At 71.6% G+C, this 113,571-nt stretch carries 98 protein-coding genes and 2 pseudogenes (1 of these 100 running past the window's edge); 55 read left to right on the plus strand and 45 right to left on the minus strand.

Translation table 11 applies throughout. The annotated features are described in order from the left end of the window. Positions 1-242 precede the first annotated feature (242 nt). Together ACIP8W_RS04940 and ACIP8W_RS04945 are read left to right on the plus strand one after the other, a co-directional pair. Positions 243-467: a hypothetical protein gene (locus ACIP8W_RS04940; RefSeq protein ID WP_401953086.1), complete on the plus strand. Its 225-nt coding sequence runs from the start codon at positions 243-245 to the stop codon at positions 465-467. A gap of 768 nt (positions 468-1,235) precedes the next feature. Beyond that, positions 1,236-3,173 (plus strand): pectinesterase family protein, encoded by a 1,938-nt coding sequence (locus ACIP8W_RS04945; protein WP_401953088.1) that lies wholly within the window; start codon positions 1,236-1,238, stop codon positions 3,171-3,173. 453 nt (positions 3,174-3,626) lie between these two features. On the opposite strand, the gene ACIP8W_RS04950 is transcribed toward ACIP8W_RS04945, so the two are convergent. Both ACIP8W_RS04950 and ACIP8W_RS04955 read right to left on the minus strand, forming a co-directional pair. After that, complete coding sequence (locus ACIP8W_RS04950; RefSeq protein ID WP_401953091.1) at positions 3,627-4,331, minus strand: RraA family protein; 705 nt, start codon at positions 4,329-4,331, stop codon at positions 3,627-3,629. After that, positions 4,328-5,176 (minus strand): acetoacetate decarboxylase family protein, encoded by an 849-nt coding sequence (locus tag ACIP8W_RS04955; protein WP_401953094.1) that lies wholly within the window; start codon positions 5,174-5,176, stop codon positions 4,328-4,330. The genes ACIP8W_RS04950 and ACIP8W_RS04955 overlap by 4 nt, the downstream gene beginning before the upstream one ends. Positions 5,177-7,402: 2,226 nt before the next feature. Between ACIP8W_RS04955 and ACIP8W_RS04960 the strand changes: the two genes are divergently transcribed. Beyond that, the gene (locus ACIP8W_RS04960; protein ID WP_401953097.1) at positions 7,403-9,685 is read left to right on the plus strand and encodes a BTAD domain-containing putative transcriptional regulator; all 2,283 of its coding nucleotides are present in this window, start codon (positions 7,403-7,405) and stop codon (positions 9,683-9,685) included. Between the two features lie 60 nt (positions 9,686-9,745). On the opposite strand, the gene ACIP8W_RS04965 is transcribed toward ACIP8W_RS04960, so the two are convergent. Further along, complete coding sequence (locus ACIP8W_RS04965; RefSeq protein ID WP_402201954.1) at positions 9,746-12,394, minus strand: glycoside hydrolase family 78 protein; 2,649 nt, start codon at positions 12,392-12,394, stop codon at positions 9,746-9,748. Between the two features lie 135 nt (positions 12,395-12,529). Here ACIP8W_RS04965 and ACIP8W_RS04970 point away from each other — a divergent pair, with 135 nt between their 5' ends. The 8 genes from ACIP8W_RS04970 (at position 12,530) to ACIP8W_RS05005 (ending at position 19,677) form a co-directional block, all read left to right on the plus strand. Next, a complete protein-coding gene (locus ACIP8W_RS04970) occupies positions 12,530-13,156 on the plus strand; it encodes a nucleoside/nucleotide kinase family protein (protein ID WP_402202045.1) in 627 nt (208 codons plus the stop codon). Between the two features lie 164 nt (positions 13,157-13,320). Next, positions 13,321-14,325 carry a metal ABC transporter solute-binding protein, Zn/Mn family gene (locus ACIP8W_RS04975; protein ID WP_402201956.1) on the plus strand — a complete coding sequence of 335 codons (1,005 nt, stop codon included), beginning with the start codon at positions 13,321-13,323 and terminating at the stop codon, positions 14,323-14,325. Continuing rightward, the gene (locus tag ACIP8W_RS04980) at positions 14,322-15,212 is read left to right on the plus strand and encodes a metal ABC transporter ATP-binding protein (RefSeq protein WP_402201958.1); all 891 of its coding nucleotides are present in this window, start codon (positions 14,322-14,324) and stop codon (positions 15,210-15,212) included. Before ACIP8W_RS04975 ends, ACIP8W_RS04980 begins: the two co-directional genes overlap by 4 nt. Further along, positions 15,199-16,104 carry a metal ABC transporter permease gene (locus ACIP8W_RS04985; protein ID WP_401953110.1) on the plus strand — a complete coding sequence of 302 codons (906 nt, stop codon included), beginning with the start codon at positions 15,199-15,201 and terminating at the stop codon, positions 16,102-16,104. Before ACIP8W_RS04980 ends, ACIP8W_RS04985 begins: the two co-directional genes overlap by 14 nt. Continuing rightward, a complete protein-coding gene (locus tag ACIP8W_RS04990) occupies positions 16,101-16,988 on the plus strand; it encodes a metal ABC transporter permease (protein ID WP_402201959.1) in 888 nt (295 codons plus the stop codon). Before ACIP8W_RS04985 ends, ACIP8W_RS04990 begins: the two co-directional genes overlap by 4 nt. Continuing rightward, the gene (locus tag ACIP8W_RS04995; protein WP_402201961.1) at positions 16,985-17,473 is read left to right on the plus strand and encodes a Fur family transcriptional regulator; all 489 of its coding nucleotides are present in this window, start codon (positions 16,985-16,987) and stop codon (positions 17,471-17,473) included. The genes ACIP8W_RS04990 and ACIP8W_RS04995 overlap by 4 nt, the downstream gene beginning before the upstream one ends. A gap of 186 nt (positions 17,474-17,659) precedes the next feature. Continuing rightward, complete coding sequence (locus ACIP8W_RS05000) at positions 17,660-18,442, plus strand: tRNA-dependent cyclodipeptide synthase (RefSeq protein WP_401953118.1); 783 nt, start codon at positions 17,660-17,662, stop codon at positions 18,440-18,442. Further along, positions 18,439-19,677 (plus strand): cytochrome P450, encoded by a 1,239-nt coding sequence (locus ACIP8W_RS05005; protein WP_402201963.1) that lies wholly within the window; start codon positions 18,439-18,441, stop codon positions 19,675-19,677. Before ACIP8W_RS05000 ends, ACIP8W_RS05005 begins: the two co-directional genes overlap by 4 nt. A gap of 16 nt (positions 19,678-19,693) precedes the next feature. Here ACIP8W_RS05005 and ACIP8W_RS05010 read toward each other — a convergent pair whose 3' ends face one another. Continuing rightward, positions 19,694-20,857 carry a phytanoyl-CoA dioxygenase family protein gene (locus tag ACIP8W_RS05010; RefSeq protein ID WP_401953124.1) on the minus strand — a complete coding sequence of 388 codons (1,164 nt, stop codon included), beginning with the start codon at positions 20,855-20,857 and terminating at the stop codon, positions 19,694-19,696. Between the two features lie 106 nt (positions 20,858-20,963). On the opposite strand from ACIP8W_RS05010, the pseudogene ACIP8W_RS05015 reads away from it, so the two are divergent. Then, positions 20,964-21,572: pseudogene (locus ACIP8W_RS05015) on the plus strand (substrate-binding domain-containing protein); the annotation flags it as partial. A 159-nt stretch (positions 21,573-21,731) separates the two neighbouring features. Here ACIP8W_RS05015 and ACIP8W_RS05020 read toward each other — a convergent pair. From ACIP8W_RS05020 to ACIP8W_RS05045, 6 genes are all read right to left on the minus strand, one after another. Then, positions 21,732-22,637, minus strand: a complete 906-nt coding sequence (locus ACIP8W_RS05020; RefSeq protein ID WP_402201965.1) for a Gfo/Idh/MocA family oxidoreductase — start codon at positions 22,635-22,637, stop codon at positions 21,732-21,734. Next, positions 22,637-23,413, minus strand: coding sequence for an SDR family oxidoreductase (locus ACIP8W_RS05025; protein WP_401953130.1), 777 nt, complete (start codon positions 23,411-23,413; stop codon positions 22,637-22,639). The genes ACIP8W_RS05020 and ACIP8W_RS05025 overlap by 1 nt, the downstream gene beginning before the upstream one ends. Positions 23,414-23,534: 121 nt before the next feature. Next, positions 23,535-24,002: a MaoC family dehydratase gene (locus ACIP8W_RS05030; RefSeq protein WP_401953132.1), complete on the minus strand. Its 468-nt coding sequence runs from the start codon at positions 24,000-24,002 to the stop codon at positions 23,535-23,537. Beyond that, positions 23,999-25,519 carry a long-chain fatty acid--CoA ligase gene (locus tag ACIP8W_RS05035; protein WP_402201968.1) on the minus strand — a complete coding sequence of 507 codons (1,521 nt, stop codon included), beginning with the start codon at positions 25,517-25,519 and terminating at the stop codon, positions 23,999-24,001. Before ACIP8W_RS05035 ends, ACIP8W_RS05030 begins: the two co-directional genes overlap by 4 nt. 168 nt (positions 25,520-25,687) lie before the next feature. Continuing rightward, the gene (locus ACIP8W_RS05040; protein ID WP_401953137.1) at positions 25,688-26,602 is read right to left on the minus strand and encodes an amidohydrolase family protein; all 915 of its coding nucleotides are present in this window, start codon (positions 26,600-26,602) and stop codon (positions 25,688-25,690) included. Between the two features lie 9 nt (positions 26,603-26,611). After that, positions 26,612-27,514, minus strand: a complete 903-nt coding sequence (locus tag ACIP8W_RS05045; protein WP_401953140.1) for an SDR family oxidoreductase — start codon at positions 27,512-27,514, stop codon at positions 26,612-26,614. A 239-nt stretch (positions 27,515-27,753) separates the two neighbouring features. Here ACIP8W_RS05045 and ACIP8W_RS05050 point away from each other — a divergent pair, with 239 nt between their 5' ends. The 9 genes from ACIP8W_RS05050 to ACIP8W_RS05090 all read left to right on the plus strand — a co-directional run bounded on the left by ACIP8W_RS05050 (position 27,754) and on the right by ACIP8W_RS05090 (position 37,531). Continuing rightward, positions 27,754-28,551: a PaaX family transcriptional regulator C-terminal domain-containing protein gene (locus ACIP8W_RS05050; RefSeq protein WP_401953530.1), complete on the plus strand. Its 798-nt coding sequence runs from the start codon at positions 27,754-27,756 to the stop codon at positions 28,549-28,551. A 159-nt stretch (positions 28,552-28,710) separates the two neighbouring features. Next, on the plus strand, positions 28,711-29,817 hold the full coding sequence (locus tag ACIP8W_RS05055) for a Rieske 2Fe-2S domain-containing protein (RefSeq protein WP_401953143.1): 1,107 nt from the start codon (positions 28,711-28,713) through the stop codon (positions 29,815-29,817). Positions 29,818-29,888: 71 nt separating this feature from the next. Beyond that, a complete protein-coding gene (locus ACIP8W_RS05060; RefSeq protein WP_401953146.1) occupies positions 29,889-30,125 on the plus strand; it encodes a hypothetical protein in 237 nt (78 codons plus the stop codon). A gap of 44 nt (positions 30,126-30,169) precedes the next feature. Further along, a complete protein-coding gene (locus ACIP8W_RS05065; protein ID WP_401953149.1) occupies positions 30,170-31,150 on the plus strand; it encodes a PDR/VanB family oxidoreductase in 981 nt (326 codons plus the stop codon). A gap of 144 nt (positions 31,151-31,294) precedes the next feature. After that, positions 31,295-32,074: an IclR family transcriptional regulator gene (locus ACIP8W_RS05070; RefSeq protein ID WP_401953152.1), complete on the plus strand. Its 780-nt coding sequence runs from the start codon at positions 31,295-31,297 to the stop codon at positions 32,072-32,074. 373 nt (positions 32,075-32,447) lie between these two features. Further along, a complete protein-coding gene (locus tag ACIP8W_RS05075; protein WP_401953532.1) occupies positions 32,448-33,422 on the plus strand; it encodes an aldo/keto reductase in 975 nt (324 codons plus the stop codon). A 243-nt stretch (positions 33,423-33,665) separates the two neighbouring features. Next, positions 33,666-33,881 carry a hypothetical protein gene (locus ACIP8W_RS05080; RefSeq protein WP_402201971.1) on the plus strand — a complete coding sequence of 72 codons (216 nt, stop codon included), beginning with the start codon at positions 33,666-33,668 and terminating at the stop codon, positions 33,879-33,881. Positions 33,882-33,965: 84 nt separating this feature from the next. Then, on the plus strand, positions 33,966-36,629 hold the full coding sequence (locus tag ACIP8W_RS05085) for an ATP-binding protein (RefSeq protein ID WP_402201973.1): 2,664 nt from the start codon (positions 33,966-33,968) through the stop codon (positions 36,627-36,629). Between the two features lie 89 nt (positions 36,630-36,718). Then, positions 36,719-37,531: a pentapeptide repeat-containing protein gene (locus tag ACIP8W_RS05090; protein ID WP_402201975.1), complete on the plus strand. Its 813-nt coding sequence runs from the start codon at positions 36,719-36,721 to the stop codon at positions 37,529-37,531. Between the two features lie 31 nt (positions 37,532-37,562). On the opposite strand, the gene ACIP8W_RS05095 is transcribed toward ACIP8W_RS05090, so the two are convergent. The 3 genes from ACIP8W_RS05095 to ACIP8W_RS05105 all read right to left on the minus strand — a co-directional run bounded on the left by ACIP8W_RS05095 (position 37,563) and on the right by ACIP8W_RS05105 (position 41,061). After that, a complete protein-coding gene (locus ACIP8W_RS05095) occupies positions 37,563-38,798 on the minus strand; it encodes a D-alanyl-D-alanine carboxypeptidase family protein (protein WP_401953163.1) in 1,236 nt (411 codons plus the stop codon). A 190-nt stretch (positions 38,799-38,988) separates the two neighbouring features. Next, a complete protein-coding gene (locus ACIP8W_RS05100) occupies positions 38,989-39,936 on the minus strand; it encodes a helix-turn-helix transcriptional regulator (protein ID WP_402201977.1) in 948 nt (315 codons plus the stop codon). A 759-nt stretch (positions 39,937-40,695) separates the two neighbouring features. Beyond that, positions 40,696-41,061: a hypothetical protein gene (locus ACIP8W_RS05105; RefSeq protein WP_401953169.1), complete on the minus strand. Its 366-nt coding sequence runs from the start codon at positions 41,059-41,061 to the stop codon at positions 40,696-40,698. Between the two features lie 149 nt (positions 41,062-41,210). Between ACIP8W_RS05105 and ACIP8W_RS05110 the strand changes: the two genes are divergently transcribed. From ACIP8W_RS05110 to ACIP8W_RS05145, 8 genes are all read left to right on the plus strand, one after another. Next, the gene (locus ACIP8W_RS05110; RefSeq protein ID WP_401953171.1) at positions 41,211-41,570 is read left to right on the plus strand and encodes a hypothetical protein; all 360 of its coding nucleotides are present in this window, start codon (positions 41,211-41,213) and stop codon (positions 41,568-41,570) included. After that, complete coding sequence (locus tag ACIP8W_RS05115; protein ID WP_401953174.1) at positions 41,567-42,463, plus strand: hypothetical protein; 897 nt, start codon at positions 41,567-41,569, stop codon at positions 42,461-42,463. The genes ACIP8W_RS05110 and ACIP8W_RS05115 overlap by 4 nt, the downstream gene beginning before the upstream one ends. Before the next feature lie 81 nt (positions 42,464-42,544). After that, a complete protein-coding gene (locus ACIP8W_RS05120) occupies positions 42,545-42,934 on the plus strand; it encodes a roadblock/LC7 domain-containing protein (protein WP_401953176.1) in 390 nt (129 codons plus the stop codon). A 436-nt stretch (positions 42,935-43,370) separates the two neighbouring features. Then, a complete protein-coding gene (locus tag ACIP8W_RS05125; RefSeq protein ID WP_401953179.1) occupies positions 43,371-45,065 on the plus strand; it encodes an ATP-binding protein in 1,695 nt (564 codons plus the stop codon). Then, a complete protein-coding gene (locus ACIP8W_RS05130) occupies positions 45,062-45,469 on the plus strand; it encodes a roadblock/LC7 domain-containing protein (RefSeq protein ID WP_401953181.1) in 408 nt (135 codons plus the stop codon). Before ACIP8W_RS05125 ends, ACIP8W_RS05130 begins: the two co-directional genes overlap by 4 nt. Next, positions 45,466-45,840, plus strand: a complete 375-nt coding sequence (locus ACIP8W_RS05135) for a DUF742 domain-containing protein (protein WP_401953184.1) — start codon at positions 45,466-45,468, stop codon at positions 45,838-45,840. Before ACIP8W_RS05130 ends, ACIP8W_RS05135 begins: the two co-directional genes overlap by 4 nt. Continuing rightward, positions 45,821-46,435, plus strand: a complete 615-nt coding sequence (locus ACIP8W_RS05140; protein ID WP_401953187.1) for a GTP-binding protein — start codon at positions 45,821-45,823, stop codon at positions 46,433-46,435. The genes ACIP8W_RS05135 and ACIP8W_RS05140 overlap by 20 nt, the downstream gene beginning before the upstream one ends. A 47-nt stretch (positions 46,436-46,482) precedes the next feature. After that, complete coding sequence (locus ACIP8W_RS05145; protein WP_401953190.1) at positions 46,483-48,081, plus strand: cytochrome P450; 1,599 nt, start codon at positions 46,483-46,485, stop codon at positions 48,079-48,081. A 13-nt stretch (positions 48,082-48,094) separates the two neighbouring features. On the opposite strand, the gene ACIP8W_RS05150 is transcribed toward ACIP8W_RS05145, so the two are convergent. Together ACIP8W_RS05150 and ACIP8W_RS05155 are read right to left on the minus strand one after the other, a co-directional pair. Beyond that, positions 48,095-49,177 (minus strand): hypothetical protein, encoded by a 1,083-nt coding sequence (locus ACIP8W_RS05150; protein ID WP_401953193.1) that lies wholly within the window; start codon positions 49,175-49,177, stop codon positions 48,095-48,097. Between the two features lie 423 nt (positions 49,178-49,600). After that, positions 49,601-50,197 (minus strand): TetR/AcrR family transcriptional regulator, encoded by a 597-nt coding sequence (locus ACIP8W_RS05155; protein WP_401953196.1) that lies wholly within the window; start codon positions 50,195-50,197, stop codon positions 49,601-49,603. A gap of 182 nt (positions 50,198-50,379) precedes the next feature. Between ACIP8W_RS05155 and ACIP8W_RS05160 the strand changes: the two genes are divergently transcribed. From ACIP8W_RS05160 to ACIP8W_RS05170, 3 genes are all read left to right on the plus strand, one after another. Further along, a complete protein-coding gene (locus ACIP8W_RS05160; RefSeq protein WP_402201981.1) occupies positions 50,380-51,228 on the plus strand; it encodes a phosphatase PAP2 family protein in 849 nt (282 codons plus the stop codon). After that, positions 51,225-52,277: a DMT family transporter gene (locus ACIP8W_RS05165; protein ID WP_401953202.1), complete on the plus strand. Its 1,053-nt coding sequence runs from the start codon at positions 51,225-51,227 to the stop codon at positions 52,275-52,277. The genes ACIP8W_RS05160 and ACIP8W_RS05165 overlap by 4 nt, the downstream gene beginning before the upstream one ends. 199 nt (positions 52,278-52,476) lie before the next feature. Further along, positions 52,477-53,364, plus strand: coding sequence for an SIS domain-containing protein (locus ACIP8W_RS05170; protein ID WP_401953204.1), 888 nt, complete (start codon positions 52,477-52,479; stop codon positions 53,362-53,364). A 154-nt stretch (positions 53,365-53,518) separates the two neighbouring features. On the opposite strand, the gene ACIP8W_RS05175 is transcribed toward ACIP8W_RS05170, so the two are convergent. After that, positions 53,519-53,914 (minus strand): hypothetical protein, encoded by a 396-nt coding sequence (locus ACIP8W_RS05175; protein ID WP_402201983.1) that lies wholly within the window; start codon positions 53,912-53,914, stop codon positions 53,519-53,521. Between the two features lie 317 nt (positions 53,915-54,231). Between ACIP8W_RS05175 and ACIP8W_RS05180 the strand changes: the two are divergent. From ACIP8W_RS05180 to ACIP8W_RS05195, 4 genes and pseudogenes are all read left to right on the plus strand, one after another. Continuing rightward, a pseudogene (locus tag ACIP8W_RS05180) lies at positions 54,232-54,430 on the plus strand (transposase); the annotation flags it as partial. A gap of 303 nt (positions 54,431-54,733) precedes the next feature. Further along, complete coding sequence (gene tdh, locus ACIP8W_RS05185; RefSeq protein WP_401953209.1) at positions 54,734-55,762, plus strand: L-threonine 3-dehydrogenase; 1,029 nt, start codon at positions 54,734-54,736, stop codon at positions 55,760-55,762. 24 nt (positions 55,763-55,786) lie between these two features. Then, the gene (locus tag ACIP8W_RS05190) at positions 55,787-56,986 is read left to right on the plus strand and encodes a glycine C-acetyltransferase (RefSeq protein ID WP_402201985.1); all 1,200 of its coding nucleotides are present in this window, start codon (positions 55,787-55,789) and stop codon (positions 56,984-56,986) included. 70 nt (positions 56,987-57,056) lie between these two features. After that, on the plus strand, positions 57,057-57,971 hold the full coding sequence (locus ACIP8W_RS05195) for a LysR family transcriptional regulator (protein WP_401953215.1): 915 nt from the start codon (positions 57,057-57,059) through the stop codon (positions 57,969-57,971). Between the two features lie 34 nt (positions 57,972-58,005). Here ACIP8W_RS05195 and xylB read toward each other — a convergent pair whose 3' ends face one another. Further along, the gene (gene xylB / locus ACIP8W_RS05200) at positions 58,006-59,496 is read right to left on the minus strand and encodes a xylulokinase (protein WP_402201987.1); all 1,491 of its coding nucleotides are present in this window, start codon (positions 59,494-59,496) and stop codon (positions 58,006-58,008) included. A 217-nt stretch (positions 59,497-59,713) separates the two neighbouring features. Between xylB and xylA the strand changes: the two genes are divergently transcribed. Next, positions 59,714-60,883, plus strand: a complete 1,170-nt coding sequence (xylA, locus tag ACIP8W_RS05205) for a xylose isomerase (RefSeq protein WP_401953220.1) — start codon at positions 59,714-59,716, stop codon at positions 60,881-60,883. A gap of 153 nt (positions 60,884-61,036) precedes the next feature. Here xylA and ACIP8W_RS05210 read toward each other — a convergent pair whose 3' ends face one another. Continuing rightward, complete coding sequence (locus ACIP8W_RS05210) at positions 61,037-62,281, minus strand: ROK family protein (protein ID WP_402201988.1); 1,245 nt, start codon at positions 62,279-62,281, stop codon at positions 61,037-61,039. A 192-nt stretch (positions 62,282-62,473) separates the two neighbouring features. Between ACIP8W_RS05210 and ACIP8W_RS05215 the strand changes: the two genes are divergently transcribed. After that, complete coding sequence (locus ACIP8W_RS05215) at positions 62,474-63,262, plus strand: SDR family NAD(P)-dependent oxidoreductase (protein ID WP_401953226.1); 789 nt, start codon at positions 62,474-62,476, stop codon at positions 63,260-63,262. Positions 63,263-63,327: 65 nt separating this feature from the next. Here the strand turns inward: ACIP8W_RS05215 and ACIP8W_RS05220 are convergent, their stop codons facing one another. Beyond that, a complete protein-coding gene (locus ACIP8W_RS05220) occupies positions 63,328-63,741 on the minus strand; it encodes a hypothetical protein (RefSeq protein ID WP_401953229.1) in 414 nt (137 codons plus the stop codon). Further along, entirely contained in the window at positions 63,735-64,256 is a 522-nt protein-coding gene (locus tag ACIP8W_RS05225) for an ATP-binding protein (RefSeq protein WP_401953232.1), read from the minus strand. Before ACIP8W_RS05225 ends, ACIP8W_RS05220 begins: the two co-directional genes overlap by 7 nt. A gap of 205 nt (positions 64,257-64,461) precedes the next feature. Here ACIP8W_RS05225 and ACIP8W_RS05230 point away from each other — a divergent pair, with 205 nt between their 5' ends. The 3 genes from ACIP8W_RS05230 to ACIP8W_RS05240 are packed head-to-tail and all read left to right on the plus strand — an operon-like array spanning position 64,462 to position 66,413. Then, on the plus strand, positions 64,462-65,325 hold the full coding sequence (locus ACIP8W_RS05230; RefSeq protein WP_401953235.1) for a helix-turn-helix domain-containing protein: 864 nt from the start codon (positions 64,462-64,464) through the stop codon (positions 65,323-65,325). After that, the gene (locus ACIP8W_RS05235) at positions 65,326-65,562 is read left to right on the plus strand and encodes a DUF397 domain-containing protein (protein WP_401953238.1); all 237 of its coding nucleotides are present in this window, start codon (positions 65,326-65,328) and stop codon (positions 65,560-65,562) included. It begins immediately after the preceding gene. A 50-nt stretch (positions 65,563-65,612) separates the two neighbouring features. Further along, entirely contained in the window at positions 65,613-66,413 is an 801-nt protein-coding gene (locus ACIP8W_RS05240; protein WP_401953240.1) for an SAM-dependent methyltransferase, read from the plus strand. 116 nt (positions 66,414-66,529) lie between these two features. On the opposite strand, the gene mmsB is transcribed toward ACIP8W_RS05240, so the two are convergent. The 6 genes from mmsB to ACIP8W_RS05270 form a co-directional block, all read right to left on the minus strand. Then, positions 66,530-67,780: a multiple monosaccharide ABC transporter permease gene (mmsB, locus tag ACIP8W_RS05245; RefSeq protein WP_401953243.1), complete on the minus strand. Its 1,251-nt coding sequence runs from the start codon at positions 67,778-67,780 to the stop codon at positions 66,530-66,532. Positions 67,781-67,787: 7 nt separating this feature from the next. After that, positions 67,788-69,308 carry a multiple monosaccharide ABC transporter ATP-binding protein gene (gene mmsA / locus ACIP8W_RS05250; protein WP_401953535.1) on the minus strand — a complete coding sequence of 507 codons (1,521 nt, stop codon included), beginning with the start codon at positions 69,306-69,308 and terminating at the stop codon, positions 67,788-67,790. Positions 69,309-69,376: 68 nt separating this feature from the next. After that, positions 69,377-70,480 (minus strand): multiple monosaccharide ABC transporter substrate-binding protein, encoded by a 1,104-nt coding sequence (chvE, locus tag ACIP8W_RS05255; RefSeq protein ID WP_401953246.1) that lies wholly within the window; start codon positions 70,478-70,480, stop codon positions 69,377-69,379. A gap of 17 nt (positions 70,481-70,497) precedes the next feature. Beyond that, complete coding sequence (locus ACIP8W_RS05260; protein WP_401953249.1) at positions 70,498-71,466, minus strand: hypothetical protein; 969 nt, start codon at positions 71,464-71,466, stop codon at positions 70,498-70,500. A gap of 64 nt (positions 71,467-71,530) precedes the next feature. After that, positions 71,531-72,547, minus strand: coding sequence for a zinc-binding dehydrogenase (locus ACIP8W_RS05265; RefSeq protein WP_402201992.1), 1,017 nt, complete (start codon positions 72,545-72,547; stop codon positions 71,531-71,533). Further along, positions 72,544-73,707 (minus strand): mandelate racemase/muconate lactonizing enzyme family protein, encoded by a 1,164-nt coding sequence (locus ACIP8W_RS05270; protein ID WP_402201994.1) that lies wholly within the window; start codon positions 73,705-73,707, stop codon positions 72,544-72,546. The genes ACIP8W_RS05265 and ACIP8W_RS05270 overlap by 4 nt, the downstream gene beginning before the upstream one ends. Before the next feature lie 167 nt (positions 73,708-73,874). Between ACIP8W_RS05270 and ACIP8W_RS05275 the strand changes: the two genes are divergently transcribed. Next, on the plus strand, positions 73,875-74,645 hold the full coding sequence (locus ACIP8W_RS05275) for an IclR family transcriptional regulator (RefSeq protein ID WP_401953258.1): 771 nt from the start codon (positions 73,875-73,877) through the stop codon (positions 74,643-74,645). Positions 74,646-74,764: 119 nt separating this feature from the next. Beyond that, the gene (locus ACIP8W_RS05280; protein ID WP_401953261.1) at positions 74,765-75,184 is read left to right on the plus strand and encodes a YchJ family protein; all 420 of its coding nucleotides are present in this window, start codon (positions 74,765-74,767) and stop codon (positions 75,182-75,184) included. Here the strand turns inward: ACIP8W_RS05280 and ACIP8W_RS05285 are convergent. Next, on the minus strand, positions 75,181-77,259 hold the full coding sequence (locus ACIP8W_RS05285) for an MDR family MFS transporter (RefSeq protein ID WP_402201996.1): 2,079 nt from the start codon (positions 77,257-77,259) through the stop codon (positions 75,181-75,183). The genes ACIP8W_RS05280 and ACIP8W_RS05285 overlap by 4 nt on opposite strands. 75 nt (positions 77,260-77,334) lie before the next feature. Beyond that, a complete protein-coding gene (locus ACIP8W_RS05290) occupies positions 77,335-78,414 on the minus strand; it encodes an ATP-dependent DNA ligase (protein ID WP_402201997.1) in 1,080 nt (359 codons plus the stop codon). A gap of 133 nt (positions 78,415-78,547) precedes the next feature. Here ACIP8W_RS05290 and ligD point away from each other — a divergent pair, with 133 nt between their 5' ends. After that, positions 78,548-79,564 (plus strand): non-homologous end-joining DNA ligase, encoded by a 1,017-nt coding sequence (ligD, locus tag ACIP8W_RS05295; protein ID WP_402201999.1) that lies wholly within the window; start codon positions 78,548-78,550, stop codon positions 79,562-79,564. A gap of 91 nt (positions 79,565-79,655) precedes the next feature. On the opposite strand, the gene ACIP8W_RS05300 is transcribed toward ligD, so the two are convergent. Together ACIP8W_RS05300 and ACIP8W_RS05305 are read right to left on the minus strand one after the other, a co-directional pair. Then, the gene (locus ACIP8W_RS05300) at positions 79,656-81,911 is read right to left on the minus strand and encodes an OmpL47-type beta-barrel domain-containing protein (protein ID WP_402202001.1); all 2,256 of its coding nucleotides are present in this window, start codon (positions 81,909-81,911) and stop codon (positions 79,656-79,658) included. Beyond that, positions 81,911-84,421, minus strand: coding sequence for a ThuA domain-containing protein (locus tag ACIP8W_RS05305; RefSeq protein ID WP_402202047.1), 2,511 nt, complete (start codon positions 84,419-84,421; stop codon positions 81,911-81,913). The genes ACIP8W_RS05300 and ACIP8W_RS05305 overlap by 1 nt, the downstream gene beginning before the upstream one ends. A 227-nt stretch (positions 84,422-84,648) precedes the next feature. On the opposite strand from ACIP8W_RS05305, the gene ACIP8W_RS05310 reads away from it, so the two are divergent. The 3 genes from ACIP8W_RS05310 to ACIP8W_RS05320 all read left to right on the plus strand — a co-directional run bounded on the left by ACIP8W_RS05310 (position 84,649) and on the right by ACIP8W_RS05320 (position 86,560). Further along, a complete protein-coding gene (locus ACIP8W_RS05310; protein ID WP_402154070.1) occupies positions 84,649-85,632 on the plus strand; it encodes a multicopper oxidase domain-containing protein in 984 nt (327 codons plus the stop codon). A 243-nt stretch (positions 85,633-85,875) separates the two neighbouring features. Continuing rightward, complete coding sequence (locus ACIP8W_RS05315; protein ID WP_402154066.1) at positions 85,876-86,052, plus strand: hypothetical protein; 177 nt, start codon at positions 85,876-85,878, stop codon at positions 86,050-86,052. A gap of 220 nt (positions 86,053-86,272) precedes the next feature. Beyond that, a complete protein-coding gene (locus ACIP8W_RS05320; protein ID WP_401953540.1) occupies positions 86,273-86,560 on the plus strand; it encodes a WhiB family transcriptional regulator in 288 nt (95 codons plus the stop codon). A 17-nt stretch (positions 86,561-86,577) separates the two neighbouring features. Here ACIP8W_RS05320 and ACIP8W_RS05325 read toward each other — a convergent pair whose 3' ends face one another. From ACIP8W_RS05325 to ACIP8W_RS05350, 6 genes are all read right to left on the minus strand, one after another. Then, positions 86,578-87,495 carry a chitosanase gene (locus tag ACIP8W_RS05325; RefSeq protein WP_402154068.1) on the minus strand — a complete coding sequence of 306 codons (918 nt, stop codon included), beginning with the start codon at positions 87,493-87,495 and terminating at the stop codon, positions 86,578-86,580. 58 nt (positions 87,496-87,553) lie between these two features. Continuing rightward, entirely contained in the window at positions 87,554-88,528 is a 975-nt protein-coding gene (locus tag ACIP8W_RS05330; RefSeq protein ID WP_401953283.1) for an acyl-ACP desaturase, read from the minus strand. Between the two features lie 115 nt (positions 88,529-88,643). Then, positions 88,644-89,420, minus strand: coding sequence for a dimethylargininase (gene ddaH / locus ACIP8W_RS05335; protein WP_401953286.1), 777 nt, complete (start codon positions 89,418-89,420; stop codon positions 88,644-88,646). 21 nt (positions 89,421-89,441) lie between these two features. Beyond that, positions 89,442-91,097, minus strand: coding sequence for an ABC-F family ATP-binding cassette domain-containing protein (locus tag ACIP8W_RS05340; RefSeq protein WP_401953288.1), 1,656 nt, complete (start codon positions 91,095-91,097; stop codon positions 89,442-89,444). A gap of 335 nt (positions 91,098-91,432) precedes the next feature. Continuing rightward, positions 91,433-91,849, minus strand: coding sequence for an SsgA family sporulation/cell division regulator (locus ACIP8W_RS05345; protein ID WP_401953291.1), 417 nt, complete (start codon positions 91,847-91,849; stop codon positions 91,433-91,435). A 184-nt stretch (positions 91,850-92,033) separates the two neighbouring features. Further along, positions 92,034-92,339, minus strand: a complete 306-nt coding sequence (locus ACIP8W_RS05350; RefSeq protein WP_402202004.1) for a YciI family protein — start codon at positions 92,337-92,339, stop codon at positions 92,034-92,036. 62 nt (positions 92,340-92,401) lie between these two features. Here ACIP8W_RS05350 and ACIP8W_RS05355 point away from each other — a divergent pair, with 62 nt between their 5' ends. After that, complete coding sequence (locus ACIP8W_RS05355) at positions 92,402-93,082, plus strand: endonuclease V (protein WP_401953295.1); 681 nt, start codon at positions 92,402-92,404, stop codon at positions 93,080-93,082. A gap of 10 nt (positions 93,083-93,092) precedes the next feature. Here ACIP8W_RS05355 and ACIP8W_RS05360 read toward each other — a convergent pair whose 3' ends face one another. Further along, positions 93,093-93,458: a cupin domain-containing protein gene (locus ACIP8W_RS05360; protein ID WP_401953298.1), complete on the minus strand. Its 366-nt coding sequence runs from the start codon at positions 93,456-93,458 to the stop codon at positions 93,093-93,095. A gap of 127 nt (positions 93,459-93,585) precedes the next feature. Between ACIP8W_RS05360 and ACIP8W_RS05365 the strand changes: the two genes are divergently transcribed. Next, the gene (locus ACIP8W_RS05365; protein ID WP_401953301.1) at positions 93,586-93,741 is read left to right on the plus strand and encodes a hypothetical protein; all 156 of its coding nucleotides are present in this window, start codon (positions 93,586-93,588) and stop codon (positions 93,739-93,741) included. 39 nt (positions 93,742-93,780) lie between these two features. Here ACIP8W_RS05365 and ACIP8W_RS05370 read toward each other — a convergent pair whose 3' ends face one another. Continuing rightward, positions 93,781-94,992, minus strand: coding sequence for a saccharopine dehydrogenase family protein (locus tag ACIP8W_RS05370; RefSeq protein WP_401953304.1), 1,212 nt, complete (start codon positions 94,990-94,992; stop codon positions 93,781-93,783). Positions 94,993-95,198: 206 nt separating this feature from the next. Here ACIP8W_RS05370 and ACIP8W_RS05375 point away from each other — a divergent pair, with 206 nt between their 5' ends. The 3 genes from ACIP8W_RS05375 to ACIP8W_RS05385 are packed head-to-tail and all read left to right on the plus strand — an operon-like array spanning position 95,199 to position 99,839. Next, the gene (locus tag ACIP8W_RS05375; RefSeq protein WP_401953307.1) at positions 95,199-96,338 is read left to right on the plus strand and encodes a CaiB/BaiF CoA transferase family protein; all 1,140 of its coding nucleotides are present in this window, start codon (positions 95,199-95,201) and stop codon (positions 96,336-96,338) included. A gap of 36 nt (positions 96,339-96,374) precedes the next feature. Further along, positions 96,375-97,589: an acetyl-CoA C-acetyltransferase gene (locus tag ACIP8W_RS05380; protein WP_402202007.1), complete on the plus strand. Its 1,215-nt coding sequence runs from the start codon at positions 96,375-96,377 to the stop codon at positions 97,587-97,589. Between the two features lie 36 nt (positions 97,590-97,625). Continuing rightward, the gene (locus ACIP8W_RS05385) at positions 97,626-99,839 is read left to right on the plus strand and encodes a 3-hydroxyacyl-CoA dehydrogenase NAD-binding domain-containing protein (protein ID WP_401953312.1); all 2,214 of its coding nucleotides are present in this window, start codon (positions 97,626-97,628) and stop codon (positions 99,837-99,839) included. Between the two features lie 57 nt (positions 99,840-99,896). Here ACIP8W_RS05385 and ACIP8W_RS05390 read toward each other — a convergent pair whose 3' ends face one another. The 5 genes from ACIP8W_RS05390 to ACIP8W_RS05410 are packed head-to-tail and all read right to left on the minus strand — an operon-like array spanning position 99,897 to position 105,260. Further along, positions 99,897-100,589, minus strand: coding sequence for a TetR/AcrR family transcriptional regulator (locus ACIP8W_RS05390; RefSeq protein WP_402202010.1), 693 nt, complete (start codon positions 100,587-100,589; stop codon positions 99,897-99,899). 37 nt (positions 100,590-100,626) lie between these two features. Next, the gene (locus ACIP8W_RS05395; protein WP_402202049.1) at positions 100,627-102,429 is read right to left on the minus strand and encodes a bifunctional sugar phosphate isomerase/epimerase/4-hydroxyphenylpyruvate dioxygenase family protein; all 1,803 of its coding nucleotides are present in this window, start codon (positions 102,427-102,429) and stop codon (positions 100,627-100,629) included. A 40-nt stretch (positions 102,430-102,469) separates the two neighbouring features. Continuing rightward, positions 102,470-103,351 carry a shikimate dehydrogenase gene (locus ACIP8W_RS05400; RefSeq protein ID WP_402202012.1) on the minus strand — a complete coding sequence of 294 codons (882 nt, stop codon included), beginning with the start codon at positions 103,349-103,351 and terminating at the stop codon, positions 102,470-102,472. Further along, positions 103,348-103,812 carry a type II 3-dehydroquinate dehydratase gene (aroQ, locus tag ACIP8W_RS05405; protein ID WP_402202014.1) on the minus strand — a complete coding sequence of 155 codons (465 nt, stop codon included), beginning with the start codon at positions 103,810-103,812 and terminating at the stop codon, positions 103,348-103,350. The genes ACIP8W_RS05400 and aroQ overlap by 4 nt, the downstream gene beginning before the upstream one ends. 59 nt (positions 103,813-103,871) lie before the next feature. Continuing rightward, positions 103,872-105,260 carry an MFS transporter gene (locus ACIP8W_RS05410; protein ID WP_401953322.1) on the minus strand — a complete coding sequence of 463 codons (1,389 nt, stop codon included), beginning with the start codon at positions 105,258-105,260 and terminating at the stop codon, positions 103,872-103,874. A gap of 233 nt (positions 105,261-105,493) precedes the next feature. On the opposite strand from ACIP8W_RS05410, the gene ACIP8W_RS05415 reads away from it, so the two are divergent. Then, a complete protein-coding gene (locus ACIP8W_RS05415; protein ID WP_402152244.1) occupies positions 105,494-107,485 on the plus strand; it encodes a Xaa-Pro dipeptidyl-peptidase in 1,992 nt (663 codons plus the stop codon). After that, positions 107,485-108,783, plus strand: coding sequence for a M14 family metallocarboxypeptidase (locus ACIP8W_RS05420; protein WP_402202051.1), 1,299 nt, complete (start codon positions 107,485-107,487; stop codon positions 108,781-108,783). Before ACIP8W_RS05415 ends, ACIP8W_RS05420 begins: the two co-directional genes overlap by 1 nt. Positions 108,784-108,802: 19 nt before the next feature. Here the strand turns inward: ACIP8W_RS05420 and ACIP8W_RS05425 are convergent, their stop codons facing one another. Beyond that, entirely contained in the window at positions 108,803-109,765 is a 963-nt protein-coding gene (locus ACIP8W_RS05425) for an FAD-dependent oxidoreductase (protein ID WP_401953328.1), read from the minus strand. A 218-nt stretch (positions 109,766-109,983) separates the two neighbouring features. Here ACIP8W_RS05425 and ACIP8W_RS05430 point away from each other — a divergent pair, with 218 nt between their 5' ends. Continuing rightward, the gene (locus ACIP8W_RS05430; RefSeq protein WP_401953331.1) at positions 109,984-111,621 is read left to right on the plus strand and encodes an ABC-F family ATP-binding cassette domain-containing protein; all 1,638 of its coding nucleotides are present in this window, start codon (positions 109,984-109,986) and stop codon (positions 111,619-111,621) included. 200 nt (positions 111,622-111,821) lie between these two features. On the opposite strand, the gene ACIP8W_RS05435 is transcribed toward ACIP8W_RS05430, so the two are convergent. Further along, a protein-coding gene (locus ACIP8W_RS05435) for a Tex family protein (RefSeq protein WP_402202017.1) crosses the window boundary here: on the minus strand, positions 111,822-113,571 show its 3' portion. It continues 632 nt past the right edge of the window; the window shows 1,750 of its 2,382 coding nt (coding positions 633-2,382); its start codon lies off the right edge, out of view; the stop codon is at positions 111,822-111,824.

Genomic DNA, 113,571 nt, shown 5'->3' on the forward strand with positions numbered 1-113,571 from the left:
TATGTTCGGGCCGCGAGGGGCGCCCGCCGCGGCCGAAGGCGGACGCTGCCTGGCATCTGCACGCGGCGACCGACGGGCGATCAACGCCTTCCACGGCAGAGCCGGGCTCGGGCACAGTCGGGCGGAACAGCGAGCGGATCCGTGCACGCGGGCACATGCCGCCCCGGCGAGCGTCAGCGAACGGCGACTGCCGGCCTGGCCCGGTAGCGGCCTGCCGGATGGAGGCGTTTCGCGCTCCAACCGTGCGCGCTTCCGGGCCCCAAGAGATGAACGTCGGGTCGCTGGAGGGCCACGGCGCTCGTGGCACCGCTGCCGGGGTCCAGGAAGAACTGAGCGGACCCGGCATCGGGGTGCGCGTCGCCTCCGGACCGCCGCCCGCCCTCCAGCACGGTCCGGTCCCTCGATGTCCGCCCTCGGAGTCCGTCGTGGAGGTCACCGGCCGCCGCCAGGGTCGGCATGAGCGGTGACATCAACGTACTGGCGGACGACTCCTCACGTACCCGGAACGTATCCGGACGATGTCATCCTCCGGGGGGCGAGGCATCGGCCGAATCGGACACCGAAGCAAGGCGTGCACCCGATCACCCCGAGGCGGCCGTGGAGCGGTACAGGCGCGCACAGATACTGCCGGCACCGGGCTTCGGGCCCCCGGCGGCAGGGCGACCGGGAGGGGACCGGAGCAGGCGCCCGGGGCCGCGCTGGGGAGCATACGAGGTGTCCCACTCGACCCGCCGACGAGTGAGCCCCCTCGACGCCCCGGGCCCGGCCTGTATGCCAAGGCGTTCACGACAGGCGGACCGAGCGGCAAACCGACCGGGCCATCGCCCACGCCCTGAAAACCCATGCCTGACCGGTTCCGGGCTCGGACGCTCCCCGCGCCCCCATCGCGTCCCGGCGGACAGCGAACCAGGCGCCCACACGCTGGGGCAACCCCGTAGAACCACCCGGATGCGGGGCCGGGCCGGGCCCCGCAGAAGTACGTATGGCCTCGGGACGCATTCCGCACCCAACCTTCCTGACATGACCCACGACAGGGCGCGCCCTCCTGTGCCGCGGTCCTCGGACCCGCTGCAGGAGTGCACCTCCGTCACGGGCCGACAGCGGTCGGCAACCGGAACCGTGACGGAAACGCGCCCGGCCGATGTCGGTCGCCGACTGCGTCGCGTCGCGTACGGCAATCGCCGTACGCGGCAATCCATTTCATGGGCCGCTCACCAGATCATCAAGGAGCTCATATGACAACCGAGGCGCGGGGCGGACTTCCCCGGAGATCATTTCTCGCCGCTGCGACGGCCGTGGTGGCCACCAGCGTGATGGCCGGCGGCCTGGTGTTCGCCGACGCCCCCGGCGCCGCCGCCGCGACCGGCGCGAACGTCACCTGGCGGATCAGCAGCGAGCCCTCCGACGCCCGGGGCGGCTACGTGGGCATGCTCAACGCCATCAGGCAGGCGGTCAGGGGCGGCAGGCTCGACTCATTGGGCGGCCCCCCTGTCGATGTCACCGACATCAACGGGACCAACCAGTACATCACCGTGGACCTGCACACCGAGGGACAGCTCAGCTTCATCCGGCTGTTCCTCCGCCGTTCGGACAGCTACCTCATGGGATGGCGATGGGGTACCGAGGACGCCGACGACCGCACCATCGTGTACTGGCCCTCCGCCAGCACACGCAGCTTCTTCACGCTGGATGCGTCGGTGGCGCCGACCCTGTCGGACGGGACCGACAACCCCGCTCGGCTGCCGGGATCCACGGTCGCGAACACCAACACGCGGTTCGAGACCCTGGCGACCTACGGCAACCTGCAGCAGCAGGGCGCCACCCGCGACGGCATGCAGATAAGTCCCGCCAACTTCGACACCGCCGTGACACGACTTCTGAACGGTGAGAACGTCGAGACCAGGCTCGCGGCGGCGTCGATCCTCCTGCTCATCGTGGGGGTCGCCGAGGCATCCCGGTTCCGGGAGCAGGCGCGGGAGACCGCGGTGGCGTTCGGCCGGGGCGTGTCGTTCGCCCTCAGCGCGACGCACATCGCGTTCCACAACAACTGGAGCAGGCTCAGCAGGGGATTCCTGGTGGCGGTCATCGCGGGGACGGCCGTCTTCGCGACGCCTGTCGAGGTCGCCGGCATCGTCATCGGGACCACGGTGGCCGCCGCGGCCTATCTCATGACGGCCTACCACTCGGACCTCGATACCAAGGGCAAGCACTTCCTTGAAGGCAGCCTGCTGTACGTCTCGCAGGACGGCCTCGGCGACCAGGGGACCGTGCAGGCCGCGATCGACGCCCTTCCCGACTCGGGCTCGAACAGCATCCTCATCGACAAGGGCACCTACAACGAGGTCATCAGCGTCCCGAGCAGCAGGCCCTGGCTGACGATCAGGGGCGTCAGCGGCAGCCCTGGCGACGTTGTGATCAGCTACGAGAGGGCCCACGGGACGCTCAAGCCCGACGGCACTCAGTGGGGCACCCAGGGCAGCGCCGTGGCGACCTTCAAGGCGCACGACCTGTTCGTGCAGGACCTCACGATCCAGAACACGTTCGACCCCGCGAAACACCCGGAAATCAACGCCTTCGAGACACAGGCGGTCGCGCTGGCCGCCATGGGCGACCGGCAGGTCTTCGGCAATGTCCGGCTCATCGGCATCCAGGACACGGTGCTGGCCAAGGCGCCGGTCGCCACCACCCAGACCCGGCAGTACATCTACAACAGCTACATCGAGGGCTCGATCGACTTCGTCTTCGGCAACGCCACCGCGGTGATCGACCGGTGCCAGATCGCCGTGAAGAACTGGGTCGGCGGCACGATACTGGCACCGAACACCGACAAGAGCATCAAGTACGGGATCCTGATCGTCAGCAGCACGATCAGCACCGACGGCGTACCCGCGAAGACGATGTACCTCGGTCGGCCGTGGCACAACACGGCGGACGCCTGGCCCCAGGCGGTGGTCCGGGACAGCGCGGTGCACGCGGGCATCGACACCGACCAGCCCTGGACGGACATGACCCCCGACTACTCCTGGTCGTCGGCCCGGTTCAAGGAGTACAACAACGACGGCCCCGGAGCGGGCTTCGGCACGAACGCCCCGCAGCTGACCGACAGCGAGGCGGCCGACTACACCGCCGAGAAGTACCTGGCCGGCTCCGACGGTTGGAACCCTGTCTGGTGATCGCACCAAGGGAACGGGGAACCCCCGCCCTCGTGGCGAGGTGAACCGTGGTGGGGCCGGGACAGCATGCCTGTCCCGGCCCCACGATGTGTTCGCTCGCGCCCTCCGGGATTCCCCACCACATAGGTCTGGTCTGGTCCTCGCTGAGGTCGCTCAGCAGCCGGAAGGCGCGGTGTGCCGTTCATGAGGGCCGCACTCGCCCCGGTCCGACAACGAGGAAGGTGATGGGAGGCTCCTGGGCGCCCACGAGGCTCTGCCCGGCGCCGTCGGACGCGGGGAGGCAGGGCCGGTCGTCCACGGGCGCGGTACGACCGGCCGGAAGTCCTGTCGTACCGCGCCCTTGTCGTTCGGCAGGGGACGCACGCAGCGACCCGGCGCCTCGAACCCCGGGTCCGTCATCGCTGAGGCCCCGTCCCGGGACGGAGGGGTGTTGTGGTGGCTGCGTGGGTCCGTTCACTCCTCGATCGCCCCGCCGATGGACCGGAGGTGTCGGCGGAACGTCGTACCGTCCTGGTCCCGCGCGGCGAGGTAGTCGGAGAACCTGGCCTGGTCCCGGAAGCTGTCGCCGAGGTTCATACGGGCCGCCTGGTGCCGTTCGGTGTCTCTGATCGTACTCGCCAGCCCGGCGATGTCCGCGGCACGGTCGAGCGGCAGGAACAGTACGCCGTCGTCGTCGGCGAGCACGAAGTCGTCCCTGGTCACGAGGTGGTCGCCCACCCGCGCGGAGACGAGCGCGTCCGGTTCCCACGCGTCGAGGCGTTGTGGACCAGTGGGGAGCGCTCCCTGGCTGAACACGGGCAGCCGGATGGTGCGCAGCTCGGAGGTGTCCCGGTGCAGCCCCCAGATCACGATGCCGGAGAGCCCTGCGTGCCGGACCTCGAGGGTGATGAGGTCGCCGACACATGCCTCGTCGTCCCGTCCGGCGTTGTCGACCACGAGCACGTCGCCGGGCTCGGCGTGTTCGAGGGCTTCGAGGAAGACATCGACGCTGCCGTAGTGGCGCGCCGGTTGGACCCGGCCGACGATGTGCGTGTCATCCCATACGGAGCGGACGTTCGCCGGTGCCTGTCGGACGGGGATGCCGAGGCGCATGATCGCATCGGCGACGTGCGGTGTGGTGAGGTCGAGGTAGGTGCGTTGCAGCTCAAGCGGGTTCATGGGGCGAGTTCCTCGGTCGGTTCGGGGGCGCGGAGGTCACGGAGAAAGTGGTTGTGCCGGTTGGTCATCGCGATCGAGTACCGCCACCCCCGGCCGACGCGGGTGGGCTGGAGCCCGCTCAGGGTCTCGGTGGGCGAGTCGTGGACGGTCAGGCTGCCGTCGCCCTCCCAGACAGGCCCGGCCTGTACGTTCTCGGCTTGCAGGCGTACGAGCTCGAACACCGCGGGCCGGTCGTGTCGCCCCTCGAACATGGAGGGGAAGTGCCGCAGCGCGACGATGGGGCGGCTGCCGAACGTGACGGCGGAGCCGTCCGCGGGCCCGGTCAGCCGGACGTGGCCCTCGGCGATCCGGCGGTCCTTGACCGCGACGGTTCCGGCGAACACTCCACCGGCCCCGAGCGCGGGGGACGCCACCGACGCGACGCCCATCGACCGGGTGACCCAGACCGAGCCGATCTTCTTCGGGTACCCCAGCGCCCAGCCGCGCGCGAGCGAGGTGTCCTGATCCACGATGATGTACGGGCAGTAGTGCATCGGGGCGCCCTCGTACAGGACACTCGCCAGCACGATGCACTCGCGGTACTGAGCACGTACCGGGTCCAGCAGCTCCCCGCCCGAGTCGGTGCACGCCTGCCACTCGACGAACGAGACGGTCAGCAGACCGCGCTCCTCCGGGTGAAGCGTCAGCCCCGGTGGCAACAGCGCCTCGATCACGGCCGGATCGGCCCACGCCTCGATCGTCACGAAGTCCGCGGCATAGTGCCACGGTGGACGTGGGGCGATGCTCGCCGCGCCGTTGGCGGAGAACGGGCCCATGAAGCCCTGGGCGGTACCGAGCCGTGACATCGGGGCTCCCTCCATCTGTTCGTAATTCTCGGCAGAGCAGGCAAGCCGGGCACGATGAACGCAGGCGCCGGAGCCTCTGGAGAGCGTAGTCATGAATCGGTGACAGGTTTTTGCGTCTCTTCCCCGGGCTGTGGGCGAGCCCGGAAGATTCTTGCTCGGAAATCGCGGAGAGCTGATCATTTACTCCTCGGTGCCGTGCGACGTAGGCCAGTCCGGCTCTGAGGGACGGTCACCTTGGCGGCCGGATCGCGCTGGACCGGATCGCATGACGAAAACACACGACGGACATTGTTGTGGCTGCCGTGCCCGACGTGCGGCGGCACGCGCGTCGGCCGGTCCGGGGCGGGTGGCGCGGGAGCGGCGGACGTACCCGGGGCGAACCCGAGGAGGCCGGGAGCGAGATTCTCCGAGCTCGGCGGGTGCGGGAGTCGGAGAAAGGAGAACCCGCAGACCTTCTGCGGAATTCAGCTCGAACTGGCCGAGGAATCCGAACTCGTCTCTATGGCGCGGGGATCAATGGAGATGGGTGATGTACGCACCAGGGGCTTCCACGAATAGCAGGCTACGGGGGTCCTCCATCAATGGTCCGATGAGGACGGCGACGTCCCGGGCGCCTTGGTCGTGAGCGGGTGAGCGGGGGACCGGATGATTCAGTGGGAGGTTCGGTTCGGTTGTCATGATCGTGGCCTGGTGTGGTGCAAAGGGTGAGGGAATGAGGCAGCGCACGGTGTGGCCGGGCCTTGGGAGCGCCGGGGGAGGTGCTGCGGCACAGCCGGTTCCTGGGGTCGGTGTGGGGGGCGGTTATCAAGTCCGCTACGCCGCTGAGGGGTTCGTAGCCGCCGACGGGGAAGTTCACGGTAGGGAATCCGCCGCCGCGTCCTGGCCGACAGTGGTCTTCCGGCGCGGGAGGGGCGCGCCGGAGTGGCTCGGATGAGGCCCCGTCCCAGGCGGCGGATGACGGGCAGCTCTCGCCGGCGCGCTTCGCGCGGTGAGGGGAATCACGCGGAACGGGCCGGGTCGGCCCGTCGTTTGCTGTTTGCGCTTCCACATCGGCAGATGTGTGCATCATGAAATAGTTGAGAGTTGTACTGCATTGTGGGCGGGGTGCCCGATGGCTGTTTCGTGGAGTCCCGGACCGGAAGGTTTAACCGCAGATTGGCCGAAGAGCGCCGCAAGGGGCGCCGGTTGTTCCGTCACGCCCTGGCCGGGACCCGTCCGGACGTGCTCCACCGAGTGAATCTTGGCGGAAAATTGACCTTCGCTCATCCGGCCTCGATCATCGCGAAGCGAAGGTTGCCTGCGTCGACTTGACCCCTCTCCGGGCCCCGGTGGGCGGCCTTATGCCCCGTTATGGGGTGAAGTATTTTCTTAAATCTCCCTTCTCGGGCTGTCGGGTCACTACGGAATCTCGTAGTCGACGTTTCTCTGAGTGACCTTGTAAGGTCAATATCCCATCCTGGATTGGCGGGACGGAAAGGGTGATCTGTGTGGGTGGTAACGCATCCATTCTGTACGAGAAGCGGGACCGTTTACTCGATGGAGAGTCCGGAATCCGACGCGACACGTTCGACTCGTCGGCCGGGCGGTCCGGTGTATCTGCGATGACGCCCGGCCGGCAGCCGCGCACCGCGGATGCGAACCCGCTATTCCCCGCGCGGTCCGGTGGAGCGCCCGAGGAATTGATCGGTACGGGGTTCCCCGGTCTTTTCCGTGCGGCGCCGCACGGTCGGCCGTCCCGGCGGACGGTCGGCCGTCGGGTGGACTTCGGCGAGCGACTGATCGGCGCCGCCCCGGCGGGCGGACGACCCTGCGGCGATCTGGCGGGCGTGATGGCGCGACCGGCGGGCGGGGGTCCACCCCTGCTCGTCACCGGTGCGATGCCCGGGAAGCTCGCCGTCCCCCAGCGGATCGTATCGGTCTCCCCGGCGCACTCCACGGGGATTCCGACCGCTGGTGGCCGAACTTCAAGAGTTTCCCGAGAATTCACTCTTTAATGGATTCGGTATTCTGCGGAGATGGATCCGTCGTGACGGGTCCGGGGCAGCCGTGCGGCGGACAGCTTCCCTGTGTGCCTTAATCCCGTCCGCCCTGTGTGTCTGAATTCGACGCTCATGGCCGGAATCTGTGGAGTCGCCGGGGTGGCGTCCATGCCGTCATCGTAACGGCCGTACATAAGATCGTCCCGTGACCGGAAGTCACGGAAAAATCCTTGAGGCAAGGGGAATAATGGACTTCGCGCTTCTCGGTACTCTGTCGGTGACGCGTGACGGCGTAGCGGTCCCGGTGACCGGAATACACCAGCGTGCCGTGCTTGCCTATCTGCTTCTCCATGACAACGAGGCGATACCGGCCAGCCGTCTGCTCAAGGTGATCTGGGGGGACGACGCGCCCCGCACCGCACGCAAGATGCTTCAGAACGCGGTGTCCGGACTGCGCCGGCTGCTGGAGGCCGGACCCGCCGGGCAGGGCGGCCAGGGCCAGGGCCCCCTTTTGCTCACCTACGCGCCGGGCTATCTGCTTCAGGTGGACGGCGACCGGATCGACCGCAACCGCTTCCAGGGCCTGGCGGACCAGGGCCGCGCACAGCTCAAGGCCGGCCGGCCGGCCGAAGCCGTCCGTACGTTGCGCGCCGCCCTCGACCTGTGGCGCGGCGACGCCCTCGCCGACCTGGTCGAACTCGGCTTCGACTGGCCGGAGTCGGCGGTGCTGCGGGAGAGCAGGACCGCCGTCCTGGAGAACTGTCTGGAGGCGGAACTCGCCTGCGGCCGGCACCAGGAGGTCATCGGCGAGCTGGAGATGGCCGTCGCCGCCGAACCGCTGCGGGAGCGGCTGTGCGGACTGCTGATGCTCGCCGCCTACCGCTCCGGCCGGCAGCGCGACGCGCTCGCCGCGTACCGCGCGCTGCGGGCCCGGCTGGTGGACGACCTCGGAGTGGACCCCGGCAGCGCGCTGCGGGAACTCGAACGCGGCATCCTCAACCACGACGCCGCCCTGGCGGCCCCGGCCCAGGTGCCGCCCCCCACGGTGGCGCTGCCCTTCCACCGCGACGCCGACACCACCCGGCCCGCCGTCCGGTCCGGCCCCACGCCCTGGCAGGTCACCCGTACCTCCCGTACCGCGTCGCACGACGAACCCTGGAAGCTGACCGTCGTACTGGTCACGGCCGCGGCCGAACACCTCGCGAACGTGGGCGAATGGGTCAGCGACGAGATCCACCGCCACGGCGGAGTGCCGGGCCCCGGCCCCGGGTTGTCGTGGTGCGGATACTTCAGCGGCGGCCCGACCCTCGACGAAGCCACGGAACGCGCGCTGACCGCGGCCGGGGTCATCGCCCGCCGGTCGGTGGCGGACTTTCCGGCCGCCTCGGTCCGGGTCGCCCTGCACACCGGCGCGGCCGTGGTCGCGACCACGGCGGGCGGTGTGCCCGCCGTCGCGGCCGGTGTGCTCGACAGCTGCCGCCGCCTCGCCGAGGCCGCCGCCCCCGGCCGTGTCGTGATGAACACCCTGGCCGAGGAGTCGGGTCTCGGCCGGCTGACGGCGGCGGCCCGGACTCCGGAGGAGATCCCGGCGGGACCGTTCGTCGGCCGGGCCTTCGAGTCCGAGGTACTGAACGGACTGTTGCGCCGGGTCAGCGGCACCGGACGGCCGGGACTCGCCACCGTGATCGGTGAGGCCGGCCTCGGCAAGACCCGGCTCGTCTCCGAACTGGCGGTCCAGATCCAGGACGGCATGCCGGGAACGACCCATCTCGTCCGGGCGACCGCCACCCAGGACGACGGCGGCGCGCTGCCCGTACTCGCCGCGCTGGTACGGGACCACCTCGGCCTCTCCCCGTCGGACGGTCCCGAGGAGGTGGACCGCCGGCTCGCCGAGGGCCCGGTCCGGTACGCCGAGACCGCGGGCCCCGGAGAACTGCCCCGGCTGCGGCGCGCCCTCGGGCCCGCGTCCGCGCCGGGGGCCGCGTCCGCGACCCACCGGAACCTGATCGAGGCGTGCGCCGCCTATCTGCGCAGACTCCCCGACTCCCGGCCGACCGTGGTGATCGTGGAGGACCTCCAGTGGGCCTGCGAGGGACTGCTCGACACACTGATCGGACTGGCGGAGGGCGCGGTCCCCGGCCCGGTGATGCTGCTGGCCACCGCCCGCCCGGAGTTCAACGAACGGATGCCCCGTCCTATCACCGCCTGGGCCAGCGCGGTGAACCTGCTGCTGGACCGGCTGCCCGACGTGGCGATCGAACGGCTGCTGAACGCCGTACTGTGCCCGGCCCGCCGACTGCTGCACTTCGGCCCCGGCGGCGCCGGCGACCTGGAGACCTGGCGCCGCCGACAGCGGGTGCTGGCCCGACTGGAGGGCAGCCCCCTGCGGGCCATCGAGTACGCGGCGGTCCTCAACGGCGCGCCCAACGATCAGTCCGCGCTGGTCGGGGTGGGCGCGTTGATCGGCGCCCCGGAGGAACACGCCGACACCCACAAGAACGGCAGGACCCCGGCGTCCCAGGTGGTGTGAGAGCCCACACGGGAGCCCGGGGGCCCTGGCGCCGCTCCTGCCCGGGGCCTCCGGCCCGGGTTACTCGGTAGGCGGTGGCAGCAGGGGGAAGAGCAGGCCGGTGGGTACGGGCGGCGGGTAGGCGGCGGGGGTGAACGGTACGCGGTACTCGTGGACCCCGGAGCCGACCGGTACCGGGTCGGAGCCGTCGGGCAGGACGACCTCCGCCGTGGTGTTCGGGGGCACCTCCACGCGTAGCGCGAACGTCCCGTCCTCCAGGGTCCACCCCACCGAGGCCCTGCCGTACGGCGTCTCGTGTGCGGACTTCGCCCGGGTCAGCCCGCCGCCGGGACGCGGCCGTACGGTGATGCGGCGGTAGCCGGGGGCGGCCGGGGCGAGGCCGGCGACCACCCGGTGCAGCCAGTCGGCCACCGCGCCCAGGGCGTAGTGGTTGAACGAGGTCATCTCGCCCGGGTTGATACCGCCGTCCGGCAGCATGCTGTCCCAGCGTTCCCACACCGTCGTCGCGCCCATCGTCACCGGGTAGAGGAACGACGGGCAAGTGGTCTCCAGCAGCAGCCGGTACGCGAGCTGCACCTCGCCGGTGTCGGTCAGCGCGTCGTTGACGAGCGGGGTGCCGACGAAGCCCGTACCGATGTGGTAGCCCGCCAGGTGCACCAGCTCCGCGAGCCGGGTCCCGGCCCTGGTCCGCCGGGCGTCGTCCAGCAGGCCGAAGCGGAGCCCGAGCGCGTACGCGCTCGGGGAGTCGCTGCTGATCCGGCCGTTGGGCGTCACGTACTCGGCGGTGAACGCCTCCCGTACGGCGTCGGCGAGCGCCGCGTACTTCTCGGCGTCCGCCGTGCGGCCGAGGAGCCCGGCGACGAGGGAGGTGACACGGGCGGAGCGCGCGAAGTAGGCGGTGGCGACCAGATGGCCATCGGTCTTCGCGTCGCCGGGGCGGTCCGGGGGAGCGCTCGGGTCCAGCCAGTCGCCCAGCTGGCGGCGGTCCGTCCACAGCAGATCGGCACCGGCCAGCTCCCGGACCCGGTCGACCCACGCGGTCATCCCCTCGTACTGCCGGGCCAGCAGCTCCAGGTCCCCGAACCGCTCGTAGAGCGCCCAGGGCGCGAGGGTGACGACATCGCCCCAGGCGGCGTTGGCCATGCTCCAGCCCATCTCCGGGGCGGGCACGGTCAGCGGCGGGGTGCGATCGGGGGAGGCGAGCTGCTCGGCCGAGACGTCCCGCAGCCAGGAGACCAGGGTGCCGGAGCAGTCGTACAGATAGGAGGCCGTCGGGGCGAACACCTGGAGGTCGCCGGTCCAGCCGAGGCGCTCGTCGCGCTGCGGGCAGTCGGTCGGTACGTCCAGGAAGTTGCCGCGCATGCTCCAGACGACATTCTCGTGCAGCCGGTCGAGCAGCGGATGGGAGCTTTCGAACCAGCCCGTGCGCTCCATGTCGCTGTGGAGGACGACGGCCGTCAGATCGCTCTTCTCCAGGGTCCCGGGCCAGCCGCCGATCTCGGCGTACCGGAAGCCGTGGAAGGTGAACGACGGCTCCCACTCCCGGCCGGGGCCCGCTTCCGAACTCTCCGTACCGTCGCAGACATAGCGGTCCTCGGCCTTCGCCAGCCGCAGCGGGCGCACCCCCAGCTCGCCGTCCTCCAGCACCTCGGCATGGCGCAGCACGATCTCGGTCCCGGCGGGGCCCTTCGGGCGGATCCTGACCCGGCCGACCAGGTTCTGTCCGAAGTCGACCAGGGTCTTTCCGCTCGGTGAGGTGAGGATCTCGACGGGCGCGACCAGCTGCGTCCGGCGGACGGGCGGGCCGTCCGGGGCCACCAGCCGGGTCCGGTCGAGGGCGGCGACCCGCACCGGGTCCCAGCCGGAATCGTCGAATCCGGGCTCGGACCAGCCCGTGGGCCGCAGCCGCGCGTCGAAGACCTCGCCGTCGTAGATGCTCGCGCCACGGATCGCGCCGGGAGCAGTCCGCCAGTCCCCGTCGGTACGGACGACCTCCGCCGTGCCGTCCGCGTACGCGACCTCCAGCTGGAGGAACAGCCCGCTGCGGTCGCCCCAGAGGTCGCGCTTGCCGCCGTCGAACCCGATCCGGCCGCGGAACCAGCCCTCGGCGACCAGCGCGCCGAGGGCGTTGGGGCCCTCGGCGAGCAGCTCCGTGACGTCATGGGTCTGATAGCGCAGCCGGTGGCGGTAGCTGGTCCAGCCGGGGGCCAGGACCTGATCGCCGACGACGGATCCGTTGAGCCACAGCTCGTAGACACCGTGCGCGGTCACATGGATACGGGCTTTCGCGACTTTTCCCCCGATACGGAACTCGCGCCGGAACGCCGGGACGGGGTCGCCCTCCCCGAGGTGCTCCGCCGTGGTGATCAGCTCGGCTGTCCAGTCCTCCGGGGCGAGCAGTCCGGCCTCGACGGGGTACGGCTCGCTCCATCCGGTCGCGGTCCCGTCCCGGTCCCACGCCCTGACCTGTACGGTCCGCCGCTCCCTGGAGGCCAGGGGGCGCGCGGGCCAGGGCACGAGGCTGGATTCGTCGCCCTCGATCCGCCCGCTGGTCCAGCCGTCCGAGGTGCGGATCTCGTACGCGCTCTGGTACCAGCCGGGCGGGTCGGCGGGCCCGGCGCTGATCCGCCAGGAGAGCCGGGGCGCGGCCTCGCCGATGCCGAAGGGTTCGCGGTGGTGCTCGAAGCGCAGGTCGGTGATGATGCGCAAGAGGTTCTCCCGGGGAGGCCGTTGAGACGATTCAACGTAACCCGCCGGGAGATCCCCGAACAGACCCGTGACGGGGTCTCTCGCCCTGCCCCGACCCGTATTCGACCGCTTCCACACTGGAGATCCCCGGTGCAGCTGCCCACCGAGACCGACTTCGCCGCCCTGGCGGACCGCGCCCGTCTGCTCATGGACCGGCCCGGCCGTACCGTCCTCGGCATCGTCGGCGCCCCGGCCGCGGGCAAGAGCACACTGGCCGCGCGGCTCACCCGTGAACTCGGCGCGCGTGCCTGCCTGTTGCCGATGGACGGCTACCACCTGGCCAACGCCGTCCTGCTCGCCCTCGGCCGCCGGGAGCGCAAGGGAGCCCCCGACACCTTCGACGCCGCCGGGTACGCGGCCCTGCTGCGGCGGCTGCGCGACGGCGGTGATGAGACCGTCTACGCGCCCCGGTTCCACCGGGAGATCGAGGAGTCGATCGCGGGGGAGATCGAGGTGGGCCCGGGGGTGGGCCTCGTCATCACCGAGGGGAACTATCTGCTGCTGCCGCGGGGGCCGTGGGCGCGGGTACGGCCGCTGCTGGACGAGGTCTGGTACGTGGAACCGGACGAACGGCTGAGGCTGCGGCGCCTGGTCGACCGGCACATCGCCTTCGGGAAGAGCCCGGAGGCCGCGCGTGCCTGGGCGCACGGCACCGATCAGGACAACGCCGTCCTGATCGCGGGCACCCGTGTCCACGCCGATCTCCTGGTGCGGCTGGGCTGAAGAAGCGGCCGGACAGTCAGGAACCGTCAAAAGACGGCAATGATTGTCATATCTAAGTAATGCCGCATGGTTTTGAAAGTCGTTCCCATTTAGCGTTCCGAGGTGTCCCGGCCCATCGGCATCCCGCCGGTCTCGTTCCGGCCCGGTTGAGGAGATCCCCCTTCATGAACGTCGTTCCGCCCCGCTCCGCCGCGCGCCGGTGGCCGTCCGCGCTCGCACTCGGCGGTCTCGCGACCGTCGCCGCGCTCACCGTCACCGCCTGTTCCACCGCCCCCTCGTCCTCCGCTCCGTCCTCCTCGACGGGGTCCGACGGGGCCACGGCCGACGCGTCCGGCGCGGTGGGGAAGAGCGGGAAGATCCAGGTGGTGGCGGCGGAGAACTTCTGGGGCAGCATCGCCTCCCAGCTCGGCGGCGGCCATGTGAAGGTCACCAGCATCATCGACAACCCGGCCGCGGACCCCCACGACTACGAGCCGACCGCCGCGGACGCCCGTACGGTCGCGGGCGCGCGGTACGTGATCGTCAACGGCGTCGGCTACGACTCCTGGGCCGACAGGCTACTCGCCGGCAATCCGTCCGCAGGCCGTACCGACCTCAGGGTCGGCGATCTGGTCGGTGTCGAGGACGGCGGCAACCCGCACCGCTGGTACTCCCCGACCGATGTCCACCGGGTCATCGAGCGGATCACCGCCGACTACAAGAAGGCCGATCCGGCCGACGCCGCCGACTTCGACCGGCTCGGGAACACCTACGAACACACCACCCTCGCCCCCTACGACCAGCTGATAGCGAAGATCAAGGCGCGGTACGCGGGCACCCCGATCGGCGCCTCCGAGTCGATCGTCAGTCCGCTCGCGGAGGGGCTCGGACTGAAGATGCTGACCCCCGCGTCGTTCCTGGGCGCGATCAGCGAGGGCACCGACCCCACGGCCGGGGACAAGTCCACGATCGACAAGCAGATCGCGGACAAGCAGATCAAGGTGTACGTCTACAACAGCCAGAACGCCACCCCCGACGTCCAGGCGCAGGTGAAGGCGGCCAGGGCGGAGGGCATCCCGGTCGCCACCGTCACCGAGACGCTCACCCCGGCCGGTGCCTCCTTCCAGGCCTGGCAGGTACGGCAGTTGGAGGGCCTCGCCAAGGCCCTGGCCGAGGCCACCGGGAAGTGACCGCCGACCCGGCGGTGCCCGTGAACCCGGCGCCCGCCACCGAACCGTCCGTGGTGTCACTGCGCGACGCGGCGGTGCGGGTGGGGGGGCGAACCCTGTGGTCCGGTGCCGATCTGGAGGTCGGCGCGGGCGAGTTCGTCGCCGTACTCGGGCCCAACGGCGTCGGAAAGTCCACCCTGTTGAAGGTGCTGCTCGGCCTTGAGCAGCCTGCGGGCGGCGAGGTGCGGGTCCTCGGTGGGCGGCCGGGGCGGGCCGGGCACCGGGTCGGCTATCTGCCGCAACGCCGCAGCTTCGACGCCTCGTTGCGGATGCGCGGCACCGATATCGTCCGGCTCGGCTGGGACGGCGACCGGTGGGGAGTGCCGCTGCCCGGCCGGTTCGGCTCCCGGGCGAGGACCGCCGCGCTGCGGACGGCCGAGGCGATCGAACTGGTCGGTGCGCAAGCGTACGCCCACCGGCCGGTGGGACAGTGCTCCGGCGGCGAGCAGCAGCGGCTGCTGATCGCGCAGGCGCTCGTACGGAGGCCCCGACTGCTGTTGCTGGACGAGCCGTTGGACAGTCTCGACCTGCCCCATCAGGCCGCGACGGCCGCGCTGATCGGGCGGATCTGCCGGGAACAGGGGGTGACCGTGATGATGGTCGCGCACGATGTCAATCCGATCCTCTCCCGGCTCGACCGGGTGGTCTATCTCGCCGAGGGCGGCGCGCTCTGCGGCACCCCGGCCGAGGTCATCACCTCCGCGACGCTGACCCGGCTGTACGGCACACCGGTCGAGGTGCTCCGTACCTCGGACGGCAGGCTCGTGGTCGTGGGACAGCCCGAGCGGCCCTCGGTCCACACCGACCGGCACACCGACACACGGGGAGGCCGGAGTGCCGCTCGCTGACGCCCTGTCGGGCTGGTCCTGGAATCCGGTCGTGGACATCCAGCGGATGTGGGTGTTCCCCTTCATGGTCAACGCCTTCCGGGCCGGCACACTGATCGCGATCGGCGCGGCGGTGACGGGCTGGTTCATGGTGCTGCGGCGGCAGAGCTTCGCCGGACACACCCTGGCGACCGTGGGCTTCCCCGGCGCGGCGGGCGCCACCCTCCTCGGAGTGGGCGCGGCGTACGGCTACTTCGTGTTCTGTATCGCCGCCGCCCTGGTCATCGCGGCCGTGCCGCGCGGCGGGCGGGACGCGGACGGGCACGAGGCGGCGCTCGTCGGGACCGTCCAGGCGTTCCTGCTCGCCTGCGGATTCCTGTTCACCGCCCTGTACAAGGGGCTGCTCGGCGGGATCACCTCGCTGCTGTTCGGCAGCTTCCTGGGGGTCACCACCGGGCAGGTGGGGCTGCTGTTCGCCGTGACGCTCGCGCTGCTCGCCGTCCTCGCCGTGATCGGACGCCCACTGCTGTTCGCCTCCGTGGACCCGGCGGTCGCCGCCGCGCGCGGTGTGCCGGTGCGGGCGCTGTCCGCACTGTTCCTCGTGCTGCTGGGGGCGGCGACGGCGGAGGCCAGCCAGATCACCGGCACCCTGCTGGTGTTCGCGCTGCTGGTGATGCCCGCCGCCACCGCGCAGAGCCTCGGCGCCCGGCCGGTGGTGAGTCTCGCGCTGTCCGTACTGATCGCCCTGACGGTGACCTGGCTCGGCCTGGTCGCCGCCTACTTCACCCCGTACCCCATGGGTTTCACCGTGACCACCTTCGCCTTCACCGGCTATCTCGCCGCCAGGGCCGTCCCGTCGGTCCGCCGCGCGGTGCGGCCGCGCCGTCCCGTCACCACGGGGGGTGCGGCGTGAGCGCGGTCCTGGGGGGCGTCGAGTCGGCCGGGGCGCTGGCGCACCCGTTCTTCCGGCACGCGCTGCTCGCCGGTACGGCCATCGCGGCGGCGGCCGGGCCGACCGGCCGCTTCCTGGTGCTGCGCGCCCAGGTCTTCACCGGGGACGCGCTCAGCCATGTCGCCTTCACCGGGGCGCTGGCGGCCCTCGCGTTCGGCTACGACCTGCGCCTCGGCCTGTTCGCGGCGACCATCGGGGTCGCCCTGCTGCTCGGTGTGCTCGGGCGCGGTGGCAGAGCGGACGATGTGGCCATCGGCAGTGTGTTCTCCTGGGTGCTCGGCCTCGGTGTCTTCTTTCTGACCCTCTATACGACCTCTCGCAGCGCGGGCAACGGCGGCGCCGGGGTCCGGGTGCTCTTCGGCTCGATCCTCGGCCTCTCCGCGGGGCAGGCCCTGACGGCCGCCCTGGTGGCCGCCGGTATCTGCGCGGCGCTGATCGCCATCGCCCGGCCGCTGCTGTTCGCCTCCGTGGACGAGGCGGTGGCCGCCGCCCGGGGCGTGCCCGTACGGCTGCTCGGCTTCGTCTTCCTGGCGCTGGTGGGCGCGTGCGCGGCCGAGGCCACCCAGGCCGTGGGCTCGCTGCTGCTGCTCGGCCTGCTCGCGGCGCCCGCGGGCGCCGCCGGGCTCCTCACCGACCGGCCCTACCGGGCCCTCGCGCTCTCCGCCGGGCTGGCGGTGGCGGAGGTGTGGGCCGGGCTCTGGATCGGTTACGCCGTACCCGGGGTGCCGCCCAGCTTCGGCATCCTGGCGACCGCCACCGCCGTCTACGCCCTGGCTTGGCTCGTCGGCGCGGGCCGCCGGAGCCGCGCCGCCGCGGCGTCGAACCGAGTCGAGGCCCCGGGGTGACGGACGACCGGGCGGCGGCCTGCGACGATCTGCGGTTCATCGGCCGCCGTACCGCCCAACGGGCCACCGTCCCGGCCGCACTGGTGGCCCGCGCCGGCTTCACCAGCGCCCGGGTCCTGCACGCCCGGATGGTGGCCGACGGCGAACAGGTGTGCCTGAGCACGGTCTACCGCACCCTGGCCGCGCTCGCCGAGGCGGGCCGCGCCGATCTCGTACGGGATCCGGCGGGCGGCCGGCTCTTCCGGCACCGGCCCAGCGCCGAGCACGGGCACTACCTGCTCTGCCGCCGCTGCGGACTCGGCACGCCCGTCGACTCCGCCGTCATCGAGTCCTGGGCGGCGCGGATCGCCCGCTCCTCCGGCTACGCGGATGTCCAGCACACGGCGGAACTCATCGGCACCTGCCCCGCCTGCCTCGCCGAGGCCGATACGGAGGCGGCGCCCGAGGCGGCGCACGTACCACCGGCGGCCGGCCCCGGCGCGTAACTCCCCGTACGCGGGCGCGCCGCTCACGGCCCGTGCACCCGGTCGGGGTTTGCGGGGCAGGGGCTCGCTCCTTCGTGTGAAGAGGCGTCCTGGACCTGGCGTTGTCGCTCAACGTGTTCAGATAATTACAGAGAGTAGGCGGGGTGTTCCGCTCCGCCCCCACCGGCAGGGACACGGGGAGACAGCATGCACGAGATCGCGGGCCGCGCGATTCCACCCAACTTCGGCATCGAGCCCTACACCGACAACTGCCGGTCCATCTGTGCCCGGGGCGAACACGTCCTGATCGGAGTGAGCCCCGGCAACAGCTACTTCAGCGAGGGACGGCTCGCGTCGCTGCTGCTCTGGAGCAGCGAACTCTTCCAGAAGGTCGACGTCATCGTCCCCGACATCTCGGTGGTCCACACCTACCGGGCCCTGGGCGATCCACCGGACCGCGCCTGGAGCAAGGCGCAGATCCAGACGCGCCGGATCCGGCGTCGGGTGGCGCGCTCCTGGGAGGCGATCGGGGTCCCGGGCGGCGACCGTCCCGTACTCACCCTCTCGCAGTTCACCGACCACCCCACCTACCGGCGGGTGCACCAACGGCTGGAACGGGTCGTGGAACACGACCCGATGGTGCGCGACCTCTTCCTGCGCGCGAGCGGCCAGGCGCTGGCCGCGCATCTGAAGGGCGTCCAGCCCACCGAGTGGCAGCTGACGGAGGGCATGCGCTACCTCCTCGCCGAGCTGCCGCTGTGCACCCACGCGCCGGGCATCCTCGGCGAGCCCAGCTCGGTCAACATCTACCACCAGGTGATCCCCTTCATCCCGCTGGTCTTCGCCCCCGGTGAGCTGCGCGCCGAGCCCGGCCAGGCGTTCGCGCTCGTCCGGCCCGCGCCGACCGGCGACCGGGCGGCCCGTACGGAGGAGCCGGCGCCCCGGGGACGTACGGACGCTCCGGCGCCCCGGGGACAGGCGGGGACATGAGCGCCGTCGACGAGCCGGAGTACCCCTTCGACGACTGGGGCATCGAGATCTCACCGCTGTACGCGACCCTGCGGGACCGTGCCGCACCGGCCCACCGGGTCCGTACGGTGACGGGCGACCGCGTCTGGCTGGTCACCCGTTACGACGTGGCGCGACGGCTCCTGAGCGACCCCCGCCTCAGCCTCACCGCCGCCCTGGCCGCCGACGCGCCCCGGCAGGAGCCCCTCCGGCCACGCGCCGAGGGGGCCAGGGGCGACGGTATGGCCACCCTCCAGGAGACCGGGCTGCGCGGCTTCCTGGCCGAGGCCCTGAGCCCCCGGACCATCCGGACCCACCGGGACTGGACCCGTCGGCGCGCCGACGAACTGCTCGACACGCTGGTACGGGAGGGCCGGCCCGGCGACCTCCAGCGCGGGCTGGCCAGGCCGCTGACCTTCGCCGTGGCCTGCCGGGCCCTCCTCGGCGATCTCACCGAGGAGGAGGGGGCGTGGCTCAACGAGCTGTGCGACACCGTGCTGGTGTGGCGCGACCGGCCCCGGGCGGAGATCCAGTCGGCCCTCAACGGCCTCTACGGGTTCTTCCTGCGCCGCGCGCCCGAACTCGCCGCCGCGCCGGGGGACGACGTCGTCAAGCGGGGGGCCCGTGCCCGTGGCGCCGACGGGGCCCGGCTGGGCGAGGACGGGCTCGCCGAGCTGGCCAATCTGATGATGATCGCCGGCTATCGGACCGCCGCCAGCTTCGTCGCCAACGCCCTGGTCATGGCGGTCTCCCACCCCACCGCGCTGACCGCCCTGCGCGACGGTACGGTGGCGCTGCCGCATCTGGTCGAGGAGGTGATGCGGCGTACGCCGATGTCGACCGGCGGGATCAAACGGGTCGCCACCGACGCGGTGGAGATCGACGGGCTGACCATCAGGGCCGGTGAGTGTGTTCTGGTCTCGCTGGAGGCCGCCAACCACGACCCCCGCGCCTATCCCGACCCCGACCTGTTCGACCCGGGACGGTTCGACCCCGGCCGCTCCACCGCCACCGGGCGCGGCTGCCCGCAGCTGGGCTTCGGCCACGGCAAACACCACTGTCCCGGCAACGGCCTGGCCCGGATGCAGATCGGGGTCGTCCTGGAGGCCCTGGCCGCGCGGACCCCCGCTCTGCGGCTGGCGGTCCCGGCGGCGGAGCTGCGCTGGCGGCCCGATGTGGCCTTCCGTATCCCCGAGTCGATCCCCGTCGTCTGGTGAGGGCCGTCCGGTGACCTCATGCACCGTCCGCGGTCGCGCGCCGCCGGTCGCGCGCCCGCAACTCCCCGGCCAGCGTCTCGTCGTCCCACTCCAGCGCCAGCGCCCGGTGGATCAGCTCGGCCTGGGTCTCCGGGGCCGGCCCGCCCACCGGCTGGTCGTGGTCGAGGTTGGTGGGGAACGCGTACCCCTCCGCCGAGGCCGCGACGATCCGCGCGAGCGTCCCGGCCCCGGCGCCGGACGACTTGAGCTTCCGCAGCACGGGGAAGAGCGCCTCACACATCGCGGTGCGGTCGACGCTCTCCATCGCGCGGCCGAACGCCGAGGAGATCTGGAGCAGATTGGCCATCCGCCGGATGTCCCGCGAGCGATTGGTCCCGGCGCCGTGGAAGAGCGCCGGGTTGAAGAAGGCGGCATCGCCCTTCGCCAGCGGGAGCTGCACGCGGTGGGCGTCGAAGTAGGCGGTGAACTCCGGCCGGTGGAAGGCGAGATAACCGGGCTCGTATGTCTGGGAGTACGGCAGATAGAGCGTCGGACCGCTCTCGACCGGCATGTCGCAGTGGGCGACGGCGCCCTGGAGGGTCAGCGCGGGGGCGAGCCGGTGGGCCTGGGCGGGGAAGCGCTCGGCCTGTTCGCCGGACATGAAACCGAGGTGGTAGTCGCGGTGGGCTACCTGGGCCTGTCCGCCGGGGTTCACCACATTGATCTGGGAGGTGATCTGATAGCCGGGGCCCAGCCAGGCGGTCGCGGCCAGCGCGATCATGTCGTTGGCGTAGTAGTCGGCGAAGACCTCGGGGCGGCGCAGCGCCAGCTTGTCCAGCGCGCCCCACACCCGGTCGTTCGCGCCGGGCGCGGCGAAGTGGTCGCCCGCGGCGGTGCCGCGCGCCTTCTGCTCCGCGATGAGCCCGTCGAACTCCACGGTGGCGCGGTCCACGGCCGAGAGATCCTCGAACGCGCCCTTGAACACCACGATCCCCGGCCCGTCCAGCAGCGCGCGCGCCAGCTCCGCCCGTACCGCCCGGCGCTCTCCGGGCGTGGTGGTACGGCGCCGCAGCGTGTCGCTGTCGTACAGCAGTACGTTCTGCTCGGTGCCCAGGGCGTGCGGATAGTCCCGCGCGTCGGTCCGCCGTTCCACGGACGCACGGAAGTCGTCCAGATCGCAGTCGTCGCCGCTGATCCACATAAGGCGTCACGTCCTATTCGGAGATCGGTGCCCCTCGGCCGGGGCACGGAGATCGGCGCCCCTCGGCCGGGGCGGACAGCAGCAGCCTAGGTCGCGAGGAGCCCTCGGCATCCCCGGCGTCACCCTCGTCGCCGATCTGCCCGGCAGCAGGCGGCCGGCCTATGTCGGCATCGACAACAGGGCCGCCGGCGCCACCGCCGCGTATCTCGTCGGACAGTGGCTCGGCGACCGGCCCGGCGCGGTCCTCACCACGCTCAGCAGCGGGTTCTTCCGGGGCGAGGAGGAGCGTGAGATGGGGTTCCGCAGCGCGCTGCGCGGACTCGTCCCGCAGCGCCCCCTGATCGACATCTCCGAGAGCGGCGGGCTGGACGACGCGCTGCGCGACCTCGTACGGGAGGCGCTGCGGGACCATCCGGAGATCCGGGCCGTCTACTCCATCGGCGGCGGCGATCTCGCCACCGTCGAGGCGTTCGGGGAGCTGGGACGCCGCTGCGAGGTGTTCGTCGCCCACGACCTCGACAGCGACAACCTGCGGCTGCTGCACGAGCGGCGGGTGTCGGCGGTCCTCCACCACGACCTCGACCAGGACATGCGGCGCGTCTGCCACCTCATCATGCAGGCGCACGGAGCCCTGCCGGGCCCCGTGCTGTCCTGGACGTCCGGCATCCAGGTGATCACACCGTTCAATGTGCCGGCCGGTGTGTCCGTACCGTGAGGTGTGCCGTCGGTTCCGTACGGCACACCTCACGGACGCGGTCATACGGTACGGACCTCCGCGATCCGCACCGGCCGCCGCTCGGCGAGCGACAGGGCGCAGGCCTCGGCGATCCAGCCCGCCTCCAGCGCGTCGGCCACCGTGCACGGGGACGGCCGCTCACCGGCCACCACCTCGGTGAACGCGGTGAGTTCGGCGCGGAACGCCCGGGCCGAGCCGGTCGATGAAGAACTGCCACGGGGTCCCGGCGGGGAAGGTGGCCCCCGGCTCCACGGACCGCAGCGGCAGCCGGTCGTCGAGTCCGGCGGCGATGCTGTCCCGGGAGCCGTGCAGCTCCAGCCGTACATCGTAACCACGCGGGTTGTAGCGGGAGTTGGACACCACCGCCAGGGTTCCGTCGTCCAGGGTGAGCACCGCCGACGCGGTGTCCACGTCCCCGGCCTCCCGGAAGCTCTCCGCACCCCGGTTCGACCCGGTGGCGTACACCTCGACCACCTCGCGGCCGGTCACCCAGCGGACGGTGTCGAAGTCATGGACCGAGCAGTCGCGGAAGATACCGCCCGACACCGCCACATACTCCGGCGGCGGCGGAGCCGGGTCGAGTGTGGTGGAGCGTACGGTGTGCAGCCACCCCAGCTCGCCACTGGCCACCGCCGCGCGGGCCGCGACGAACGCCGCGTCGAAGCGGCGCGGATAGCCGATCTGGATCTCGGTGCCACTGCCCTCGACCCGGCGCAGCACTGCCACGCCCTCGGCCGCGCCCCGGGCCACCGGCTTCTCGCAGAACACCGGCAGCCCCGCCTCGACGGCGGCGACGATCAGCTCGGGGTGCGCGTCGGTGGCGGCGGCGATGACGACGCCGTCCAGCCCCGAGGCGAGCAGCGCCGGGACGGAGCCGGCGACCTCGATGTTCCCGGCGCCCGCGGCGGCCAGCCGGCCGGCCACCCGCTCGGCGACCGCCGGCACGGCGTCGGTGACGACCAGCGAGCCGACGGCGGGCAGCGCGGACAGTGTCTCGGCGTGAAAGGAGCCGATCCTGCCCAGTCCGATCAGTCCGAGGCGCATCAGTCGGTCCCTCCGCAGACGTTCTGGTCCCAGTCGAGCACGGATCCGGTGACGACCCCGCTGCGCGCGGAGAGCAGGAAGACGATGAAGTCGGCGATCTCGTCGACCTGGCCCAGCTTGCCCATCGGCAGCTTCTCGGCGGCCTGCTCGCGCCAGCCGTCGTCCGCTCCGTGGAACTCGCGCTGGGTGGCGTCCTCGCCCTCGGTCTCGGTCCAGCCGATGTCCAGGCCGTTGATCCTGATCCGGTCCCAGCGGTGGGCGTGCGCCGCGTTGCGGGTCAGCCCGGCGAGCCCGGCCTTCGCCGCCACATAGGGCGCGAGATAGGGCTGTCCGCCCAACTCGGCGGAGGAGATGACATTGACCACGGTGCCGGGTTCGCCCCGGGACACCATGTCCCGTACGACGGCCTGCATCATGAAGAACGGGCCGCGCAGATTGATCGCGACATGCGCGTCGAACAGCTCCGGCGTGGTGTCGAGCAGGGTGCCCCGCGAGGTGAGGCCCGCCGCGTTCACCAGGCAGTCCACCCGGCCGTACGCGGCGATCACCGCTTCCACCGATGCCATCGCGCTCGCCGGGTCGGCCACGTCCGCCATGACGAACATCGCCTCGGCGCCGCCCTCGCGCAGCTCGGCCACGAGCGCCTCGCCCGGCCCGGCGCGGCGCCCGGTCACCGCGACGATCGCGCCCTCACGGGCGGCGGCGCGTGCCGCTCCGGCCCCCACGCCCTGGGTGCCGCCGCTGACGAGGACGACTTTCCGGTCCAGTAGTGCCACGTTCGCTCCTTGCGCGCTGTGCTGTTCGGGTCTGCCGAGCCTGCGGTCCGCGCACCGGCACGTCAAGGACCGGAAAGCCGTCAAAAACCCTCAGCGGCGAGGGCGGCCGCGGGGGAAGACGTCAGGCGTAGTGCCGGTAGACCGCCACCGCCACGCACGCGGGCTTCTCGGACCCCTCCAACTCGATCGTGAAGGTCAGCCGCATCTCCACACCGTCGCCCTTGACCTCGGTGACGGAGCCCACCTCGCCCCTGAGCCGGATCCGGGCGCCGACCCGGACGGGGCTCGGGAAACGTACCTTCTCCAGACCGTAGTTGAGGCTCATCCTGATCCCCTCGACCGCGAGGAGGTCGTTGAAGAGGGGGATGATGAGCGAGAGGGTGAGATAGCCGTGGGCGATCGGGGCGCCGAACGGGCCGTCCTTGGCGCGCTCGGGATCGACATGGATCCACTGGTGGTCGTCGGTCGCGTCGGCGAAGGTGTTCACCCGGTCCTGGGTGATCTCCAGCCAGTCGGTCCTGCCCAGATCGGTGCCCGCGAGGGCCTTGATCTCGTCGACTCCGGTCACGGTACGGATGGTGGTGGTCATGAGCCTTCTCCATGGGTGTGCTGAGGGTGCGGGTCCTTGGCGCCGTAGGTCCGGCGGATGGGGAGCTTGAGCAGCTTGCCCGCGCCGCTGCGCGGCAGCTCCCCGACGAATACGACGGACTTGGGGATCTTGTAGCGGGCGAGCCGGCCGTCGAGCGCGGCCAGGACGGAGTCCTCGTCGGTGTCCGCGCCCTCGCGGAGCACCACGACCGCCCGGCCCACCTCGCCCCACCGTTGGTCGGGCACGCCGATCACGGCGCAGTCGACGACATCGGGGTGTTCGTACAGGGCCTTCTCCACCTCGGCGGGGTAGATGTTCTCGCCGCCCGAGATGATGACGTCCTTCACCCGGTCGACGATCGTGACATAGCCGTCCGCGTCGGCGACGGCCACGTCTCCCGTACGGAACCAGCCGTTCAGCAGCGCGTCCGCCGTCGCCCCGGGCAGTCCCCAGTAGCCGCCGGCCATGATGGTCGGGCCTTCGGCGATCAGCTCGCCGCGCTCGGTGTCGTCCCCGGTCGGGTCGACGATCCGGATGTCGTTGAAGAAGTGCGGCACCCCGGCGCTGCCGGCCTTGGCGAGGGCGTTCTCCGCGTCGAGGAGACAGACCCCGGGCGACGCCTCGGTCATCCCGTACCCCTGGATGAAGCTCAGACCACGGGCCTCGTACGTCTGGATCAGCGCCCTGGGGACGGGCGCGCCGCCGCACATCATGGTGCGGACCGACGACAGATCGGCCGTCGCGAAGCGCTCCTCCTCGGCCATCCGCCCGAACATCGCGGGCACCCCGAACAACATGGTCACCCGGTGTTCCTCGATCAGATCGAGGGTGCGCGAGGGGGAGAAGGACTCCTCCAGGACGAGGGTGCCGCCCTTGAGGAGGGTCGGCAGACACGTCATGTTGAGCGCCGCCGTGTGGAACAGCGGAGCGGACAGGAGGGTCACCTCGTCGGCGGTGAAGTCGCCGTCGACCAGGGTGTTGACACTGTTCCAGACGAGGTTCCCATGGGTGAGGGCGGCACCCTTGGCCCGGCCCGTCGTCCCCGAGGTGTACATGATCGTCGCGAGGTCGTCGAGGGTGACCCGCTCGTCCACGGGGCTCCGGTCGGCCTCCGCGAGCGCGTTCTCGTACGGTTCGCCGACCGTCAGCAGTCCGGGGACGCCGGAGCGCTCGGCGAACCGGGCGAAGGAGGCGGTGTGCACCAGGACCGTGGAGCCCGAATCCGTCAGGCAGTGCGCCAGTTCCGGTTCGGCCAGGCGGGTGTTGAGCGGGACGAAGATCGCGCCGAGCCGGCCGGCGGCGAACAGCGTCTCCAGGAACGCGGGGTGGTTGGGGCCGAGGAAGGCGACCCGGTCGCCGCGTCGGACGCCGAGCGCGCGCAGATGGTGGGCGAGCGCGGTGGTGCGGTCGTACAGCTGTGCGTAGGTGTGACGGGTGTCCTGGTGGACGACGGCGAGACGGTGCGGGGTCTTGCGGGCGCGTCGTGCGGTCCAGGAGCCGATGCCGTGATCGCGCATAGGGAGAGCTCCTTTGCTCGTCCGTGAAAGGCTCGGTCCGAGGATCGGCCCAAGGGAATCAGCCCGAGGAGTTGGTCCAAGGACCAGTCCGAGGAATCGCTCCGAGGAGTCGGCCCGGGAAACAGCCCGTGGGCCGGTCCGTGGGTCGGCCCACGGGCAGCTCCTGGATCAGTCCTTGAGGAAGCCGAACAGCCGTGCGGCGTTCTCCTTGAGGATCTTCGGCCGGACCTCGTCCTTTATCGGCAGCGCGGCGAAGTCCTTGAGCCACCGCTCGGGGGTCAGCAGCGGATAGTCCGTACCGAACAGGACCTTGTCCTTGAGCAGCGAGTTCGCGTACTGGACGAGCTGCGGCGGGAAGTACTTCGGCGACCAGCCCGACAGGTCGATGTACACCTGCGGTTTGTGCGTGGCCACCGACAGCGCCTCGTCCTGCCAGGGGAAGGACGGATGCGCCATGATGATCGGCATCCCGGGGAAGTCGGCGGCGACATCGTCGATGTACAGCGGGTTGGAGTACTTCAGCCGGATGCCGCCACCGCCCGGCGCGCCCGCCCCGATACCGGTCTGGCCGGTGTGGAACACCGAGATGGCCCCGGCCTCCTCGATCGCCTCGTACAGGACGTAGGCGGAGCGGTCGTTCGGGTAGAACGCCTGCACGCTCGGGTGGAACTTGAACCCCCGGACCCCGAAGTCCCTTACCAGCCGGGTGACTTCACGTGCTCCGGCCCGGCCCTTCGCCGGATCGATGGAGGCGAACGGGATGATGACGTCCGGATTCTCGGCGGCGGCCTCGGCGATCTCCTCGTTGGGGACCGCCGGGGTGCCGGTGGCGGCCTCCGCGTCGACGGTGAACACGACGCAGGCCATGCGCCGTTCGCGGTAGTAGGCGGCGATCTCGGGCAGTGTCGGCCTGCGGTGTGCGCCCTCCACGCCGAAGTACGCGCTCGATGCCTCCTCCAGCTCGCTGGAGAGCGCGCCCCGGCCGCGCGAGGAGACCTCGGCGTGTGTGTGTACGTCGATGGCGGTGATCGCGTCGAGATCGATGCCCTGTGCGCGAGGGCCGGTCGGATCAGTGGTGTTCATGAGGGTTCCCTACAGCTTCGGGGCGGGGATGCCGTAGGTCTCCGGGCGCTGTCCCACCGACACCGGCCAGGCGGCGGCGATCGCGTCGGCGGACCAGCCGCCGTCGCGGTACGCGGCGGACACCTCCTGCGGATGCGACCACAGCGAGAGCTTGTCACCGCCGATGCCGACACACTGCCCGGTGATGTCCGCCGCGGCCTCGGAGGCGAGGAAGACGACCAGCCCCGCGCAGTCCTCGGCGACGCCGAAGGCGAGCCCCTTGCGCAGCGCGTCGGGGAAGGGGACACCGTCGTTCTCGTACGCGTCGATGTACGGCGCGAACAGCGGCATGGTCCTGGTCATCTCCGTGGCGGCGTTGGGGACCACGGCGTTGGCGGTGATTCCGGCCTTGGCCAGCTCCATCGCCCAGGTGCGCACCATCGCGGCGATACCGGCCTTGGCCGCCGCGTAGTTGGTCTGGCCGAAGTTGCCGCGCTGCCCGGCGGGGGAGCCGGCCACGATGACGCGCCCGCCCCCGCCCTGCTCGCGCATGCGGACGGCGGCGGCGCGGACGCAGGTGAACGTACCGCGCAGATGCACCTGCTGGACGGTGTCGAAGTCGTCGTCGGACATCTTCCACAGCACCCGGTCGCGCAGCACGCCCGCGTTGGTGACCATGATGTCCAGCTGCCCGAACTCGCTCACCGCCCGGTCGACCAGGGCGTCCGCGCTCTCGCTCGTACCGACCGGGACCACCTCGGCGACCGCGCGGCCGCCCTCCTCGGTGATCAGCTTCACGGCGGCCGCGGCGGTGTCCGGGTTCACGTCGTTGACGACGACGGAGGCGCCCGCGGCGGCCAGCGCGCGGGCATAGGCGAGCCCCAGCCCGCGTCCGCTGCCGGTCACGACGGCGACCTTGCCGGAAAGATCCATGATGGTGGCTCCTCGTGGGTGGGGGAGTGTCGTGGGGTAGGAGTGACGCTATGCAGAATTCTTGCGACCGTCAATGGAGTGCGCAACATTAATGCGTGGCTATGGTGTACCGACCACGGAGGGGCGATATGGCGGGCGGAAGCAGTACGGCGGGTACGCGAGGGACCGGCGACGCGGAAGAAGCGGCCGGACCGGCGGCAGAGGCCGGCGACGGGAGCGCGCTCCGGCCGCAGACCCTGATGCTCACCTTCCTCGGCGAGTACGTCCTGGGCAGCGGCACCTGCGTCTACTCCGGCAGCATCATCGAGGTCTTCGGCCGGACGGGCGTGGGTGAACACGCCACCCGCTCCACCCTGACCCGCATGGTGAACCGGGGGCTGCTGCTGCGCCGCCGCGAGGGCCGCCGGATGTACTTCGGGCTCACCGCCCGCGCGGCCGGCATCCTGCGCGACGGCGAGGACCGCATCTGGGAACAGGGCGCGGTCAACGACGACTGGGACGGCACCTGGACCCTGATCGCCTTCTCGCTGCCCGAGTCGTCGCAGCGCAGCCGGCACGATCTGCGCTCCCGGCTCGCCTGGGCCGGCTTCGGGCCGCTGATCGGCGGTCTGTGGATCGCCCCCGGCCGCGCCGATGTCTCGATGGTCACCGAGGACCCCGAATTCGGCCCGTACGTCTCGGTGTTCCGCTCCACGGCCGAGCCCGCCACCGATGTCGAAGCCATGATCCACGCCACCTGGGACCTGGCGACCCCGGCGGCCGGATACCGCGCCTTCCGGGACCGCTGGGCGGCCTTCGCCGAGGGCGCCGACTGCCCCGGCCTCGATGAACTCGCCGTAAAACTGCGACTGTTGACCGAATGGCTCCAGATTGTCCGGGCCGATCCGCATCTGCCCGTACGTCATCTGCCCGCCGACTGGCCCGCGGCCGACGCCGAGGACGTCTTCCGCCGGGCCGACGCCCGGGTGGAGGCGGCGGCGCGGGCCCAGGCCGAGGACGTACTGGAGACGGTGGAGGCGCCGGAACCGCTGGAGTGAGCGGGGACCCGTAGGGGTGAGCGGGATTTCCGTACGGTCGCGCCTTCCGCTGAGCGGAAGACCCCCTGTCGGCCGGCGCGTGAGCACAGCACTCTGGAGGCGTTCCGCCCACCCGTACCGCACCGGCCGAGGTGGCGGGGGAGACCAAGGGAGCTGACCATGACGTCATTCGCACGCGACCAGTGGTACGTCGCCGCCTACGGCACCGAGGTGGGGCGCGAGCTGTTCACCCGGACCGTCTGCGGCGAGTCGATCCTCTTCTGGCGCACCGGGGCGGGCGAGGTCACCGCCATGGCCGACCGCTGTGTGCACCGGCGGTTCCCGCTCTCCGAGAAGCCGAGCAGGCTGGACGGCGACCGGGTGGTGTGCGGCTACCACGGATTCACCTACGGCGCCGACGGAGTGTGTGTCGGCGTCCCCGGCCAGCGGCGCGTCCCGCGCACCGCCCGGCTCACCTCGTACCCGGTCGAGGAGCGGGACTCGTTCGTCTGGGTGTGGATCGGCGAGCGGGAGAAGGCCGACACCGCGCTGATCCCCCGCGCGCCCTGGCTGGACTCGCCCCACTACACCACGGTGTACGGGATGGAGCCGCTCGCGGCCCGCTACGGACTGCTCGTCGACAACCTCCTCGACCTCTCGCACGAGACCTATCTGCACGGTGGCTACATCGGGACCCCCGAGGTCGCCGAGACCCCGATCACCACCGAGGTCGACGAGCGGGCGGGCATCGTCCGGGTCAGCCGGCACATGGACGACGCGGAGTGTCCGCCGTTCTACTCCACCTCCACCGGTATCCAGGGGCGGATCACCCGCTGGCAGGACATCGAGTACCACGCCCCCTGCCTCTATCTGCTGCACTCGCGGATCGCGCCCGTGGGCACACCCCCGCCGCGCCCCGACGGCACCGACCCGGACGCCTTCCACGTCGAGGTCGTCTACGCCATCACCCCGGAGACGGAACACTCCACGCACGACTTCTGGGCCGTGGCACGGGACTTCGCGCTCGACGACACGGGCGTCAGCGACTTCCTGCGGGAGAACAACCGCACCGTCGTCCTCCAGGACGTCGTCGCCCTCGACACACTGGAGAAGATCGTCGCCACCGAGCCGGAGGGCACCCAGGAGCTCAGCATCAACATCGACACGGGCGGTCTGGCCGCCCGGCGCATCCTCAAACGCCTGATCGCGCAGGGCATTTCGGCCTCCGCCCCCGCTGCCCCCGCTGCCCCCGCTGCCCCCGCTGTCGTGGCGGCGGTGGCGCCATGAGCAGCCAGGACCCGCCGTCCGCGTCCCCGTCTCCCTCAACTCCCTCTGTACCAGTGCCCGAGCCGCTCGCTATGCTCGCTGGCGACACCATCTACCGCATCGTCTGGATCCCCGGCACCGATCGGCTGCGCGGCTGGTGCTGGTGCGGTATGGACCGGGAATCGGAGGATCCGGTCGAGTTGTGGGAGTGGCTGCTCGCGCACCCCGAGGAGCACCCCGAGGAAGGTCCTGGGGGACGCGGCGGGGAACCCGGCGTGAGCCTCCCCGGCGGCCCGGCACCCGCGCCCCGCCAACTTGTCGGCGCCTGATCCCGGGCCCCTGACCAGGGCCCCCGAACCCCTAGGGACCCCCCATGACCAACAGCAGCCCTGAGGCGGAGACCACCCTCGACCTTCTGGTCGCCCGCCGGACCGACGAGGCGGACGGCGTCGTCGCTCTCGAACTGCGCCGCCCGGACGGCGCCCCCCTCCCGGCCTGGCGGCCCGGCGCGCATATCGACGTCCACCTGGGGGACCCCGGCCCCGGCGGCCTCGTACGGCAGTACTCCCTCTGCTCCTCGCCCGACGACCTCTCCCACTGGCGGATCGGGGTCCTGCGGGAGAAGGCCGGCCGGGGCGGCTCGCGCCATGTCCACGACATGCTGGCGGAGGGCGACATACTCCGGGTGCGCGGGCCGCGCAACCGTTTCCCGCTGGCCGCGGCGGACTCGTACCTCTTCGTCGCGGGCGGGATCGGGATCACCCCGCTCCTGCCCATGGTCGAGGAGGCGGAACGGGCCGGTGCCGATTGGCAGTTGGTGTACGGCGGGCGGACGCTCGGTTCCATGGCCTTCCGCGCGGAACTCCAGGAGCGGTACGGAGCGCGGGTGCGGCCGTGCCCCGAGGACACCCACGGCCTGCTCGACCTGGACGGGCTCCTGGGCGTCTCCCGCCCCGGCACCCTCGTCTACTGCTGCGGTCCGGAACCCCTGCTCCGGGCCGTGGAGGAGCGCTGCGCCTCCTGGCCGGAGGGCGCTCTGCGCCTCGAACGGTTCGCGCCGAAGGAGACCGGCGAGTACGCGCCCGGAGACGCCTTCGAGGTCGAACTGGCCCAGAGCGGAGTGACGTTGACCGTACCGCCGGAACTGTCCGTGCTGGAGGCGGCCGAGAAGGCCGGGGTGGAGGTCTTCTTCTCCTGCCGGGAGGGCATCTGCGGGAGCTGCGAGACCGAGGTCGTGGAAGGCGCCGTCGACCACCGGGACTCGCTGCTCACCCCGGAGGAACGCGACCGTCAGGACGTCATGATGATCTGCGTCTCGCGTGCCGCCTCCCCGAGGCTGGTGCTCGACCTCTGAGTCAACCCCTGAGGCACCCCTGTGCCGCCCCCTGGGCCAACGACTTTGGGCGAAGAGTTGACGCCCGTCCGTCGAGTGCCTAACTTGCATTGGAGGTGCCCCGCTCGGTGTGGAGCGGGCGCGCCGCCGGGCGAGGAGGTCCGTATGCGGGGCGGCAAGGACCCGGCCGGGACCGGTTCGGTCACGGCGCGGGCCCTCCAGGTGTTGGAGGTCTTCACCCCCGCCCGCCGCGAGTTGCGGCTCGCCGAGATCTCCCGCCACTGCGGACTGCCCCTGACCACCACCCACCGGCTGGTGGGCGAGCTGACATGCTGGGGCGCCCTGGAACGCGAACCGGGCGGCGCCTACCGCATCGGGCTGCGCCTCTGGGAGATCGCCTCGCTCGCCCCGCGCGGCCTGGGCCTGCGGGAGACGGCCCTGCCGTACCTCTCCGACCTCGGCCGGCTCACCCGGGAGAACGTCCAGCTCGCCGTGCGCGAGGAGCTGGACGTCGTGTACGTGGAGCGGCTCGCCGGGCGGGAGGCGGTCGGCGTCCTCACCCGGGTCGGCGGCCGGTTCGCGCTCACCCCGACCGGTGTCGGCCTCGTCCTGCTCGCGTACGCGCCTCCGGAGATCCAGGAACGTGCCCTCGCCCAGCCGCTGGTCCGGCACACGGAGAAGACCCTCACCGGCCCGGACGAGATCCGCCGGAGGCTCGCCGAGGTCAGACGCACGGGCGTCGCCATCAGCGAACAGCAGGTCACCATGGACGCGGTGTCGGTCGCGGCGCCGGTGTACGGGCCGCGGAACACCGTCGTCGCGGCCGTCTCCGTCGTCGCCCACGCCGACACCGTGAAACCGCGCGCCGTCGCCCCACTGGTACAGGTGGCGGCGCGTGGCATCTCCCGCGCGCTGGGGGCCGAGCCGCCCGCCTCGATAGGCTGATCGCGCACCGGAGACACACACCCCTGCCGTGTGTTTCCGGCCGCCCCGAGGAGACCGAGGAAACGGCCAGCACGGCGAGCGCCTCGACCACGGCCGCGGTCACCGGCGGCCCGGCCGGTGACCGGTCCGGCGACAGCCGTGCCCAGTGCGACCCGGTGACCTTCGGACTCGCGCCCATGGGGGGTGATGGGGGCCGCGCCGAGGGGCCGGTCTGTTGATATCTGTCGGAAATTTTCGAAACTTGTTCGGTATTCCCAAGGGTGCTCCGCGTGTGTAGCTTCTACGGGGTCCGGGCTTCCCGGCCTCGGCCACGCACCAGGAGAGTCCGTTGAAACAGCCGCCCCACCTCGCCGCCGCGGACCGCTACGCCGACATGCGGTTCCGGCGCAGCGGTCGCAGTGGGGTCGAGCTTCCCCAGGTCTCCCTCGGGCTGTGGCACAACTTCGGGGGCACCGCGCCGCTGGAGAACCAGCGCGCCGTGCTGCGGCGCGCCTTCGACCGGGGTGTCACCCACTTCGACCTGGCCAACAACTACGGTCCGCCGTACGGCAGTGCCGAGGCCAACTTCGGGACGCTCTACACCCAGGACTTCCGGCCCTACCGCGACGAGCTGTTCCTCTCCACCAAGGCCGGGTACGACATGTGGCCGGGGCCGTACGGCGAGTTCGGCTCGCGCAAGCACGTACTGGCCAGCCTCGACCAGTCGCTGAGCCGGATGCGCGTCGACCACGTCGACGTCTTCTACTCGCACCGGTTCGACCCGAAGACCCCGTTGGAGGAGACGGTGGGGGCGCTGGCCTCGGCCGTACAGCGGGGCAAGGCGCTGTACGCGGGCCTGTCCAACTACCCGCCGGAGCAGATGGCGCGCGCGGCCGAGCTGCTCAAGGGCCTCGGCACTCCGCTGCTGATCAACCAGCACCCGTACAACATCCTGAACCGGGGCATCGAACACAACGGGCTGATCGCCGCCTCCGCCGAGGCGGGCGCCGGGGTCATCGCGTTCTCGCCGCTCGCGCAGGGGCAGCTGACCGACCGCTACCTCAACGGTGTGCCCGCCGACTCACGGATGGCCGTCGGCCACTTCCTCACACGGGACGCGCTCGACGAGCGGAAGGTCTCCCTGCTGCACGCGCTCAACGCGTTCGCGGGCGGACGCGGCCAGACCCTGGCGCAGCTGGCGCTCACCTGGGTGCTGCGCGACGAGCGCGTCACCTCCGTACTGATCGGTGCCAGCAGCGTCGACCAGCTCGACCAGAACCTGGTGGTGCTGGAGGCGGGAGCCCTCGACGCGGAGGAGCTCGCCGCGATCGACGGGATCCTCGCGGACAACGGAATCACCACCGCGTAGCGGCTCCGCTCCAGCACAGGCGTACGCGCCCGGCACACCGGTTCCGCCGCGGTGTTGACGTAATGGCTCAGGGTGACGGAGCATCACCGTGGTGGCGATCCGGCCGGATCGGGTACGCGAGGGTGAAGGAGCGGCCCATGGGCGCGACAGTCGGCAGTGGCGGCGTCCCGACCGGTCCCTGAGCGCGGCGCCGTGTCGGGCCGCTATCTCGATGTTGACGAACTGACCCTCCACGCCCGGGCATTGACGCTGACGCACCCGGGCGAGGCGGTGCTGCGGCGGATCGGTTCCTCGCGGCGCGGGGAGCCGATCCAACTGCTCTCCGTGGGACGGGGGAGCCGGCATGTGCTGGTGGTGGCGGGAGCGCACGCGTGCGAACTGGCCTGCGGCGCCCTTGAACCACCACGGGACACGCCGTACTGCCCCATCGCCGCCCGTGCGGTCGAACGGCCGAATTAGTACGGATTCGGGTTCGTCCGGGGGCCGCTGGGGCTAGGCTCGGCACGGGACCCGCGGACCGTTCGAAGCCCGAGAAGGGAAGGGATGCCGGTGCACCGGCCGGAGCACACGGTCACCCTCCCCCTGCTGGAGCGTGAACCCGAACTGGCGGCGGCGGGACACGCCGTGGACGCGCTGTGCGGAGCGGCCGCCTCCGGTGGGCTGCTCGTCTACCGGGGCGCGGCGGGGCTGGGCAAGACGGCGCTGCTGTCCGAGGTGCGGCGGCTCGCCACCGGACGCTGCGCGGTGTGGTCGGCGCGGGGCGGCGAGACCGTCACCTCCGTACCGTTCCATGTCGTACGACAGCTGTTCCAGCCCGTGCTGACGGTGGACGGCGGGGCGGAGGGGTCGGCGGACGCGCGCGAACTGCTCGGGGACCGGTACGAGATCGTCGGGCCCGCGCTCGGGATAGCGCCGCCCGGCGAGCAGGCCGCCGACCCGCAGGGGGTCAGGGACTCGCTGGACGGTCTGGTCGAGCGGCTCGCGCAGGTGCACGGGCCGCTGGTGCTCGTCGTGGACGACGCGCAGTGGGCCGATCTGGAGACGTTGTCCTGGCTCGCCTCGTTCGCCGGGCGCCCGGGGCGGGGGCTGGCGGTGCTCGTGGTCGTCGCGTACCGCACGGAGGAAGCCGTCGGCGAGACGGCCCAGTACCTCGGACGGCTCGGCGCGGAGGCCAGGCTGCTCGCCACCCTGCGCGAGCTGACCTCCGAGGCCACGGCCGGTCTGGCCAGGGCCGCGCTCGGCGAGGAGGCGGACGACCCGTTCTGCCGCGAGGTGTGGAAGGTGACCGGCGGCAACGCGTACGAGACGGTCGAACTGCTCGCGAAGGTACGGGACAGCGAACTCGCCCCGGTCGAGGACCACGCCGGGGAGCTGCGCGCCCTCGGCGCCTCCGCGCGCGGCACCGGACTGATCGCCCGGCTGGAGGAGCTGGGCCCGGCGACCACCCGGTTCGCCTGGGCCGCCGCGATCCTGGGCACCGATATCTCGCTCGACCTGGCGATCTCGCTGGCGGGCATGGCACACGAAGAGGCCGCCGAGTGCGCGCAGCGGCTGCGTGCCGCGCGGATCCTGGTCGGCCAGGACCCGCTGGAGTTCGTCCATCCGCTGATCGCGGGCGCCGTCTACCGCGCGGTCCCTGCGGGGGTGCGTACCGCGATGCACGGTCTGGCGGCCTGGGCGGTGTCCCGCAGCGGCCGGGGCGCGGCGGCCGCTGCGCCCCATCTGCTCGAAGTGCACCCGGACGGCGACCCCGAGCTGGTCGAGCAGTTGCGCGAGGCCGCCGCCGAACACCTCGCCGTGGGGGCGCCGGACGCCGCCCGTCGCTGCCTCGAACGCGCCCTGGCGGAGCCCCCGTTGTCCTCCGTGCGCGCTCCGCTGCTGTACGAACTGGGCTGCGCCACCCTGCTCACCTCACCCGCCACCACGGTCGCCCATCTGCGGTCCGCGCTCGAAACCCTGCGCCCCGACGACCCGTTGCGGGTGGATGTCGTCTTCCGGCTCTCCCAGGCGCTGACCCACAACAACCAGACCGGCGACGCCGCCCATGTGGTGGCCACCGAGGTCGCCGGTATGCCCGAGGGGCCGGCCAGGATGCGGCTGCGGACCGCGCACTTCCTGTGGGAGGGCGTCCAGGCCATCGAGGAGAACGGCCCGGAGCGCTCGCGCCGCCTCGCCGGTACGGCGCGCGAGGTCTCCGGACGCGACAGCACCGAGCGGGTGCTGCTGATGCTGCGCGCCTTCGACGGCACGGCCCGGGGCGAGAGCGCCGAGGAGATCGTCCAGATCGGTGAACGGGCGCTGGTGGACGGGGGACTGCCGCCCGGCGTCGGCTGGGCCGACACCGAATGGGGCTTCGAACCCCCGGCGCTGCTCGGTCTGTCGTACGCCTTCGCCGACCGGCTCGACCGCGCGGAGAGCCTGTTCACCGAGGCGTTGCGGGCTTTCGAGATCTCCGGCTGGAGCGGCGGCCATCTCGCCTTCGCCCACGCGCTCGTCGGTTACGTCCAGCGCAGGCGCGGCCGGCTCGTCGACGCGGAGATGTATCTGCGCGAGAGCCTGCGGCTGGCCGCCCGCGTCGGCGACGGCCTGCCGATGCACTGGGACGCGGCCTGCATGCTCATCGACACCCTGCTCGCGCGCGGCCATGTCGAGCGGGCCGGGGAGGAGGCCGAGCGGTACGCGTTCGCCCCTCCGTACTCCTCCTCGATCGTCATCCCCGACGCGCAGGCGGTACGCGGACGGCTCCTCCTCGCCCTCGGCCGCAAGCAGGAGGCCATCGCCGAACTGGAAGCGGCCGGGCAGGCGTTGACGGCCCGGGGCCGGCACAGCGTGGTCATGGCCCCCTGGGCCTGCGACCTCGCGCACGCCGTCGCCGAGGACGATCCGCGGCGGGCCGCCCAGCTCGCCGCGTACGCCAGGGACCGGGCCGAACGGTTCGGTACGCACACCGCCATCGGCGTCGCGCTGTGCTGCGCGGCCTTCCTCAAGGAGGGCCAGGCGAAGATCGGGCTGCTGGCCCAGGCCGTCGCCCATCTGGAAGCCTCCCCGTGCGGGTACGAACTGGCCGTGGCCCGCGTCGAGTACGGCATCGCCACCGGCTTCCCCGCCGAACTCGCCTGCGGTCTCGAACTGGCCGAGCGCTGCGGGGCCGACGGGCTGGCGGCGAGGGCCCGCCGGGCGATGGAATCCCACCCCGCCCAGCGCTGAGCGGGGCCGCGCCGCCGGACGGTAGGCTCGATCCTCCGAACGGCCCGGCGCACCCACACGTGCCCCACAGCGACAGGAGACCGCCGCCCTTGTCCGACCCGACCGTCCCCACCGAACTGCGGGCCGACTGCGACAGCTGCTTCGGGCTGTGCTGTGTCGCGCTGACCTTCTCGCCCTCGGCGGACTTCCCGGTCGACAAGAAGGCGGGAGAGCCCTGCGGCAATCTGCGGACGGACTTCCGCTGCGGTATCCACCGCACCCTGCGGCAGACCGGCTACCGGGGATGCACGGTGTACGACTGCTTCGGCGCGGGCCAGAAGGTCTCCCGGGTCACCTTCGGCGGCCGGGACTGGCGGCAGGCCCCGGAGACCGCCGGGGAGATGTTCGCCGTGCTCCCGGTGATGCGCCAGCTCCACGAGCTGCTGGGCTATCTCGACGAGGCCCTGGCCCTGGAAGCCGCCCGCCCGCTCCGCCGCGAGCTGCGGACCGCGCTGGACGAGACCGAACAGCTCACCAGGACCGGCCCCGAGGCGCTGCTCGCTCTCGACATGACAGCGCGCCGGACGGCCGTCAACCCACTGCTGCTGCGTACGAGCGAGCTGGTACGGGAGCGGGTGCGCGGCAGGAAGAAGAACCGGCGGGGCGCCGACCTCCTCGGGGCCCGGCTCAAGGGCGCGGATCTGCGCGGCGCCGATCTGCGCGGGGCGTATCTGATCGCCGCCGATCTGCGCGGCGCGGATCTGCGGCTGGCCGATCTGATCGGCGCCGACCTCAGGGACGCCGATCTGCGGGGCGCCGACCTGACCGGCAGCATCTTCCTCGTCCAGACGCAGGTCAACGCGGCGAAGGGCGACGCGGCCACCAGGCTGCCGCCGTCGCTGACCCGCCCCGGCCACTGGTAGCCGCGCCCCGGCGGCGGGGGACCGGCGGGGATCATCCGCTTTGTCCCCTCTTGTCCCGGCGGCGGGAGCCGCGCCGTACCAGGAAGAGCGTGAGCGCGGCGAGCGCGGCGCTGCCGGTGAGGGCCGCGGGAAGCAGTGTCCCGGGTCCCTCCTCCTCGGGGTCGCGCGCCGGCTCCGCCCGTACCGCCTCCACGATCGGGGCGGTCGTCGGACCCGCTTTCACACTCGGCGGGGCGGGCGGCCGGAGCGATCCCACCGGGGTGAACCGGTTCCCGGTGTCGAAGGCCCAGTCCAGCAGCGACCTGGCCTCCTCGTACACCGCGTGCCCGCCGCCCCACTGCGGATTCATCACCGTCACCAGCAGTGTGCGCCCACCGCGCCGGGCGGCGGCGATCAGGGTGTTGCCCGCCTCCGAGGTGTAGCCGTTCTTGACGCCGATCAGCCCCGGATAGGGCGTGACCCCGTCCGCGCCGCTGAGCAGCCGGTTGGTGTTGAGGATGCCGAAGGTGCCGCCGTCGCCGGGGAACTGGGCGTCGACGGTCGAGCTGTACCGTACGAACTCGGGGGACGCCAGGCCCGTACGGCCGAAGACCGCCAGGTCGTACGCGGAGGTCACCTGGCCCGGGGCGTCATAGCCGTCCGGGGAGACCACATGGGTGTCGAGCGCCCCCAGCAGCCTGGCCTTCTCCCGCATCTGGGCGATGGTCGCGTCCCAGCCGCCGTTCATCTCGGCGAGGGCCCGCACCGCGTCGTTGCCGGAGCTGAGGAAGACGCCCCGCCACAGATCCGCCACCTCGTACGACAGACCGGGGACGACACCGACCAGGCTGCTGCCGGGGCCGATGTCCGCAAGCTCCGACTCGGTCACCGTGTGCCGGGCGTGTTCGGGCAGATGGGGCAGGGTGGTGATGGCGAAGAGCGTCTTGAGCGTGGAGGCCGGGGGCAGCTTGCGGTGCGCGTCGTGGGCGGCGAGCACATCCCCCGTACCGGCGTCGGCGACGAGCCAGGACAGGGCGGACACATCGCCGGGCGGGGCGGCGGCGCCGCGCGCGGGCCGCGACTGGGTCCCCGCCCGGTACAGCAGCGAGCCGTCGGCGGGCGCGGCGGGCGCGGGGGAGGGGACGGCGGACGGCCCCGGCGCCCGTACGACGGGATCGGTTCCGGGGTGCGCGGCGGCCGGTGCGGGCGGGGGGAGAACAACCAGCAGGCAGGCGGCGAGCGCCACCGTGCCGGAGAGCGCGGAACGCATCGCGGATCTGATGATCATTCAGTCACGGTAGAAACGGACCGCTCTCCGCGCCCGCCGCGTGAGCCGACCGGAGGTATCCCTGTCCGGCGGACGGGTCATGCGGGAGGTCGGTGGGGGAGAGCGCGCGCGAGGACGGCTCCGGGGCCGCTTCCGAGGGCGCCGCGCTACGCCGGACGGGTGAGACCGACGCCGGTGTCCGCGCCGGTGTTCACGCGGTGTTCCCGGCGGCGTTCTCCGCGACGGGGACCGACTCGACGGAGGCGGGCTCGACCTGAACGGACTCGACCAGGACCGGCTTGATGGGGACCGGTTCGTACATGATCTCGGTGCCGATCACATCGAGCAGCCTGAGCTTCTCGGCGGCGTCGGTGCCGGGCGCGGCGGAGTAGGCCGCGATCCGCAGATCGCAGCCCGGTACGGAGAGGATGTCGCAGTCCACCGTCACCGCTCCGACGTCCGGGTGCTGGACGGTCCGGGTGCCGGTGTCGTGGGAACCAGTGATACGGGAGTTCCACAGCCCCGCGAACCGGTGGCTGACCCGCCGCAGCTCCCCGATGAGGAAGCGCAGCCGTACATCGGTGGGGTAGTGGACCGTCGCGGACCGCAGATCGGCGACGAGAGCCGCCTCGAAGTGAGCCTCCTGCTCCACGGTGAAGGTGATCCGCCCGGCCTGGCCCGTGAAGTGGTGCCAGGCGGCGTTGCGGCCCCGGGGGGAGACCCCGGCGGGATCGCCGACGAGCGCGGCCCACAGCGGATTCCAGGTGATCAGGTTCCAGGCGGCGTCATGGACCCCGAGCGGGGTCCCGGCCAGCCGGCCGAGCAGCCGCCGCACGCTGGGGGGAATGTGGTCGGAGACCCGCCCGAGCGCGGGCGGGGACTGCCCGGCGAGCAGGAAGAGATGACCGCGCTCGTCGTCGGAGAGCCGCAGGGCGCGCGCCAGGGAGGTGAGGACCTGGGCGGACGGGGAGGTGGCCCGCCCCTCCTCCAGCCGGACGAGATAGTCCACGGACAGCCCGGTCAGCCGGGCCAGCTCGTCGAGCCCCAGCCCGGCCGCCCGGCCGGTGCCCTCCGGAGGTTCGGGCTGCCCGCTCTCGGACGGTGCGATCCGGTCACGCCAGCGGTGCAGGGCCGTGCCCAGCTCTCCGTGTCGGGTCATGGAGTCAGTATCAGCGTGTACGGCGGGCCGCGCCTGATACCGCCCAGTACGGCGCGGGCGGGCGGCCTGCGGGGGCGGTGTGCGGGCGGTCCGGGCGTGGGGAAGCGGAGGGGAAGCGGGCGGGGAGGTAAGGCGGATGATCGCATCGATGGTCGCTTCCCGAGCACCGGCCTCCCCCACCACTGTTGAACCAGGTTGCGACTACTCGCCAACCACTCCCACCACACCGGGATCCCGATTACGGTTGTCCCAGAACGTGGCGCGCGGCCTTGGCCGGCGCGACGCCACAGACCGGGGGGGAGCGGGTCCATGCTGGATCCCATGTCGCTGGGGGCGATCACCGCGGTGCCGGCCACCGGGGGCGCGGGAATGGGCCGCGAGGCGGGCAAGTGGGCCTGGGAGTCGGTCGGCGGCCTGGTGCGGCGCATCGCGGGGCGCGAGGCGGCCGCCCCGGCGGCGCCGGGAGCGCCGCCGCCTGTTCCCGCGGCAGTACGGGCGCCCCGGTCCCCGTCGGCGGCTCGGCCACCCCCGCCTGGAAGGGTGAGGCCCCGGCGCAGGCGGCGAGCAACTGGACCCGCAGGTCGTCACGGAACAGGGGCGGGATGTCCAGCAGCCGGGTCGCCGAGGTCACGTTGTGGACGACGAGGAGCATCGGACGGCACCGTCCGCGCGTCGCCCACCGGGCCGAGTCGGCGCCCACGGGCACCCGTATCCAGTCGGCCCGTCCCTCGCTCGCAGCCGGTTCCGCCACGAGGTGGCTCAGACCTCCAGGGCGTGCTCGATGCGCTTGAGGCTGTGGCGGGCCAGCGCCAGGTTCGCCCGCCCGCGGTCGAGCGCGAGGTAGAGGAAGAGTGTGCCGCGGGTGGAGCCCAGCGGGCGGATGAGGTGGTACTGCTTGCCGAGGGTGATCAGGATGTCCTCGACGGCGTCGTCGATGTCGAGCGTGTGCAGGGTGCGGACCTTGGCGCGTACGACCTCGGTGTTGCCCGCGGCGGCGACTTCCAGGTCGAGGCTCTGGCCGCCCCCCAGGGTGCCGAGCGACATGCCGCTCTCGTAGTCGACCAGCGCTACGCCGATGGCGCCCTCGATGGCCATGGCCTCTTTGAGGGAGGTTTCGATGTTCATGCCGTGGTCCTGTTCCTGGAGCTGTCCCGGCAGTCGTTCGCCCAATCGGAACGAAGAGTTGAATGGGCAAAAGACGCCAAGTTCGGTCACCAAATTGATAGTTGAAGACTAGAGTACTGTGTAATCTGGTTTAAATTGAAGGGGTGCACGTGTCAGCGATCGAAGCGGCCCTCTCCCGGCTCCTGGAAGCTCCCGGAGTCACAGGGGCTGCTCTTGTGGACGCGGTCACCGGGCTCACGTACTGCGTCGTGGGTGACGCGCTTGAGGTCGGGGACGGCGTGGGTACGGCCGAGCTGGCTGCGGTGATCACCGACCGCGTGGGCCAGGCAGGGGTGGAGAGCGAACTGGAGAACGTGATCGTCACGAGTGCGCGTCGTTACCACGTGGTCAGGACCGTGCGGCGAACCGGCGATCCACTGCTCCTGATCGCCGTGCTGGACCGCAGCCGGACCAATCTCGCGCTGGTGATGCGGCATCTGGACAGTCACGCGGAAGGTGTGCTGGCATGACGACCGGTGTGCCGGACGGGCAGGACCCGTCGTCGGCCGGCTCCCTGCCGCGCAATGTCACCGCGCTGCTGGTCCGGTTGAACCAGGAGAAGTACAGCGGGACCGTACTGGTCTCGGGTGCCCCGGGCGGAACGATTCATCTGCGCGACGGCCTCATCTGCGCGATCGAGACTCCCGGCACCCCGTCGGTCGAGTCGGCCCTGCTCAAGTCGGGTCGCGTCGACGACGAGGGCTGGGCCTGCGCGCTCGGTGCCGTACGGCATGTGGACGGCCTCGGCGGTGCCCTCGTCGGCCAGGAGCTGATCGGCGAGGTCGAGCTGGAAGTCCTGTGTACCGCGACGATATTCGAGGGCGCGTTCGCGATGGCCCTCAGCCGTCCCGACGGCTGGGACGTGACCGGTCCTGCCTCCACCGTCCTCACCCGGAACGGCATCGAACCGCAGACCGTCGCGGACGAGACCTCGCGCAGGCTGGCGCTGGTGACCCGGCAGTGGGGCTCGCCCGGCGAACTGGCCAGGGCGAAGATGCGGCCCTCGGGGCGCGCGGACCGGGTGGCCGGTCAGCTGACCCACCGCTATCAGGCGATCCTCGCGGTCGCCAACGCCCGGCGCACACCGCGGGACCTGGCCTTCACCCTGGGCCGGGGGCTGTTCGGCGTGATGGCTGATCTGATACGCATGAACGACCTCCAGCTCATCCAGTGGGAGGGCCGCGGCCCGGCGGGCAGGCCGAGTACGGCGCCGCGCCTCACCGGGGTCGGGCAGCCGGTGCCCGCGCCCCTTCCCGCGGCCTCCCTGCCCCGGCGTGTTCCCGGTGCCCGCGGCGAGCGGCGGCCGCACGGCGGCCCGCAGCTGCCCGGCGCACCGGAGTCGGTGGGACAGCAGGACGGTTAGACAGCACGTTCGCGGGGCCCGGAGCCCCGTACGACGTCCCACGGCAGGGCCCGAGCAGGGATCATCATCAAGGAGCGCACCATGCCCGCAGATTCATCCGTCACCTCTCTCGTCGATGTTCTCGCCTCGCTGCGGGAGAGAGTGATGGGAGTATCGGAAAGCGTCCTCTCGACAGCCGACGGCCTGCTGGTGGCCGCCGATACGGACACGGCGCAGCCGGAGGCCATCGCGGCGCTCGCGGCGGCCACCCTGGGGCTCGGCGCGCGCATGGCGCAGCAGGCGGACGCGGGCGCGCTGCGCGATGTGGTCATCCGCTGCGGCGGTGGTCAGGTCGTCGTCCTGGCGGTCGGCGACAGGGCCCTGCTGTCCATTCTGGGGGACGAGGGGATCGATGTGGCCGCGCTCCAGCGGGAGTCGCCCGCGATCGTCGAGGAACTCCTCGTCCTGCTCGAAGCGGACGTCTCCGCCTGACCCCACTACCCGTACGTACGAATCGGTGCGCCGTGTCCCTCCGGGGGGCACGGCGCACTGTCGTTCCACGGCACCGGCGCTCCCCGCGCCCGGCGCCAACGAGCTTCCGGCGGGACGGATATGAGGTGAGCGGTTCCGAAGTCGCTTCCTGGCGAGGGGTGTTGTTTCTCGGCCGGGCGTTCGCAGGTCGCACGAGTGTCATCACTCTACGTGCTGTTTCGGCGTCGTAGCGTGCAAATGGGCGAGTGTATGCCCGATGGGGTGGCTCGCGGGTGAGGTTCCGTGAATACGCCGGAGCGCAGATTTCCTACGGCTAAGCTCTCGCGGAGCGCGCCGAGTTGATACGTAATCAGGCACTTGTTCCCATGTGTCTCGATCGTTCGAATCCCCCGACCTGCATGATCCGCCGATCTGAATCGACCGCCAGAGGGCTTACATGGTTCGTCTCGAAGCACCCCCGAATGATCAAGCGTTCCCCGCTGTGCGCGCGCTTGTCCTCCCCCTCGCCCTGATGGCCGTGGCGACCGCCGCCGCGGCGGCCCTCGTCGCGGACTCCGCACGGATACCGGTCGCGCTGTACGGCGGGGTCATGACCGTCGTCATCGTGTGGTGCTCGGTGGAACTGGCCCGGCGCCGCAGGGCCATCGGCGCTCTCCGCGAACAGCACGCGTACCGCGTCGCGGCGCTGGAGCGGCGGCTCGCCGAGCACGACGAGGAGACCGTACGGCTCGGCAAGGAGCTGATGCCCGCGGCGATCCACCGTCTGCGGCAGGGCGAATCACCCATGGAGGTGATGCGCGCCGTGGTGGACGGCGACGAGCGCTACCGCGAACTCCCCTCCGCGCAGCGTTCCTTGCTCCGCTCCGTACTCCAGATCGTGGACGACGAGGAGGCCATGCGGGAATCCGCCCAGCGCTCCTTCGTGAACATCGCCCGCCGGGTCCAGTCCATCGTCCACCAGCAGGCCAGCGAGCTGCGGGAGATGGAGGAGGCCCACGGCCGCAATCCCGAGGTCTTCGACGACCTGCTGCGCATCGACCACGGCACCGCGCTGATCGGCCGGCTGGCCGACAGCATCGCCGTACTCGGCAAGGCCCGGCCCGGCCGCCAATGGCCCCGGCCCGTACCGCTGTTCAGCGTGTTGCGCGGCGCGATGTCCCGGATCCTGGAGTACCAGCGCGTCGATCTGCACTCGATCGCCAAGGTCGCCATCATCGGCACCGCCGTCGAGCCGCTCATCCACGCCTGTGCCGAACTCCTCGACAACGCCACCCGCTACTCGCCGCCGCAGACCCGGGTCCATGTCACCGCGGTCGAGGTGCAGACCGGGATCGCGATCGAGATCGAGGACGGCGGCGTCAGCCTCAGCGAGGAGGCGCGGGCCAGGGCCGAGCGCATGCTCGCGCAGGCACAGGCCGGGATGGACCTCAACGACCTCGGCGAGACGCCCCGGCTCGGGATGGCCGTGGTCGGCCGGCTCTGCCAGATGTACAACCTCCAGGTCTCCCTGCGGCAGTCGGCGTACGGCGGTGTCCGTGCCGTACTGATCGTGCCGCGCGATGTGGTGACCACCGGACCCGCGCCGGGTATCGCCCATGGCATCGGAGCCTCGGCGGGACCGCGCGGTATGGCCAATGACCTGCCCATGAAGGACGTACTTCGGCCCGCCAACCGCGTTCCGAGGCCGGTCACCGGGCCACAGCGGCCCGTCCCGGTCGTGGCGGCGGCCGTGGAGGACGACATTCCCGTGGTGACGGAGTGGACAGAGAACGGGCTGCCGCAGCGGCGCAGCCGTGGCCGCGCCCCGCTCGGCTCCCACAACCTCGGCCTGGTGGGCCGGGGGCAGCCGGACGGGCAGTTCGGCGGACGGCCGGCCGGACCGGCCAATGGAACGGCCAACGGGCAGGCCAACGGCCGTACCAACGGCCACGGCACGAGCGGGGCCGACGGGCACGGCGACAGCGCCGGTACGGCCGGGAAGAAACCGGGGCCCGGGATCTGGCTCGAAGCGTTCACCAAGGCGGTCAACGGCACTCCGGAGGAGCCGTCGGCCGGGGCGGGGGAGTCGCCGTTCCCGTCCGGTGACCAAGGCGAATCCGATGACGTACGGGGCAAGGGAGATCTCAAGTGATCCAGCAGCGGGCCAACATGGACTGGATGCTCAAAGAGCTGGCGGACGGGGTGCCGCAGATCCAGCAGATCGTGGTGCTCTCCGCCGACGGACTCCGGATCGCCCGGCACGGCGGTGACCCGGACGTCGCCGACCGGCTCGCCGCGGCCTGCGCCGGACTCCAGAGCCTCGCGGCGGCCGTCGCCGCCGAAATCCCCACCAGCGACGGCCGGATGCGGCTCGTCGTGATCGAGATCAGCGGCGGCTTCTTCTACCTGATGGAGGCGGGCGCGGGCTCCTATCTCGCGGTCCTCACCGACGAGACCGTGGACGCGGGCCTGGTCGGTGCCCGGATGCGGGACATGGTCGTGCGGATCGGCGCGCATCTGACCAGTCCGCCGCGCCATGACGGGCAGGCCGGATGACCACGCCTCCCCAGCGGGAACGCCGCATGCCCGAAGCGGACGTCGGGGATCCGGAACGGCTGTACGTGATCACCGGCGGCCCGGACGGCGCGGAACGCGCGCCGCTCGACCTGGTCACCATGGTCGTGGCGCGCGACGAACCGTCCCCGACGGTCCAGCCGGAGCAGGCCGCCATCCTGCGGATCTGCCGGGCCCCCCTGTCCGTGGCCGAGATCTCCGCCTATCTCCGCCTCCCGTTCAGCGTGGTGACCGCGCTGCTGACCGAACTTCTCGCGACCGAGCTGGTCGAATCGCGTGCGCCCATCGCCCGCGCAGCGCTCCCCGACCGGTCCCTCCTCGAAGCGGTGATGCATGGACTTCAGAAACTCTGACACGATCACGGGCCCTCGGAGCGAGGACGTCCTGCCCACCACGGCCACCTCGGCGGTGAAGATCGTCATCGTGGGCGGGTTCGGCGTCGGGAAGACGACGATGGTGGGCTCGGTCAGCGAGATCCGTCCGCTCACCACCGAGGAGACCATGACCCAGGCCGGGGTGGGGGTGGACGACAACTCCGGGGTCGAGAGCAAGACCGCCACCACCGTGGCCATGGACTTCGGCCGGATCAGCATCACCGAACAGCTGATCCTCTATCTCTTCGGCACCCCCGGACAGGAACGGTTCTGGTTCCTGTGGAACGGCCTCTTCGAAGGCGCGCTGGGAGCCGTGGTGCTGGTCGACACCCGCCGCCTCGAAGTCAGCTTCGACGTGATCGGACGGCTGGAGGAGCGCGGCGTCCCGTTCGTGGTCGCCGTCAACACCTTCCCGGACGCGCCGCACCACCCCGTGGAGGCGCTGCGATCGGCACTGGACCTGCCCGACGAGGTCCCAATGGTCGACTGCGACGCGCGGCTGCGGGCGTCGAGCCGCGATGTCCTGCTGACGCTCATGCACTACCTGCACTCGCTGGCCGACCCGCCCGCCTGACCGGCCCGTATCCCCGCATTCTTTCCGGACTGATCCCTGGAGCGACCGTGACCACCCCCTTTTCCCACCGGCCCGGCCCGGACGGCCATCCGGCGCCGCCCCCCGGCTGCCCGGCCCACGGGCTGAGTCCCGACGACATGAGCGGCTTGACCGGCGCGCGCACCGGCCCGCACGCGGTGAACGGTACGGGCCCGGCCCCCGACGGCCGGGGCCCGAACGGGCTGCGTCGGCTCTACGGCACCGAGGCCGAGAACGACCCCATGGGCCTGTACGAGAAGCTGCGCTCCGAACACGGCTCCGTGGCGCCCGTACTGCTCCAGGGCGATGTACCGGCCTGGCTGGTGCTCGGCCACAGCGAGAACCTGCACATGACCCGGACGCCCTCGCAGTTCTCCCGGGACTCCCGCCGCTGGCGCGCGCTGCACGACGGCTCCGCGCCCCCGGACCATCCCCTCGCGCCCGTCTTCACCTGGCAGCCCATCTGCGCCTTCGCCGACGGCGCCGACCACGAACGGCTGCGCGGCGCGGTCACCGACTCGATCGCGCGCATCGACCACCGGGGCGTCCGGCGCTATATCAACCGCTACAGCAACCGACTGGTCAACGACTTCTGCCTGGACGGCAGGGCGGATCTCGTCAGCCGCTTCGCCGAACATCTGCCGATGATGGTGATGGCACAGATCCTCGGCATGCCCGAGGAGTACAACGAACGGCTGGTCCAGGCCGCCCGCGACATGATCAAGGGCACCGAGACCGCCAACGAGTCCAACGCGTACGTCATGGCAGCCCTGTTCCGGCTGGTGAAGCGGCGCCGCGGCGCGCCGGAGGAGGACTTCGCGACCTGGCTGGTGGAGCACGAGTCGGGGCTCACCGACGACGAGGTCGCCCAGCATCTGCGGCTGGTGCTGATCGCGGCGTACGAGACCACCGCCAACCTGCTCGCCAATGTGCTGCGGATGGTGCTCACCGACCCCCGGTTCCGCGCGCAGCTCAGCGGCGGCCATATGACGCTGCCGGAAGCGGTCGAGCAGACGCTGTGGGACGAGCCGCCGTTCACCACGATCTTCGGCCGCTGGGCGGTCGGCGACACCGAACTCGGCGGCCAGCGCATCAAGGCGGGCGACGCGCTCATCGTCGGTATCGCCGCGGCCAATGTGGACCCGGTGGTACGACCCGACCTGAACGCCTCCATGCAGGGCAACCGCGCCCACCTCGCCTTCAGCGGCGGCCCGCACGAGTGCCCGGGCCAGGACATCGGGCGGGCCATCGCGGACACCGGGATCGACGCGCTCCTGATGCGGCTGCCGGACCTCCAGCTCGCCGTGGAGGAGCACGAGCTGCGCTACTCCGGCGCGCTGATGTCCCACCAGCTGACCGAGCTGCCGGTGACCTTCGCGCCCCGGCCGCCGCAGGACATCACCGGCCCGCCGAGCGCCCCGGCCGCCCCGCCCCGGCCGCAGTGGCAGGTCGAGTCGCCCCGGCCCGCGCCCGTACTGCGGACGCGTACTCCGCAGCCGGCGACCGCGCCGGCGGAGCCTTCGCCGGAGACCGCCGCCGCGCCCGCCGGGTCGATCCCGGCGCAGCGCACCGGCACCGCTCCGCAGCGCGCGTGGCGGGCCGTGGCCCGCTGGTGGCGCGGGGACTGAGGAGGCGGGGCCGTCAGCGCGCGCCCTCCAACTGGTCCCACCACCAGGAGATCGTGGGGAAGGGGAGCGGCTCCAGGCTGTCGTCGGCCGGCTGCGGTTTCCACCACCCGCCGGGTGTCGCCTTCGGCCCCGACGGTACGGAGTAGCGGGGGCAGGCCGACGCCCAGTCCAGATGCCCCCGGACGAACTGGCCCAGCCCCTTCACGTACCGGCGCAGATCGTCGTCCGCCTCCTTCAGCACCTGCTGGGCGAGGCGGTCGAAGAGCACCATCACCCGGTCCCGCATCGTCACCACCCGCACCAGCGCGAGCCGCGGGTCGCATCCCTGCTCCTGGCACAGGACATCGATGAGGTTGAGGTTGTCGTCGGCCCGCACCAGTTCCTTGTTGCGGGAGTAGAGGTCGTTGTCCCAGCTGACCAGCGTCCAGGTGATCTCGGTGAGCGCCCGGACCCGGGGGTCCTGCATGTCCTCGTCCGACACGGAGAAGCCGCCGACCACCTCGATCATCGCGGTGGAGGGCGCCATCCCGATGGCCCGCATCCACAGCGTGATGTAGTCGTCGAGCGAGGGCAGCGCCGCGTTGGTACGCCAGGCGGCCTCCCACACCAGCCCCGAGGTGTAGACGCGCATCGCGTCCGTCACCCGGCGCACCTGGCGGGGCGAGGCGAACCGGTCCAGTTCCAGCCGGAGCGAGCGCAGTGCGGCGGTGTGCGGCGAGTCGCCGGGCGAGCCCGAGTCCGGCGACTCGACGGCGCGCATGATGCGCGAGGTCTCCTGGGACAGCCGGTCGGCGCCGACCCCGGTCTCGTCGCACACCCCGTCGTCGAGGGAGAAGAGCACGGCGTGCAGTTTGGCCATCAGGGCGAGCGGTTCGAGCCGTCCGTACGGCATGGTCGAGGCGGTGAGCCCGCCGAAGTCGCAGACGGCGAGCCGTTTGAGCTGGCGTTCATCGCTATCCAGCCGTTGTTCCAGCATCCACTGGACGGTCCGGTCATTGAGCACCCCGACGGACCGGTGTCGCGCGGGCGGTACGGGACAGTAGAACGGGACTGCCGGGAGCTGTCGGACCGAGCGCTGTTCCGAGACACAGGACATGATCGGCCTCCTGATGCGGCGGCGGGGGGAATGCGGTGAGCGTATATGCCTATGTCGGATCGTCAATAATCAAGCAACTGGGTCTGCCTTGGCTTGAATTGACTGATTGTGAGCTAAGTCGATCACCCCCGTCGGACTCACCCCGCCTCCGCACCGGAAGGGCTGAAGCGCGCGACGCGCGCCCACCACGGTTCGTATACGGCGAGTGACGGAAGCTGAAATCAGCCGATTCGCCACCGGGTACGCCCATGGGCGGGGGTCTGATTGGACAAATGTATGAGTCGGTCTACGTATCCCCCGAACGTGCGACGGGCCGGTGGGCCTCTTCCGGGGAAGAGGCCCACCGGCCCGGGGGCGCCGCGCCCGTCCCCACGGTGCGGCGCGGGCGGTCCGTCGTCATCCGCTCGGACGACGGGCCGCCGGTCAGGAGGGTGTCACGGATCGGGGGGCGAGTGCGGGGAGGAGGGACGACTCGATGAAACGTGTGAGATACGCCTCGTCGGCCTGGAGCCCTTCCAGCATCGGCCGGGCGCGCATGACCCCGATCACCTGGGCCGCCAGGAACTCGGCGGCGGGGTTGTCGGCGTCGATCTCGCCGCGTTCCACGGCGCGCTCGACCATGGCGTGGATCGCCTCGATCTCGGGGTCGAGGATGGCCTCGCGCAGCGCCCGGAGCAGCTCCTCGTGCTGGAAGGCCGCGTGTGTCAGCGCGTGCAGCAGGGTGGTGTCGCGGCCCGAGAACGCCTCCGCCGCGTGGGCCACGGCGCGCAGATCTCCTTCGAGCGTGCCGGTGTTGACGTCCGCGAGCCTGACGCAGTTGGTGCCGCGCAGCGCGGCGGCGATGAGCTGCTGCTTCGTGCCCCACTGGCGGTAGAGCGTGGACTTGCCGCAGCGGGAGCGGGCGGCGATGCCCTCCATGGTGAGCGCCTCGTAGCCGTCCTCCCTGAGCAGTTCCAGGGCGGCTTCGTAGAACTCCTGCTCGCGCTCGGGTGTGATCTTGGAGCGGCGCTGCGGCGTCATCGTCTCTCCCGGTCCCTGTGCTCTCGGCTGTAGAGCTGCTGATACGACAGTGTATCGATACGCCAGTGTACCGATACGACCGCGTATCGGTACACTGGCGTATCGATAGGGCGTGGTCCGGACCACGTCGCCGCACCAGCACGCCGTTGTAGCGCGGCGTGTCGTTCTTGCAAGGGGGTCGGGTGGTGCACGCCAACACCCGTACGGGGCCCGCCGAACGGAAGCCGGAAACTTCCGCCCGACCGCCCCTCGTACGTGAGCTGCTGCTCGTCGCCGGACTCTTCCTCGTCTACAAGCTCGGCCGGCAGGCCGCGACCGGCCGCACCGGAGAGGCGTTCCGCAACGCCGACCGGGTCTGGGGCTGGGAGCGTGCTCTCCGGCTGCCCGACGAGGGCGTCGTCCAGCGCGTACTGCTCCACCACGACACGCTGATCCATCTCGCGAACACCTACTACGCGACGGTCCACTTCCCGGCGACGGTCCTCTTCCTCGGCTGGCTCTACTGGCGCAGGCCCGCGCACTACCTGTGGTCGCGCCGGGTCCTCGCCGCGCTGACCGGCGCGGCGCTCGCCCTGCATCTGCTGATGCCGCTCGCGCCGCCGAGACTGCTCGCGGCGACCGGTCTGGTGGACACCGGACAGGTGTACGGGCCGACGGTGTACAGCGCGGAGCCGGCCGGCGACTCGCTGGCGAACCAGTTCGCGGCGATGCCGTCGCTGCACGTCGGCTGGGCCCTGATGGTCGCCATCGGCCTGATCGCCGCCACCCGCTCCCGCCTGCGGTGGCTCTGGCTGCTGCATCCGCTGCTGACGCTGTTCGTGGTCGTCGGCACGGCCAATCACTACTGGCTCGACGCGATCGTGGCCGTCGTCCTGCTGGGTGTGACACTCGCCTTCTTCCGGGCGCCGGCCACGGCGACCGCGCCGGTCTGCCGCGGTTCGCTGGTCGTACGGTCCTCCGTACCGCCGAGTGAACCGGAGCCGGCTGATCCGCTTGCTGCGGCCGGAGCCGTCCCGGGAGCCGTGCGATGAACGGCGCGATGGTGGTGGCGATAGCGCTGTCGCTGGTCTCGGCGGTCGCGTACGCCTCGGCGGCCGTGGCCCAGGAACGGCTGGCGGCCCGTACCGCCCCGGGTACTCCACTGCTCGGCATGCTGGGCCGGGGCGCCTGGTGGTGGGCTGTCGGGCTGAACGCGACCGGAGCGCTGCTGCACGTCGTGGCGCTGACCTACGGGCCGCTCACGGTGGTGCAGCCACTGGGCGCGCTCACACTGGTCGTGGCCGTGCCGCTGGGCGCGCGCCGCGTGGGGCGGCGGGTCGCCCGGGGCGAGTGGCGCGGTACGGCGTACACGCTGGCGGGGCTCGCGATCATCCTGCTGACCGCCGCGGGCGCCGCCCCCGGCGAGACGCTCACCCTGCCGCAGGCGCTGGGCGCGGCCGGGGTGGCGCTCGCGCTGGTCGCGCTGCTGACCAGGCCGGGCGCCGCCCCCGGGCTGCGGCACGCGGCGGCCTCCGGGATCACCTCGGGCGTCGCCTCGGCGCTCACCCAGACGGTGACGGTCGCCGCCACCGCCCGCGAGACGGACGCCCGGCCGCTGTGGCAGGTCGCCACGGTGGCGCTGGTCGTCGCGGCCTTCGCCTCCGGCGGGCTGCTGCTGTCCCAGACGGCCTACCGGGGCGGCGGTCTGGGCGCCCCGCTCGCGGTGCTGACCCTCGCCAATCCGGTCGCCGCCTCGGTCATCGGTCTGACGCTCCTGGGTGAACGCCTCCAGGGCGGCGCGGTGGGTATCGCCGCGGCGCTGCTGGGCGCGGTGGTGGCGGCGCGCGGTGTGGTGCTGCTGACCCGGGCACCGGCCGCGGCGCCCGGCACGGCCCAGGTGGCCCCGTCCGCGTCCGCGTCCGCCCCCGCCGATGAGCCGCTTCCCGTACCGGTCCTGGCCCCCGCCGGGTGCCCGGCCGGGCCGGTGCTCGGCGGGATCGCCCGGCGGCGCTCCCGCATCGGTGCGGCTGCGCATCGCGCGCGGGCGCGGGAAGTGCGCGTACCAAGAAGCGCGGAGACGCGCTCACGTATCCGCGCCTGACGCCCGGTTTCAGCGACCTGCGAGCATGGCGATAGGTGAATAGCCGCAAATCAGGGACCATATGCGCAATTTCGCGCTGTTGACATGATGAATTCCGCTCGCTTTACTCCGGGAAAGCGCCAGGAGCGAGCACCGGCCCCGAGCATCCGTACCTGCCGGTGCCGTCCGTGCCGTCCGTACCCACGCGCATCGGAGACCCATGTCGCACACCCGTCGCGAGATCGCCTCCCAGCCGGACTGCTGGGAGCGGGTCCTCGGGGAGCTCCCCGTCCACGCGCCGGCCCTGCCCGCGCCGGGCGAGCGGGTCGCGGTCATCGGCTGCGGTACGTCTCTGTTCATGGCGCAGTCGTACGCGCACCTCAGGGAGGCAGCCGGGCTCGGGCTCACCGACGCCTACCCCGCCTCCGAGGCGAAGCTGCACCGGGCGTACGACCGGATCCTGGCCCTGACCCGTTCCGGCACGACCACCGAGGTCCTCGACGCGCTCGCCGCCGCCCCGGGCGCCAGCCGGATCACCACCGTCACCGCGGTCGGCGGCTCGCCCGCGGCGGCCGCCGCCCACGAAGTGGTCTGTCTCGACTACGCCGACGAGGGGTCCGTCGTCCAGACCCGCTTCCCCACCACCCAGCTCCTGCTGCTCCGCGCCCATCTGGGCCTCGACACCGGCCGCGCGGTCGCCGATGTCGCCACCGCCGTCACCGAGGAGCTGGATCCGGAGCTGCTGGCGGCCGGACAGATCTCGTTCCTCGGCGCGGGTTGGTCCACCGGCCTCGCCGCCGAGGCCGCGCTGAAGGTACGGGAAGCGGCGGCCCGGTGGACCGAGTCGTACTCCGTCATGGAGTACCGCCACGGCCCGATCGCCGTGGCCGCCCCCGACCGGGCCGTCTGGAGCCTCGTGCCGCTGCCCGCCCCGCTCGCCGCGCGGATCGGCGCCACCGGGGCCCGGCTGCGCACCGCCCGCCTCGACCCGCTGGCCGAACTCGTCGTCGTACAGCGCCTCGCGGTCGAACTGGCCGAAGCCGACGGCCGAGACCCCGACCGGCCCGCACATCTGACGCGCTCGGTGCTCCTCGGCCCGCACGACTGAGGCCCCCTCCCCGACCGCGGCCGCGTCCCCAGCGAGATCATCCAAGCCCCGGGCTCGGGTCGGTGAGCGCCCCAAAGGTCTGGCCTTGGTCCTCTGACGTACGTCAGAGGCCGTACCGGGGAATCCGCCGACCGTGATGCGTCGTCGGCCGACGTCAGGGGCAGATGTGTCTACGGACCAGTTCGTTGATCTTCGCCGCGTCGGCTTCGTTCACCGGATGGTCCGGAGTCCCGAACCGCTGCTGCGCGGTCCGGATCGGCTTCTCGCTGTCCAGCCCTGAGCACTGGTTGACGCCGTTGTCGATCGCGTCGTCCTCGCCCTTCGCGGTGACGAACCACGGGTTGATGCTCCTCAGTCCGTCGAGGTAGGCGGCTCGGTCCTGTCCTGTCAGGTCCTTCGGGATCCCTGCCCCGTCCCGGGGCGTGTCCTTGTCGGCGCTCGGGCTCGGACGGGAGGCGGACTTCGTGTCGTCTTCCCTCGGTGCTTCGCAGGCCGAGGCGGCGAGTAGGGCGGCGACTGCGAGACCTGCTGCAATGTGGCGATTGTTCATGGTCGGAGCTTTTCAGAGCGGAAAGACCGGCGTGCCCGATTCGCGGAAGAATCCCTCCGTCGAACGGGAGCCGCGGAGGGCCGGAACCAGTGCCACGGGCGGATAGCGGTTCGAGCGGAGCTGTCCGACGAGGTGGCCCCCCCGGTGAGGGTGATCGGGGCAGGTTGGCTTGTCGGCGAGTGAGTCCCGGGTTTGCTGGGACTGGCGCTTCGTGGTGATCGGCACGCTGTCCGTGTGCCCTACCCGCCGGTTCTCTCCGTGTGGCGCGCCGCGTCCGCGCGACCGGTTGCGCCGCGCATCGGATGACTCGGCGGACCGCGCGGCTCGATCTCGGGCTGACGCGCTTCGCGGTCGGGTCCGACGGCTGGAAGATCAGCTCGCCCCGGTTCCTGCGCCGGGCCGGGAAGAAGCTCAAGCGCAGCGGGCCCTGTCCCGCGAGCGGAAGGGCTCCTCGAACCGGGCCAGGCCCGGCTCAAGGCCGCCCGCGCACACGCCGAGGTCATCGACGCGCGGCGAGGGGCCGTCGACCCGCGTGGCTATCTGTGTCCGGAGCGTGAGGCGATGGGGGAGGAAGTGGCCCGGCTGTTACGGCTGTTGGGGGCCGGGGGAGAGGGGGCGCCCGGGTGGTGCGGGTCGCCTTCCGGGTCCGTGGTGGCAGGTGTCGTACGTGGGTGTGAAGCTGTGCTGTCGGCCCGCTTAAGAAATCCTCGATGGACCGGAAGGGGCGGAACTCGGCAGATTGGTGTCCGACCACGGGCGGTGGTCACCGGCATCGGTCCGGCCGCCGCCGGCACCAGTACGTCCCCGGGAGCCGCGCCGATGAAGGCACTTGTCAAACAGAAGGCCGAACCGGGGCTGTGGCTCATGGATGTGCCGGAGCCGGAGATCGGGGCCGGTGAGGTGCTGATCGAGGTGCTCCGTACCGGCATCTGCGGTACCGACCTGCATATCCGCGACTGGGACGGCTGGGCCCGGCAGGCCGTCACCACACCCCGGGTGCTCGGCCACGAGTTCGTCGGCGAGGTCGCCGCGGTCGGCGACGGCGTACAGGACATCGCGGTGGGCGATCTGGTCAGCGGCGAGGGGCATCTCGTCTGCGGCCGGTGCCGCAACTGTCTGGCGGGCCGCCGCCATCTCTGTCACAGCACCGTCGGCCTCGGTGTCGGCAGGGACGGCGCGTTCGCGGAGTATGTGGCGCTGCCCGCCTCGAACGTCTGGGTGCACCGGGCCGAGGTCGATCTCGATATCGCCGCGATCTTCGACCCCTTCGGCAACGCCGTGCACACCGCCCTCTCCTTCCCCCTGGTCGGCGAGGACGTGCTGATCACCGGAGCGGGCCCCATCGGCATCATGGCCGCGGCCGTCGCCCGGCACGCGGGCGCGCGCAATGTCGTGATCACCGACATCAGCCCGCACCGCCTCGAACTCGCCCGCCGGGCCGGAGCCACCCTCGCCCTCGACGTCTCCGCCCGCGGGATCTCCGAGGCGCAGCGGCTGCTCGGGCTCAAGGAGGGCTTCGACATCGGACTGGAGATGTCGGGCCGCCCCGAGGCCATGCGCGACATGGTCGCCAATATGACGCACGGCGGCCGGATCGCCATGCTCGGCCTGCCCGCCGAGGAGTTCGCCGTCGACTGGTCGAAGATCGTCACCTCCATGATCACCGTCAAGGGCATCTACGGCCGCGAGATGTACGAGACCTGGTACGCGATGACCGTGCTGCTGGAGGGCGGCCTCGATCTCTCGCCGGTCATCACCGGAAGTTACGGGTACGAGGATTTCGAGGCGGCCTTCGACGAGGCGGCCACCGCCCGTAGCGGCAAGATCATCCTCGACTGGACCGTCTGACCCACCACCCCAAGGAGCCCCGTCATGTACGCGTCCGTCCGGGACGAACTGGCCGCCACCCTCGACGAGATCCGCGACGCCGGTCTGCACAAGCCCGAGCGCGTGATCTCCACCCCGCAGAGCGCCTCCGTCGCCGTCGCCACCGGCAGTGGCCCCGGTGGCGACGTACTCAACTTCTGCGCCAACAACTACCTCGGCCTCGCCGACCACCCCGAGGTCGTCGCCGCAGCCAAGGACGCGCTGGACCGCTGGGGCTACGGCATGGCCTCCGTACGGTTCATCTGCGGCACCCAGGAGATCCACAAGGAACTGGAGCGGCGGCTGTCCGCGTTCCTCGGCCAGGAGGACACCGTCCTCTACTCCTCGTGCTTCGACGCCAACGGCGGGGTGTTCGAGACCCTGCTCGGCCCGGAGGACGTCGTCATCTCCGACGCCCTCAACCACGCCAGCATCATCGACGGCATCCGGCTCTCCAAGGCCCGCCGGCTGCGGTACGCCAACCGTGACCTCGCCGAACTGGAGGCCAGGCTCCAGGAGTCGGGGGACGCCGGGCGTCGGCTGATCGTCACGGACGGCGTGTTCTCCATGGACGGCTACGTCGCGCCGCTCGACGTGATCTGCGACCTCGCCGACCGGTACGACGCGCTGGTCATGGTCGACGACTCGCACGCGGTGGGCTTCGTCGGCCCCGGCGGGCGCGGCACCCCCGAGCTGCACGGCGTCATGGACCGGGTCGACATCGTCACGGGCACCCTGGGCAAGGCGCTCGGCGGCGCGTCGGGCGGCTATGTCGCGGCCCGCGCCGAGATCGCCGCACTGCTGCGCCAGCGGTCCCGGCCGTATCTCTTCTCCAACTCCCTGGCCCCGGTCATCGCCGCCGCCTCCGTCAAGGTCCTCGACCTGCTGGAGCGGGCGGGCGGCCTGCGCGACCGGCTGAACGTCAACACCGCCCTGTTCCGTACGGAGATGACGGCGGCCGGGTTCGAGATCCTGCCCGGCGACCACCCCATCGCCCCGGTGATGATCGGCGACGCCGCCGAGGCGGGCCGGATGGCGGAACTGCTGCTGGAGCGCGGGGTGTACGTGATCGGCTTCTCGTACCCCGTCGTACCGATGGACCGGGCGCGGATCCGTGTGCAGCTGTCCGCCGCGCACTCGGCGGAGGATGTGAAGCGGGCGGTCGCGGCGTTCGTCGACGCGCGGGAGGCGATGCGGCGCGGCTGACCGCGGGGCGGGCGGGGGCCGGTCCGGTCCGACAACTGTTCGGCCACCCCCGCCTGGCAGTATGGCCGGAATGATCGACCCACGGCGGCTGCGTGTCCTGCGGGCCGTGGCGGACCACCGTACGGTGACCGCCGCGGCGGCCGCGCTGTACCTCACCCCGTCGGCCGTCTCCCAGCAGCTCGCGGCGCTGGAGCAGGAGACCCGCCACACCCTGCTGACCCGCAGCGGCCGGGGCGTCCGGCTGACCGCCGCCGGGGAGATCCTGCTGGTCCACACCCACGCCGTACTCGCCCAGCTGGAGCGCGCGGAGGCCGAGCTCGCGGCGTACGCGGGCGGCGTGGCGGGAGAGATCACGGTCGCCGCGTTCGCGACGGGCATCGCGGAGGTGCTGGCCCCGGCGCTGCGGCAGCTCGCGGGACCGCACCCCGGTATCCGGGTGCGGGTGCGGGACGCCGAGGGCGACGCCAGCCTGCCCATGCTGCTCGACGGACAGGCGGACCTCGCGGTCGCCGTCGAGTACCGGGGCGCCCCGCGCGAGGACGATCTGCGGCTGTCCCGGGTGCCGCTGTACGCGGAGCCGTTCGACGCGGTCCTGCCCGCCGCGCATCCGCTCGCCCTCGCGTCCGAGGTCGCCCTCGCCGAGCTGGCGGGCTGCGACTGGATCGGCCCCTACCCCGGCAACCCCTGCCACGACGTCCTCCAGCTCGCCTGCGAACTGGCCGGTTTCCAGCCCCGGCTGGCCCACTCCTCCGACGACTTCCGCGCGGTCGTCGCCCTCGCGGGCGCGGGAGCGGGGGTCGCGCTGGTGCCGCGCTCGGCCCTGCGCGGCATGGAGCCGAAGGGTACGGTCGTACGCCCGGTGGCGGGCCCGGCCGCCACCCGCCGGGTCTTCGCCGCGGTGCGCCGGGGTGCCGAGGCGCATCCGCTGATCCGTCCGGTCCTGGACGCGCTGGCGCTGGCGGCGGCGAGCGTGACGACGGGCTGAGGGGGCTGAGGGGGACTCCCCGGCTCGTCTCGGCTCAGCCCAGCAGGCTCGGCGCGGCCCGGTCCAGGACCGAGCCCACCCGCTCCCAGGTCTCCAGATCCCGTTCGACCGGCGGGAGTTCGGGCCCCGCCCCCGTCCCCCAGGAGGCAGCGACGGCCACCGGGTCCTCGCCCGTCGCCGCGCCCGCGGCCAGCGCGGCGGCGCCGAGGGCGACCAGCTCGCCGGCGGCGGGGACGATCACCCGGCGGCCGGAGAGCCTGCGTACCGTATCGGTCCACATCCGGCCCCGGGCGCCGCCGCCGATCAGCCGCAGCGGCCGGTCCGCGACCTCGGGGTTCGCCGGGTCGAGACCGCCGGCGCGCAGGACCTCGTCCAGGGCGCGCAGTACGGTGACGGCCGCGCCCTCGTAGGCGGCGCCCAGCAGCTGCTGCGGGGAGGTGTCGTGGCGCAGCCCGGTCAGCAGCCCGGACGCGGTGGGCAGATCGGGGGTGCGTTCGCCGTCCAGATACGGCAGGAGTACGGCCTCGCCGCCCGGCACCGCGTCCTCGCGGTCCAGCCGCAGCAGCGCGGCCACCTTGTCGACGGCGAGCGTGCAGTTCAGGGTGCAGGCCAGCGGCAGATACGTACCGTCGGCGGCGGCGAACCCGGCGAGCGCGGGGGAGTCGGGCCGGGTGCGGGTGGCGGTGAAGACCGTACCGGAGGTGCCGAGGCTGAGCACCGGGTGGTCCAGCAGCCCGGCCCCGCCGAGGCCGAGGCCGACGGCGGCGCTCATGTTGTCACCGGTGCCCGCGGCGACGGCGATGCCCGCGGGCAGGCCGAGTTCCGCCGCGGATCCGGCGGTGAGCGAGCCGACCCGGGTGGCCCCGGTGGCGGCGACGGCGGGCAGCAGGGCCGGGTCGAGGCCCAGGAGCGCGAGCAGCTCGGGGTCGTACGCGCCGGTGGCGGTGGAGTACCAGCAGGTGCCCGAGGCGTCGCCGGGGTCGGTGGCCGCCGTGCCCGAGAGCCGCTCGGTGAGGAAGTCGTGGGGGAGCCTGACGGCCGCCGCGGCCTCGGCGACGGCCGGGTCGTTCTCCCGCAGCCACTGCCATTTGGTGGCCGTCATCGAGGCCACCGGCACCGAGCCGGTCCGCGCGGTCCAGGCGGCCGGGCCGCCGAGCGCCTCGGTGAGCGCGACGGCCTGCGGGGCGGAGCGTGTGTCGTTCCACAGCAGCGCCGGGCGCAGCGGCCTGCCCGTGGCGTCGAGGACCACCAGCCCGTGCTGCTGTCCGGCGACCGCGATACCGATGACGGACGAGGGGGCCACCCCGGACTCCTCGAGCCCGGCGGCGACGGCCTCGCGCAGGGCGTCCCACCACACCTCGGGGTCGCTCTCGCGCGCGCCGCCCTCCCCGGTCACCCGGTGCGGGGAGCGGCCCACGGCGAGCAGCCTGCCGGTGACCGCGTCGGTGAAGGCCGCTTTGGTGGACTGGGTGGAGCTGTCCACGCCGATGACGACCGGGTGCTGTGGGACCGGGCTCTGGGACACGGTCGTACCTCCAGTTTTGGACGTGGGGAAACAAATTACGCGATGGTGGCGCGCGCGGGAACCGCCGAGCCGATCTTCCATTGATCTTCCGGTGGTCACTGTTCCGGATCGGCGTGTGGGGCTTTTGCGGGAACGTACGGACATGCATTATTAGTCATGTCAGGAAACAAATAGGGTCGGCGTCTGCCGGACCTGAGGCACCGAAGGCGGCCAGAGGATGACGGAACGCTTCACCCCCACCCCGGCGGACAAGTTCAGCTTCGGCCTCTGGACGGTGGGCTGGCAGGGCAGGGACCCGTTCGGGGACGCCACGCGCCCGGCCCTGGACCCCGTCGAGTCCGTACAGCGCCTGGCCGATCTCGGCGCGTACGGCGTGACCTTCCACGACGACGACCTCTTCCCGTTCGGCGCGTCCGACACGGAGCGCGAGTCGCACATCAAGCGCTTCCGGCAGGCCCTGGACGCCACCGGAATGGTCACCTCCATGGTGACCACCAACCTCTTCACCCACCCGGTCTTCAAGGACGGCGCCTTCACCGCCAACGACCGCGACGTCCGCCGCTTCGCGCTGCGCAAGGCCCTGCGCAACATCGACCTCGCGGCCGAGCTGGGTGCGAAGACCTTTGTCGCCTGGGGCGGCCGTGAGGGAGCGGAGTCCGGTGGCGCCAAGGACGTGCGGCTCGCCCTCGACCGGATGAAGGAGGCCTTCGACCTGTTCGGCGCGTACGTCACGGAGCAGGGGTACGACCTCAGGTTCGCCATCGAGCCCAAGCCGAACGAGCCGCGCGGCGACATCCTGCTGCCCACCGTCGGCCACGCCCTGGCGTTCATCGAACGGCTGGAGCGCCCCGAGCTGTTCGGCGTCAATCCGGAGACCGGCCACGAGCAGATGGCCGGGCTGAACTTCCCGCACTCCGTCGCCCAGGCCCTGTGGGCGGACAAGCTCTACCACATCGACCTCAACGGTCAGAACGGCATCAAGTACGACCAGGACCTGCGCTTCGGCGCCGGTGATCTGCGGTCCGCCTTCTGGCTCGTCGACCTGCTGGAGACCGCGGGCTGGGAGGGCTCCCGCCACTTCGACTTCAAGCCGCCGCGCACCGAGGACTACGACGGGGTGTGGGCCTCGGCCGCCGGCTGCATGCGCAACTACCTGATCCTCAAGGAGCGCGCCGCCGCCTTCCGCGCGGACCCGCAGGTCCAGGAGGCGCTGCGCGCCTCGCGCCTGGACCAGCTCGCCGAGCCCACCGCGGCCGACGGGGTGGCCGGCCTGCTGGCCGACCGCAGCGCGTACGAGGAGTTCGACGCGGACGCGGCGGGCGCCCGCGGCATGGCGTTCGAGCACCTGGACCAGCTCGCGATGGACCACCTGCTCGGCGTGGGCTGAGCCGCGGCCACCACGGAGTGGGCACCCGGCGCGGGACGGACCACGAGCCCGTCCCGCGCCGTACGTCCGTAGCGCCTGCCCGTCCCGCGCCGACCGGGAACTGACGGCCCGTCCCGCGCCCGTACGTGGGCCGGGGCCGGCCCGTGCCGTATGTCAGCCGGCGCCCGGCTCCTGTCGTACGTACGCCACCGGGTCGGCCAGCACCTCGCGTACCACCAGGGCCGCCGCGCCGCGTGCCGCGTCGCCCGCCGAGGAGGACGCCCGGAGCCGGCCGCTGCCGGGCGGCCACAGCCCCGACACGACACGGGCCGTCAGCTCCCGGTCGGCGGCGGGGGAGAGCCAGGGCATCAGCTCCCGGTAGATCCCGCCCAGCACGACCGCGTCCGGGTCGAAGAGGTTCACCGCTCCCGACAGCACCCGGCCCAGCATCGTCCCGGCCAGCTCGACGGCGGCCACCGCCCGCGCGTCGCCGCCGCGCGCCCGGCGCGCCAGCTCGGACACGCCCAGGACCCCGGCGTTCTCGTCGATCCCGGCGGCCCGCAGCAGCGCGGACTGGCCCGCGTACTGCTCCAGACAGCCCCGCGAGCCGCAGCGGCAGAGCGGGCCGCTCGCGTCGGCCAGGACATGGCCGATCTCCCCGGCGAACCCATGGGCCCCGCGCAGGAGTTCACCGTTCAGGACCAGCGCGCCGCCGACCCCGATCTCGCCGGTCAGACAGAGGAACGTGACGACAGGACCCAGCCCGCCGAACCACAGCTCGGCCAGCGCCGCGAGATTGGCCTCGTTCTCCGAACCCACCGGCAACGGGGCCCCTTCGGACCGCAGTTCGTCCAGCGCGCGGGCGAACAGCTCCTCGGCGGGCACCCGGTTCCAGCCGAGGTTGGGCGCCTGACGGACCGTACCGCCCGACACCAGCCCCGGCAGGGCGAGCCGCACCCCGACCGGGTACAGCTCCTGCTCGGCGGCGGACTCCAGGGTGCGCGCGGCGATCCGGGCGCCCCGGGCGAGCACCTCCTCGGGACGGGCGCCCCGGTTGTCGAGGTGCTCCAGCCGCCGGACCCGGTCGGTGCCGGACAGATCGACCACACACACCGACACATAGTCGATGTTGATCTCCACACCGATCCCGGCGGGCCCCGAACGCGTCACCTTCAGTACGGTGCCGGGGCGCCCGGCCTGCCCGCTGAACGTCTTGCCCGACTCGGACAGGAAGCCGCTCTCCAGCAGCTGTTCGACCAGCGAGGACACCGCCGCCCTGGTCAGCCCCACCCGCGCCGCCACTCCGGCCCTGGTGGCCTCGCCCTCGTCCCGTACCGCCCTCAGCACGAGGCTGAGGTTGTGCCGTCGGACGGTCTCCTTGTCGGCCTTGGGGCCGAGGGGCGTGTGGTTGCTGTTCATCTCGCGCACGAGCCTACGCCGCCCTTCGCACGGGCCGGTCGCCCTCGGACCCCGTCCGGACGTACGGGGACGACTCCGACAGCGCGGCGAGGCACGGTGCCGGGCGCCGGGGCCCGCGAAGATCGCGCGAACAGGGCCTAGGGTGCCGTGAGACATGAAGTCCCCGCGCATCGCAAGGAGTCGAGCCGCCCCATGAACGGAAGAACCGCCCGTTTCACCGACCGTGTCGCCGTGGTGACCGGAGCCGCCTCGGGCATCGGATACGCGACGGCCGTGCGGCTGGCCGCCGAAGGCGCCTCCGTCGTGCTCGCCGACATCGACGGGGAGCGCGGGGTGACCGCCGCCTCGCACATCCGCGAGAACGGCGGCCGTGCCGCGTTCGTCGCCGCGGATGTCTCCGACCCGGACGGCTGGGACCGGATCGTGGCGGCCGCGCACACCTTCGGCCCTGTCGGGATCCTCGTCAGCAACGCCCGCACCGTGGACGTCGTTCCCGCGCACGAGATGACTCTCGTGTCCTGGGAGCGGCAGCTCGCCGTCAACCTCACCGGCGGGTTCCTCGGCTTCCGGGCCGTCCTGCCCGATCTGCGCGAGCGGCACGGGGCGGTCGTACTGACCTCCTCCGTGCACGCGCACACGGGCATCCCGGGCCATCCCGCCTACGCCGCGGCCAAGGGCGCGCTGCTCTCGCTCTGCGCGCAGCTCGCCGTCGAGTACGGTCCGGAGATACGGGTCAACGCCGTCCTTCCGGGACCGGTCCTCGACCCGGCCCCGGAGCGGGAGCCGGGCGCCGACCACGGGCGCGCCGCCGCCGGGACCGCGGCGGGCAGGCTGGGGCGGCCGGAGGAGGTCGCGGCGGCCATCGCCTTCCTGGCGGCGGAGGAGGCCTCGTACATCACCGGGGCCAGTCTGCTCGTGGACGGCGGCTGGAGCGTACGGGCCTCCGCGGCCTCCGCGGCTCCCATGACGTCCACGGTCTGACGCCGGCCGGCGCGCCGACGGCCCCGTCCGGTCACCGGCGGGGCCGGGGGCGGGCGGCGGCCGGGTCAGTCGGCCGCGGGTGTCAGCTCCGGCGCCCAGGCGGGTGCCGTTCCCGCCAGCTGGCAGACCATCAGGTAGAAGGGGATCGGCGGGGTGTACGGCGTGGGCGCCTCGGGCCAGTGGATCAGCCGGGGATGGGTCGCGGGGACGACGGTGCCCGAGACGTAGCGGGCGGGTTCCGGCCAGGTCAGATCGAGGTTCGAGCCCGCGGGGACGATCCACCACCACCACTCGCTGTCCGCGAAGACACAGCCGGCCCTCGGCAGCCGGGCCATCAGCCGGAAGCCGTGCTCCGCGGGGACCCCCACGGCGTCGCAGCCCAGCGCGGCGGGCAGGACGCCTGGAAGGGGCAGCTGGATCCGGTGGGGCGACACGCCGCGGGGCCTGCGCCGCAGCCACTCCAGAGTGGCCCTCAGCACGGGGGCTCCACGCCACGGGGAGCGCCGACGGGCGGGCCCGCGGGGGCGGGTACGGCGTGCGGCAGTTCCGCCCAGACGACCCGCCCGGGGCCGTACCCCGATGTGCTGTGGGCTCCCCAGCCGCTGCACAGGGAATCGATGAGGAACAGTCCGCGACCGCCCTCGCCCTCCGTCGCGCTCTCGGCCGTACGGTGCAACTGCGGCCCGGTCGGCCCGTATCCCTGGTCCTCGACCGCTATGCGCAGCCGGCCCCGGTCCGCCCGTATCTCGCAGATGACACGGTTGCCCGCCGTGTGCACGATCGCGTTCGTGACCAGCTCCGACACGATCAGGACCGTGATGTCACGGGTCTCCTCGTCCAGCTCCCAGCGGGCGAGACGGTCGCGGGTGAGCCGTCTGGCGCGGGCGACCGACTCCGCGTGGGCGGGCAGCTGGAAGCCGTACCGTCGAACAACATTGCCGGGCCCGGGGCACAGGGCGGTGAGCTGGGGGGTGAGCGCGTTACCAGGTGCCACGACCGATTCCTAACGGTGGGGGAGCAGCGGATGAGCGCACGGCCTCTCCCCTGGCAGGGCGCGACAGCCACGTGAACTGGTTCACTGCTCTACTTTCTACCCGCCGAGGACACTTGGCAAGTGGCACTCTGAAAAATTCAGAGTGTCATGTCCTTTCGAGCCAAAGACATGGCAGACTGCTGATAATCATGCGCGGGAGGTCGAAGTGAGTGAACCGCGGTCCGCCCCGACCGTGGGGCAGGTCGTGCTCGGCAGACGTCTACAGGACCTCCGCGAGCGGGCCGGTCTGAGGCGCGAGGAGGCCGCCAGGCTTCTACGGGTGGCACCGGCGACGATCCGCCGGATGGAGACCGCCGAGGTCGCACTCAAGATCCCCTACGTACAGCTGCTCCTGCAGGCCTACGGCATTTCCGAGCGGGAGACCGACGCCTTCGTCGCGCTGGCCGAGGAGGCGAACAAGCCCGGTTGGTGGCAGCGGTTCCACGGCATCCTGCCGGACTGGTTCTCCATGTACGTCAGCCTGGAGGGCTCCGCCTCCCTGCTCCGCGCGTACGAGCCGCACTTCGTCCCGGGACTGCTCCAGACCGAGGCGTACGCCAGGGCCGTCATGAAGGCCGGGGCCGTGGGACAGTCCCGGCCGGGGGACATCGAACGTCATGTGGCGCTCCGGATGGAACGGCAGTCGCTCCTGACCCGTGACAGCGCGCCCAGATTCTGGGTGATCATGGATGAGACCGTGCTCCGCCGTCCGGTGGGCGACGGCCCCGAGGTCATGCGGGAACAGATCGACCGGCTGCTCGACGCCACCGATCTGCCCCATGTGACCCTGCAGATCGCGGAGTTCGCGAGCGGACACCATCCCGGCACCTACGGGCCGTTCGTGATCTTCCGGTTCGCCGTACCGGAGCTGCCGGACATGGTCTACAGCGAGTACCTCACGGGTGCGGTCTATCTTGACGCCCGTCGCGAAGTGGCCACCCATCTGGCGGTCATGGACCGGATGGCGACTCAGGCCGCGACTGCACAACGCACGAAGGAGATCCTCAAGGATGTCCGCAAGGAGCTGTGAATGGATCCCATATACAACGGCATGCCCGCCGCCGACCTCGGTACCGAGGGCTGGCGCAAGCCGTGGAGTGGTGGCAACGGGGGCAACTGCGTCGAGGCCATGAAGCTGGCCGACGGCAGGGTCGCCGTGCGCCAGTCCGCCGATCCCGGCGGCCCGGCGCTGATCTACACGACCAATGAGATCGCGGCGTTCATCCAGGGCGCCAAGTCGGGGCAGGCGGACTTCCTCCTCACCTGATCCCCCGGGCCTTTCCCCCCGTCCACCGATCTGAGACTCATGGAGCGCGCATGACCGGGCACGACGCCCCGATCGACATGACCTCGCCGCATCCTGCCCGGGTGTACGACTGGTTGCTCGGCGGAACGGAGAACTTCCCGGTGGACGAGGAGCTGGCCAGACATCTCCTCACGCTCGACCCCCGGGCCGCCGCCGCGGCCCGGGTCAACCGGGCCTTCACCCACCGCGCCGTCCGCCGCCTCGCCACCACCGGCGGGATGCGCCAGTTCCTGGACGTCGGTACGGGCATACCCACCGAGCCCGGTCTGCACCACACCGTCCAGGAGCACGCCCCCGACGCCAGAGTCGTCTACACGGACAACGACCCGGCCGCCCTGAGCCACGCCCGGACGCTGCTGCGCTCCACCCCGCAGGGCGTCACGGAGTACCTCCAGGCGGACATACGCGAGCCCGAGGCCGTCGTGGAGGCCGCGGGCAAGGTCCTGGACCTCGACCGGCCCGTCGTCGTCTCCCTGGTCGCGCTGCTCCACTTCGTACCGGACGAGGACGGACCGTACGAACTGGTGCGCCGGCTGCTCGCCCCGCTGCCGTCCGGTAGTTGGCTGGTCCTCACCCATGCCACCGCAGACTTCGACCGGAACGGCGCGGAGCGCGCCCGGGAGGTGTACGGGCGGTGGGGGCTCACCTTCGCACCGCGCTCGCGGGAGGGGTTCACCGGGTTCTTCCGGGGGCTCGAACTCGCCGAGCCAGGGGTCGCTCTGGCGGCCGACTGGCGCCCCGACCCGGGTGAGGCACCGGTGCACGGCGCCGGGTCCACCCCCGCGTACGCGGGGGTGGCACGCAAGCTGTAACTGAAAACGGGGGGCGCGGCGTCGCAGCACTTTCAGGTGTACTGCGGCGCCGCGCATTTTTTTCCGTTTTTTCCGTACGCGGTGACCTACGTCGGCACGTCGGCGGTGATGCCGCGTCAGGCACCCACCCTGCGCTTGTTCCAGACGTCGAAGCCCACCGCCGCCAGCAGCACCAGGCCCTTGATGACCTGCTGGTAGTCGGTGCCGATACCGACCAGCGACATACCGTTGTTGAGCACGCCCAGCACCAGCCCGCCGATGATCGCGCCGAACACCGTGCCGACACCGCCGCTCATCGACGCACCGCCGATGAACGCGGCCGCGATGGCCTCCAGTTCGAAGTTGATACCGGCCTGCGGCACACCGGCGTTGAGCCGGGCCGCGTAGACCACACCGGCCAGCGCGGCGAGCACGCCCATGTTGACGAAGACCAGGAACGTCACGCGCTTGTCCTTGACCCCGGACAGCTTCGCCGCGGCCTGGTTGCCGCCCAGCGCGTACACATGACGCCCGATGACGGCGTTGCGCATGACATAGCCGAAGCCGATCAGCAGCGCCGCCAGGAGCAGCAGCACGACCGGCACACCGCGGTAGCTCGCCAGGGTCATCGTGAAGGCGAGCACGGCGGCGGCCAGTGCCACACACTTGAGGACGAAGAGGTTGCGGGGCAGCACGTCCAGGTCGTACGCCTGCTGCCGGCGCCGGTCCCGGAACTCCTGGAGTATCGCGAACGCGAGCAGCGCGAGCCCCATCACCACGGTCAGGTTGTGGTAGTTGGTGTCGGGGCCGACCTCGGGGAGATAGCCGGTGGCGATCTTCTGGAATCCCTCGGGGAACGGGCCGAGCGAACGCGACCCCAGGAAGATCTGGGTACCGCCGCGGAAGATCAGCATCCCGGCGAGGGTGACGATGAACGACGGGATACCGACGTACGCGATCCAGAAGCCCTGCCAGGCCCCGGCGATCGCCCCGATGGCCAGCCCGATGACCAGCGCCAGCACCCAGGGCATGTCGTGCTCGACCATCATCACCGCGGAGGCGGCGGAGACGAACGCGGCCAGCGAGCCGACCGAGAGATCGATATGGCCCGCGATGATGACGATCATCATGCCGATGGCGAGGACCAGGATGTAGCTGTTCTGGAGCACCAGGTTGGTGACGTTGTTCGGCATGAGGAGCACGCCGTCGGTCCATATCTGGAACAGGACGACGATCAGGCCGAGCGCGACGAGCATGCCGTACTGCCGCATATTGCGGCGCGCCGCCTCCAGCAGCAGTGCTCCGGTGGCCGAGCGCTGCGACGGCGGCTTCGGCGGAGCGTCCTTCGGTGTGCCGCCCTCGGACGTGGCGGTGGTGACCGGACCCATGATTCGACTACCTCGTGTTCTTGGTCATGTGGCGCATCAGGACTTCCTGGGTCGCTTCCGCGCGCGGGATCTCACCGGTGAGCCGGCCGGCCGCCATCGTGTAGATGCGGTCGCACATGCCGAGCAGCTCGGGGAGTTCGGAGGAGATGAAGATGACGGCCTTGCCCTCCGCGGCGAGCTGGTCGATGACGGTGTAGATCTCGTACTTCGCGCCGACGTCGATGCCCCGGGTGGGCTCGTCGAGGATCAGCACATCAGGACCCGCGAAGATCCATTTGCTGAGGACGACCTTCTGCTGATTGCCGCCCGACAACCGGCCGACCTGCTCGAAGACGGTCGGCGTCTTGATGTTCATGCTCGTGCGGTACGACTCGGCGACCCGGCTCTCCTCGTGCTCGTCGACGATCCCGCGCTTCGCCACCTTGGACAGGGCGCCCAGGGAGATGTTCCGGCTGATGGTGTCGATGAGGTTGAGCCCCAGGTGCTTGCGGTCCTCGGTGACATACGCGATGCCGTGCCCGACCGCCTCCGGAACCGACCTCGTCCGGATCTCCTCGCCGTCCTTGAGGACCGTCCCGCTGATGTTGCGGCCGTAGCTGCGCCCGAAGACGCTCATCGCCAGCTCGGTGCGGCCGGCGCCCATCAGACCCGCGATCCCGACGATCTCGCCCCTGCGGACCTCGACCGACACCCCGTCCACGACCTTGCGCTGCTGGTCGATGGGGTGGTGCACGGTCCAGTCGCGGATCTCCAGCGCGGGCCGCTCCCCGGGATCGCCCTCGTACACGCTGCGTTCGGGGAAGCGGTGGTCGAGGTCGCGGCCGACCATGCCCCGGATGATCCGGTCCTCGGTGGTGCTCTCGGCCTTCACGTCGAGGGTCTCGATGGTCCGGCCGTCCCGCAGGATGGTGACCGAGTCGGCCACCTCGGATATCTCGTTCAGCTTGTGCGAGATGATGATCGAGGTGATGCCTTGTTCCTTCAACTCCAGTATCAAGCGCAGTAGTTGCGCACTGTCCCCGTCGTTGAGGGCGGCGGTCGGCTCGTCCAGGATGAGCAGCTTCACCTTCTTGGAGAGCGCCTTGGCGATCTCCACCAACTGCTGCTTGCCGACGCCGATATCGGCGACCCGGGTCTGCGGATGCTCGTCCAGGCCGACCCGCTTGAGCAGCGAGGCGGCGTGCCGGAGTGTCTCGTTCCAGCTGATGAAGCCCCGGCTGGAGTGCTCGTTGCCCAGGAAGATGTTCTCGGCGATCGACAAGTACGGTACCAGGGCGAGTTCCTGATGGATGATCACAATGCCCTGGGCCTCGCTGGCCCTGATGTCCTTGAAGGCGCACGAGGTGCCCTCGAAGAGGATCTCCCCCTCGTAACTCCCGTGCGGATAAACGCCGCTGAGCACCTTCATCAGGGTGGACTTGCCCGCACCGTTCTCCCCGCACACGGCGTGCACCTCGCCGGGGGCGACCGTGAGGGTGACGTCGGAGAGAGCCTTGACCCCGGGGAAGGTCTTGACGATGGAGCGCATCTCGAGGACCGGCGCGACCGGAGCGGCCGGGATGGCCGGCTCCGGCGCGGCGGGAACGGACGGGTCGGTCACTTCAGGTCACTCGCCTTGATGTAACCCGAGTCGACCAGCTCCGCCTGGTAGTTGGACTTGTCGACGCTGACGGGGTTGAGCAGGTACGCCGGAACGACCTTGACCTCGTTGTTGTAGGTCTTGTCGTCGTTGATCTCGGGCTTGCGGTCGTTCAGCAGCGCGTCCGCCATCTGCACGGCCTGCTCGGCGAGCGCCCGGGTGTCCTTGTAGACGGTCATCGTCTGCTGGCCCGCGATGATCGACTTCACCGAGGCGACCTCGGCGTCCTGCCCGGTGACGATCGGGTACGGCTGCGCGGCCGTCCCGTACCCGTCGGACTTGAGGGAGGACAGGATGCCGATGGAGATCCCGTCGTACGGCGAGAGGACCGCGTCGACCTTCTCCTTGCCGTACGCCCGGGTCAGCAGGTCGTCCATGCGCTTCTGCGCGGTGCCGCCGTCCCAGCGCAGGGTGGTGACCTGGTCCAGCTTGGTCTGACCGCTCCTGACCTTGATCTGGCCCTTGTCGATGTACGGCTTGAGGGTCTTCCAGGCGCCGTCGAAGAAGTAGCGGGTGTTGTTGTCGTCCGGGGAGCCGGCGAACAGCTCGACGTTGAAGGGGCCCTTCTTGCCCTCCTTCAGCCCGAGCTTGTCGATGATGTACGTGGCCTGGAGGACGCCGACCTTCTCGTTGTCGAACGACGCGTAGTAGTCGACGTTCTTGGTGCCCAGGATCAGCCGGTCGTAGGAGATGACCTTGATGTTCTTGTCGGCGGCCTGCTGGAGCACATCGCTGAGGGCCCGGCCGTCGATGGCCGCGACCACCAGCACGTTCACACCCGTGGTGATCATGTTCTCGATCTGGGAGACCTGCTGGGCGACGTTGTCCTCGCCGTACTGCAAGTTCGTCTTGTAACCGAGCTTCTTGAACTGGGCCTCGATGTTGCTCCCGTCGGCGATCCAGCGCTCGGACGACTTGGTCGGCATCGCGATGCCGACGGTGGAGGTCCCGCTCTCCTTGGCGTTGCTCTTGCTGCCGCCCTCGCTGTTCTGCCCGCAGGCGGCGAGGGAGAGAACCAGTGATACGGCGGTGACGGCGAGTGCGGCTCGGCGTGTACGCATGGGGTCATCAATCCTTGTCAGTGGGTCACGGGGAAGCGGCTGAGCGTGCCCGGCAGCCGGGAACCGAGCGGCGACATCCCGCCGTCGGCGCCGTGGCGCTGGAGCAGATCGAGGACCAGCCGCCCGCGGCGGACCCGTTCGCGGGCGCTGCTGAGGGCGGTCTCGCGGAGCTGGGCACCGTACGGGTAGATGCCGGGGGACTTCGACAGGCCGAACTTGAGGTAGAGCGGCGCGCCACGCCGGATCAGCTCGGCCGCCTCGTACATGCGGACATAGCCGCCGAGGTCGTCGGGGGCCTCGATGTAGAGGTCCATGGGGGCGCTGCTGGCCCGGCGGATCTCGGTGAAGTGGGTGAGGGTGAGGTCCGAGGGGATGTTGATCGAGTCGGCCCCGAGGCGCTCGTACACCGCGTACGACGCCGGGTTGACCGGGCCGATCAGCGCCGAGAGCTTGAAGGTCGTGTCGGCCGGAAGCACACCCTGCTCACGCAGTTGGTGCAGCGTCCACAGTACGCCCTCGTCGGCGACGAGCAGGCACTTCACCCCGAGCTCGGTGGCGCGCACCGCGTCCTCGACACAGCCGGCCAGCGCGTCGTGGCCACGGGCGCGCAGCCCCGCGCCGCCGGAGTCGGTCCGCACGGAGGCGCCGTGGTCCCAGGTGCCGCGCGGCCCGGTGAACAGGCACAGCTCGATGTCGCGGGAGGCGCAGCCGTCGACCATCTCGGTGATGTCGGCGTCGGAGAGCATCCAGACGCCACTGCCCTGGCTGATGCGGTGGACCGGCACATCGAGCCTGGCGGATTCCTTGAGGACCTCGGCGAGGCACTCGGGGCCCTCCACGGAGGGGACTTCGGTACGCCACGTGCCACCGTCGGGGAACGTGTGCGGGGAGGCGTCGGCCGGGTCGAGCGCGGGTGCGGCGAGGCCGAGCGTGGCGAGCGCCTGCTCGCCGGGGCGGCGGGGGGCGGGGGCTGATGCGTCGGTCACGAACGTGTCCTTCGGTTCGGTACGGGATGGACGGTGGTACGGGGATACGGCGGCGGGGGCGCGGTCAGGGGCGCAGCAGCACCTTCCCGGTCCTGGGGTCGCCCCCGCCCACCAGGGCCACGGCCTCCCCGAACCGCTCCAGCGGGAATTCGTGGGTGATCAGGCGGCCCGGGGCGAGCACCCCCGAGGTGAAGGCCCGCACGGCGAAGGCCCAGGCGGCGGACGGCGCCCCGAACACGCTGCGCACCGTCAGCTGGTTCAGGGTCAGCAGCGCCGGGTCGAGACCGGTGGCGCCCGGCGCGAACATTCCGGTCAGCATCACCTGGCCGCCGCGCCGCGCCAGTCGGCACGCGGCGGCGGCGGTGGACGGCGCCCCGGCCGTCTCCACGACGAGGTCGAACCGCCCGTGCAGCTCCTTGGCCTCCTCGGGGGTGGCCGCCCCGGTGGCCCCGAACTCCCGCGCGAGCACGGTCCGTTCGGCCCTCGGGTCGATCACCGCCAGCTCGGCGGGGGAGGTGGCGGCGAGCAGCTGCACGGCGAGCAGCCCGAGCGTACCGCCGCCCACCACCGCGACCCGGTCGCCCGGCTCGGGACGGCAGGCCCGCACGGCGCCGGCCACCACGGCGGCGGGCTCCAGCAGGGCCGCCGCCCGCAGATCGGCGTCGTCCGCCAGAAGGTGCAACAGCCTTACGGGGGCCACGACATGGTCGGCGAAGGCGCCGGGGACGGTGAAACCCGTCTCCTCGTACCCACCGCCGCACAGCGAGGTGTCACCGGCCCGGCAGCGGGCGCAGGTGCCGCAGGCGCGGAACCCCTCGGCGACGGTCCGGCGGCCGATCAGCTCCTCGCCGACGCCCGCGCCCACCGCCTCCACGGTCCCCGCCCACTCGTGCCCCGGTGTCACCGGGTAGCGCACATAGGCCGGGTCGCGGTGGCCGTCGTACACCTCGCGGTCGCTCATGCAGATCCCGGCGGCGGCGACCCGTACCCGTACCTCGCCGGGCCCGGGTACGGGCACCTCGCCGGTCACCAGCCGGTGCGTACCGGGGGAGTCGACGACGACGGAGCGGCTGCCGCTCACCGGCCTGCCTTCGGGGCGCGCTTCTCCCAGCCCTCGGCCCACAGGTCGAACCGGGCCTTCTGCTGCGGGAACTCGGCCGCGGCCTCGGCATTGAACTCGACGCCCAGACCCGGCGCGTACGAGATCTCGAAGCAGCCCGTCTCCGGGTCGACCTGGGGGGCGCCGGTGACGACCTTCTTGATCTCCGCGTCCGCGAAGTCGTTGAAGTGCTCAAGGATCTTGAAGTTCGGCGTACAGAAGGCCACTTGGAGACTGGCGGCGGTCAGTACCGAACCGCCCACGTTGTGCGGGGCGACCAGGGTGTAGTGGGTCTCGGCGGTCGCGGCCAGCTTCCGGGTCTCCAGGATGCCGCCGATGTGGCCGACATCCGGCTGGATGATGTCGGCGGCCTGCGACTCGAACAGCTCGCGGAACTCGATCCGGTCATGGATCCGTTCCCCGGTCGCCACCGGCAGGTCGACCTTCTCGGCGACCTTGGCGAGCGCCTTGAGGTTCTCCGGCGGCACCGGCTCCTCCAGCCAGGCCGGGGCGTACGGGGCCATCTCGCGGGCCAGCCGGATCGCCGTCGACGGGCTGAACCGGCCGTGCATCTCCAGCATCAGCTCGGAGTCGGGGCCGATCGCGTCGCGCACCGCCTCGATCAGCGCCACCGCGTCGTTGCTCGCCTGCCGGTCCAGCTCGAAGTGGCCGGTCCCGAACGGGTCGATCTTCAGGGCCCGGTAGCCGCGCGCCATCACGGCCTCGGCCGCCTTGTGGTACGCCTCGGGGGTGCGCTCGGTGGTGTACCAGCCGTTGGCGTACGCCTTGACCCGGTCGGTCACCTTACCGCCGAGCAGCTGCCACACCGGCACGCCCAGGGCCTTGCCCTTGATGTCCCAGCAGGCCATCTCGATGACCGCGATGCCCGACATGACGATCTCGCCGGCGCGGCCGTAGTCGCCGTACTTCATCCGCCGGACCAGGTCCTCGATGGCGAACGGGTCCGAGCCCTGGATGTGGTTGGCCTCCGCTTCGCGCAGATAGCCGATCAGCGCGTCGGTCCTCCCGAGCATCCGTGTCTCGCCCACTCCGGTGAGGCCCTCATCGGTGTGGACCAGGACGTAGGTGAGGTTACGCCAGGGCGTACCGACGACGTGTGTGGTGATTCCCGTAATGCGCAAGGCAGCTTCCTCAGGGGTGTGTTCGGTATTTCGGCACACGTTCGAAATCGTGGCGTGACGTTATTCAGGCACTCCGAGGGGTGTCAATGGGTAGCGCGCCAGTTAGTCTGTGTTCGTCATATCGGCCGATGGTCGAAGTACCGAACGTGAGGGGTGGGTGGTCGGTCGTGGGACGGCTGGTCCCCGCGGTGACGCGGGCCCTGGACATACTCGAACTGTTCCTGGAGGGCGACGGCACGCTCTCCGCGCCCGATGTCATTCGCAGACTCCAGCTGCCGCGCACCACCGTGCACGAACTGCTCACCACGCTCTCGGCCCGCTCGTATCTGGCGCCCGTGCCCGGCCAGCCCGGCCGTTACCGGCTCGGCGTGCGCTCCTACCAGCTCGGCAGCCGGTACGCGGAACAGCTCGACCTGGCCGCCGAGGGCCGTCAGGTCGCCCGCGAGATCGCCGAGACCTGCGACGAGACCGTCCATGTCGCGATCCTGGAGGACACCGACGTCATCTACATCGCGAAGATGGACTCCACCCACGCGGTCCGGATGGTCTCCGCGGCCGGGCGCAGACTGCCCGCCCACTGCACCTCGGTCGGCAAGATGCTGCTCGCCTCGCTGCCCGAACCCGACCTCGAAGCCCGCATCGCCACGCACGCGTTCATCGCGATGACCCCCGACAGCATCACCGACCCCGTGCAGCTGCGCAGGGAGCTGGCGGGCATCAGGGAGCGCGGCTTCGCCGCCGAGCACCGCGAGTCCAACCCCGACGTGAGCTGTGTGGCCGCGCCGGTACGGGACCGGGTGGGCCGGGTCGTCGCGGCGCTGTCCATCTCCGTACCGATGATCCGGTGGAGCGACGAGCGCGAGGAGGAGCTGGCCCGGCTGGCCCTGAAGGGCGCCGCCGCGCTCTCCGCGCGCCTCGGCCACCGGGGCAGGCGCTGAGCAGCCCCGCCCGTCCGACCGGCTCCGAACAGCCCCTAGGCTGGTACGTACGGGTGGCGCCCCCGGTACGGCCAGGCCCCGCCCGCCCGTACGGACCGATCCCGGGAGCACCGCAGCACATGGCACGACGCACCGTCCGCACCGGCCGGACCCGCACCCCCGCCGCCGCGCCCTGCCCGTGCGGGCTGCCCGCCGCGTACGGCGTCTGCTGCGGGCGCTTCCACACGGGCGCGGCCACCGCCCCCAGCGCCGAGCTGCTGATGCGCTCCCGCTACAGCGCCTTCGCCGTCCTCGACGCGCCGTACCTGCTGCGCACCTGGGACCCGGCGACCCGCCCGGCGGAGCTGGATCTCGACCCGGCAACGCGCTGGACGGGGCTGGAGATCCTGGACACCACCGACGGCAGCGCCTTCCACACCTCCGGTACGGTCACCTTCCGCGCCCGCTTCCGGCAGGACGGCGAGGACGGCGCCCTGTGCGAGCGCAGCCGCTTCGCGCGCCACGAGGGCGCCTGGGTCTATGTGGACGGCACCTTCTAGGACCCCGACGCGACCGTGGCGCCGGCCGACAGATCGTGGGCCAGGTCCTCGGCCAGCAGCCGCTTCGCGATGGCGTCGACCGCGCGCCGCAGCTCGGCGCCGCTGGGCCGCCCCCGGTCGGCGTCCAGCCGCTCGTTGAGCCAGTGCCCCCAGGCCCGGGTGATCAGGGCGGCCTCGCGCCTGCCCGCCTCCGTGTGCGAGAGCAGATTCCCGGTCCTGCTGAGATAGCCCTCGTCGACCATCCGGTCGAAGACCGGCAGCAGTACCTCGGGCGGCACCCGGTGGCGCCCGGCGATCAGCCCCAGGCTCGCGTGGCCGACCATCCGGGTGAACAGCTCGACCTGCATCACGGCCCAGGCCCCGGCGAGGTCCAGCCGGGTGTCGGCGGAGAGCATGATCCCGCGCGCGGTGCCGGGACCGGCCGATCGCAGGATCTTCGCGATCGACAACTCCAGCAGCCGGGCCGAGTCGCCGGAGCCGGGCGAGGCGAACCCCTCGCCCATGTCGGTGGAGCCGGCCCGCGCCGAGTCGCGCAGCTTCACCTGCTTCAGGAAGAGCGCCACCACGAATCCGAGGAGCGCCACCGGCACGGTCCACAGGAAGACCGTGTGGAGCGAGTCCGCGTACGCCTGGATCACCGGCCCGGCCTGCGCGCCGGGCAGCCTGTGCAGCCCCTCCGGGTTCTGTGCCGCCTTCGACACCAGCGCCGGATCGGTGCCGGGGCCGCCCGCCCGTACCGCCTCGGCGATACCGGTGTTCAGGTTCGGCTTGAGGGAGTTGGCGTAGATCGTCCCGAAGACCGCCGTCCCGAACGCGCTGCCCAGCGTACGGAAGAAGGTGACCCCGGACGTGGCCGTACCGAGATCGGCGTACTCCACGGTGTTCTGCACGGCGATCGTCAGCACCTGCATACAGAGCCCGATGCCCACCCCCAGCACCAGCATCGCCCCGGACTCCCGCCAGACCCCCGAGTCCGGGCCCATCCGGGAGAGCAGATAGAGCCCGCCCGCCATGACCAGCGAGCCGATGATCGGGAACATCCGGTAGGCGCCCGTCCTGCTGACCACATTGCCGCTGAAGACCGAGGCGGCCAGCAGCCCGAACACCATCGGCAGCGTACGGACGCCCGAGACGACCGCGGAGTCGCCGTCCACGTACTGGAGGTACGTCGGCAGGAACGTCATCGCGCCGAGCATCGCGAACCCCACGATGAAGCTCAGCACCGAGCAGACCCCGAACACCGGATTGCGGAACAGCCGCATCGGCAGCATCGGTTCGGCGGCGCGCGTCTCCACCAGGCAGAACAGCGCGAGCGCGACGACCCCGCCCGCGAACAGCCCCAGGATGACGGGCGAGCCCCACGCGTACTGGTTGCCGCCCCAACTCGTCGCCAGGATCAGCGCGCTCGCCCCCAGCGCGACCAGCGCGATCCCCGGATAGTCGATGACGGGACGCGTCCCCGATGTGACGGACGGGATGGTACGGGCCGCCGCGACGACCACGGCGATGGCGATGGGCACATTGACGTAGAAGCACCAGCGCCAGCTCAGATTGTCGGTGAAGACCCCGCCGAGCAGCGGACCGATCACCGTGGCGACCCCGAACACCGCGCCGATCGCGCCCTGGTACTTGCCCCGCTCGCGCAGCGGGATGACATCCGCGATCAGCGCCATGGCGGTGACCATCAGCCCGCCCGCGCCGATGCCCTGGAGCGCGCGCCAGGCGATCAGCAGCGTCATATCGGTCGCCAGACCGCACAGGAACGAGCCGGTGATGAAGATGACCGCCGAGACCTGGAAGATCAGCTTCCGGCCGAAGAGATCGCCGAACTTGCCGACCAGTACGGTCGCGACGGTCTCGGCGAGCAGATACGCCGTGACCACCCAGGACATATGGGCGGCGCCGCCCAGATCCGAGACGATCGTCGGCAGCGCGGTGCCGACGATCGTCTGGTCGAGAGCCGCCAGCAGCATGCCGAGCATGATCGTGGCGAAGACGATGTTCCGCTGCCGCCGGTCGAGCACGGGAGGCGCGGAGGCCGCGGCGGCGGGCCTGGTCCCGCTGGCAGTTGTCACCCCTGTACGGTCACACCACGCGCCGTCCGGCGCATGCGGGGTCGTCCGGACCGGTGAACCCGCGCCCCGCCGGGTTTAACCACCGTCCGCCGGCCGTGCCGTGAGCACCTCCGCCAGGTCGTACCGCACCGGCTCCTCCAATTGGCCGTACGTACAGCTCGCGGGCGTCCGGTCGGGCCGCCAGCGGCGGAACTGGGTGGTGTGCCGGAACCGGGTGCCCTCCATATGGTCGTACCCCACCTCGCACACCCGCTCCGGCCGCAACGCCAGCCACGACAGGTCCTTCGTCCCCGACCAGCGGCTCGGCGCCCCCGGCAGCCGGGCGCTCCCGTGCGCGGACTCCTCGGCCCACGCCGCCCACGGATGGCCCTGCGCCGACTCCATGCGCAGTGGTGCCAGCTCCTCCACCAGCTCCGCGCGGCGCCGCATGGAGAACGCGGCGCAGACCCCGACATGCTGGAGGACGCCCCCGGTGTCGTACAGGCCGAGGAGCAGCGAGCCCACCACGGGTCCGCTCTTGTGGAAGCGGTACCCGGCGACGACCACGTCCGCCGTCCGCTCGTGCTTGATCTTGTACATCGCCCGGGTGTCCGGCCGGTACGGCAGATCGAGCGGCTTGGCCACCACCCCGTCGAGCCCGGCGCCCTCGTAGTGCTCGAACCACTCGCGCGCCACCCCGATATCGGTGGTGGCGGGCGCGAGGTACACCGAGGGACCGACGGAGCCGAGCGCCCGCTCCAGGGCGCCGCGGCGCTCCGACTGCGCGACGCCGAGCAGCGAGTCGTCGCCGAGCGCCAGCAGATCGAAGGCGACGAAGCTCGCCGGGGTCCGGTCCGCGAGCGTGTCCACCCGGGACTTCGCCGGATGGATGCGCTCGCTGAGCAGCTCGAAGTCCAGCCGGTCCGTGTGGACGATCACGATCTCGCCGTCCAGCACACAGCGCTCAGGCAACTCGGCGCGGAAGGCCGTGACCAGCTCGGGGAAGTAGCGGGTGAGCGGCTTGCCGGTCCTGCTGCCGATCACCACCTCGTCGCCGTCCCGGTGGACGATCGCCCGGAAACCGTCCCACTTGGCCTCGTACTGCATCCCCGGCGGGATACGGGCCACGGACTTGGCGAGCATGGGTTTCACGGGGGGCATCACCGGCAGGTCCATACATCCGATTGTGCTGGCCACCGGGCGGGATCGCCCGATATGCGCGATCGGTCGATGCGCCCGCTCGATACATGCCCGCTCGATACGCTTCGCTCGATATGCGCCCGCCGTCCGTCCGGCCTACCGTGGCGCCATGGGCGCAGGAGCGGCGGTGGAGCTGAACGCGGGCGGCAGGGCCGTACGGCTGTCCAGTCCGGACAAGGTCTACTTTCCCGAGCGCGGCTTTACCAAGCTGGACGTCGCGCGCTACTTCCTCGCCGTCGCGCCGGGCATCACCCGCGCGCTGCGCGACCGGCCGACCACCCTCCAGCGCTTCCCCGAGGGCGTCGAGGGCGAGTCCTTCTTCCAGAAACGCGCGCCGAAGAACCTGCCCGACTGGATCCCCACCGCCCGGATCGACTTTCCCAGCGGCCGGTCCGCCGACGAGCTCTGCCCCACCGAGCCCGCCGCCGTGCTCTGGGCGGTCAACCTCGGCTGTCTCACCTTCCACCCCTGGCCGGTACGGCGAGGGCGCACCGACCACCCCGACGAACTCCGGATCGATCTGGACCCGCAGCCCGGCACGGACTTCCACGACGCGGTCAGGGCCGCCCACGAACTCCACGCGTTCCTGGCGGAACAAGGGCTGCGCGGCTGGCCCAAGACCTCCGGCGGCCGGGGGCTCCATGTGTTCGTACCGATCGAACCGCGCTGGACCTTCACCGAGGTACGCCGCTGCGCCATCGCCGTCGGGCACGAGCTGGAGCGGCGGCTGCCCGGCCGGGTGACCACCAAGTGGTGGAAGGAGGAGCGCGGCGAGCGGATCTTCGTCGACTACAACCAGACCGCCCGCGACCGCACCATCGCCTGCGCCTACTCGGTACGCCCGCACCCGCACGCCCCCGTCTCCGCGCCGCTGCGCTGGACGGAGCTGGACGAGGTCGAGCCGCGCGACTTCGACCTGGTGACGATGCCGGTGCGCTACGCCGAACTGGGCGATGTGCACGCGGACATGGAGGACGAGGTGTTCGGCCTGGAGGGGCTGCTGGAGCTGGCCGACCGGTTCGAGCGCGACCACGGGCTGGGGGACATGCCGTATCCGCCGGACTATCCGAAGATGCCGGGGGAGCCGAAGCGCGTACAGCCGAGCAGGGCCCGGCCCGAGGAGTAGCGCGCGCCTCCCCGGGCCGGGCCCAACTGCCGTACTTTCACGGTTTTTTGCCGGATCTCCTTACGGGCACGGCCAGTTGGCCGCCGTACGGCTACAGCTCCTTGACGCGGATGTCGCGGTAGGAGATGACGTCCGTCGCCCCGTGGACCTGGAGCCCGACATAGCCCCTGGCGTACCGCCTGCCGTCCGTGCCCGGGTCGCCCGCGCGCGCCGGGTGGAAGGTCTGGCCGCCGACGTTGTCGAACTCATTGATCAGGACACCGTTGCGCAGGACCGAGTAGTGCTGGCCCTCCACCCGGATCTCGTAGTCGTTCCAGCTGCCCTTGGGGGTGACCCCGGCGCCGCCCAGGCCCACCCGGTCGAAGCCGTAGACCGAGCCGGTCTTGTAGAGATCGCCGTCCGGCCGGTCGAGGATCTGGATCTCGTGGCCGTAGTTGATGGCGACCCACTCGGGCCGGGGCTCCAGTGGGTTTCCGTGGACGTTCGGGAAGCGGACGAAGACACCGCCGTTGGCGTTGCCGGCGCCCGGGGCGTCGTCGCGGAACTGGAGCCGGAGCGAGAAGTCGCCGTACGCGCGCTGCGGGAACCACAGCATGCCCATGCCGTCGACCGTGGCGCTGCTGGTGAGGGCGCCGTCCCCGGAGAGTTCGAACCGGCCCCCGCCGACATGCTCCCACCGGTCGAGCGACTCGACGGTGCCGTCGAAGAGGTCGCGATAGCCCTCGGTCTGGCCCGGGGCGCCGATCCTCGACCGCTCGGCGGCCCGCAGGATCAGGCCGAACTCGCGGTCGTCGATGACGTTGTCGTACCGCAGTGTGTCGAGGACGCTGTCGACGTGTTTGAGGAAGAGGGCCTGCGAGGTCCACTCCTTCTCGTCCTCGATCAGCTCGTTGATCGTGCACCGGTTACGGGTGACCCGGTTGGGCACCCCGGTGTCGACCGTGCCCACGATGACCGTCAACCGCTCGTCGAACTCAGGGCAGTTGGGTGCCGGGACCCCGCCGCTCCGGGCGATCGTGAACGACACCTCCTTGGCCTGCGCGGTGTTGCCCGCCCGGTCGGTCGCCCGGTAGGAGAGCGTGTGATGGCCGACGCGGTCGACGACGACGGGGGCGGTGTACGCGAGATACGGGCCGCCGTCGAGGGAGTACTCGATCCGGTCCACACCGGACTGGGGGTCGGTCGCCGTGAGGGTCACCCTGGCGCTGGTGAGGAACGCGCCGTTGGAGTTCTTGTCCCCGGTCACCGTCGCCCCGGTCACCGGCGGGGTGGTGTCCACGACCGGCGGCGCCACCACGGTGAACGACACCGACTTCACGGCCGACACGTTGCCCGCCCGGTCGGCCGCGCGGTAGCGCACGGTGTGCGCGCCGAGCGTGTGGACCATCACCGGGCCGGTGTACGGCTGCCAGGCCCCGGCCGCGCCGAGCGCGTACTCGATGGTGTTGACGCCCGAGCCGGTGTCCGAGGCGGTGACGGTGACCGTCGCCGTCGACAGATAGCCGCCCCCGCTGTCCCGCTCGCCGCTCACCGTCGCCGAGGTCTCCGGCGGCGTGGTGTCATCGGTCGGCGGGGCCACCACCGTGAAGGACACCGACTTCTCGGGCGCGGTGTTGCCCGCCCGGTCGGTGGCCCGGTAGCGGACCGTATGGCCGCCGACCCGGTCGATCACCACCGGGGCGGTGTACGGCTGCCACGGCCCGTCCGCGCCGAGCGCGTACTCGGTCGTCGCCACGCCGGAACCGCTGTCGGACGCCGTCACGGTGACCGTCGCGGATCCGATGTACGCGCCGTCCGCGTCGCGCTGGCCCGTCACCTCGGCGCCGGTCCCGGGGGCGGTGGTGTCGTCGCCGCCGTCCGGTTCGGTCACCGTGAGCACCCCGCTCATCTGCCCGTGGCCGGGGATGGCGCAGTGATAGCGGTAGGTGCCGGGGGTCAGATCGACCTCGACGGTGTACTTCCCGCCGTTGTCGTCACCGGGGTTGGCGAGGATGTTCAGCTGGACATCGCTGTTGTGCGCGGGGTCGGACACCTCGAAGGTCAGGGTGTGCGGCATCCCGAGGGTGTTGCCGGTGGCCGCGCTGTTCTCGAAGACGATCGTGGCCGGACCGGCCACCGCCGTGGCCGGGAAGGCGAGATAGCGGTCGATGGCGTTGCCCGCCGTCCAGGTCAGCACCTGCGCGGCGGCCCGGCTGTCCACGGTACGGACGGAACGGGCGTCGTCGGCATGTGCGCCGCCCGCCTGCCCGTACGCCGCCGTCGAGGTCGGCCCCAGCAGCAGCACCAGCGCGCCCAGCAGGGCCGTCCACAGCCGCGGGGCCGGACGCGTTCTCCTTGGCCGGATCATCAACTCGCCCTCCTTACCAGGTCCTTGGCGGCCGGGGTCGGTGCGCCGCCCTGGTAGGTCACACGCCACAGCGCGGACTGCGCGTCGGAGTTGAAGAAGCCGCGCCCGTAGTCGAGGACGTAGAGCGAGCCGTCCGGGGCGAACTTCCAGTCCATCAGATTGCGGATACCGCCCGCGCCGATCGGGATGATCTTCTTCAGCGACTCGGCGTGGGTCGGCAGACCGCCGCTCGCCATGGTCCTGGGGTCGGTCAGCACCGCGTGGCGCGGGTTGTCGGCGTCGTAGAAGTCACCCACGAACCACTTGCCGTCCCAGTACCGCGGCCAGCGTTCCGTGCCGCCGCCGCGCGGGTCGTACCGGTAGACGGGACCGTCCATGGCGGCCTGGCCGCCGCCCTTGAGCCACGGCAGCAGATAGGTCGCCTCGCTCGCCCGGTAGCTGGGCACCCCGTTCGCGTCGCGCGGGTAGTCCGGGGCGCCGCCCTGCGGGGAGTACCAGATGTTGCTGCCGGTGACGGGCGGCAGATTCACCAGACCGTCGTTGTGAGGTGACTCGTTCTTCGGCGCGGCGCAGTCGTACCAGCCCAGCGGCTTGGCCGGATCGGGCAGATTGCGGTCCCGGTAGGGCTGGTTGTTGCCCATGCAGTACGGCCAGCCGTAGTTGCCGGGCTTTGTGATCACGGAGAACGACTCGTACTTCGCCGGGCCCCAGGTCGTGGACGGCGCGCTCGCGTCGGGGCCGACCCAGGCCGCGTGGAGGACGTCGGTCTTCCGGTCGATGGAGATCCGCGACGGGTTGCGCACCCCCATCACATAGATCTCGCCACGGGTCTTCCCGCCGCCCTCGGCCTGCTCCCGGCCGGTGAACAGATTTCCCTCGGGCAGGGTGGCCGTACCGTCGGGCTCCGGGTGGATCCGCAGGATCTTCCCGTTGAGGTTGTTGGTGTTCCCGGCGGTACGGCGCGCGTCCGCGAAGGACACGCCCTTGTACGTGGGGACCGGGTTGTTGCCCGAGTAACCGTCGCTGAAACCGGACGAGTTGGTGTCGCCGGTCGCGATATAGAGGTTGCCCTTCGAGTCGAAGGCCATCCCGCCGCCGGCGTGGCAACAACTGTGCACCTGTACCGGCCACTTCAGCAGGACCTTCTCGGAGGCGAGGTCCAGCTTGCCGGTCGCCGGGGTGAGGGTGAAGCGGGAGACGCGCCGCTCGGCGATCCGTCGGTCGCGGTCGAGTCCCGCGTGCGGTGTGTAGTGCAGGTACAGCCAGCCGTTGGTCTCGAAGGCGGGGTCCAGCTCGATCCCGAGGAGCCCCTCCTCGACCTTGACCAGCTCGCCGCCGCCGCCCTTGTTGCCGAACACCGTCAGCGCGCCCGCGAGGGTCACCTGCCGGGTCGCCGGGTCGTAGACATGGATCTGCCCGAGCCCCTTGCCGATCTCCGGGTCGTTCCAGTCGGTCACCACGGGGGCACCGCCGGCGCCCCCGCCCCGGCCGATGTACAGCACCCGTCCGCCGGGCGCGGTCGCCAGGCCGTGCGGCTCGCCGATCTGGTCCTGCCGACCCGGCTGGTTGGGCTGGGTGACGCGCTCCGCACGGTAGTTGGCGTCGATCGTCGCCTTGCAGTCGGCGGCGGAGATCCGGCTGGTCCACTGGAGGGCGCCGCGCAGATGGTCGCGGAAGTCGGTCTCGGAGTACGCGTCCGCCGTACCGCCCATCGCGGTGTAGAAGGACCGGCCGCCGTCGTAGTCACGGCACCAGGAGACCGGGTGGTCCGCGCCATGGGCACCGGTGCCGGGGCGGTAGGTGTTCTCCCTGACCCGGGCCACGGTGTGCACCGTACCGCTGGGGTTGTTGGCCCAGTTGAACCACCGGTCGGGCCGCTTCCACTCCAGCGGGAGGTTCTTCGTGGCCGGATGGATACGGTCGCCGACCTCCACGGTCGCGCGCTGCACACCGGACGCCGCGCCGGTGGGCCGGGCCCCGATCAGCCCGGTGAACCAGGTGGAGTACGGCTCCGTACGGGCCGCCTCATGGATGCCGAGGAAGCCGCCACCGGCCTTCACATAGGCTTCCAGCCCCGCTTCCTGCTCGGGGTCGAGGACATCGCCGCCGCCCGTGAGGAAGACGACCGTGTGGTACGAGCCGAGCCGGTCGGTGTCGGTGAAGACGGCGCCGTCGTCGGTGGCCTCGGTCTTGAACCGCCCGGCGGCGGGCCCGGTCAGGCCGATGGACTCGATGGCCTCGATCCCGGCGTTGACGACCGGGGACTCCTCGGTGGCGGACGCGTGGAAGACCAGGACCTTGACGTTCTCGCCGCCCGGTGGGGAAGGGAGCGACAGTGTGGTGGGCGCCCGTTCCGGGGCCGGCCGGGCCTCGGCGGCGCCGCCGAGCAGGGACGCGGTCAGAGCGCCGGCCAGCAGGACCGCGGCCGTCGGTCGTCGAGTGCTGAATCGTTCGGTGCCGAATCGTCCGGGGCTGGATTTTCTGGACCTGTGGTGTGGTGCGCGCTGCACGTGTTCACTCACCCCTCGTGGGTCACAGCGAAGCGGGTAACACTCGGTCAAAGCGACAGCGCCTGAAGCTAGACCTCTTCTGCCGGTTCGCCAAGGGCTACGACCGCAATTCCACCAACTTTGTCCTGAGTGTGGATAAACGAAGGGTCCTCGTCTACCGTGTGGCGTCTGCGGGGACTTCTGTGCCCCATCAACCTCCTTACGGCAGCGGGGAGTTCATCGTGCCCATGAACAGAAGGAGCTTCAGCCGACGACTACTGGCGGGCGGTGCCGCCGCCGCGACCGGGGCGGCCTCGTTGTCCGCCGTCACCGCCTCCGCCCCGGTGGCCGTCGCCGCCAACACCCCGCCCAGAACCGCACCGGCGGGCGGCCGGGTACGCCGGATCAGCCTCTACGCCGAGACACTGCCGAACGGGCGGATGGGGTACGGATTCGAGCGCGGCGCGGCGACCGTACCCGGCCCGATGATCGAGCTGAACGAGGGCGACACCCTCCACATCGACTTCGAGAACACGACGGACGTGCCGGTCAGCCTCCATGTCCACGGGGTCGACTACGACATCGCCAACGACGGCACCCGGATGAGCGGCAGCCATGTCGAGCCGGGCGCCACCCGCACGTACACCTGGCGCACCCATGTCCCGGGACCGCGCGCGGACGGCACCTGGCAGGCGGGCAGCGCCGGGTACTGGCATTACCACGACCATGTCGTCGGTACGGATCACGGCACGGGCGGCATCCGCAAGGGCCTCTACGGGCCCGTGGTGGTCCGCAGGAAGGGCGACATCCTGCCGGACAAGCAGTTCACCATCGTCTTCAACGACATGACGATCAACAACAGACCCGCCGCCGATCCCCCCGACTTCGAGGCGACCGTGGGCGACCGCGTCGAGATCGTCATGATCACGCACGGCGAGTTCTACCACACGTTCCACATCCACGGTCACCGCTGGGCGGACAACAGAACGGGCCTGCTCACCGGCGCCGACGACCCCAGCCGGGTGATCGACAACAAGATCACCGGCCCCGCCGACTCCTTCGGCTTCCAGATCATCGCGGGCGAGCGCGTCGGCGCGGGCGCCTGGATGTACCACTGCCATGTCCAGAGCCACTCCGACATGGGCATGGCCGGTCTGCTGCTGGTCGCCCGGCCGGACGGCACGGTCCCGGGCTACGAGCCGCACCACCCGGACCACCGGGGCACGCGGTGATCCGGTCGGCGGAGGAGACCCGGAAGGAAGGCGGTCGGGCGCGGTGGGGGGAGCCGGCCGGGACGGCGGTCTTCACCGACCCGGCGGGTGCCGCGTTCTCGGGCTGGCGGCCCGGGGAGAAGACGGCCTCGACGTCGTCAACGAGCCGGGCGGCTTCTGCCGGGGCGAGCTGTACACACCGGACGAGGGCCTGTCCTACCACTTCCACGGCTCGGTCTTCGGCGGGGAGGCGCTCACACGCCGATGGCGGACGGCAGCGGTACGTACCGGATGGTCAACCCGGCCGGACAGGGGCCGGAGGAGATGTTCGCCGGATTCGTCCCGCTCTCCAGCGACTGGGCCGAGGCCGGTGACATGCCGCACCGGCCGCTCTGCTTCACCGTCACGGAATGCGACGCTACAGTGAACCCGGGTGCGTGAGCTGGGCGGCGAGGTCCGGACGGAGCCGACGGGCATCGAGGGGATCGGCCGGTTCGCCCAAGGTCCGCGACCTGTACGGAGCGGGGTTCGCGCTGATGCGGGCAGTGGCCGGGGCGGGCTGACCGCCGGGCGGGGCAGGGCCGTTGACGGATCGTCAAGCGACTGTTTATCGGGGTGGGGCACGCTGTCCGGCATGCCGATCAACATCACCACCAGCACCATGGCGTCCGACCGCACACGGCCCGCCCGGACAGCCGCCGGCCGCGCGGGGAACGACGGCCAGGAGAGCGAACTCTCCTGGCAGGAAAGCGCGTTGTGCGCCCAGACCGGACCCGAGTTCTTCTTCCCGGCCCCCGGCTCCTCCACCCGGGAGGCCAAGCGGCTCTGCGGCGCCTGCGAGGGCCGAGTCGCCTGCCTCCAGTACGCGCTCGCCCACGACGAGCGGTTCGGCGTCTGGGGCGGACTCTCCGAGCGGGAACGCCAGAAGCTGCGGCGCTCGGCCAACTGAGCTTACGGACAGGGGACTTACCCGCGCGGGATCCGGAAGGTCTCCCCGTACATCCGCCAGGTCAGCGGCGGATCGAGGTCCATGTTGCCGTCGCGCAGGAACATCCGCTGCGCGGTGTCGATCCGTGACGTATCGCGCTGCGCGGGGATGGTCTTCGCCTTGAGCACTGCCCGGCCCCCGTCCAGCAGGGCGTCGAGATACACCTTCTCGTCGCCGCCCGCCGCCCTGGTCCGCGCCTTTTTCATCGCGGCCTGCCGGATGCCGTAGAAACCCCGCGCGTCGAGCCCCGGTCCGTGCAGCACCATCGCGTCGTAGTAGATGAACTGGCCGAGTGTGCCGAGGCCGTCCAGCTTGGCCAGCCGGACGGCCGGATCGAAGTAGAGCCGGTCCCGGGTGCGGTCCTGCGCCTCGCGGAAGTCCGCGGACTTGGCCGCCCGCGCCCAGGCCGCCGGGAAACCGGGGTCCAGGCCCTCGTGCGAGTCGGTGCCGTCGACCTCGCGCAGCGCCGGGAGGTAGGGCGCGAGCGGATTGTCCGGATGGCTCTTGGTGTACGCCTCGACGAGCTGGAGCATGTCGTTCGTACCGGAGCAGAAGCCGATGATCCCGGCCGTGTAGCCGTTTCCGTCGCCGACGTCCTCGATCGTCCCGTACTGGCCGCGCCAGTCGAGTGTGGAGTTCTCCGCGCTGGCGAGGATCCTGGCGGCGATCTCCTTCTTCCGGGGGTCGGCCAGCCCCGGTCCCATCGCCTCGATCCGCTTCTCCGTCTCCTTCCGCTCGTCCGGCGGAAGGGCGGCGAACGGCGGGGGAGTGGCGCTCCCCGCCGGGAGCTCGGGCGGATGGTCGGCGAGCACCCCCGAGCCGCCACTGCCGAAGAGGACAGCGGCGGCGACGACCACGGGAGAGCCGATGAGGAAGAGGCGGGTGGCAGGTTTCACCCGCCACAGCGTACGACGCGAGGCGTACGCCCACCCGGTCCTCTTCCCCGGAGGGGGCTCAGCCGGCGGCGCGGGCCGCCATCCGGGCCTTGCGGGCGGCGAGCTTCTCGTCGAACTTGCTGGCCTCGGCGTTCAACCCGCCCATGTACAGGCCCAGTTCCTCCTGCGCCTTGAGCCCATCGGGGCCGAGGCCGCTGATCTCCATGACCTTGAGGTAGCGCAGCACCGGCTGGAGCACGTCGTCGTGGTGGATCCGCATGTTGTAGACCTCGCCGATGGCCATCTGCGCGGCGGCCCGCTCGAAGCCGGGCATGCCGTGGCCGGGCATCCGGAAGTCCACGACGACATCGCGGACCGACTGCATGGTCAGGTCGGGGGCGATCTCGAAGGCGGCGCCGAGCAGGTTCCGGTAGAAGACCATGTGCAGGTTCTCGTCGGTGGAGATCCGCGCGAGCATCCGGTCGCAGACCGGGTCGCCCGACTGGTGTCCGGTGTTGCGGTGGGAGACCCGGGTCGCCAGCTCCTGGAAGGCGACGTACGCGACGGAGTGCAGCATGGAGTGCCGGTTGTCGGACTCGTAGCCCTCCGCCATGTGCGCCATCCGGAACTGCTCCAGCTTGTCCGGGTCGACGGCGCGCGAGGCGAGCAGGTAGTCGCGCATCACGATGCCGTGCCTGCCCTCCTCGGCGGTCCAGCGGTGCACCCAGGTGCCCCAGGCGCCGTTGCGGCCGAAGAGGGAGGCGATCTCGTGGTGGTAGCTGGGGAGGTTGTCCTCGGTCAGCAGGTTGACCACCAGCGCGATCTTGCCGATCTCGGTGACCTTGGACTGCTCGGGGTCCCATGCCTCGCCGTCCTCGAAGAAGCCGGGGAAGTTGCGGCCGTCCGACCAGGGCACGTACTCGTGCGGCATCCAGTCCTTGGCGACCTTGAGATGGCGGTTGAGTTCCTTTTCCACCACCTCTTCCAGGGCGAACAGCAGACGCGCGTCCGTCCACGCGTCCGAACTGCCGAGGTGGGGAGAGGTGATCGACACGGGTGCTCCTGGGGACGGGAGGTAAACCTACGGGTTCGTAGGTTACGACACCGTAGGTTAAGGGTGCGATAAGCCGAAGGCCAAGCCGGGTTCCGCGAAAGCCTCTTACGCTCTGTTATGTGTGCAGCTCACGCACGCGTACGGAGAGACAGGTCACGCACCCTTCGAGCTTCTCGAACTCGCCGATGTCGACCGGAACCGGCTCGTAGCCGAGCCCGGCGAGCAGCTCCGCCGTCCTCGGGGCGCTTGCCGCGATCAGCAGTTTCCCGCCGCCGAGCAGCACCACATGGCCGCCGGACTCCTCGGGGACGGGCAGGAAGCGAGGGAAGAGCGACGGGGTGTCCACCAGCGGCTCGTACCCGATGACCGTGCCGTCCGGCAGGGCCGTCACCGCGGACTTCAGATGCAGCACCGTGCGCACCGGTACGGCGACGACCCGCGCCCCCAGCGGCTCGAAGGCGGCCCGCAACTGGCGCACCCCCGCCGCGTTGGTCCGGCCGCCCTGGCCGACATAGAGGGTGTCGCCGGTCTTGAGGACATCGCCGCCGTCGAGGGTGCCCGGCTCGCGTACCCGGTTCACCGAGCAGCCGAGCCGGACCAGCTCCTCCTCCACGGCGGCCGTCTCCGGCCGGCGCGAGAGGGCGCCGGGCCGGGATATCAGGGCCACGTTCCGGAACATCACGACGGTGTCCTCGATGAACACCCCGTCCGGGCAGTCGTCGGCGGGTGCCGTCTCGACGGTCTCCCAGCCGTGCGCGCGCAGCGTCGACACGTACCGCTCCCACTGCCGGAGCGCGAGCGCGGGATCCACCGGGGTACGCGCGATATGGGTGACCAGCCCCTCGGCGAGACGCGGGCTCGGACGGCGGACCAGGGCCTTCTGGCTGGGCATGGCGGGACTCTCCGGATCGGCTCAGGGGGCCGGGCGGGTCCGGCCGCGCCCATCATGACGTACCTCCTCCTCGGTGGTGTCGCGCAGTTCCCCGTCGAGCAGCAGCCAGCGGGTGATGCCGAGCGACGCCAGGAACGGCAGGTCGTGGCCGACCACGATCAGCGCGCCCTCGTACGACTCCAGCGCGGCCGCGAGCCGGCGCACGCTCGCCAGGTCCAGGCTGTTCGTCGGCTCGTCCAGCATCAGCAGCCGCGGCGCCGGCTCGGCGAGCAGCAGCGCGGCCAGCGAGGCCCGCAGCCGCTCCCCGCCCGACAGTGTCCCGGCGGGCTGGTCGGCCCGCGCGCCCCGGAAGAGGAAACGCGCCAGCCGCGCCCTGATCACGTTGTCGGTGGCGGCGGGCGCGAAGCGCGCCACATTGCGCGCCACGCTCAGCTCGTCGTCCAGCACATCGAGCCGCTGCGGCAGGAAACGCGTGGGTACGTGGGTCACCGCCTCGCCCGAGACCGGCGCCAGCTCCCCGGCGAGCGTGCGCAGCAGGGTGGTCTTGCCCCCGCCGTTGGGCCCCACGAGCGCGATCCGCTCGGGGCCGTGGATCGCGTACTCGCCCCGGACCTCGGCGCCGTACCGCAGCCGCACCTCGCGCAGGGTGAGCACGGAGCGGCCCGGGTGGACCCTGGTGTGCGGCAGGTCGATCCGCACCTCGTCGTCATCCCGTACGGCCTCCACCGCCTCGTCCAGCCGCTCCTTCGCCTCGGCGAGCTTCTCGGTGTGCAGGATGCGGTGTTTGCCCGCGGACTCCTGGGCGGCCCGCTTGCGGGCGTTCATGACGATCTTGGGCTCGCGCTTGCTGTCCCACATCTTCTGCCCGTACCGCTTGCGCCGGGCCAACACGACCTGGGCATCGGACAGTTCGCGCTTCTGCCGCTGCACGTCGGCCTCCGCGGCCCGCACCAGCCGCTCGGCCGCCTCCTGCTCCTGGGCGAGCGCCTCCTCGTACGCCGAGTAGGTGCCGCCGTACCACCGCACCTCGCCCTCCCGCAGCTCCGCGATCCGGTCGACCCGCTCCAGCAGCTCGCGGTCGTGGCTGGCCACGACCAGCACCCCGGACCAGGAGTCGACCGCCGCGCAGAGCCGCCGCCGCGCGCGCAGATCGAGGTTGTTCGTGGGTTCGTCCAGCAGGAGTACGTCGGGCCGGGCCAGCAGCAGCGCCGCCAGCCGCAGCAGTACGCACTCGCCGCCCGACATCTCCCCGACGCTCCGGTCGAGGTCGAGCCGGCCGAGCCCGAGCTGATCGAGGGCGGCGCGGGCCCGTTCCTCGACGTCCCAGTCGTCGCCGACGGCGGTGAAGTGCCGCTCGTCCGGATCGCCCGCCTCGATGGCGTGCAGGGCGGCCCTGGTCCGGTCGATGCCGAGGGCCTCGTCCACCCGTGGCGCGGTGTCCAGTACCACGCTCTGGGGGAGATATCCGATCTCGCCGATGGTTCCGATCTTCCCGCCGGATGGGGCGAGTTCACCGGCGATCAGCTTCAACAGGGTTGATTTGCCGGATCCGTTGAGACCGATCAGGCCTGTTCGGCCCGGCCCGAAGGCAAGTTGGAAGTCGTCGAACACGGCTGTCCCGTCGGGCCAGGCGAAGGACAGCGCGGTACAGGTGATGTGGGCGGGGGAGGCGGACATACGGATCTCCGGTCGCTGCGAGGAACACGGGGGCAGGGCAACGGATGGAGACACCGCGGTACGGAAGGGATCCCGAAGGGGAGGGTCCCGGTCGGCGGGAGGACGGCGCTGAACGGCCGAGGTCACACACGGACGGACAGCCGGGAGGAAACCAGGGCTGTACGACGCGGTGTCTCAGGACCTCAGAAGCGCAACGTCCTTCTCCGATCAACGACAACAGGACGGAGTCCATCGTACGGAGGCGGCGCGGCGGGCGCCATGTGTTTTCACGAGGGCGCCACGTGTGTCGACAGTGGGCGTCACGTGTTTTACGGCGGGCGCGCGGGCCCGGCGGTTCAGCAGGCGTCGCGCAGCAGCTCCGCCAGATCGTGGTCCAGGTCCAGATAGAGATGCTCCCGGCCGTCCGGGACGAGCCCCTGGGCGCGCTCCAGGAACTGCCGCAGCTCCGAGGTGCGCAGATGCACCATCGCGGTGCCCTCGGGGGCGTGGAACTCCAGGACCGTACGCCCGTAACCGAAGGGGCGGACCCGCACATCGCCGACCCCGACCGGCTCCGTCATCCCGGTGGCCAGCAGCTCGCGGGAGAACTCCCAGGTCACCTCGGTGCCCTCCAGCGTCGCCGGGGGCGGGAAGGCCATCCGTACGGCGAACGGATCCGCCCGGTCGTAGAAGAGCGTCGCGGGAACGGTCTCCATCCGGGGTGTGGACGAGACCAGTCGGGCCTGGACGGCCTGTTCGATGACGGGTGACATGTCCTGCTCCCCTTCTGTCGCGCGTGGTCGAGGCGTCGCCCGGACCGGGGACGGACCGGTCCGCTGTCCGCTCTCCTACAGGGAAAGACGGTGGACGGACCCAATACGTGCGCCAAACCGGGAGTGAGCTGCGTCACCGTACGGCGGAATCCCGCACTCCGGGACCCTCGGAGCCGACGGGTTCCTACGCCGGGCCGGGCAGCATCTGGCGGTACGGTGCCAGCTCGGGCGCGGTCGTCGTCGCGACGAACTCGGTGATCCGGTACGCGCAGACCCCGCCGGTCACGAACGGATCGGCCGCCACCAGCCGCTCGACCGCCTCCCGGTCCTCCCCGACCGCCAGGATCACCCCGCCGTCGCGCGGGTTCTTGCGGCCGGAGGCGAGGAAGACGCCGGAGTCGTAGCCCGCACGCATCCAGGTGAGATGCGCGTCCAGCAGGGCGTCGACGCGCTCAAGGGGCTCGGTGTAGGTCAATTCCAGTACGAACATGATCGCCAGCGTAGCCCTGGAGCCCTAACATCGCGGTCACTATGAAAGACATCGCGGTCATCATGAAAGAGATCGAAACGCCCGTGGACGAGGCGGCGGCCCGCGCCGTCCAGGACGAGCTGCGCGGCCGGGTCGTACGCGACGAACCCGGACCGCTCCCCGGTACGGGACGGGTCACCGGGGTGGACGTGGCGTACGACGACGAGCGGGATGTCGTGGCCGCCGCCGCCGTCGTGCTCGACGCGGCCACCCTCGCGGTGGTCGAGGAGGCCACCGCCGTCGGCCGGGTCACCTTCCCGTACATCCCCGGGCTGCTGGCCTTCCGGGAGATCCCGACGGTCCTGGCCGCCCTCGCGTCCCTCACCTCGGACCCGGGGCTGGTCGTCTGCGACGGCTACGGGCTGGCGCATCCGCGCCGCTTCGGGCTCGCCGCGCATCTGGGGGTGCTGACCGGGCTACCGGTGATCGGCGTCGCGAAGAACCCGTTCACCTTCTCGTACGAGCAACCGGGCCCGCTGCGGGGTGACTTCTCGCCGCTGCTCGCCGACGATGGCGAGGAGGTCGGCCGCGCGCTGCGCACCCGGCCCGGGGTCAAGCCGGTGTTCGTCTCGGTCGGCCACCGCGTCGATCTGGAGACGGCCTGCGGCCACACACTGCGGCTGGCCCCCGACTACCGGCTCCCCGAGTCCACCCGGCGGGCGGATTCGCTCTGCCGCCGGGCGCTGCGCGAGGCGACCCGGTGACCGGGAGTGTTCAGGAGCGGGTGGCGTAGTTCCCGAAACCGGCCCAGTCGACGACGACACAGGGTGCGTCGCCGATCACCCAGGCGTCATGTCCGGGCGCGACGCCGATGAAGTCGCCGGGCCCCGCCTCGCTGGACTCGCCGTCGTCCATGACGATCTTCATCCGGCCGCTGATCACATAGCCGGCGTGGGCGGCCTGGCAACTGTCGGTCCCGGCAAGGGGTTTGACATGCTGGGACCAGCGCCAGCCCGGTTCGAAGACCGCCCGGCCCACCGGGCCGTCGTCGGTTTCGATGATGTCGACCCGGCCTTTGCCGGCCTCGAACGGGCGGGTCTCATCCGGGGAGTCGAAGTTCTCGCACACGAGTTTGTGCATGAGCCGAGTCATGATCAACCGCCTCCGGGCGGGAGCGTACGCGTACCCCGAGTTCTTCCTTCAGCGTACGCCGTGATGAACGGGTGTACGGATATCCGGGCCGGTGCCCGACCGGCAAGCTGTGCTCATGACAAGCAATCGCGCCCTGTCCGGCACCGGCCCCCTCCCGCTCCGCTCCCGGCTCCGCCGGATGTCCGTCGTCCTGCTGTCGGCCACCGTCGTCGGGGTGATCCGGCTCGGCTCGATGGTCATCACCATCGCCGACCGGCCGACCGGTCCGTAGCCCCCACGGACCCTTCCCCGCGTTCCGCGCGGACGCGTTCTACACGGACGCCGGGACCTCGCGGGTATCGGCGATCCGGAAGGATGTCCCCGCCGCCCGCAACCGCACCAGCAGGGCGTCACCCATCGCGACCGCGGTGGTGACCTGGCCCGCGACCTCCGGCAACCCCGGGTCGAAGGCGAGACAGAGCGCCGACTCGGCCAGCATCCGTGCCGACTCGTCGTAGCCGGGATCGCCGCCCGAGACCTCCGTGAACACCCGGCGCCCGCCGCCCGTGCCGACCAGGCGCACCGAGAACCAGCTCGCCCGCCGGCGCTCGGCGCTGGGCCCCGAGCCCGACTCGTACCGTCCGAACAGCCAGCGCCTGGCCGCCGGGAGCTGCGCCAGCGCCAGCCCGGCTCCCGCGGCGGCGGGGGCGGCCAGGGCGACCGGCAGGGTCCTGACGGAGGCGAAGTGCCGGTAGCGGAAGTCGGGGCCGTAGCGCGGCAGCGCCGCCGCCGAGCGCGCCACGATCCGCGGGTCCGGCGCGGGCAGGGGCAGCGCCCAGGTGCCGGTCTCCCGGCTGAAGTGCGGCGCGCCGAAGGGCGCCCGTGTCCGGCGGCCGATCGCCCTCGGCTCGTACAGCCGGCGCTCGCGCGCGGCCCGGGTCAGCTGCCGTCCCCGGCTCGCGGCGGTCAGGGCGGAGGCGACCGTCCCGGCGGAGGCGAGGGCGCTGGTGCGGACGAAGCCGTCCACCCGCAGCGGTACGTCCTCGGGGAGCTGCCGGACGGTGAGATGGACGCCGAGATCGGCGGGGACGGAGTCGAAGCCGCAGGCGTGCACCAGCCGGGCGCCCGTCTCCCGGGCGCGGACATCGTGCCGGAGATACATCCGGTCCATGAACTCGGCCTCACCACACAGATCGGCGTAGTCCGTCCCCGCCTCCGCGCAGGCCGCGACCAGCCCTTCGCCGTACCAGAGGTACGGTCCGACGGTGGACGCGATCACCCGCGCCGAGCGCGCGAGCGCCCGCAGCGAGTCGGGGTCCCCCGCGTCCGCGTGGAGCACGGGCAGCACGGCGCAGCGCGGGTCGATCGCGGTGAGCCGCTCCCGCAGCAGCTCCAGCCGCTCGTGATCGCGGCCCGCGACGGCCCAGCGGCAGTCCTCCGGGGCATGGGCCGCCAGATACTCCGCGACGAGCGCTCCGGCGAAGCCTGTCGCCCCGAAGAGCACGATGTCGTACGGGCGTTCAGTATCGCTGTTCCTGGTCATGGACCCCTCCGCCGTTGTCACCCGGTCTCGCGCGCCGAGGCTAACGCGCGCGAGCCCCGGGGCGCCGCGCACCCCGCCGTACGGCGTAGGCTCGACAGGACTGAGCGCTTGCTCGGCGCGGCGGTGGGAAGGGTTGTGCCGGGCGGAACGCGTTCTCCGCATCACCGCTGTCACCTCAGTGGTGCCGACATCGTGCCGGGGGTCAGATGACAGTGACAGGGAACGGTCCGCTGAGCGGTGTGCGTGTGGTCGAGCTGGCCGGTATCGGCCCCGGCCCGTTCGCCGCGATGACCCTCGCCGACCTGGGCGCCGATGTCGTACGGGTCGACCGGCCGGGCGGCGCCGGGCTCGGGATCGACCCGGCGTACGACCTCACCAACCGCAACAAGCGCTCCGTGCTGATCGACCTCAAGACCGAGGAGGGCGTCGCCCGCGTCCTCGATCTCGTCGAGCGCGCCGACATCCTCGTCGAGGGATACCGCCCCGGCGTCACCGAGCGCCTCGGGCTCGGCCCGAAGGAGTGCCTGGAGCGCAACCCCCGGCTGGTGTACGGGCGGATGACCGGCTGGGGCCAGGACGGGCCGCTCGCCGAGCGGGCCGGGCACGACATCGGCTACATCGCCGTCACCGGCGCGCTCTCCATGATCGGCGCCGCGGAGGAGGCGCCCGCGCTCCCGGCCAACCTCCTCGGCGACTACGCGGGCGGCGCCCTCTATCTGGTCATCGGGGTCCTCGCGGCGCTCCAGCACGCCCGTACCCCGGACGGCGCCGGGCAGGTCGTGGACGCGGCGATCGTCGACGGCACCGCCCATCTCACCACCATGATCCACGCCATGATGGCGGCCGGCGGCTGGCAGGACCGGCGCGGGAGCAATCTGCTCGACGGCGGCAGCCCCTTCTACGGCTCGTACGAGACCTCCGACGGCCAGTACATGGCGGTCGGCGCGCTGGAACAGCGGTTCTACAACGAGTTCGTGGAGCTGCTGGGGATCGCCGGGGAGCTGCCCGCCCGCAAGGACTTCGCGCGCTGGGACGAGCTGCGGGACGCCGTCGCGGCCCGGTTCAAGGAGCGGACCCGCGCCGAGTGGACGGCGGTCTTCGAGGGCTCCGACGCCTGTGTGGCGCCCGTGCTGTCGCTGCGCGAGGCGCCAGCGCACCCGCATCTCGCCGCCCGGTCCACCTTCACCGACCACGCGGGCCTGACCCAGCCCGCCCCCGCGCCCCGCTTCTCCGCCACCCCCGCTTCCGTACGCAGGCCGCCCGCGCGGCCGGGCGCGGACGCCGCGGAAGTCGCCCGCGACTGGGGGCTGCCCGTACGGGACGGGGCCTCCGAGCCCACCGGCTGACCCGCTTTTCCGTACCGCATCCCGAAAGGCATCCTCGTGACCACCGAAGCGTTCGTGTACGACGCGATCCGCACCCCGCGCGGCCGTGGCAAGGCCACCGGGGCCCTGCACGGCACCAAGCCGATCGACCTGGTCGTCGGCCTGATCCACGAGACGCTCGCCCGGTTCCCCGGGCTGGACCCGGCGGCCATCGACGACATCGTGCTCGGGGTCGTCAGCCCGATCGGCGACCAGGGCGCGGACATCGCCCGGATCGCGGCCATCGCCGCAGGACTGCCCGACTCGGTGGCCGGCGTACAGGAGAACCGCTTCTGTGCCTCCGGGCTCGAAGCCGTCAACCTGGCCGCGGCCAAGGTCCGTTCTGGCTGGGAGGAGCTGGTCCTGGCGGGCGGCGTGGAGTCGATGTCCCGGGTGCCGATGGGCTCGGACGGCGGGGCCTGGGCCATGGACCCGATGACCGCCTTCGCCACCGGCTTCGCGCCCCAGGGCATCGGCGCGGACCTGATCGCGACCCTCGGCGGCTACAGTCGGCGCGATGTCGACGAGTTCGCCGCGCTCTCCCAGGAACGGGCCGCCGCCGCGTGGAAGGACGGCCGCTTCGGCCGCTCCGTCGTTCCCGTACGCGACCGCAACGGTCTGACCGTCCTCGACCACGACGAGCACCCGCGCCCCGGCACCACCGCCGACTCGCTCGCCGCGCTGAAGCCGTCCTTCGCCACCCTCGGGGAACTGGGCGGCTTCGATGCCGTAGCGCTCCGGAAGTACCACTGGGTCGAGGCCATCGACCATGTCCACCACGCGGGCAACTCCTCGGGCATCGTGGACGGCGCCGCCCTCGTGGCCATCGGCTCCCGGGAGATCGGCGAGCGCTACGGACTGACCCCGCGCGCCCGGATCGTCTCCGCCGCCGTCTCCGGCTCCGAGCCGACGATCATGCTGACCGGCCCGGCCCCCGCCAGCCGCAAGGCGCTCGCCAAGGCCGGACTGACCATCGACGACATCGACCTGGTCGAGATGAACGAGGCGTTCGCGGCGGTCGTGCTGCGCTTCGCCGACGACATGGACCTCTCCCTGGACAAGGTCAATGTCAACGGCGGCGCCATCGCGCTCGGCCACCCCCTCGGCGCCACCGGCGCGATGCTGCTGGGCACGGTCATCGACGAGCTGGAACGACAGGACAAGCGGTACGGCCTGGTCACCCTCTGCGTCGGCGGCGGCATGGGCGTCGCCACCGTCGTCGAACGCGTCTGACCCCCGCCACGGACCTCCCCGATACGGAGCAGCAGCATGAGTGAGTCCACCACCCCGGCTTCCGCCACTCCGGACTCCCCGGAGTCCCCGGCCATCCGCTGGGAACAGGACGGGACCGGTGTCGTCACCCTGATCCTGGACGACCCGAACCAGTCCGCCAATACGATGAACCGGGCCTTCAGGGACTCCATCGAGGCGGTCGCGGCGCGCGCCGAGGCCGAGAAGGACGGTATCCGGGGCATCATCGTCACCTCCGCCAAGAAGACCTTCTTCGCGGGCGGCGACCTCAAGGACATGATCGGCTTCACCCCGGCCGACGCCCAGCGGATCTTCGACGGTGGCATGGCCGTCAAACACGCCCTGCGCCGGATCGAGACCCTCGGTAGACCCGTCGTCGCCGCGATCAACGGAGCGGCCCTCGGCGGCGGTTACGAGATCGCCCTCGCCTGCCACCACCGCGTCGCCCTCGACGCGCCGGGATCCCGGATCGGGCTGCCCGAGGTCACGCTCGGACTGCTGCCCGCGAGCGGCGGGGTCACCCGTACCGTACGGCTGCTGGGCATCGCCGACGCGCTGCTCAAGGTGCTCCTCCAGGGCACCCGGTACACCCCGGCGCGCGCCCTGGAGAACGGCCTGGTCCATGAGGTCGCCGCCACCCCCGACGCGATGCTCGCCAGCGCCCGCGCCTTCATCGACGCCCACCCCGAGTCGCGGCAGCCGTGGGACACCGAGGGCTACCGGATCCCCGGCGGCACCCCCGCGAGTCCCCGCCTCGCCGCCCGACTGCCCGCCTTCCCCGCCACCTTGGTGAAGCAGACGGCGGGCGCGCCCTTCCCCGCGCCGCGCGCCATCCTCGCGGCGGCTGTCGAGGGCTCCCAGGTCGACTTCGCCACCGCGCAGACCATCGAGTCCCGCTACTTCACCGGACTGGTCACCGGACAGACCGCCAAGAACATGACGCAGGCGTTCTTCTTCGACCTCCAGGCCGTCAACTCCGGCGCCTCCCGGCCCCGGGACATCCCCCGGCGCGAGGCCCGCAGGGTCGCCGTCCTCGGCGCCGGGATGATGGGCGCGGGCATCGCGTACTCCTGCGCCCGCGCCGGACTCGACGTCGTCCTCAAGGACGTGTCCAGGGAAGCGGCGGAGAAGGGCAAGGCGTACTCCGCCGAGCTGCTCGACAAGGCGCTCGCCCGGGGCCGTACGACCGGGGCGGAGCGGGACGCGCTGCTCGCCCGGATCACCCCCACCGCAGACCCGGCCCAGCTCGCCGGGTGCGACATCGTCATCGAGGCGGTCTTCGAGGACACCGCGCTCAAGCACAAGGTGTTCCAGGAGATCCAGGACCTCGTCGAACCCGACGCGCTGCTCTGCTCCAACACCTCCACCCTGCCCATCACCGTCCTCGCCGAAGGGGTCTCCCGGCCCGCGGACTTCGTCGGTCTGCACTTCTTCTCCCCGGTCGACCGGATGCCGCTCGTCGAGATCGTCAGGGGCGGCCGGACCGGCGACGGGGCGCTCGCCCGCGCCTTCGACCTGGTGCGCCGGATCGGCAAGACCCCGATCGTCGTCAACGACTCGCGCGGCTTCTTCACCTCACGGGTCATCGGGCGCTTCCTCAACGAGGGCGTCGCGATGATCGGCGAGGGCATCGAGCCCGCCTCGGTCGAACAGGCCGCCGCCCAGGCCGGCTACCCCGCCAAGGTGCTCTCCTTGATGGACGAGCTGACGCTCACCCTCCCGCGCCGGATCCGCGAGGAGACGAAGCGCTCGGTGGAGGAGGCGGGCGGCGTCTGGACCGGACACCCCGCGGACTGGGTCATCGACCGGATGGTCGACGAGTTCGGCCGTACGGGACGGGCCGGCGGCGCCGGTTTCTACGAGTACGACGGGAACGGCGCCCGCACCCGGCTGTGGCCGGGGCTGCGCGAGCACTTCGGCACCGACACCACCGATGTCCCCTTCGCCGACATGCGGGAGCGGATGCTCTTCGCCGAGGCGCTGGACTCCGTGCGCTGTCTGGAGGAGAACGTCCTGACCTCGGTCGCCGACGCCAACATCGGCTCCCTGCTGGGCATCGGCTTCCCGGCCTGGACGGGCGGTGTGCTCCAGTACATCAACGGGTACGCGGGCGGCCTGCCCGGATTCACCGCCCGTGCCAGGGAGTTGGCCGAGCTGTACGGCGAGCGGTTCGAGCCGCCCGCGCTGCTGGTCGCGAAGGCGGCGGAGGGCGGGACGTTCACCGACGGCTGAGGAGGCGGCGGTTGCCGAAGCGGCTGACGGCGCGCTCGCGCCGTCAGCCACCGGCCGTCAGCTTTTCTCCTGGCTCTCCGGACTCTCCTGGCTCTCCGCCGCCGTGAGGTACGCGATGACCATGTCGCCCAGCAGCGCGCGGTAGTGCTCCCTGCGGTCCGGGGCGGTGAGATCGCGGCCGAACAGGCTGTGGAACGTATGCCGGTTGGAGACCCGGAAGAAGCAGAACGAGCTGATCATCAGATGCAGGTCGATGGCGTCCACCTCGGCGGTGAACACACCCTGGTCCCGGCCCGCGTCCAGGATCCGCCCGATCATCGCGATGGCGGGGGAGTTGAGCGACCCGAGCCGGGTCGAGTCCGCGATGTGCTCGGCCTCGTGGATGTTCTCGATGGAGACCAGCCGGATGAAGTCCGGGTGCGCCTCGTGGTGATCGAAGGTGACCTCGGCCAGCCGCCGGATCGCGGAGACCGGGTCCAGATGCTCGACCTCGATCTCCTGCTCGGCGGCGCGGATCACCCCGTACGACCGTTCGAGGACCGTGGTGAAGAGCTGCTCCTTGCTGCCGAAGTAGTAGTAGATCATCCGCTTGGTGGTGCGGGTCCGCGCGGCGATCTCGTCCACTCGCGCTCCCGCGTAGCCGAGCCGGGCGAACTCGGACGTGGCGACGGCGAGGATCTCCTCCCGGGTCCGCGCCGCGTCCCGGGTCCGGGTGACGGGCCGGGTGGACGGGGGGACGGCGGCTCCCATGGGGCTCCTCGCGGCGGTGTGCACGGTGGGCGTCAGTCTAACGAGACGGTCTGCCGCGCTCCGCGGTGTGCTGGGCGGCCAGCCGTACGAGGGCGTTCTGCGCCCCGTAGCCCCGGTAGCCGCCGGTCCGCTGGACGAGTTCGAAGAAGACGCGCCCCACGGTGACGGTGTAGCAGTGGTGGAACTCCCCGTACTCGTCGCGGTCGTAGAGGATGCCCGACTCGCGCAGGGCGGCCAGGGTGTCCGGGGCCAGGTCGTAGCGGGCTTCGAGGTCGTCGTAGTAGTTGTCGGGGATGGGCAGCAGCCCGGCTCCGTGCTCCCGCACCCGGCGCGCGGTGGCGATGATGTCGTCGGTGGCCAGCGCGATGTGCTGCGGGCGCTCGTCCCGCTCGCCGGGGCCCGGGGCGACGTTCAGGGCGATGCGCAGGGTGCCCTCCGGGTTGGAGACGGCGCGGCTGCGCAACAGCCCGAAGGGGTCCGGCAGATCGAGGCTCTCGTGCGGGTCGAGGCCGAGCACGCTGCGGTAGAAGAGGGACGCCTCGTCGAACTGGTGCCAGGGCTGGGGCAGGGCGACATGGTCGATCCGGGTGATGCCCGCGGGCTCCCGGGCCTCGGCGGGCCCGGGGGCGAAGTCGGCGGTCCAGCCGGTGCCGGACTCCGGTTCCGTACAGCAGAAGAAGAGTTCCGTGCCGTCCGGCGCGGCCACCGCGTCCAGCGGCGCGTCCCCGGGCGCGCGGCGGCGCGGCACGACCGGCGCCAGCAGTGATTCGGCCCGCAGTACGGCGCCCTTCTGGTCCGGGGTCTCCAGCCCGAGGGCGGCGAGCGTCGCTCCGTCCCGCCGCCCCGCGCCCGCGCTGCTGAGCAGCACCCGCGCCTCACCCTGCTGCCACAGGTCCACCGGCTTGGTGGCGTGCCGTCCCGTCCGGCTGAAGCCGAGGGACTGCAACAGCACCCGCAGTGGCTCGGTATCGGCGGTGACCAGCTCGGCGAAGGCGAAGGAGGCCGGCACCACGGGCGCGGGCGGCTCGGTGAGCCCGGCCGACTCCTCCAGCCAGCGGAGCGAGCGCATCGCGTCCACCGCCGTACGTCCCGCGTCGCCCTGCCGGAAGACGTCGTTGAACACCTCCAGGGACAGCGGCCCCGTATAACCGGCGCGTACGGCGTGACCCACCAGGCTCGCGACGTCGAAGTCGCCCTGGCCGGGGAAACAGCGGTAGTGGCGGCTCCACTGGAGCACGTCCAGCGCTATCCGGGGGGCGTCCGCGAGCTGGAGGAAGAAGATCTTCTCGCCGGGAATGGACTCGATGCCCCGGGGGTCGGAGCCGCGCGACAGGATGTGGAAGCTGTCCAGACAGGTGCCGAGCGCCGGGTGGTCCGCCGCCTCGACGATGCGCCAGGCATGGTCGTACGTATCCACATGGCGTCCCCAGGCGAGTGCCTCGTACGCGATGCGGACGCCGTGTCCGGCGGCGCGCTCGGCGAGCCGGTGCAGCTGCTCGGCGGCGAGCGCGTCGTCGTCGACGGCGTCGGGCGAGACGCTGGAGCAGACCAGCAGGAGGTCGGCGCCGAGCCGTTCCATCACGGCGAACTTCCGCTCGGCGCGCCGCAGGGTGTGGGCGAAGACCTCCTCGGGCACCGCCTCCGCGTCCCGGAACGGCTGGTAGAGGTCGATGCTCAGCCCCAGGTCGGCGGCGCGGGCCCGGACCTCTTCGGGGCTGAGCGGGCCCGCGATCAGGTCGTTCTCGAAGATCTCCACCCCGTCGAACCCGGCGGCCGCGACGGCGGTGAGTTTCTCGGAGAGGGAGCCGCTCAGCGACACCGTGGCGATGGACTTGCGCAGGGGGGTGTTCCGCACGGGGTGGTTCCTCACGGGAGCGGTTCTACGGTTGCGGGATGGGGGCGCCGACGAGATCGGCGAGGTCTTCGAGCATCCGCTCCGGGTGCGGTTCGAGGCCGGTGAAGAGCCGGAAGGCGTCGGCCGCCTGGAAGACGGCCATGGCGCCGCCGTCCAGGGTGGGGCAGCCGGTCGCGCGGGCCAGCCGCACCAGTTCGGTGTCGAGGGGCCGGTAGACGACTTCGGCCACCCACAGATCAGGGCGGAGCAGCCCGGCGGGCAGGGGCAGCCCCGGGTGGTCGGCCATGCCGGTGGGGGTGGCGTGGACGAGACCGTCGGCGGCCGCGATCCGGGCGGTCAGCTCGGAGGGGGTGGCGGCGCGGGCCCGGCCGGGCCCGAAGTGCTTGTTCAGCGACTGGGCGAGGGCGCTCGCGCGGTCCCGGTCGATATCGGCCAGGATGAGTTCGTCCGTACCCAGGTCGAGCAGCGCGTGTGCCACGGCGGCGCCCGCGCCGCCCGCGCCGAGCTGGACGACCTTGCCGGTGGGGACCCCGGGCAGACCGCGCGTGAAGGACTGGGCGAAGCCGGTGACATCGGTGTTGTGACCGATGGACCGGCCGCCCCGGAAGACGACCGTGTTGACGGCGCCGAGCGCCTCGGCCCCCGGCGACAGCTCGTCCAGGTGCTCGATCACCAACTGCTTGCAGGGGTGGGTGATGTTGAGCCCGTCGAAGCCGAGCGTGCGCGCGGCCCGCACCAGGTCGCCGACGCCCTCGGGCGTGATGCCCAGCGCGTTGATGTCGAGGGTCCGGTAGATCAGCCGCAGACCGTGCCGGTCGGCCTCCCGCTCGTGCAGCGCGGGGGAGAGCGACGGGCCGATGCCCGCGCCGATCAGACCGGTGAGGTACGAGGAGGAGGCGACGCTCATCGGACCGCCTCCGTCAGCAGGGCGAGCTGCGCGAGCCCGAGGGCGTAGCCGTGCGCCCCGGCTCCGCAGATCACGGTGTCGGCCACGGCCGACACGTAGGAGAAGTGCCGGAAGGGTTCCCTGCGGTGGATGTTGGACAGATGCACCTCGACGATCGGCAGCTCCGACGCGGCGAGCGCGTCGCGCAGCGCGACCGAGGTATGGCTGTAGCCGGCGGGGTTGATCAGGATGCCGCGGTGCGTGATGCGGGCTTCCTGCACGGCGTCGATGAGGACACCCTCGTGGTTGCTCTGCCGGAAGTCGGCGCGCAGTCCGTGCGCGGCGGCGGTGGTGTGGCACAGCGCCTCGATGTCGGCGAGTGTGTCCTTGCCGTACACCTCGGGCTCCCGTATGCCCAGCAGGTTGAGATTGGGCCCGTTGAGTACGAGTACGGAGCGGGCGGGGGTGTCCGGGTTCGCCATCGTGATCATCCCAGTGTGTCGGTGTGTGGGGAGGGTTCCGGGGGCCGGGTCGCGGCCGCTCAGGCCGGTATCTTCGCGGGTGTGTTCGCGCGGTCCGCGCTCGTCCTCCCGCCGTGCTTCACGCCGAGTCCGGCGGTGGGCACCTTGTGGGTCTCGCGGCCGAGCAGCACCGCGAGCGAACTCAGGGCGCAGAAGGCCGCGGTGAAGGTCGCGACGCCGAGCCAGTTGTCCCCGCCGGGGCCCGCGATCTCCGCCGCGAAGCCCACCGAGAACCCGGCGACGGCGAAGCCGATCTGGGTGCCGATGGCCATGCCCGAGAGCCGGACCCTGGTGCTGAACATCTCGCCGTACAGGGAGGGCCAGATTCCGTTGGCCGCGCTGTAGACCACACCGAAGAACGCGACTCCGGTGAGGAACACCAGCGGGTAGGAGCCGGTGGAGATGGCCCACAGATAGACGAAGACCATCACGGCGGAGCCCAGCGAGCCGATGAGGAACACCGGTTTGCGGCCGATCCGGTCCGAGAGCTTCGCCCACAGCGGGATGGCGAACAGCGCCACGGCGTTGGCGGCGACCCCGAGCCACAGCATGGCCGACCGGTTCATGCCGATGGCGTCGCTGGTGGCGTACGACAGCGCCCAGACGGTGAAGATGGTGCTGGCGGTGGCGATGGTGGACGCGGCGACGACGCGCAGCACATCGACCCAGTAGTTGCGCAGCAGATGGACCAGGGGCAGCTCGGCGGACTCGTTCTTCGCCGCCTCCTGCTGGAATACGGGGGTCTCCTCCAGGTTGCGCCGGATGAAGTGGCCGACCACCGCGACCACCACACTGAGCAGGAAGGGGATCCGCCAGCCCCAGCTGTAGAGCTGCTCGTCGGGGAGCGCGGCGACCGGGATGAAGACCAGGGTGGCGAGGATCTGGCCCGCCTGGGTCCCGTTCAGTGTGAAGCTGGTGTAGAACCCGCGTCGGTGTTCCGGTGCGTGTTCCAGCGTCATGGAGTTGGCGCTGGCCTGTTCCCCCGCGGCGGAGAGCCCCTGGAGCAGGCGCATCAGGACCAGCAGGGCGGGCGCGGCGGCCCCGATCTGCTCGTAGGTGGGCAGACAACCGATGAGGAAGGTCGAGATGCCCATCAGCATCAGGGTGAAGACCATGATCCGCCGTCGGCCGAGCCGGTCCCCGATGTGCCCGAGGACGAGTGCGCCGATGGGCCGGGCCGCGTACGCCACACCGAAGGTGGCCAGCGAGATCAGGGTCGCGGTCGCGGGATCGTCCGGGTCGAAGAAGACCTTGGGGAAGATCAGGGCCGCGGCGCTGCCGTAGATGAAGAAGTCGTAGTACTCCAGGGCGCTGCCGATCCAGGCGGCGAACGCCGCCTTGCGGGGCTTGCCCTCGGGAACCTCGGGGGAGTGCGCGGGCTGCGAGGCATCGGGCGAGTGAGCGGACACGCGGGCTCCTCTGCGGGGGACAGCAAGAGAGTAGGGAAAGGCGAGGGGGGCGGCTGGCTCGGCCACTAATTAACGCACTAGGTAGTTAATTGCGCTGTGGAGGATCCTGGGACGGGCGTGGGTAACTGTCAAGACATCTCGGCGAAACTTTTTCGCCGCGCGGCCGAAATCAGCGGTACGCGCCGGGGATCGCCCTCTTTTGAACAGGAGTTGACCTGGGTAGCTTCGGCCCCATGGAGATCGGTACGCGGGGAACCCGCTGGTCGCGCAGGACGTGGGCCGCGGCGGCGGCCGCCGCTCTGCTGGGGGCGTTGCTCACCCCGGCGGGAGCTGCCGCCGCCCCGGCCACCGGGGTGGGCAGGGAGAGCCGGCCCGTCTACTCGTACGAGGACGCCGTCCGCGAATCCGTCTGGGTGGACACCGGACTCGACACCGACGCGGACGGCCGCACCGACCGCGTCGCCGTCGACATCATCAGGCCCCACGAGCCGGCGCTCCGGGGCCGGAAGATCCCCGTCATCATGGACGCCAGTCCGTACTACTCCTGTTGCGGACGGGGCAACGAGAGCCAGCGCAAGACCTACGACGAGAACGGCGCCCCGGCCGGCTTCCCGCTGTACTACGACAACTACTTCGTCCCGCGCGGCTACGCCTTCGTCGCCGTCGACCTCGCGGGCACCAACCGCTCCGACGGCTGCGTCGACGTCGGCGGACGCTCCGACATCCAGTCCGCCAAGGCCGTCATCGACTGGCTGGGCGGCCGCGCCCCCGCGTACTCCAGCCGCACCGGCACCGACCGCGTACGGGCGGGCTGGACCACCGGCGCCACCGGGATGATAGGCAAGAGCTACGACGGTACGATCGCCAACGGCGTCGCCGCCACCGGTGTCCGGGGGCTCAAAACGATCGTCCCCATCGCCGCGATCAGCTCCTGGTACGACTATTACTTCCAGCAGGGCGCCCCGCTCTACGGCTCGGGCCCCGACTGGCTGTCGAACTACGTCGAGAGCCCCGCCGCCCGCACCCGCTGCGGAGCCGTCCAGCGGAGTCTGATCGACGGGGCGCCCCGCTCGGGCGACACGACCCCGCTGTGGACCGGCCGCGACTACGTACGCGACGCCCGCAAGGTCAGGGCCAGCGTCTTCGCCGTCCACGGCACGCAGGACCTCAACGTCCGCGCCAAACACCTCGGCCAGTGGTGGGACGCCCTCGCCGACGCGGGCGTCGAGCGCAAGATCTGGCTCTCCACGACCGGCCATGTCGACCCCTTCGACTTCCGCCGCGCCACCTGGGTCACCACCCTCCACCGTTGGTTCGACCACTACCTCCTCGGCTACGACAACGGCATCGACCGCGCGCCCATGGCCGACATCGAACGCGCCCCCGACCAGTGGTCCACCGACCGCAGCTGGCCGCCGCGCGCCACCGCGCCGGTCGCGCTGCGCCCCGCGAACGGCACCGCCCCCGGCGTCGGCACGCTCGGCCGTACCCGCGCGCCCGCCGGTGCCACCGAGACCTTCACCGACGACCCCCGGCTGAACGAGGAGGACTGGGCCGCCGCCGTCGACAGCCCCACCGCCGCCCAGGCCGGGTTCATCACCCGCCCGCTCGGCCGCGCGCTGCGGCTGGCCGGTTCCCCGAAGGTGACCGTCACCGCCGCCTCCTCCACCGCCACCGCCCATCTCTCCGCCGTCCTGGTCGACCTGGGCCCCGACACCATCCGCGACTACGGCGCGGCCGGCGAGGGCATCACCACCCTCGACGACCGCACCTGCTGGGGACCGGGCACCGCCGTCGACAGCTCCTGCTACCGGGAGACCGCGGCCGACACCACCGAGGTGGACCACACGGTCCTCAGCCGGGGCTGGGCCGACCTCGGAACCCACGCGGACCCGGACAGGGGCCGCCCGCTGGTCCCCGGCACGCCGTACACCCTCACCATCGACCTCGCCGCGAGCGACCATGTCGTCCCGGCGGGCCACCGGCTCGCCCTGATCATCGGCGGTACGGACCGGGGCCTCGTCGACCCGCCGTCCACCACCCCCGCGCTCACCCTCGATCTGGCCGGGACGACCGCGACCCTGCCCCTCGTCGGCGGCGCCGGAGCCTTCGACCGCGCCACGGCCGGCCCCGCCCCGACGTACAGCGCGCCCCGAGAGCCCCGTCCCAGCGGTGTGGCCGTGCCACGCCTCACCCCTCCGATCCCGGGAGACCACAACCGATGATGTCCCGCTACGGACCGCGTTTTCGCCCCCTCGCCCTGGCGGTGACCGCCGTGGCGCTCGCCCTGCCGCCGGCCACGGCCCCCGCCCCCGCCCACGCCATCACCGGGCCCACCGCGCCGCGTACGGCCTTCGAGACCAACGGTAGTACGGAGTGGACCGGGCAGCCCGAGGAGCAGGAGTTCCTCTCCGCCGTCACCCGGGGCAGCGGCCGCGCGACCCTCACCGCCATCGGGACCACCCGGCAGGGCCGCCCGCTCCAGCTCGTGGAGCTGGGCGCCCGGCGCGCGCCCGTCACCGTCCTGCTGGTGTGCAGCCAGCACGGCGACGAACCGTCGGGACGCGAGGCGTGCCTGTCCACGGTCCGCGATCTCGCCTATGCCGGGGACACCGCCACGAAGCGCTTCCTGTCCCGTACGAACGTCCTCGTCGTGCCCACCGCCAACCCGGACGGCCGCGCCGCCGACACCCGGGGGAACGCCGACGGCGTCGACATCAACCGCGACCACATCGCGCTGAAGACCGCCGAGGGCCGTGCCCTGGCCGCCGTCATCCGCGACCGGCGGCCGGACATCGTCTACGACCTGCACGAGTACGGCGCCACCTCGCCGTACTACGACAAGGACCTCTTCGACCTCTGGCCGCGCAACCTCAACACCGCCCCCCGGGTGCACGACGAGTCGCAGACCCTGTCCGAGCGGTACGTACGCCCCGCCGCCCACGACGCGGGCCACTCCACCGGTACGTACGGCATCTGGACCGATCCGGTGACCGGCGATCCCATCCGGCAGACCGCGGGGGACGGCCAGGAACGCATCCTGCGCAACGTGTCGGGCGTCAAACACTCCCTCGGGCTGCTCATCGAGAGCCGGGTCAACCCGCTGACCGACGCCGAGAAGGCCGACCCCGCGCTCAACAACCGGCGCCGGGTGACCAGCCAACTCGACGCACTGGACGGCCTGTTCGCCTTCAGTGCCGAGCGCGCGGCCCGGATCGCGGCCGCCACCGCCACCGCCCGGCAGGCCGGGTGGAAGGATCGGGGCCCGGTCTATCTCGGCGGCGCCGACAACGAACCCGCCACCCCCGCCCAGATCGTCCGGAACCCGCCCTGCGGCTATCGGCTCGACGCCGCCCAGTACGCCGACGTCAAGGACGAACTCGCCCTGCACGGCGTGCTGTCCGTCCCCCGGGGCACGGGCGCGTTCGTCCCCCTGCGGCAGCCCCTGCGCGCGCTGGCCGCGCTGCTCCTCGACGGACGGGCGGAGTACCACCTGACGGCGGGCACCCCGGCCGGCTGCTGACCCCGGCCGCCCGGCACACTCACACCGTCACCAGCCGGGCGGCCTCCTCCGCACACCCCCAGGCCACGGTGACACCCGCACCACCGTGCCCGTAGTTGTGCACCAGCCGCCCGCCGCCCGGCAGCCGTACGGCCTCCAGCCGCACCACGGGGCGGGCGGGCCGCAGCCCCACCCGGTGCTCCAGGATCCGCGCGCGGGCCAGCGCGGGCCGGATCCTGGAGCAGCGCGCGACGATCGCGTCCGCCTCGGCCGCGTCCGGGCCCAGCGCCCAGGAGTGCTCGGTCGCGGTCCCGCCGAGCAGCACACCGTACGGCTGGGGAAGCACGTACGTCGTCTCGGTGGTGCCGGGCACGGTCCCCACGAACCACTCGTCGACCCCCGGGTTCTCCACGACCACCAGCTGTCCGCGCACCGGATACACCGACGCGTCCGGCACCAGCTCCCGGGCGCCGAGCCCGGTGCAGTCGACCACCACCCCGGCGTCGCGGGCCGGCTCGGCGAAGCCCGTCACCGTACGCCGTTCCACCACCGCGCCCGCCGCCCGCAGCCGCTCCTTGAGGTACCGCAGGTACACAGGCATGTCGATCAGCGGGACGGCCGCCCGCAGTCCCTGGCCGAAACCGGGCGGCAGCTCGGCCGTGTGGGCCTCGCGCAGCCCGCGTACCTTCGTCGTCCACCTGCCCAGACCGTCGAGCGGCGTGTCGGTCATCAGCCCCGCGACGATCCGCACCCCGGTCGCGTTCGGGTCCCGCGCGAGCAGTTCGTAGTGGCGCAGCGAGTCCTCCAGCCAGCTGTCGACCCGCGGCGCCGGTTCGATGCGATACGGCCAGAACAACGCTGCCGCCACCGCGGAGGTGGTCCGCCCGACCGGATCCCGTGTCCACAGCGCGACATCGAGGCCGCTCTCCGCGAGGACCACCGCCGTGGTGAGCCCGATGACGCCGCCGCCGACCACTATCACATCGCTCTTCCTGCCGCTCATGCCCGGACCGTAGCGGACTCCGGGAGCCGGGCCCATTTCATGAGCACCGGACCGGAAGGAATCCGCCGACGACCCGCGCGCGGGGCATGCCCGACAAATCCTCCCCCGGTCCGCGGTCCGGGAGGCGCCCCCGGTCCACCGGCGCGCCAGGCGCCGAGAATCCCGCCCCCGGGGGGCGGACGGCGCTGCGCCGGACAGGCTCTAGGATCGACGGTCTGATGACTGCCACGCTCGTAGCCAAGGATCTCGCCGCGGGCCACGGCGACCGCTCACTCTTCTCGGGACTCGACCTGGTCGTGGCGCCCGGTGATGTGATCGGTCTCGTGGGCGCCAACGGTGCGGGAAAGTCCACCCTGCTCCGGCTGCTCGCCGGACTCGACACCCCGGAGAGCGGGGCGCTGCGGCTCTCCCCGCCCACCGCCTCCGTGGGCCATCTGCCCCAGGAGCCGGAGCGGCGCCCCGGCGAGACCGTACGCGGCTTCCTCGGCCGCCGCACCGGGGTCGCCGCCGCGCAGAGCGCGCTGGACGAGGCCACCCAGGCGCTGGTGGACGGCGCGCCCGGCGCGGACGACGCCTACGCCCTCGGGCTGGAGCGCTGGCTCGCCCTCGGCGGCGCCGACCTCGACGAACGGGCCGAGGAGACCGCCGCCTCGCTCGGTCTGACCGTCGGCCTCGACCAGCCCATGACCACGCTCTCCGGCGGCCAGGCGGCCCGCGCCGGGCTCGCCTCCCTGCTGCTCTCGCGCTACGACGTGTTCCTGCTCGACGAACCCACCAACGACCTCGACCTCGACGGCCTCGAACGGCTGGAGCGCTTCGTCACCGGTCTGCGCGCCGGCACCGTCGTCGTCAGCCACGACCGCGAGTTCCTCGTCCGGACCGTGACCAAGATCCTCGAACTCGACCTGGCCCAGCAGAAGATCACCCTCTTCGGCGGCGGCTACGAGGCATACCTCGACGAGCGCGAGACCGCCCGGCGCCACGCCCGTGAGCAGTTCGAGGAGTACGCCGACAAGAAGTCCTCCCTGGAGGCGCGGGCGCACACCCAGCGCTCCTGGATGGAGAAGGGCGTCAAGAACGCCCGGCGCAAGGCCACCGACAACGACAAGATCGGCCGTAACCTCCGTACGGAATCCACCGAGAAGCAGGCCGCCAAGGCCCGCCAGACCCAGCGGATGATCGAGCGCCTCGATGTGGTCGAGGAGCCCCGCAAGGAGTGGGAACTCCGGATGGAGATCGCCTCCGCGGACCGCTCGGGGGCCGTCGTGGCGGTGCTCCGCGACGCCGAGGTGACGCGCGGCGACTTCCGCTTCGGGCCCGTCACGCTCCAGCTCGACCGGGCGGACCGGGTCGCCGTCACCGGCGCCAACGGAGCGGGCAAGTCCACCCTGCTGGCCGCTCTCCTCGGCCGCCTCCCGCTGGACGCGGGCCACGCGTCCCTCGGCTCGGGCGTCGTCGTGGGCGAGGTCGACCAGGCCCGCGCCCTCTTCCACGGGCCCGAGACACTGCTGGACGCCTTCCGCCCGGCCGTACCCGACACCGAACCGGCCGACATCCGCACCCTCCTCGCCAAGTTCGGCCTGAAGGCGGACCATCTGCGACGCCCCGCGACCACGCTCTCCCCGGGCGAACGGACCCGCGCGGCCCTCGCGCTCCTCCAGGGCCGGGGCGTCAACCTGCTGGTCCTGGACGAGCCGACCAACCACCTCGACCTTCCCGCCATCGAACAGCTGGAGTCGGCCCTCGACTCGTACGACGGCACTCTGCTGCTGGTCACCCACGACCGCCGCATGCTGGACGCGGTCCACACGACCCGCCGCTTCGAGATGGCGGCGGGCCGCGTGACGGAGCACTAAAGGCTGTCCGACCCGTAGCGCGGTCCGCCCCTTGGAGCGGGGCTCGCGGCGTCTGGTGCGTGCGATCGCACGGCGGTGGGGGTGCCCCCGGACGGCGTCCGGGGGAGTGCGTGCCAGACGTCGCGGGCCTGGGGGCACCTCCCGGCCGAAGGCCGGGGGAGGGAGGTGTCGGACAGGCCCACCGCACCCCCGGACCGCCCCTACGGCCGGCGGCGCTTGCCGTCGCCCCGCTTCGGGTCGGTCAGCCCGGCGCGCCGCAGCGCGTCGGCCATCGCGCTGTTCGCCGGGGGCGGCGCCGACGGCTGGCGCTTGGCACCGCCTCCACCGCCGCCCCGGCCGCCCTGGCGCTGCTGGGGCGGCCGGTCGCCGCCCCCGGTCCCGCCGCCGGAGCGCTCGGGCTTCGCCGTCGCCTCGTCGTCCAGCCGCAGCGTCAGGGAGACGCGCTTGCGGGGGATGTCGACGTCCATGACCTTCACCTTGACCACGTCGCCCGGCTTCACGACCTCGCGCGGGTCCTTGACGAAGTTCCGGGACATGGCGGAGACATGGACCAGACCGTCCTGGTGGACCCCGATGTCGACGAACGCGCCGAAGGCCGCGACATTGGTCACCACGCCCTCCAGCACCATCCCGGACACCAGATCGCCGAGCTTCTCGACGCCGTCCTTGAAGGTGGCGGTCCTGAACGCGGGACGCGGGTCCCGGCCGGGCTTCTCCAGCTCGCGCAGGATGTCCGTGACCGTCGGCAGACCGAAGGAGTCGTTCACGAAGTCGGTGGGCCGCAGCGACCGCAGCACGGAGGAGTTGCCGATGAGCGAGGCGACCTCGCCACCGGTGCTCTTCACCATCGACCGCACCACCGGATACGCCTCGGGGTGCACGGACGAGGCGTCCAGCGGATCGTCCCCGCCGCGGATGCGCAGGAAGCCCGCGCACTGCTCGTACGCCTTCGGGCCCAGCCTGGCCACGTCCTTCAGCGCGCGCCGGGAGCGGAAGGGGCCGTGGGCGTCGCGGTGGGCGACGATGTTCTCGGCGAGCCCCGCGCTGATCCCCGACACCCGTGAGAGCAGCGGCGCGGACGCGGTGTTGACGTCGACACCGACGCCGTTCACACAGTCCTCGACGACGGTGTCGAGCGAGCGGGAGAGCTTCACCTCGGACAGGTCGTGCTGGTACTGGCCGACGCCGATGGACTTGGGGTCGATCTTCACCAGCTCCGCCAGCGGGTCCTGGAGCCGGCGCGCGATGGAGACGGCGCCCCGGATCGACACATCCAGCTCCGGCAGCTCCTGCGAGGCGAACGCGGAGGCGGAGTAGACCGAGGCGCCCGCCTCGGAGACCATCACCTTGGTGAGGTTCAGCTCGGGGTGTTGCGCGCACAGCTCACCGGCGAGCTTGTCGGTCTCGCGGGAGGCCGTGCCGTTGCCGATGGCGATGAGGTCGACCGCGTGCTCCTTCGCCAGCCGGGCCAGCCGGGCGAGCGACTCGTCCCACCGGTTCGCCGGGACGTGCGGATGGATCGTGTCGGTGGCGACGACCTTGCCGGTGGCGTCGACCACGGCGACCTTCACCCCGGTACGGAACCCGGGGTCGAGCCCCAGGGTCGCGCGGGTCCCGGCGGGGGCGGCCAGCAGCAGGTCCCGCAGGTTCGAGGCGAAGACGCGGACGGCCTCGTCCTCGGCGGCGGTCCGCAGCCGCAGCCGCAGATCGATCCCGAGGTGCACCAGGATCCTGGTCCGCCACGCCCAGCGCACCGTGTCCGCGAGCCACTTGTCTCCGGGACGCCCCCGGTCGGCGACGCCGAAGCGCCGCGCGACCATGTTCTCGTACGCGCTCGGCCCCGGCTCCCCGGGCGGCTCCTCGGCCTCCATGACCAGGTCGAGGATGTCCTCCTTCTCGCCCCGGAACATGGCGAGGACCCGGTGCGAGGGCAGGTGGGGGAATGCCTCG

Origin of the sequence: Streptomyces sp. NPDC088554 (assembly GCF_044752945.1) — a bacterium.
GTDB lineage: Bacteria > Actinomycetota > Actinomycetes > Streptomycetales > Streptomycetaceae > Streptomyces.

Coding starts and splice junctions, on each gene's coding strand:
- ACIP8W_RS04945 (WP_401953088.1), top strand. CDS start 1,236: ATGACAACCGAGGCGCGGGGCGGACTTCCCCGGAGATCATTTCTCGCC.
- ACIP8W_RS04950 (WP_401953091.1), bottom strand. CDS start 4,331: ATGAACCCGCTTGAGCTGCAACGCACCTACCTCGACCTCACCACACCG.
- ACIP8W_RS04955 (WP_401953094.1), bottom strand. CDS start 5,176: ATGTCACGGCTCGGTACCGCCCAGGGCTTCATGGGCCCGTTCTCCGCC.
- ACIP8W_RS04960 (WP_401953097.1), top strand. CDS start 7,403: ATGGACTTCGCGCTTCTCGGTACTCTGTCGGTGACGCGTGACGGCGTA.
- ACIP8W_RS04975 (WP_402201956.1), top strand. CDS start 13,321: ATGAACGTCGTTCCGCCCCGCTCCGCCGCGCGCCGGTGGCCGTCCGCG.
- ACIP8W_RS05000 (WP_401953118.1), top strand. CDS start 17,660: ATGCACGAGATCGCGGGCCGCGCGATTCCACCCAACTTCGGCATCGAG.
- ACIP8W_RS05005 (WP_402201963.1), top strand. CDS start 18,439: ATGAGCGCCGTCGACGAGCCGGAGTACCCCTTCGACGACTGGGGCATC.
- ACIP8W_RS05010 (WP_401953124.1), bottom strand. CDS start 20,857: ATGTGGATCAGCGGCGACGACTGCGATCTGGACGACTTCCGTGCGTCC.
- ACIP8W_RS05020 (WP_402201965.1), bottom strand. CDS start 22,637: ATGCGCCTCGGACTGATCGGACTGGGCAGGATCGGCTCCTTTCACGCC.
- ACIP8W_RS05030 (WP_401953132.1), bottom strand. CDS start 24,002: ATGACCACCACCATCCGTACCGTGACCGGAGTCGACGAGATCAAGGCC.
- ACIP8W_RS05035 (WP_402201968.1), bottom strand. CDS start 25,519: ATGCGCGATCACGGCATCGGCTCCTGGACCGCACGACGCGCCCGCAAG.
- ACIP8W_RS05040 (WP_401953137.1), bottom strand. CDS start 26,602: ATGAACACCACTGATCCGACCGGCCCTCGCGCACAGGGCATCGATCTC.
- ACIP8W_RS05045 (WP_401953140.1), bottom strand. CDS start 27,514: ATGGATCTTTCCGGCAAGGTCGCCGTCGTGACCGGCAGCGGACGCGGG.
- ACIP8W_RS05050 (WP_401953530.1), top strand. CDS start 27,754: ATGCTCACCTTCCTCGGCGAGTACGTCCTGGGCAGCGGCACCTGCGTC.
- ACIP8W_RS05055 (WP_401953143.1), top strand. CDS start 28,711: ATGACGTCATTCGCACGCGACCAGTGGTACGTCGCCGCCTACGGCACC.
- ACIP8W_RS05060 (WP_401953146.1), top strand. CDS start 29,889: ATGCTCGCTGGCGACACCATCTACCGCATCGTCTGGATCCCCGGCACC.
- ACIP8W_RS05065 (WP_401953149.1), top strand. CDS start 30,170: ATGACCAACAGCAGCCCTGAGGCGGAGACCACCCTCGACCTTCTGGTC.
- ACIP8W_RS05070 (WP_401953152.1), top strand. CDS start 31,295: ATGCGGGGCGGCAAGGACCCGGCCGGGACCGGTTCGGTCACGGCGCGG.
- ACIP8W_RS05075 (WP_401953532.1), top strand. CDS start 32,448: ATGCGGTTCCGGCGCAGCGGTCGCAGTGGGGTCGAGCTTCCCCAGGTC.
- ACIP8W_RS05085 (WP_402201973.1), top strand. CDS start 33,966: ATGCCGGTGCACCGGCCGGAGCACACGGTCACCCTCCCCCTGCTGGAG.
- ACIP8W_RS05095 (WP_401953163.1), bottom strand. CDS start 38,798: ATGATCATCAGATCCGCGATGCGTTCCGCGCTCTCCGGCACGGTGGCG.
- ACIP8W_RS05100 (WP_402201977.1), bottom strand. CDS start 39,936: ATGACCCGACACGGAGAGCTGGGCACGGCCCTGCACCGCTGGCGTGAC.
- ACIP8W_RS05105 (WP_401953169.1), bottom strand. CDS start 41,061: ATGAACATCGAAACCTCCCTCAAAGAGGCCATGGCCATCGAGGGCGCC.
- ACIP8W_RS05115 (WP_401953174.1), top strand. CDS start 41,567: ATGACGACCGGTGTGCCGGACGGGCAGGACCCGTCGTCGGCCGGCTCC.
- ACIP8W_RS05120 (WP_401953176.1), top strand. CDS start 42,545: ATGCCCGCAGATTCATCCGTCACCTCTCTCGTCGATGTTCTCGCCTCG.
- ACIP8W_RS05125 (WP_401953179.1), top strand. CDS start 43,371: ATGGTTCGTCTCGAAGCACCCCCGAATGATCAAGCGTTCCCCGCTGTG.
- ACIP8W_RS05135 (WP_401953184.1), top strand. CDS start 45,466: ATGACCACGCCTCCCCAGCGGGAACGCCGCATGCCCGAAGCGGACGTC.
- ACIP8W_RS05140 (WP_401953187.1), top strand. CDS start 45,821: ATGGACTTCAGAAACTCTGACACGATCACGGGCCCTCGGAGCGAGGAC.
- ACIP8W_RS05150 (WP_401953193.1), bottom strand. CDS start 49,177: ATGTCCTGTGTCTCGGAACAGCGCTCGGTCCGACAGCTCCCGGCAGTC.
- ACIP8W_RS05155 (WP_401953196.1), bottom strand. CDS start 50,197: ATGACGCCGCAGCGCCGCTCCAAGATCACACCCGAGCGCGAGCAGGAG.
- ACIP8W_RS05165 (WP_401953202.1), top strand. CDS start 51,225: ATGAACGGCGCGATGGTGGTGGCGATAGCGCTGTCGCTGGTCTCGGCG.
- ACIP8W_RS05170 (WP_401953204.1), top strand. CDS start 52,477: ATGTCGCACACCCGTCGCGAGATCGCCTCCCAGCCGGACTGCTGGGAG.
- ACIP8W_RS05175 (WP_402201983.1), bottom strand. CDS start 53,914: ATGAACAATCGCCACATTGCAGCAGGTCTCGCAGTCGCCGCCCTACTC.
- tdh (WP_401953209.1), top strand. CDS start 54,734: ATGAAGGCACTTGTCAAACAGAAGGCCGAACCGGGGCTGTGGCTCATG.
- ACIP8W_RS05190 (WP_402201985.1), top strand. CDS start 55,787: ATGTACGCGTCCGTCCGGGACGAACTGGCCGCCACCCTCGACGAGATC.
- ACIP8W_RS05195 (WP_401953215.1), top strand. CDS start 57,057: ATGATCGACCCACGGCGGCTGCGTGTCCTGCGGGCCGTGGCGGACCAC.
- xylA (WP_401953220.1), top strand. CDS start 59,714: ATGACGGAACGCTTCACCCCCACCCCGGCGGACAAGTTCAGCTTCGGC.
- ACIP8W_RS05210 (WP_402201988.1), bottom strand. CDS start 62,281: ATGAACAGCAACCACACGCCCCTCGGCCCCAAGGCCGACAAGGAGACC.
- ACIP8W_RS05215 (WP_401953226.1), top strand. CDS start 62,474: ATGAACGGAAGAACCGCCCGTTTCACCGACCGTGTCGCCGTGGTGACC.
- ACIP8W_RS05235 (WP_401953238.1), top strand. CDS start 65,326: ATGGATCCCATATACAACGGCATGCCCGCCGCCGACCTCGGTACCGAG.
- ACIP8W_RS05240 (WP_401953240.1), top strand. CDS start 65,613: ATGACCGGGCACGACGCCCCGATCGACATGACCTCGCCGCATCCTGCC.
- mmsB (WP_401953243.1), bottom strand. CDS start 67,780: ATGGGTCCGGTCACCACCGCCACGTCCGAGGGCGGCACACCGAAGGAC.
- mmsA (WP_401953535.1), bottom strand. CDS start 69,308: ATGCGCTCCATCGTCAAGACCTTCCCCGGGGTCAAGGCTCTCTCCGAC.
- chvE (WP_401953246.1), bottom strand. CDS start 70,480: ATGCGTACACGCCGAGCCGCACTCGCCGTCACCGCCGTATCACTGGTT.
- ACIP8W_RS05280 (WP_401953261.1), top strand. CDS start 74,765: ATGGCACGACGCACCGTCCGCACCGGCCGGACCCGCACCCCCGCCGCC.
- ACIP8W_RS05290 (WP_402201997.1), bottom strand. CDS start 78,414: ATGGACCTGCCGGTGATGCCCCCCGTGAAACCCATGCTCGCCAAGTCC.
- ligD (WP_402201999.1), top strand. CDS start 78,548: ATGGGCGCAGGAGCGGCGGTGGAGCTGAACGCGGGCGGCAGGGCCGTA.
- ACIP8W_RS05300 (WP_402202001.1), bottom strand. CDS start 81,911: ATGATCCGGCCAAGGAGAACGCGTCCGGCCCCGCGGCTGTGGACGGCC.
- ACIP8W_RS05310 (WP_402154070.1), top strand. CDS start 84,649: ATGAACAGAAGGAGCTTCAGCCGACGACTACTGGCGGGCGGTGCCGCC.
- ACIP8W_RS05315 (WP_402154066.1), top strand. CDS start 85,876: ATGGCGGACGGCAGCGGTACGTACCGGATGGTCAACCCGGCCGGACAG.
- ACIP8W_RS05320 (WP_401953540.1), top strand. CDS start 86,273: ATGGCGTCCGACCGCACACGGCCCGCCCGGACAGCCGCCGGCCGCGCG.
- ddaH (WP_401953286.1), bottom strand. CDS start 89,420: ATGCCCAGCCAGAAGGCCCTGGTCCGCCGTCCGAGCCCGCGTCTCGCC.
- ACIP8W_RS05340 (WP_401953288.1), bottom strand. CDS start 91,097: ATGTCCGCCTCCCCCGCCCACATCACCTGTACCGCGCTGTCCTTCGCC.
- ACIP8W_RS05345 (WP_401953291.1), bottom strand. CDS start 91,849: ATGTCACCCGTCATCGAACAGGCCGTCCAGGCCCGACTGGTCTCGTCC.
- ACIP8W_RS05350 (WP_402202004.1), bottom strand. CDS start 92,339: ATGTTCGTACTGGAATTGACCTACACCGAGCCCCTTGAGCGCGTCGAC.
- ACIP8W_RS05355 (WP_401953295.1), top strand. CDS start 92,402: ATGAAAGAGATCGAAACGCCCGTGGACGAGGCGGCGGCCCGCGCCGTC.
- ACIP8W_RS05360 (WP_401953298.1), bottom strand. CDS start 93,458: ATGCACAAACTCGTGTGCGAGAACTTCGACTCCCCGGATGAGACCCGC.
- ACIP8W_RS05365 (WP_401953301.1), top strand. CDS start 93,586: ATGACAAGCAATCGCGCCCTGTCCGGCACCGGCCCCCTCCCGCTCCGC.
- ACIP8W_RS05370 (WP_401953304.1), bottom strand. CDS start 94,992: ATGACCAGGAACAGCGATACTGAACGCCCGTACGACATCGTGCTCTTC.
- ACIP8W_RS05375 (WP_401953307.1), top strand. CDS start 95,199: ATGACAGTGACAGGGAACGGTCCGCTGAGCGGTGTGCGTGTGGTCGAG.
- ACIP8W_RS05385 (WP_401953312.1), top strand. CDS start 97,626: ATGAGTGAGTCCACCACCCCGGCTTCCGCCACTCCGGACTCCCCGGAG.
- ACIP8W_RS05390 (WP_402202010.1), bottom strand. CDS start 100,589: ATGGGAGCCGCCGTCCCCCCGTCCACCCGGCCCGTCACCCGGACCCGG.
- ACIP8W_RS05400 (WP_402202012.1), bottom strand. CDS start 103,351: ATGAGCGTCGCCTCCTCCTCGTACCTCACCGGTCTGATCGGCGCGGGC.
- aroQ (WP_402202014.1), bottom strand. CDS start 103,812: ATGGCGAACCCGGACACCCCCGCCCGCTCCGTACTCGTACTCAACGGG.
- ACIP8W_RS05415 (WP_402152244.1), top strand. CDS start 105,494: ATGGAGATCGGTACGCGGGGAACCCGCTGGTCGCGCAGGACGTGGGCC.
- ACIP8W_RS05420 (WP_402202051.1), top strand. CDS start 107,485: ATGTCCCGCTACGGACCGCGTTTTCGCCCCCTCGCCCTGGCGGTGACC.
- ACIP8W_RS05425 (WP_401953328.1), bottom strand. CDS start 109,765: ATGAGCGGCAGGAAGAGCGATGTGATAGTGGTCGGCGGCGGCGTCATC.
- ACIP8W_RS05430 (WP_401953331.1), top strand. CDS start 109,984: ATGACTGCCACGCTCGTAGCCAAGGATCTCGCCGCGGGCCACGGCGAC.